Source organism: Streptomyces sp. JH34 (assembly GCF_029428875.1).
Lineage (GTDB): Bacteria > Actinomycetota > Actinomycetes > Streptomycetales > Streptomycetaceae > Streptomyces.
Genome location: NZ_JAJSOO010000001.1, coordinates 5,578,938 through 5,694,280, shown reverse-complemented (window position 1 = coordinate 5,694,280; position 115,343 = coordinate 5,578,938). Strand labels below are relative to the sequence as shown.

General features: G+C 71.7%; 95 protein-coding genes and 1 tRNA gene (2 of these 96 cut by a window edge). 37 read left to right on the top strand and 59 right to left on the bottom strand.

All coding sequences use genetic code 11. The features are described from left to right. The 3 genes from uvrC to uvrA form a co-directional block, all read right to left on the bottom strand. A protein-coding gene (gene uvrC / locus LWJ43_RS25505) for an excinuclease ABC subunit UvrC (protein WP_277334539.1) crosses the window boundary here: on the bottom strand, positions 1-228 show its 5' end (the start). The gene continues 1,905 nt to the left of window position 1, outside the view; 228 of the gene's 2,133 nt are visible here — the first part of the coding sequence; its start codon is at positions 226-228; the stop codon falls past the left edge of the window. Positions 229-333: 105 nt separating this feature from the next. Next, positions 334-762 (bottom strand): Rieske (2Fe-2S) protein, encoded by a 429-nt coding sequence (locus tag LWJ43_RS25500; RefSeq protein ID WP_277334538.1) that lies wholly within the window; start codon positions 760-762, stop codon positions 334-336. Between the two features lie 241 nt (positions 763-1,003). Then, entirely contained in the window at positions 1,004-4,021 is a 3,018-nt protein-coding gene (uvrA, locus tag LWJ43_RS25495) for an excinuclease ABC subunit UvrA (protein WP_277334537.1), read from the bottom strand. 176 nt (positions 4,022-4,197) lie between these two features. Here uvrA and LWJ43_RS25490 point away from each other — a divergent pair, with 176 nt between their 5' ends. Together LWJ43_RS25490 and LWJ43_RS25485 are read left to right on the top strand one after the other, a co-directional pair. Next, positions 4,198-4,887, top strand: coding sequence for a maleylpyruvate isomerase family mycothiol-dependent enzyme (locus LWJ43_RS25490; protein ID WP_277334536.1), 690 nt, complete (start codon positions 4,198-4,200; stop codon positions 4,885-4,887). Between the two features lie 10 nt (positions 4,888-4,897). Continuing rightward, a complete protein-coding gene (locus LWJ43_RS25485) occupies positions 4,898-5,554 on the top strand; it encodes an MBL fold metallo-hydrolase (protein ID WP_277334535.1) in 657 nt (218 codons plus the stop codon). Between the two features lie 64 nt (positions 5,555-5,618). On the opposite strand, the gene LWJ43_RS25480 is transcribed toward LWJ43_RS25485, so the two are convergent. The 5 genes from LWJ43_RS25480 to LWJ43_RS25460 all read right to left on the bottom strand — a co-directional run bounded on the left by LWJ43_RS25480 (position 5,619) and on the right by LWJ43_RS25460 (position 12,731). Continuing rightward, the gene (locus LWJ43_RS25480) at positions 5,619-6,617 is read right to left on the bottom strand and encodes a TerC family protein (protein WP_277334534.1); all 999 of its coding nucleotides are present in this window, start codon (positions 6,615-6,617) and stop codon (positions 5,619-5,621) included. Positions 6,618-6,882: 265 nt separating this feature from the next. Further along, a complete protein-coding gene (locus LWJ43_RS25475) occupies positions 6,883-8,850 on the bottom strand; it encodes a TerD family protein (protein WP_277334533.1) in 1,968 nt (655 codons plus the stop codon). Positions 8,851-8,988: 138 nt separating this feature from the next. Further along, entirely contained in the window at positions 8,989-9,567 is a 579-nt protein-coding gene (locus LWJ43_RS25470) for a TerD family protein (protein ID WP_277334532.1), read from the bottom strand. 131 nt (positions 9,568-9,698) lie between these two features. Beyond that, positions 9,699-11,819 carry an excinuclease ABC subunit UvrB gene (gene uvrB / locus LWJ43_RS25465; RefSeq protein ID WP_277334531.1) on the bottom strand — a complete coding sequence of 707 codons (2,121 nt, stop codon included), beginning with the start codon at positions 11,817-11,819 and terminating at the stop codon, positions 9,699-9,701. Between the two features lie 39 nt (positions 11,820-11,858). Beyond that, entirely contained in the window at positions 11,859-12,731 is an 873-nt protein-coding gene (locus tag LWJ43_RS25460; RefSeq protein WP_277334530.1) for an MHYT domain-containing protein, read from the bottom strand. A gap of 214 nt (positions 12,732-12,945) precedes the next feature. Between LWJ43_RS25460 and LWJ43_RS25455 the strand changes: the two genes are divergently transcribed. The 3 genes from LWJ43_RS25455 (at position 12,946) to LWJ43_RS25445 (ending at position 15,798) form a co-directional block, all read left to right on the top strand. Continuing rightward, entirely contained in the window at positions 12,946-13,818 is an 873-nt protein-coding gene (locus tag LWJ43_RS25455) for a glycerophosphodiester phosphodiesterase (protein WP_277334529.1), read from the top strand. 48 nt (positions 13,819-13,866) lie between these two features. Further along, complete coding sequence (locus tag LWJ43_RS25450; protein ID WP_277334528.1) at positions 13,867-14,412, top strand: methylated-DNA--[protein]-cysteine S-methyltransferase; 546 nt, start codon at positions 13,867-13,869, stop codon at positions 14,410-14,412. A gap of 63 nt (positions 14,413-14,475) precedes the next feature. Beyond that, the gene (locus tag LWJ43_RS25445; protein ID WP_462100911.1) at positions 14,476-15,798 is read left to right on the top strand and encodes an MFS transporter; all 1,323 of its coding nucleotides are present in this window, start codon (positions 14,476-14,478) and stop codon (positions 15,796-15,798) included. Between the two features lie 180 nt (positions 15,799-15,978). Here the strand turns inward: LWJ43_RS25445 and LWJ43_RS25440 are convergent, their stop codons facing one another. The 3 genes from LWJ43_RS25440 to LWJ43_RS25430 form a co-directional block, all read right to left on the bottom strand. Then, positions 15,979-16,638, bottom strand: coding sequence for a nucleoside/nucleotide kinase family protein (locus tag LWJ43_RS25440; protein ID WP_277334527.1), 660 nt, complete (start codon positions 16,636-16,638; stop codon positions 15,979-15,981). Positions 16,639-16,806: 168 nt separating this feature from the next. Further along, on the bottom strand, positions 16,807-17,337 hold the full coding sequence (locus tag LWJ43_RS25435) for a cupin domain-containing protein (RefSeq protein WP_277334526.1): 531 nt from the start codon (positions 17,335-17,337) through the stop codon (positions 16,807-16,809). Between the two features lie 64 nt (positions 17,338-17,401). Beyond that, positions 17,402-18,079 carry a winged helix-turn-helix transcriptional regulator gene (locus LWJ43_RS25430; RefSeq protein ID WP_277334525.1) on the bottom strand — a complete coding sequence of 226 codons (678 nt, stop codon included), beginning with the start codon at positions 18,077-18,079 and terminating at the stop codon, positions 17,402-17,404. 86 nt (positions 18,080-18,165) lie between these two features. On the opposite strand from LWJ43_RS25430, the gene LWJ43_RS25425 reads away from it, so the two are divergent. Further along, on the top strand, positions 18,166-19,377 hold the full coding sequence (locus LWJ43_RS25425) for a pyridoxal phosphate-dependent aminotransferase (protein ID WP_277334524.1): 1,212 nt from the start codon (positions 18,166-18,168) through the stop codon (positions 19,375-19,377). 363 nt (positions 19,378-19,740) lie between these two features. Further along, positions 19,741-20,379, top strand: a complete 639-nt coding sequence (locus LWJ43_RS25420; RefSeq protein WP_277334523.1) for a class I SAM-dependent methyltransferase — start codon at positions 19,741-19,743, stop codon at positions 20,377-20,379. Positions 20,380-20,407: 28 nt separating this feature from the next. On the opposite strand, the gene LWJ43_RS25415 is transcribed toward LWJ43_RS25420, so the two are convergent. From LWJ43_RS25415 to LWJ43_RS25405, 3 genes are all read right to left on the bottom strand, one after another. After that, the gene (locus LWJ43_RS25415; protein ID WP_277334522.1) at positions 20,408-21,685 is read right to left on the bottom strand and encodes an SWIM zinc finger family protein; all 1,278 of its coding nucleotides are present in this window, start codon (positions 21,683-21,685) and stop codon (positions 20,408-20,410) included. Beyond that, positions 21,682-24,579, bottom strand: a complete 2,898-nt coding sequence (locus tag LWJ43_RS25410; protein WP_277334521.1) for a DEAD/DEAH box helicase — start codon at positions 24,577-24,579, stop codon at positions 21,682-21,684. Before LWJ43_RS25410 ends, LWJ43_RS25415 begins: the two co-directional genes overlap by 4 nt. Before the next feature lie 123 nt (positions 24,580-24,702). Beyond that, positions 24,703-25,791: an SPFH domain-containing protein gene (locus tag LWJ43_RS25405; protein WP_277335988.1), complete on the bottom strand. Its 1,089-nt coding sequence runs from the start codon at positions 25,789-25,791 to the stop codon at positions 24,703-24,705. Positions 25,792-26,011: 220 nt separating this feature from the next. Between LWJ43_RS25405 and LWJ43_RS25400 the strand changes: the two genes are divergently transcribed. Further along, positions 26,012-26,368 (top strand): hypothetical protein, encoded by a 357-nt coding sequence (locus LWJ43_RS25400; protein ID WP_277334520.1) that lies wholly within the window; start codon positions 26,012-26,014, stop codon positions 26,366-26,368. Positions 26,369-26,462: 94 nt separating this feature from the next. Here the strand turns inward: LWJ43_RS25400 and LWJ43_RS25395 are convergent, their stop codons facing one another. Together LWJ43_RS25395 and LWJ43_RS25390 are read right to left on the bottom strand one after the other, a co-directional pair. Beyond that, entirely contained in the window at positions 26,463-27,167 is a 705-nt protein-coding gene (locus LWJ43_RS25395; RefSeq protein ID WP_277334519.1) for a class I SAM-dependent methyltransferase, read from the bottom strand. A gap of 36 nt (positions 27,168-27,203) precedes the next feature. Next, the gene (locus LWJ43_RS25390; protein ID WP_277335987.1) at positions 27,204-28,328 is read right to left on the bottom strand and encodes an ADP-ribosylglycohydrolase family protein; all 1,125 of its coding nucleotides are present in this window, start codon (positions 28,326-28,328) and stop codon (positions 27,204-27,206) included. 100 nt (positions 28,329-28,428) lie between these two features. On the opposite strand from LWJ43_RS25390, the gene LWJ43_RS25385 reads away from it, so the two are divergent. Then, positions 28,429-28,707 carry a DUF6343 family protein gene (locus tag LWJ43_RS25385; RefSeq protein WP_277335986.1) on the top strand — a complete coding sequence of 93 codons (279 nt, stop codon included), beginning with the start codon at positions 28,429-28,431 and terminating at the stop codon, positions 28,705-28,707. Between the two features lie 70 nt (positions 28,708-28,777). Here LWJ43_RS25385 and LWJ43_RS25380 read toward each other — a convergent pair whose 3' ends face one another. The 4 genes from LWJ43_RS25380 to rpsA form a co-directional block, all read right to left on the bottom strand. Next, positions 28,778-29,155 carry a tetratricopeptide repeat protein gene (locus tag LWJ43_RS25380; RefSeq protein WP_277334518.1) on the bottom strand — a complete coding sequence of 126 codons (378 nt, stop codon included), beginning with the start codon at positions 29,153-29,155 and terminating at the stop codon, positions 28,778-28,780. Between the two features lie 72 nt (positions 29,156-29,227). Then, the gene (gene coaE, locus LWJ43_RS25375; protein WP_277334517.1) at positions 29,228-29,830 is read right to left on the bottom strand and encodes a dephospho-CoA kinase; all 603 of its coding nucleotides are present in this window, start codon (positions 29,828-29,830) and stop codon (positions 29,228-29,230) included. A gap of 43 nt (positions 29,831-29,873) precedes the next feature. Further along, on the bottom strand, positions 29,874-30,812 hold the full coding sequence (locus tag LWJ43_RS25370) for a PAC2 family protein (protein ID WP_277334516.1): 939 nt from the start codon (positions 30,810-30,812) through the stop codon (positions 29,874-29,876). 690 nt (positions 30,813-31,502) lie between these two features. Then, positions 31,503-33,017, bottom strand: a complete 1,515-nt coding sequence (gene rpsA, locus LWJ43_RS25365) for a 30S ribosomal protein S1 (protein ID WP_277334515.1) — start codon at positions 33,015-33,017, stop codon at positions 31,503-31,505. A gap of 396 nt (positions 33,018-33,413) precedes the next feature. Here rpsA and LWJ43_RS25360 point away from each other — a divergent pair, with 396 nt between their 5' ends. Together LWJ43_RS25360 and hrpB are read left to right on the top strand one after the other, a co-directional pair. Further along, a complete protein-coding gene (locus tag LWJ43_RS25360) occupies positions 33,414-34,241 on the top strand; it encodes a class I SAM-dependent methyltransferase (protein ID WP_277334514.1) in 828 nt (275 codons plus the stop codon). Positions 34,242-34,286: 45 nt separating this feature from the next. Next, the gene (gene hrpB, locus LWJ43_RS25355; RefSeq protein WP_277334513.1) at positions 34,287-36,788 is read left to right on the top strand and encodes an ATP-dependent helicase HrpB; all 2,502 of its coding nucleotides are present in this window, start codon (positions 34,287-34,289) and stop codon (positions 36,786-36,788) included. 126 nt (positions 36,789-36,914) lie between these two features. Here hrpB and LWJ43_RS25350 read toward each other — a convergent pair whose 3' ends face one another. Further along, positions 36,915-38,627, bottom strand: a complete 1,713-nt coding sequence (locus LWJ43_RS25350) for a lytic murein transglycosylase (RefSeq protein WP_277334512.1) — start codon at positions 38,625-38,627, stop codon at positions 36,915-36,917. Between the two features lie 187 nt (positions 38,628-38,814). Between LWJ43_RS25350 and LWJ43_RS25345 the strand changes: the two genes are divergently transcribed. Beyond that, positions 38,815-39,690 carry a DUF4184 family protein gene (locus LWJ43_RS25345; protein WP_277334511.1) on the top strand — a complete coding sequence of 292 codons (876 nt, stop codon included), beginning with the start codon at positions 38,815-38,817 and terminating at the stop codon, positions 39,688-39,690. Positions 39,691-39,723: 33 nt separating this feature from the next. Here LWJ43_RS25345 and polA read toward each other — a convergent pair whose 3' ends face one another. Continuing rightward, on the bottom strand, positions 39,724-42,435 hold the full coding sequence (gene polA / locus LWJ43_RS25340) for a DNA polymerase I (RefSeq protein WP_277334510.1): 2,712 nt from the start codon (positions 42,433-42,435) through the stop codon (positions 39,724-39,726). A 211-nt stretch (positions 42,436-42,646) separates the two neighbouring features. On the opposite strand from polA, the gene LWJ43_RS25335 reads away from it, so the two are divergent. The 7 genes from LWJ43_RS25335 (at position 42,647) to LWJ43_RS25305 (ending at position 51,674) form a co-directional block, all read left to right on the top strand. Further along, positions 42,647-44,917, top strand: a complete 2,271-nt coding sequence (locus LWJ43_RS25335) for an FdhF/YdeP family oxidoreductase (protein ID WP_277334509.1) — start codon at positions 42,647-42,649, stop codon at positions 44,915-44,917. An 88-nt stretch (positions 44,918-45,005) separates the two neighbouring features. Further along, entirely contained in the window at positions 45,006-45,476 is a 471-nt protein-coding gene (locus tag LWJ43_RS25330) for a PaaI family thioesterase (protein ID WP_277334508.1), read from the top strand. Between the two features lie 594 nt (positions 45,477-46,070). Then, positions 46,071-47,306 (top strand): branched-chain amino acid ABC transporter substrate-binding protein, encoded by a 1,236-nt coding sequence (locus LWJ43_RS25325; RefSeq protein ID WP_277334507.1) that lies wholly within the window; start codon positions 46,071-46,073, stop codon positions 47,304-47,306. Positions 47,307-47,405: 99 nt separating this feature from the next. Further along, complete coding sequence (locus LWJ43_RS25320; protein WP_056783852.1) at positions 47,406-48,338, top strand: branched-chain amino acid ABC transporter permease; 933 nt, start codon at positions 47,406-47,408, stop codon at positions 48,336-48,338. A 5-nt stretch (positions 48,339-48,343) separates the two neighbouring features. Beyond that, positions 48,344-50,077, top strand: coding sequence for a branched-chain amino acid ABC transporter permease (locus LWJ43_RS25315; protein WP_277335985.1), 1,734 nt, complete (start codon positions 48,344-48,346; stop codon positions 50,075-50,077). A 5-nt stretch (positions 50,078-50,082) separates the two neighbouring features. Further along, positions 50,083-50,961: an ABC transporter ATP-binding protein gene (locus LWJ43_RS25310; RefSeq protein ID WP_277335984.1), complete on the top strand. Its 879-nt coding sequence runs from the start codon at positions 50,083-50,085 to the stop codon at positions 50,959-50,961. Then, positions 50,958-51,674 carry an ABC transporter ATP-binding protein gene (locus LWJ43_RS25305; protein ID WP_014156832.1) on the top strand — a complete coding sequence of 239 codons (717 nt, stop codon included), beginning with the start codon at positions 50,958-50,960 and terminating at the stop codon, positions 51,672-51,674. The genes LWJ43_RS25310 and LWJ43_RS25305 overlap by 4 nt, the downstream gene beginning before the upstream one ends. A 68-nt stretch (positions 51,675-51,742) precedes the next feature. Here the strand turns inward: LWJ43_RS25305 and LWJ43_RS25300 are convergent, their stop codons facing one another. Next, positions 51,743-52,399, bottom strand: a complete 657-nt coding sequence (locus LWJ43_RS25300; RefSeq protein WP_147962923.1) for an ANTAR domain-containing response regulator — start codon at positions 52,397-52,399, stop codon at positions 51,743-51,745. Positions 52,400-52,493: 94 nt separating this feature from the next. Here LWJ43_RS25300 and LWJ43_RS25295 point away from each other — a divergent pair. After that, positions 52,494-52,577 (top strand) — tRNA-Leu (locus LWJ43_RS25295). A gap of 84 nt (positions 52,578-52,661) precedes the next feature. Continuing rightward, the gene (locus tag LWJ43_RS25290; protein WP_277334506.1) at positions 52,662-53,450 is read left to right on the top strand and encodes a helix-turn-helix domain-containing protein; all 789 of its coding nucleotides are present in this window, start codon (positions 52,662-52,664) and stop codon (positions 53,448-53,450) included. Positions 53,451-53,460: 10 nt separating this feature from the next. On the opposite strand, the gene pyk is transcribed toward LWJ43_RS25290, so the two are convergent. Continuing rightward, positions 53,461-54,894, bottom strand: coding sequence for a pyruvate kinase (gene pyk, locus LWJ43_RS25285; RefSeq protein WP_277334505.1), 1,434 nt, complete (start codon positions 54,892-54,894; stop codon positions 53,461-53,463). A 259-nt stretch (positions 54,895-55,153) separates the two neighbouring features. Between pyk and LWJ43_RS25280 the strand changes: the two genes are divergently transcribed. Beyond that, the gene (locus tag LWJ43_RS25280) at positions 55,154-56,965 is read left to right on the top strand and encodes a bifunctional metallophosphatase/5'-nucleotidase (RefSeq protein WP_277334504.1); all 1,812 of its coding nucleotides are present in this window, start codon (positions 55,154-55,156) and stop codon (positions 56,963-56,965) included. 492 nt (positions 56,966-57,457) lie between these two features. On the opposite strand, the gene LWJ43_RS25275 is transcribed toward LWJ43_RS25280, so the two are convergent. The 5 genes from LWJ43_RS25275 to LWJ43_RS25255 form a co-directional block, all read right to left on the bottom strand. Beyond that, positions 57,458-57,904, bottom strand: coding sequence for a hypothetical protein (locus tag LWJ43_RS25275; protein WP_277334503.1), 447 nt, complete (start codon positions 57,902-57,904; stop codon positions 57,458-57,460). A gap of 131 nt (positions 57,905-58,035) precedes the next feature. After that, entirely contained in the window at positions 58,036-59,466 is a 1,431-nt protein-coding gene (locus LWJ43_RS25270) for a lysine N(6)-hydroxylase/L-ornithine N(5)-oxygenase family protein (RefSeq protein ID WP_277334502.1), read from the bottom strand. Then, a complete protein-coding gene (locus LWJ43_RS25265; protein WP_277334501.1) occupies positions 59,463-60,863 on the bottom strand; it encodes a pyridoxal phosphate-dependent decarboxylase family protein in 1,401 nt (466 codons plus the stop codon). The genes LWJ43_RS25270 and LWJ43_RS25265 overlap by 4 nt, the downstream gene beginning before the upstream one ends. Positions 60,864-61,209: 346 nt before the next feature. Continuing rightward, the gene (pepN, locus tag LWJ43_RS25260; protein WP_277334500.1) at positions 61,210-63,801 is read right to left on the bottom strand and encodes an aminopeptidase N; all 2,592 of its coding nucleotides are present in this window, start codon (positions 63,799-63,801) and stop codon (positions 61,210-61,212) included. Positions 63,802-63,946: 145 nt separating this feature from the next. Continuing rightward, complete coding sequence (locus LWJ43_RS25255; RefSeq protein WP_277334499.1) at positions 63,947-64,270, bottom strand: chorismate mutase; 324 nt, start codon at positions 64,268-64,270, stop codon at positions 63,947-63,949. Between the two features lie 156 nt (positions 64,271-64,426). Between LWJ43_RS25255 and LWJ43_RS25250 the strand changes: the two genes are divergently transcribed. Further along, the gene (locus tag LWJ43_RS25250; protein ID WP_277334498.1) at positions 64,427-66,232 is read left to right on the top strand and encodes a glycoside hydrolase family 35 protein; all 1,806 of its coding nucleotides are present in this window, start codon (positions 64,427-64,429) and stop codon (positions 66,230-66,232) included. A gap of 6 nt (positions 66,233-66,238) precedes the next feature. On the opposite strand, the gene LWJ43_RS25245 is transcribed toward LWJ43_RS25250, so the two are convergent. Next, complete coding sequence (locus LWJ43_RS25245) at positions 66,239-67,015, bottom strand: S1 family peptidase (protein WP_277334497.1); 777 nt, start codon at positions 67,013-67,015, stop codon at positions 66,239-66,241. 257 nt (positions 67,016-67,272) lie between these two features. On the opposite strand from LWJ43_RS25245, the gene LWJ43_RS25240 reads away from it, so the two are divergent. Together LWJ43_RS25240 and LWJ43_RS25235 are read left to right on the top strand one after the other, a co-directional pair. Next, positions 67,273-68,178, top strand: coding sequence for a hypothetical protein (locus LWJ43_RS25240; protein WP_277334496.1), 906 nt, complete (start codon positions 67,273-67,275; stop codon positions 68,176-68,178). A gap of 38 nt (positions 68,179-68,216) precedes the next feature. Beyond that, positions 68,217-69,287: an ankyrin repeat domain-containing protein gene (locus tag LWJ43_RS25235; protein ID WP_277334495.1), complete on the top strand. Its 1,071-nt coding sequence runs from the start codon at positions 68,217-68,219 to the stop codon at positions 69,285-69,287. Between the two features lie 101 nt (positions 69,288-69,388). Here LWJ43_RS25235 and LWJ43_RS25230 read toward each other — a convergent pair whose 3' ends face one another. From LWJ43_RS25230 to LWJ43_RS25220, 3 genes are all read right to left on the bottom strand, one after another. After that, positions 69,389-71,107, bottom strand: a complete 1,719-nt coding sequence (locus LWJ43_RS25230; protein ID WP_277334494.1) for a DEAD/DEAH box helicase — start codon at positions 71,105-71,107, stop codon at positions 69,389-69,391. Positions 71,108-71,310: 203 nt separating this feature from the next. Next, positions 71,311-71,514 carry a cold-shock protein gene (locus LWJ43_RS25225; RefSeq protein ID WP_003969786.1) on the bottom strand — a complete coding sequence of 68 codons (204 nt, stop codon included), beginning with the start codon at positions 71,512-71,514 and terminating at the stop codon, positions 71,311-71,313. Between the two features lie 543 nt (positions 71,515-72,057). Next, positions 72,058-72,579 (bottom strand): pyridoxamine 5'-phosphate oxidase family protein, encoded by a 522-nt coding sequence (locus LWJ43_RS25220; protein WP_277334493.1) that lies wholly within the window; start codon positions 72,577-72,579, stop codon positions 72,058-72,060. Between the two features lie 243 nt (positions 72,580-72,822). Between LWJ43_RS25220 and LWJ43_RS25215 the strand changes: the two genes are divergently transcribed. Next, the gene (locus LWJ43_RS25215) at positions 72,823-73,734 is read left to right on the top strand and encodes a rhomboid family intramembrane serine protease (protein ID WP_277334492.1); all 912 of its coding nucleotides are present in this window, start codon (positions 72,823-72,825) and stop codon (positions 73,732-73,734) included. A gap of 73 nt (positions 73,735-73,807) precedes the next feature. Then, a complete protein-coding gene (locus LWJ43_RS25210) occupies positions 73,808-75,064 on the top strand; it encodes an SLC13 family permease (RefSeq protein ID WP_277334491.1) in 1,257 nt (418 codons plus the stop codon). A 127-nt stretch (positions 75,065-75,191) separates the two neighbouring features. Here the strand turns inward: LWJ43_RS25210 and LWJ43_RS25205 are convergent, their stop codons facing one another. The 3 genes from LWJ43_RS25205 to LWJ43_RS25195 form a co-directional block, all read right to left on the bottom strand. Further along, the gene (locus tag LWJ43_RS25205; RefSeq protein ID WP_277334490.1) at positions 75,192-76,652 is read right to left on the bottom strand and encodes a glutamate synthase subunit beta; all 1,461 of its coding nucleotides are present in this window, start codon (positions 76,650-76,652) and stop codon (positions 75,192-75,194) included. Then, the gene (gene gltB, locus LWJ43_RS25200; protein WP_277334489.1) at positions 76,645-81,204 is read right to left on the bottom strand and encodes a glutamate synthase large subunit; all 4,560 of its coding nucleotides are present in this window, start codon (positions 81,202-81,204) and stop codon (positions 76,645-76,647) included. The genes LWJ43_RS25205 and gltB overlap by 8 nt, the downstream gene beginning before the upstream one ends. Before the next feature lie 484 nt (positions 81,205-81,688). Next, on the bottom strand, positions 81,689-82,420 hold the full coding sequence (locus LWJ43_RS25195; protein WP_277334488.1) for a VIT1/CCC1 transporter family protein: 732 nt from the start codon (positions 82,418-82,420) through the stop codon (positions 81,689-81,691). Positions 82,421-82,641: 221 nt separating this feature from the next. Between LWJ43_RS25195 and LWJ43_RS25190 the strand changes: the two genes are divergently transcribed. From LWJ43_RS25190 to LWJ43_RS25160, 7 genes are read left to right on the top strand one after another with little or no spacing between them, the layout of a single operon-like run. Further along, positions 82,642-83,844 carry an ADP-ribosylglycohydrolase family protein gene (locus LWJ43_RS25190; RefSeq protein ID WP_277334487.1) on the top strand — a complete coding sequence of 401 codons (1,203 nt, stop codon included), beginning with the start codon at positions 82,642-82,644 and terminating at the stop codon, positions 83,842-83,844. After that, positions 83,841-85,178: an ADP-ribosylglycohydrolase family protein gene (locus LWJ43_RS25185; protein WP_462100910.1), complete on the top strand. Its 1,338-nt coding sequence runs from the start codon at positions 83,841-83,843 to the stop codon at positions 85,176-85,178. The genes LWJ43_RS25190 and LWJ43_RS25185 overlap by 4 nt, the downstream gene beginning before the upstream one ends. Further along, positions 85,114-86,310, top strand: a complete 1,197-nt coding sequence (locus LWJ43_RS25180; RefSeq protein WP_277334486.1) for an ADP-ribosylglycohydrolase family protein — start codon at positions 85,114-85,116, stop codon at positions 86,308-86,310. The genes LWJ43_RS25185 and LWJ43_RS25180 overlap by 65 nt, the downstream gene beginning before the upstream one ends. After that, positions 86,307-87,674 (top strand): ADP-ribosylglycohydrolase family protein, encoded by a 1,368-nt coding sequence (locus LWJ43_RS25175; RefSeq protein WP_277334485.1) that lies wholly within the window; start codon positions 86,307-86,309, stop codon positions 87,672-87,674. Before LWJ43_RS25180 ends, LWJ43_RS25175 begins: the two co-directional genes overlap by 4 nt. Beyond that, the gene (gene rbsK / locus LWJ43_RS25170) at positions 87,671-88,555 is read left to right on the top strand and encodes a ribokinase (RefSeq protein ID WP_277334484.1); all 885 of its coding nucleotides are present in this window, start codon (positions 87,671-87,673) and stop codon (positions 88,553-88,555) included. The genes LWJ43_RS25175 and rbsK overlap by 4 nt, the downstream gene beginning before the upstream one ends. Further along, on the top strand, positions 88,552-89,769 hold the full coding sequence (locus LWJ43_RS25165) for a CaiB/BaiF CoA transferase family protein (protein WP_277334483.1): 1,218 nt from the start codon (positions 88,552-88,554) through the stop codon (positions 89,767-89,769). Before rbsK ends, LWJ43_RS25165 begins: the two co-directional genes overlap by 4 nt. Continuing rightward, positions 89,766-90,581 carry an HpcH/HpaI aldolase/citrate lyase family protein gene (locus LWJ43_RS25160; protein WP_277334482.1) on the top strand — a complete coding sequence of 272 codons (816 nt, stop codon included), beginning with the start codon at positions 89,766-89,768 and terminating at the stop codon, positions 90,579-90,581. Before LWJ43_RS25165 ends, LWJ43_RS25160 begins: the two co-directional genes overlap by 4 nt. An 82-nt stretch (positions 90,582-90,663) precedes the next feature. Here the strand turns inward: LWJ43_RS25160 and lgt are convergent, their stop codons facing one another. From lgt to hisI, 11 genes are all read right to left on the bottom strand, one after another. Then, positions 90,664-91,644, bottom strand: a complete 981-nt coding sequence (lgt, locus tag LWJ43_RS25155; RefSeq protein ID WP_277334481.1) for a prolipoprotein diacylglyceryl transferase — start codon at positions 91,642-91,644, stop codon at positions 90,664-90,666. Positions 91,645-91,749: 105 nt separating this feature from the next. Further along, positions 91,750-92,574, bottom strand: coding sequence for a DsbA family protein (locus LWJ43_RS25150; protein WP_277334479.1), 825 nt, complete (start codon positions 92,572-92,574; stop codon positions 91,750-91,752). A gap of 74 nt (positions 92,575-92,648) precedes the next feature. Next, entirely contained in the window at positions 92,649-93,461 is an 813-nt protein-coding gene (trpA, locus tag LWJ43_RS25145) for a tryptophan synthase subunit alpha (protein WP_277334478.1), read from the bottom strand. Beyond that, entirely contained in the window at positions 93,458-94,738 is a 1,281-nt protein-coding gene (gene trpB, locus LWJ43_RS25140) for a tryptophan synthase subunit beta (RefSeq protein ID WP_277334477.1), read from the bottom strand. Before trpB ends, trpA begins: the two co-directional genes overlap by 4 nt. A gap of 136 nt (positions 94,739-94,874) precedes the next feature. Further along, on the bottom strand, positions 94,875-95,144 hold the full coding sequence (trpM, locus tag LWJ43_RS32925; RefSeq protein ID WP_346771993.1) for a tryptophan biosynthesis modulator TrpM: 270 nt from the start codon (positions 95,142-95,144) through the stop codon (positions 94,875-94,877). A gap of 8 nt (positions 95,145-95,152) precedes the next feature. Next, positions 95,153-95,962 (bottom strand): indole-3-glycerol phosphate synthase TrpC, encoded by an 810-nt coding sequence (trpC, locus tag LWJ43_RS25135; protein ID WP_277334476.1) that lies wholly within the window; start codon positions 95,960-95,962, stop codon positions 95,153-95,155. 113 nt (positions 95,963-96,075) lie between these two features. Continuing rightward, entirely contained in the window at positions 96,076-96,558 is a 483-nt protein-coding gene (locus LWJ43_RS25130; RefSeq protein ID WP_277334475.1) for a DUF2752 domain-containing protein, read from the bottom strand. A 111-nt stretch (positions 96,559-96,669) separates the two neighbouring features. Beyond that, complete coding sequence (locus tag LWJ43_RS25125) at positions 96,670-96,921, bottom strand: HGxxPAAW family protein (RefSeq protein WP_277334474.1); 252 nt, start codon at positions 96,919-96,921, stop codon at positions 96,670-96,672. Positions 96,922-97,016: 95 nt separating this feature from the next. Beyond that, positions 97,017-97,670 carry a TIGR02234 family membrane protein gene (locus LWJ43_RS25120; protein WP_277334473.1) on the bottom strand — a complete coding sequence of 218 codons (654 nt, stop codon included), beginning with the start codon at positions 97,668-97,670 and terminating at the stop codon, positions 97,017-97,019. After that, a complete protein-coding gene (locus tag LWJ43_RS25115; protein ID WP_277334472.1) occupies positions 97,670-99,178 on the bottom strand; it encodes an anthranilate synthase component I in 1,509 nt (502 codons plus the stop codon). Before LWJ43_RS25115 ends, LWJ43_RS25120 begins: the two co-directional genes overlap by 1 nt. Positions 99,179-99,189: 11 nt before the next feature. Next, positions 99,190-99,570: a phosphoribosyl-AMP cyclohydrolase gene (hisI, locus tag LWJ43_RS25110; protein WP_277334471.1), complete on the bottom strand. Its 381-nt coding sequence runs from the start codon at positions 99,568-99,570 to the stop codon at positions 99,190-99,192. A gap of 84 nt (positions 99,571-99,654) precedes the next feature. Here hisI and LWJ43_RS25105 point away from each other — a divergent pair, with 84 nt between their 5' ends. Further along, positions 99,655-100,287 carry a TIGR03085 family metal-binding protein gene (locus LWJ43_RS25105; protein ID WP_277334470.1) on the top strand — a complete coding sequence of 211 codons (633 nt, stop codon included), beginning with the start codon at positions 99,655-99,657 and terminating at the stop codon, positions 100,285-100,287. A 40-nt stretch (positions 100,288-100,327) separates the two neighbouring features. Here the strand turns inward: LWJ43_RS25105 and LWJ43_RS25100 are convergent, their stop codons facing one another. The 3 genes from LWJ43_RS25100 to LWJ43_RS25090 all read right to left on the bottom strand — a co-directional run bounded on the left by LWJ43_RS25100 (position 100,328) and on the right by LWJ43_RS25090 (position 106,482). Then, on the bottom strand, positions 100,328-101,932 hold the full coding sequence (locus tag LWJ43_RS25100) for a sodium/solute symporter (protein WP_277334469.1): 1,605 nt from the start codon (positions 101,930-101,932) through the stop codon (positions 100,328-100,330). Positions 101,933-102,203: 271 nt separating this feature from the next. Further along, positions 102,204-103,553 carry a PucR family transcriptional regulator gene (locus LWJ43_RS25095; protein WP_277334468.1) on the bottom strand — a complete coding sequence of 450 codons (1,350 nt, stop codon included), beginning with the start codon at positions 103,551-103,553 and terminating at the stop codon, positions 102,204-102,206. Between the two features lie 127 nt (positions 103,554-103,680). Then, entirely contained in the window at positions 103,681-106,482 is a 2,802-nt protein-coding gene (locus tag LWJ43_RS25090) for a helix-turn-helix transcriptional regulator (RefSeq protein ID WP_462100909.1), read from the bottom strand. A 160-nt stretch (positions 106,483-106,642) separates the two neighbouring features. Between LWJ43_RS25090 and LWJ43_RS25085 the strand changes: the two genes are divergently transcribed. Continuing rightward, positions 106,643-107,416, top strand: coding sequence for an alpha/beta fold hydrolase (locus LWJ43_RS25085; protein WP_277334467.1), 774 nt, complete (start codon positions 106,643-106,645; stop codon positions 107,414-107,416). A gap of 100 nt (positions 107,417-107,516) precedes the next feature. On the opposite strand, the gene bdeA is transcribed toward LWJ43_RS25085, so the two are convergent. The 9 genes from bdeA to hisD form a co-directional block, all read right to left on the bottom strand. Next, positions 107,517-108,449 carry a bis(hydroxyethyl) terephthalate hydrolase gene (gene bdeA / locus LWJ43_RS25080; RefSeq protein ID WP_277334466.1) on the bottom strand — a complete coding sequence of 311 codons (933 nt, stop codon included), beginning with the start codon at positions 108,447-108,449 and terminating at the stop codon, positions 107,517-107,519. 186 nt (positions 108,450-108,635) lie between these two features. Continuing rightward, positions 108,636-109,391, bottom strand: coding sequence for an imidazole glycerol phosphate synthase subunit HisF (gene hisF / locus LWJ43_RS25075; RefSeq protein ID WP_277334465.1), 756 nt, complete (start codon positions 109,389-109,391; stop codon positions 108,636-108,638). Beyond that, on the bottom strand, positions 109,388-109,786 hold the full coding sequence (locus LWJ43_RS25070; RefSeq protein WP_277334464.1) for a RidA family protein: 399 nt from the start codon (positions 109,784-109,786) through the stop codon (positions 109,388-109,390). Before LWJ43_RS25070 ends, hisF begins: the two co-directional genes overlap by 4 nt. After that, on the bottom strand, positions 109,783-110,508 hold the full coding sequence (gene priA, locus LWJ43_RS25065) for a bifunctional 1-(5-phosphoribosyl)-5-((5-phosphoribosylamino)methylideneamino)imidazole-4-carboxamide isomerase/phosphoribosylanthranilate isomerase PriA (protein WP_014156785.1): 726 nt from the start codon (positions 110,506-110,508) through the stop codon (positions 109,783-109,785). Before priA ends, LWJ43_RS25070 begins: the two co-directional genes overlap by 4 nt. Further along, positions 110,508-111,149, bottom strand: coding sequence for an imidazole glycerol phosphate synthase subunit HisH (gene hisH, locus LWJ43_RS25060; RefSeq protein WP_277334463.1), 642 nt, complete (start codon positions 111,147-111,149; stop codon positions 110,508-110,510). The genes priA and hisH overlap by 1 nt, the downstream gene beginning before the upstream one ends. Positions 111,150-111,158: 9 nt before the next feature. Beyond that, positions 111,159-111,326 (bottom strand): hypothetical protein, encoded by a 168-nt coding sequence (locus LWJ43_RS25055; RefSeq protein ID WP_205019585.1) that lies wholly within the window; start codon positions 111,324-111,326, stop codon positions 111,159-111,161. Then, positions 111,323-111,925, bottom strand: coding sequence for an imidazoleglycerol-phosphate dehydratase HisB (gene hisB / locus LWJ43_RS25050; protein WP_145802202.1), 603 nt, complete (start codon positions 111,923-111,925; stop codon positions 111,323-111,325). The genes LWJ43_RS25055 and hisB overlap by 4 nt, the downstream gene beginning before the upstream one ends. Continuing rightward, positions 111,922-113,049 (bottom strand): histidinol-phosphate transaminase, encoded by a 1,128-nt coding sequence (locus LWJ43_RS25045; RefSeq protein ID WP_277334462.1) that lies wholly within the window; start codon positions 113,047-113,049, stop codon positions 111,922-111,924. The genes hisB and LWJ43_RS25045 overlap by 4 nt, the downstream gene beginning before the upstream one ends. Continuing rightward, a complete protein-coding gene (gene hisD / locus LWJ43_RS25040) occupies positions 113,046-114,368 on the bottom strand; it encodes a histidinol dehydrogenase (RefSeq protein WP_277334461.1) in 1,323 nt (440 codons plus the stop codon). The genes LWJ43_RS25045 and hisD overlap by 4 nt, the downstream gene beginning before the upstream one ends. A 159-nt stretch (positions 114,369-114,527) precedes the next feature. Between hisD and LWJ43_RS25035 the strand changes: the two genes are divergently transcribed. Beyond that, positions 114,528-115,343, top strand: partial view of an oxidoreductase gene (locus LWJ43_RS25035; protein ID WP_277334460.1) — the 5' portion only. Its footprint extends 786 nt past the window's final position; only the first 816 of its 1,602 coding nucleotides appear in the window; the start codon lies at positions 114,528-114,530; its stop codon lies off the right edge, out of view.

Below are 115,343 nucleotides of genomic sequence, written 5' to 3'. Positions count from 1 at the left end.
GACCTCGGTGGAGACGACAGTCCATTCCACGGAGGCGGCCGTGGTGACCATCGTGCGGGTACGCGGGTGCAGGCCGGCCAGGTCCTGGAAGTAGTTGGCCAGGCGCTGGCGCAGGTTCTTGGCCTTCCCGACGTAGATCACCCGGCGGTGTTCGTCGCGGAATTTGTAGACCCCCGGGGAGTCGGGGATCTGTCCCGGCTTGGGGCGGTAGCTGGAGGGGTCTGCCATGTCTCACACCCTACTTGCGGGCGGTGACAGAGCGGCATTCCCTGGCCCCCGGGGTCCATGACGGGCCGAGCGGCCCGTGTGACGGGCCGTGACGGACCGCGACGGTCAGGCTTCGGGACCCGCGACGAGCTTTCCGCCCTCGACCTTCAGAGGGACGGAGGGCAGGGGCACGGTGGCGGGCCCGTGGAGCGCCTTGCCCGTGGTCATGTCGAAGCGGCTGCCGTGGCACGGGCAGTTGCCCTCGTTGCCCTCGACCTTGTCCAGGAGGCAGCCGGCGTGGGTGCACTGCGCGCTGAAGGCCTTGTACTGGCCTGCGGCCTGGCAGCTCACGACTACGCGCTGCTCCCGGTAGAGCTTCGCCCCGCCGACCGGGACCTCGTCGGCGGCACCGAGCTCCACGGGCGCGGTGGGCGTGGGTGTCTGCGCGTGGCCGAGCTTCGACTCCGTGGAGCAGGCCGCCGCTCCCAGGCCGGCGGCACCGGCGAGAGCGGCGCCCTTCAGTACGGTGCGGCGGGCTGCGGGCAGGCCGGACATGCGGTCTCCACTGGTCGGGGGGACAGAGAGCCGCCGTCACCGTCCGGGCACCGGGTGCCACGGACTCCGGGCACGGGCCACACCTGAAGGCATGGGCGACAGACCCGACGATACCGGCGGAGAACGACGGCCCTTCGACCGGGCCCGGAGAGGACCGGGGGTGCAGAGGAAAGGCCGGGGACGCGCTTCGGCGGTCCGGGACGGCTCCCTGGCGCAGGGGGGCCGTCCCGGACCGGCGCTGTCAGGCCTTCCGCGCGCGGGCGGCCTTCTTCGGCGCGGGCTGCTCGGCAGCCGCCTTCGTGGCCGTCCTGGCCGTGGCCGTCCTGCGGGCCGTGGCCGCCTTGGCGGCGACGGCCTTCTTCGCGGGCGCCTTACGTGCCTTCCGTGCGGCGGGCACCGCGGCCTCACCGACCCTGTCCGCGCCCAGGATCTCCTGGAGGAACTTCCCGGTGTGACTGGCCGGCACCGACGCGACGTGCTCCGGGGTGCCCTCGGCGACGACCAGCCCGCCGCCGTTGCCGCCCTCCGGACCCATGTCGACGACCCAGTCGGCTGTCTTGACGACGTCGAGGTTGTGCTCGATGACGATCACCGTGTTGCCCTTGTCGACCAGACCCGAGAGCACGGAGATGAGCTTGCTGATGTCCTCGAAGTGCAGACCCGTCGTCGGCTCGTCCAGGACGTAGACCGTACGGCCGGTGGAGCGCTTCTGCAGCTCGCTCGCCAGCTTCACCCGCTGCGCCTCGCCGCCGGAGAGCGTCGGCGCGGACTGGCCGAGCCTGACGTACCCGAGGCCCACCTCGTTGAGCGTGCGCAGGTGGCGCGCGATCGTCGGGACGGCCTCGAAGAACTCCAGGCCCTCCTCGATCGGCATGTCCAGCACCTCGGCGATGGACTTGCCCTTGTAGTGGACCTCCAGCGTCTCCCGGTTGTAGCGCGCACCGTGGCAGACCTCGCACGGGACGTACACGTCGGGCAGGAAGTTCATCTCGATCTTGATGGTGCCGTCGCCGGAGCAGTTCTCGCAGCGGCCGCCCTTGACGTTGAAGGAGAAGCGGCCCGGCAGATAGCCGCGCACCTTCGCCTCCATCGTCTCGGCGAACAGCCTGCGGACGTGGTCGAAGACTCCGGTGTACGTGGCCGGGTTGGAGCGGGGCGTGCGGCCGATCGGCGACTGGTCGACGTGGACGACCTTGTCGACGAGGTCGTCGCCGTCGACCCGGGTGTGCCGCCCGGGCACCGACTTGGCGCCGTTGAGCTCACGCGCCAGATGCGTGTACAGGATGTCGTTGACCAGGGTCGACTTCCCGGATCCGGAGACACCGGTGACCGCCGTGAGCACACCGAGCGGGAAGGAGACGTCGATGTCCTGGAGGTTGTTCTCCCGGGCACCGTGCACCGTGAGCCGGCGCTTCGGGTCGACGGGACGCCGGACGTCCGGCATCGCGATGGCCCTCCTGCCCGCGAGGTACTGGCCGGTGATCGAGTCGTCGTTGGCCAGCAGTTCCTTGAGCGAGCCGGAGTGGACGACCTTGCCGCCGTGCTCGCCCGCGCCGGGGCCGATGTCGACGACCCAGTCGGCGACCTTGATGGTGTCCTCGTCGTGCTCGACGACGATGAGCGTGTTGCCCATGTCGCGCAGCCGGACCAGGGTCTCGATCAGCCGGTGGTTGTCGCGCTGGTGCAGGCCGATGGACGGCTCGTCCAGGACGTACAGCACGCCGACCAGGCCGGACCCGATCTGGGTGGCGAGCCGGATGCGCTGCGCCTCGCCCCCGGACAGGGTGCCCGCGGCGCGGTTCAGCGAGAGGTAGTCGAGGCCGACGTCGACGAGGAACTTCAGGCGCTCGTTGACCTCCTTGAGGACCCGCTCGGCGATCTTCTTGTCGCGGGCGTTCAGCGTGAGGCGGCCGAGGAACTCGGCGCACTCGCTGATCGACATCGCGGCGACCTCGGCGATGGACTTCTCCATCACCGTCACCGCGAGGACCAGCGGCTTGAGCCGGGTGCCCTCACAGGTCGGACAGGCCACCTCGCGCATGTAGCCCTCGAAGCGCTCCCTGCTGGAGTCGCTCTCGGCCTCGGAGTGGCGGCGCTTGACGTACTGGACCGCACCCTCGAAACGGGGGGTGGTGTAGGCGCGCTCGCGCCCGTACCTGTTGCGGTAGCGGACCTCTGTCTGGATCTTGTGGCCGTGGAGCAGCGCCTTCTTGGCACGCTGCGGCAGCCCGGCCCAGGGGATGTCCGTGCGGAACCCGAGCGCCTCGGAGAGTGCGGTGATCTGACGGCCGAAGTACTCCTTGGTGTGGCCGTGGGACCAGGGGTGGATCGCGCCTTCGTCGAGGGACTTCTCCTCGTCGGGGACGATCAGGTCCGGGTCGACCTCCATGCGCGTACCGATGCCCGTGCAGTCGGGGCAGGCGCCGAAGGGGCTGTTGAAGGAGAAGGAGCGAGGCTCCAGCTCCTCGAAGGAGAGGTCGTCGTACGGGCAGTAGAGGTGCTCGGAGTACATCCGCTCACGCTCGGGGTCGTCCGCCTCGAGGTCGACGAAGTCGAGCACGACCATGCCGCCGGAGAGGCCCAGTGCCGTCTCGACGGAGTCGGTCAGCCGGCGCTTGGCGCTGTCCTTCACCGTCAGGCGGTCGATGACCACCTCGATGGTGTGCTTCTCCTGCTTCTTCAGCTTGGGCGGCTCGGACAGCTGGATGGTCTCGCCGTCGACCCTGGCCCTGCTGTAGCCCTTGGTCTGGAGGTCGCCGAAGAGGTCGACGAACTCGCCCTTGCGCTCCCGCACCAGCGGCGAGAGGACCTGGAAGCGGCTGCCCTCGGGCAGCCCGAGCACCTTGTCGACGATGGCCTGCGGCGACTGGCGCGAGATCGGCCGGTGGCACTCGGGGCAGTGCGGCTTGCCGATCCTGGCGAAGAGCAGCCGGAGGTAGTCGTAGACCTCGGTGATGGTGCCGACCGTCGAGCGCGGGTTGCGCGAGGTCGACTTCTGGTCGATGGAGACGGCGGGCGAGAGGCCTTCGATGAAGTCCACGTCCGGCTTGTCCATCTGGCCGAGGAACTGCCGGGCGTACGAGGAGAGCGATTCCACGTAGCGCCGCTGGCCCTCGGCGAAGATCGTGTCGAACGCGAGCGACGACTTGCCCGATCCGGAGAGCCCGGTGAAGACGATGAGGGAGTCACGGGGGAGATCGAGCGAGACGTTCTTCAGGTTGTGCTCGCGCGCGCCACGGACGATGAGACGGTCGGCCACGCCGGTCCGCACCTTTCTGGAGAGAAGTGGGGGAACTGAGCCCCTGTCCCAGGGTATGGGGGGCGCCACAGCGATGTACGAAGCTTTCGACTCCGAGCTTATAGCACGCGCATTCGATTTAAGGTCGGTCGAGAACTCCATCACCCGAACGAGTGGCGGAGGTCTACGCTCGGCCCATGACTGATCATGCGCGCGACCTGGAAGCTGTACGTGGAGCGACCGATCGGCTGCTCGGTGCCACGGGCAAGAGGGACGACGGCTTCCTTGCCGAGCCGTCGCGTCTGCCGGGCTGGAGCCGCGGCCATGTTCTTGCCCACCTGTCACGTAACGCCGACGCCCTCGTAAATGTTCTCCAGGGGCGCCCGATGTACGCGAACAGCGAAACCCGGGACGCCGACATCGAACGCGACGCCCCCCGCCCCCTGGCCGAGCAGCTCGCCGACCTGCGCGCGAGCGCCGCGGCCTTCCTGGCGGCCGCGGAGGCGCCGGCCGACCCGGCCCGCACGGTCACCCTGCGCAACGGTGTGACGGACTCGGCGTCCCGGATCCCCTTCCGCCGCTGGATCGAGGTCGAGCTGCACCACGTCGACCTGGGGATGGGGTACGAGCTGGAGGACCTGCCGGAGGAGTTCGTGATCCGGGAGAACGACTTCCTGGCGGAGCGGTTCGCCGGGCACCCCGGCGTCGTCGCCACGACGGCGGTCACCGAGGACGGCCGGCTGTGGACCACGGGCGGCGGCTCCGACGGTCCTCCGGTCACCGTCCGGGGGACGGCCCCCGACATCCTCGGCTGGTTCTGCGGACGCCGTGACGGCTCGGCGCTGGCGGTGGACGGCGGCGGTCTTCCCGCGCTGCCCCCGCTATAGGCTGCGTCACATGACGTACAGCGGAACGGTGAAGGTCGGCGGACCTGCCGATGTGCACGAGCTGACGGATCTGATGATCTCCAAGGTCGCCGTCGGTCCGATGAACAACAACGCGTATCTGCTGCGCTGCCGGGCCACCGGTGAGCAGCTCCTCATCGACGCGGCCGCCGAGGCCGGGGTCCTGCTGCGGCTGATCGGCGAGGACGGCATCGCCTCCGTGGTCACGACCCACCGGCACGGTGACCACTGGCAGGCGCTCGGCGAGGTGGTGGCGGCCACCGGGGCCCGGACGTATGCCGGGAGGTACGACGCCGAGGGCATCCCGGTCCCGACCGACGAGCTCGTCGACGACGACGGCACGATCCGGGTGGGCCGGGTGACGCTGACCGCCAGGCACCTGACCGGTCACACCCCGGGGTCCATCGCCCTGGTCTACGACGACCCGCACGGTGCCCCGCACCTGTTCACGGGGGACTGCCTCTTCCCCGGCGGCGTAGGCAATACGCACAAGGACCCGGAGGCGTTCGCGAGCCTGCTCCACGACGTGGAGACCAAGCTCTTCGACCGCCTGCCGGACGAGACGTGGGTGTACCCGGGTCACGGCCACGACACCACGCTCGGCGCCGAGCGCCCCCAGTTGCCGCAGTGGCGTGAGCGCGGCTGGTGAACGCGTGAAACGCCCGACGGCCGGGTGCCCCTCGGGGCCCCGGCCGTCGGTGTGTCCGCCCGCGCTACTTCTCCGCGCCGACGTTCTCGCTGTCGTCCTTCTGCTCGTCCTTCTCCGCCGCTTCCTGCTTCCTGGTGGCGATGAGGCTGGTGATCGTGGTGATCACCAGGACGCCGCAGATGACGGTGAGGGAGAACGGGATGGAGATCTCCGGGACGTGCACCCCGGACTCGTGCAGGGCGTGCAGCACCAGCTTGACGCCGATGAACCCGAGGATCACCGAGAGCCCGTAGCTGAGGTGGACCAGCTTCTTCAGCAGACCGCCGATGAGGAAGTACAGCTGACGCAGGCCCATCAGGGCGAAGGCGTTGGCGGTGAAGACGATGTACGGGTCCTGGGTCAGGCCGAAGATCGCCGGGATGGAGTCCAGCGCGAAGAGCACATCGGTGGTGCCGATGGCGAGCATGACCACCATCAGGGGGGTCATGACGCGCTTGCCGTTGTTCCGGATGAAGAGCTTGGTGCCGTGGTACTTGTCGGCGACACCGAAGCGGTGCTCGATCGACTTGAGGAGACGGTTCTCCTCGAAGTCGTCCTCCTCCTCGTCGGCCCGGGCCTCCTTGATCAGCTTCCAGGCGGTGTAGATCAGGAACGCGCCGAAGATGTAGAAGACCCACGAGAAGTTGGCGATGACCGCGGCACCGGCGGCGATGAAGATCGCCCGCAGCACCAGTGCGATCAGCACACCGATCAGCAGCACCCGCTGCTGCAGGTGGGAGGGCACCGAGAACTTCGCCATGATCAGGACGAAGACGAACAGGTTGTCCACACTGAGCGACTTCTCGGTGATGAAGCCGGCGAAGAACTCGCCCGAGGCCTGGCTCTCGCCGAAGACCAGCAGACCGAGCCCGAAGAGAACGGCCAGGGTGATCCAGACGACGGTCCAGATTCCGGCTTCCTTGGTCGACACGTCATGAGGCTTGCGCCCGATGAAGAAGTCGACGGAGATGAGGGCGACGAGACCGAGAATGGTCAGCGTCCAAAGAGTCCATGAAACGTCCACTGCGCCTCCGGCAGTTCGCTACGGCTATAGATCAGCGTCGTCGCTGCCGGAGGTCTCTTCCACCCGGGAGCGCGGGATGCGCGCCGGGCCGACGCCCCGGGACCGGTCACAGTCCGTACTGACGGGAACGCCGCGATCGGGAGTACTCCCCTCCGCACCAAGAACAGTACAGGAAACACCAAGAAACGGTAAAGTCCGCGCCAAGGGGTGATCAAAATGCCAGGTCAGAGCCCACGTGGCTGTATCTGATCGACCGTCCCCCCCCTCAGCGGCGGCCCCCGCGCCGTGCCTCGGCCACCAGGTCGAGCACCTGTTCCAGGACGTTGCTGCCCTGCGGCGTCCTCAGCGGCTCGTACGTCCACGCGTGGCCCACCCAGGGGTCGGCGAGGTGGTCGTCGGCCACGGGGGTGATCCGCAGCAGGGAACGCCACAGGGGGTCGAGCACGGGTCCGTAGGCGCGGGCGTCCTCGCGGTCGGCCACCATCAGCAGGTGCACCCCCACCGACGGCCCCTCGTCGGCCAGATAGCGCAGCTGGGTGACGGCCCTGTCGTCGAAGCCGTGCGGGAAGTCGTTGACGATCAGCAGGTGCTCCCCCGTGTCGAGGTCCGGGGGCAGCGCGTCCGCGGCACCGGCCCTGATCGCCATCTGCACCAGGTCGACGCGCCGGGTGAGGTGGGCGAGGACCGACGCCACGCCCTGCGCCCCGGTGGCGGGCGGACCGGCGAGAACCCCGGATCCGACCAAGGGTGAGAGCGGGCCCGCGGCGGAACCCGCCGGGTCGATGACGTGCACGGAGAACATGTCCGCCGGGTGGACGGCGAGCAGCCGTGCGGCCAGGGTGGCCGCGGTCTCCACGGCCAGGCCGCGCAACTGGTCCCCGGTCGTCGAGGCAGCCGCCTCGGAGGCCGTACGCCCGCTGTCGATCCAGATCCCGCGCTCCAGGGGAAGCCGCACCAGCAGCGGGATGCGCAGATCGGGGGCCTCGCTCAGCCGGAGGTCCCCGATGCGCAGGGCCATGGGCATCTCCATCGGGACGCGGTAGCCGTGCCAGACGGGGTTGTCCCAGCCCGCGTAGGCCGCGGGGAGGGCGGGCTCCACGACCGCGGACTCGGCGGCCAGCTGGGCGAGATCGCGGTCCAGCGCCTCCCGGGCCCGGCCGGTGAGCTCGTCGCGCTTGGCCCGGGCCGCCTCACGGGCACGGTCACCCGCACCGCCGATGCGGCTGCGGGGGTCGGAAAGGGTGCGGTCCAGCTCCTGGTCCATCCGGGACTCGGCGAAGTCGACGGCGCTGCGGTAGGCGGCGACGGCGCGGGCGAGGTCCTCGAACATGCCCCAGATCTGGTTGTAGAGGCGCTCGTCCATGGACCAGCCGGTGGCGTCACCGGCGACCGGCTGCGCGGGCAGGCCGGGGGCGGCGGGCGGCGCCGTCGGAGGCGGCGGGGGCGGCGCCGAGGCCTGGCGCCGGGGGTGCGCGTAGTCGATGGGGCCGCCGGGAGCCCCGGCGCGCGAGGCCGTCGGATCGCCCAGCGGCTCCGTGGGCTGCGCCCCGGGGGACGGTGACGGCGGGGGCTGCACCTCGGAGGACGACGGCCGGCCGCCGGTTCCGGAGGCGGCCGGGCCCGCGGGGTGGCGCACCCGCTCACCCTCGGGGGTCCGGGGCGGCGGTGTCACGGAGCGGGCGAGCCCGGAGGCGACGGCGTCCTGGATGACGGCGGCGGTCTCCGCGGCCTCCGCCACCCCTTGGTCCGCGAAGAGACCCGCGAGCCCGGTGGCGTAGCCCTGGCCGACGGCGCGGACCTTCCACGCACCCTGGCGGCGGTAGATCTCCAGGGCGGACACGGCCGACTCGGTGTCCAGTCCGGTGAGGGTGAACGTGGCTGTCTCGGTGCCGTCGAGCCCGGTGACGGCGACGAAGGGCGCGGCGACCGCGCCGAAGCTGAGCGGTCGTCCGGCTCCCACGGGCAGGGCGAGGAACACGGTGACGCGGTGCACCGCGGCGGGCAGGGAGTCCAGGTCCACGGCCAGCCGGTGGTCGGCGGCCGCCTGCCTCGACACCTCCAGTCCGGGCACCCGGTGCGAGGCGGGATGGGCGATCCGCCCGGGGCCGCGGACCGTGCCGCGCTCGTCCCCGAGCGTGGCCCCGGCCACGACGGGTGAGCCCGCCGACACCCTGATCTCCAGACGGGTCTGGGGCAAGCTGTGGTTCTGTCCCCGGACCAGCTCGGCCGTCATCGCCCTGTCCCCTCGACGTTCGGTGTGGTGCCCTGCCACGGAGAGCCGGTGCCCTGCCATGGACGCAGCTCCCGGCGGCGGTGCCTCCGGGAGCTGCTCGTACGCGTTCGTGGGCCAGGCGTGCCGCCCCGGCCGTGCCTACAGGTGGGGCAGGATCGACGGCATCAGGTCCTGGAAGGTCCGGCCGTTGGCCGGGTTGCCGAGGGCGGTCATCTGCCATCCGCCGCCCGCGCGGTGCACCTTCGCCATGATCTGGGCCGTGTACTGGCCGCCGCCGTCCAGGGTGTAGCGGGCGAGCTCCTGGCCGTTGGTCTCGTCGACGATGCGGCAGAAGGCGTTCTGCACCTCCTGGAACGTCTGGCCGGTGAACGAGTTCACCGTGAAGACGATCTGGTCGATGTGGACCGGGACCCGCTGCAGGTCGACCAGGATCGCCTCGTCGTCGCCACCGGAGCCGGCGCCGCCGACCAGGTTGTCGCCGGTGTGCTTGACCGAGCCGTCGTCGCTGACCAGGTGGCGGAAGAACACGACGTCCACGGGCTGCTTGTCGGCGAAGAGCACCGCCGAAGCGTCCAGGTCGATCTCCCGGGTGCGCGAGCCGAACAGCCCGCGCCGCGGGGCCGACTGCCAGCCGAGCCCCATCCGTACCGCGGTCAGGGTCCCCCCGTCGCTCTTCTGCAGGCTGATGGCCTGGCCCTTGGTCATGTTGACCGTCACGCGCTGTCCCCTCTCCGCTGCCCCGCACCCGTCGGTGTGCGGCTTCCTCGCACCCTACGCAGTCACACCACGGCGGAAGGAGTGAAGGGCCGTTTTCGTGTCGGTCCTGCAACACTGCGGACCCCCACGGGTCAGGCCAGCCCCGCCTCCCTCATCTGGCGCAGTTCCTTCTTCAGCTCGCCCACCTCGTCGCGCAGCCGGGCGGCCACCTCGAACTGCAGGTCGGCGGCGGCCGCCCGCATGCGGTCCGTCATCTCCTCGATGATCCCCGCGAGTTCGGTGGCGGGCCGGTCCGTGACCACCGCGCCGCCCTTCTTCGCCTTGCCCCCCGCGCCGGCCTTGCCGCCCAGCGAGGGGACCGGGGCCTTGGTGTCCTTGGCCTGCCGGTAGCCGGTGCCGAGCAACTGCTCGGTGTCGACCTCCTCGCGGGCGATGGAGGCGACGATGTCGTTGATCTTCTTGCGGAGCGGCTGCGGGTCGACGCCCCGCTCGGTGTTGTAGGCGATCTGCTTCTCGCGCCGGCGGTTGGTCTCGTCGATGGCCTGCGCCATCGCCGGTGTGATCTTGTCCGCGTACATGTGGACCTGGCCCGAGACGTTACGGGCGGCACGCCCGATGGTCTGGATCAGCGAGGTGCCGGAGCGCAGGAAGCCCTGCTTGTCCGCGTCGAGGATCGCGACGAGCGACACCTCGGGCAGGTCGAGGCCCTCCCGCAGGAGGTTGATGCCCACCAGGACGTCGTACTCACCGGAACGCAGCTCGCGCAGCAGCTCGATGCGGCGCAGCGTGTCGACGTCGCTGTGGAGGTACCGGACCTGGATGCCCAGCTCGAGGAAGTAGTCGGTGAGGTCCTCGGACATCTTCTTCGTGAGGGTGGTGACCAGGACGCGCTCGTCCTTCTCGGTCCGCTTGCGGATCTCGTGGACCAGGTCGTCGATCTGGCCCTCTGTCGGCTTGACGACGACCTCCGGGTCGACGAGACCGGTGGGCCGGATGATCTGCTCGACGAAACCGTCGCCGCGGGACAGCTCGTACTTCCCGGGGGTGGCGGAGAGGTACACCGTCTGGTTGATCCGGCCCAGGAACTCCTCCCACTTCAGCGGGCGATTGTCCAGCGCGGAGGGCAGCCGGAAGCCGTGGTCGACGAGGGTCCGCTTGCGGGAGGCGTCGCCCTCGTACATCGCGCCGATCTGCGGGACGGTGACGTGCGACTCGTCCAGGACGAGGAGGAAGTCCTCGGGGAAGTAGTCGAGGAGGGTGTGGGGGGCCGTCCCGGGGTCGCGGTCGTCGAAGTGCATCGAGTAGTTCTCGACGCCGGAGCAGGTGCCGATCTGGCGGAGCATCTCGATGTCGTACGTCGTGCGCATGCGCAGCCGCTGGGCCTCCAGCATCTTGCCCTGCTTCTCCAGCTCGGCGAGGCGCTGCTCCAGCTCCCTCTCGATGCGGCCGACCGCCTTCTCCATGCGCTCGGGGCCCGCGACGTAGTGGCTGGCGGGGAAGACGTGGAGCGACCTGTCCTCGCTGATGATCTCGCCGGTGAGCGGGTGGAGCGTGGAGAGGGCCTCGATCTCGTCACCGAACATCTCGATGCGGACGGCGAGCTCCTCGTAGACCGGGAAGATCTCGATGGTGTCGCCGCGCACCCGGAAGGTGCCGCGGGTGAACGCCAGGTCGTTGCGGGTGTACTGCATCTCGACGAAGCGGCGCAGCAGCTGGTCACGGTCGATCTCGTCGCCGACCTTGAGCTGGACCATGCGGTCCACGTACTCCTGCGGGGTGCCCAGGCCGTAGATGCAGGAGACGGAGGCGACCACGACGACGTCCCGCCGGGTGAGCAGCGAGTTCGTGGCGGAGTGCCGCAGCCGCTCGACCTCCTCGTTGATCGAGGAGTCCTTCTCGATGTAGGTGTCCGACTGCGGGACGTACGCCTCGGGCTGGTAGTAGTCGTAGTACGAGACGAAGTACTCGACGGCGTTGTTCGGGAGGAGCTCGCGGAACTCGTTGGCGAGCTGGGCCGCCAGCGTCTTGTTCGGCGCCATCACCAGGGTGGGGCGCTGCAGCTTCTCGATCATCCAGGCGGTCGTCGCCGACTTGCCCGTGCCCGTCGCGCCGAGCAGGACGACGTCCTTCTCCCCCGCGCGGACGCGCCGGTCCAGCTCGGCGATGGCCGCGGGCTGGTCGCCGCTGGGCTGGTAGGGACTGACGACCTCGAAAGGCGCCACCGAACGTTCGATCTTCGAGACTGGCCGCATGCAACCACCGTACGACCCCTCACTGACAACGGCGGGGGATCAGCGGTTCCGCGGCTGCCGGGCGGCCCTGTGCGCGGTGGTCGCGTACGGCGGTGTGCGGCGGCGCTGGACGGGGATCGGGGTCACCGGCCCGCCGCGCGGGAGGGCCTGCCCCGGCCGCCGGCCCGCCCGCCCGGAGGCACCGGACACCACCAGGGGGTCGATCATCACGACCACCGCGGCGAGGAGCAGGAAGCAGCCCGGCCCGATCATCATCGGCAGGAGCAGCGAGGTGGGCGCCTCACCGGGCGGTGCGGGTGCGGCGTCGGGGTGCAGGTGCACCTGGAGCGCGGCCATTCCCGTGTAGTGCATCCCGCTCACGGCCACGCCCATGACGACGCTGGCGCCGAGGCTGGGAAGGAAGCCGTGGACGGAGACGGCCGCCCAGAGCGCGACGGTCGCGGCCACCACGGCGATGACGACGGACAGCGAGACCGTGAGCGTGTCGTACTCGAACACTCCCCCGAAGTTCATTCCGGCCATGCCGAGGTAGTGCATGGAGGCGACCCCGAGGCCGGTGATCGTCCCTCCGGTGACCAGTGCCATGCGGGTCGCGCCCCGGTAGCCGACCAGGAAGATGCCGACCCCCACCATCCCGACCCCCACGGCGAGGCTGGCGTAGGTGAGGGGCCTGTCGTAGCTGACCGGCGCCTCCCTGACGCTGAAGCCCAGCATCGCGATGAAGTGCATCGTCCAGATACCGGATCCGATGGAGGTCGCGCCGAGGGCCAGCCATCCGGCCCTGGAGGTGCCTCTCGCGCGCAGGGACCGCGCGGTGCACCGGAGACCGAGCGCTGCACCGAGACAGGCCATGAGGAACGCCGTGACGGGGGTCACGGCTCCGTAGGTGAATCCGTCGACTGTGCCCTGCATGCTGGTACGCCCTTCGCGGTGTGCCCGGGTTCGGGGTGACCCTAAAGGGCGAGGCCCGGCAAGCAAACATAAGAGCGGCATTTTATCCGCCTCCGAGCCCTCCGGGGATCCGGTACCCAACATTCCGTTCACAACTCGGCCATCACCACCCTCCCCTCTGTTGGGCATGGGGTGCGAATCTCGACGTGTCCGCATCCCCACGCGAGGAGTACACGTGTCCGTACGCACAGCAACCGCCTCCGGTGCAGCAGCCGCCCTGCTCGGCACCTGCTTCCTGCTGCCCGCCACCCAGGCGCAGGCCTCGGGCACCCAGGACAGCCCGGTGGTCTACGCCCATCGGGGCGCGTCCGCCTACGCCCCGGAGAACACCCTCGCGGCCGTGGACGCCGCGGACGATCTGGGCATCGCGTGGGTGGAGAACGACGTGCAGCTCACCAAGGACGGCGTGCTGGTCGTCGTGCACGACACCACCCTGAGCAGGACCACGGACGCGGAGGAGGTCTACCCCGGCCGTGCGCCCTGGGCGGTCAAGGACTTCACCGCGGCGGAGATCGCGAAGCTGGACGCGGGCAGCTGGTTCGGCGCCGGCTTCGCGGGTGCCCGGGTGCCGACGCTCACGCAGTACCTGCACCGGCTCGAGCGCAACCACCAGAAGCTGCTCCTGGAGATCAAGAGCCCCGAGATCTACCCGGGCATCGAGAAGGAGACCCTCCGCGTGCTGCGCGCGGAGGGCTGGCTCGACCGCGGCCACGTCAGGAGCAAACTGATCATCCAGAGCTTCGGTGCAGAGAGTGTGAAAACTGTCCACGCCCGGCGCCCGGACGTCGTCACGGGCTTCCTCGGCACCCCCGCCGTGGCCGATCTGCCGTCGTACGCGGCGTTCACCGACCAGATCAACCCGTCGCACACGACGATCGGCGCCGACTACGTCGCGGCGGTCCAGAAGCTGAAGGGCCCCCACGGCAAGCCGCTCCGGGTGAACACCTGGACGGTGAACGACGCGGCGAGGGCGGCGCAGGTGGCCGGCTTCGGAGTGGACGGCATCATCACCAACAACCCCGACGTCGTCCGGGACGCCACCCGCTGAGCGGTCCGGCGGGGCGGCGCTGTCGGTACCTCGCCGTACCGTGGGCGCATGGAGAGCGATGAGCGGGTCGTGGAGTGGTCCGTCGTGCCGAGCGGCATCGGACCGCTCCTGCTCGCCGCGACCCGCCAGGGCCTGGTGACCGTGGTCCTCCACGCGCGCCCGGCGATCCGCGACAGGGCCCTCGGGCAGCTGCGGAAGAGGCTGGGCGCCGAGCCCGTGGAGGCACCGGACTCCGCACTGCTGGCCGAGCCGGTCCGTCAGCTCGCGGTGTACTTCGCGGGAGGGCTCCGGGAGTTCTCGCTCGCCCTGGACTGGTCGCTGAGCTCCGGTTTCCACCGCGAGGTGCTCCGCGAGCTGGCGTCCGGCGTGCCCTACGGCACGGTCGTGGGGTACGGGGACCTGGCGGCCCGGGTCGGCCGGCCGCAGGCCGCCCAGGCCGTGGGCGCGGCCATGGGCTCCAATCCGCTGCCGGTGGTGGTTCCGTGCCACCGGGTGGTGGAGAGCGACGGCGGGCTCGGCGGGTTCGGGGGCGGGCTGGAGACGAAGCGGCGACTGCTGGCACTGGAGGGGATGCTTCCGCAGCCGCTGTTCTGAACCCCGGCGGTCGCACGCGGCGGACGTGCCCTGCCGTACCGCACGATCCACCACACCGGCCCGATGTCGCACGGCGCTGCGAGCTGGCACACTGCGGCGGTGACGACAGCCTTCCCCGCACCTTCATCCCGGATCACGGCGGCCGAGCTGCCGGCCCTGCGTCGGCGCATATCGGCCGTGCTCATCGGCAGCCAGATACTCGGCGGCCTGGGCGTGGCCGTCGGTATCGCGCTGGCCCCGGTCCTCGCGGCCGAGGTCAGCGGTTCCGAAGCGCTGTCGGGGCTGGCGCCCACCGCCTCCGTGGCGGGCACCGCGCTGCTGTCGCTGCCGCTGGCCGCCCTGATGACCTCGCGGGGCCGGCGTCCGGGACTCGTCCTGGCGTATCTGACCGGGGCGCTGGGGGCCTTCCTCGTGGTGACCGCCGCCGTGGCGGGCAGCTTCCCCCTGCTGCTGCTCGGCATGGCAGGTTTCGGCGCGGGTTCGTCGGCCAATCTCCAGGCGCGGTTCGCGGCCGCCGACCTCGCGGAGCCGGAACGGCGTGGCCGGGCGATCTCCCACGTCATCTGGGCGACCACGATCGGTTCGGTGCTCGGCCCCAACATCGCCGCCCCGGCGAGCCGGGTGTTCCGGGGCACCTTCGTGCCGGAGACCGCGGGACCGTACGCCTGGGCCTTCGTCATCTTCCTGCTCACCGGTGCCCTGGTGGCCGTGCTGCTGCGCCCGGACCCGCTGCTGACCGCCAGGGCGCTCGCCGCCGAGGACACGGCGCCCGCGGCGGGCCGCTCGCTGCGGGCGGGCATCGCCGCCGTGCGGGCGGCCCCGATGGCCCGGCTGGCACTCGTGACCGTCGCCGTGTCCCACACCGCGATGGTCTCCGTGATGGTGATGACTCCCGTACATCTGGGACACCACGGTGCGGACATCCAGCTGATCGGCCTGGTGATCAGCGGCCACATCGCGGGCATGTACGCGTTCTCCCCCGTCATGGGCCGGCTCGCCGACCGGTTCGGCCGGCTCTCCGTCATCGGGCTGGCCGCCGGACTGCTGTGCTGCGCCGCCCTGTTGGCCGGTACGTCGGGGGGTTCGCACCCCCGGACGGCCGCCGGGCTCTTCGTCCTGGGTCTGGGCTGGTCGGCGGGGCTGGTCGCCGGATCGGCGCTCCTCACCGACTCCGTGCCGCAGGCGGCGCGGGCCGCCGCGCAGGGGTTCTCCGACCTCACGATGAACGCGGCGGCGGGCATCGGGGGCGCGGTGGCCGGCGTGATCGTCTCCCGGCTGGGCTACGGCTGGCTCAACGCGGTCGTCGCCTGCCTCCTCCTGCCGATGGCCGCGCTCGCGCTGCGCAGGGCTGTGGGACGTACGGCCGGGGAGTCCGCGAAGGTCTGACCGGCCGGTGCGCGACGGCCCCCGCGCCGGGGGTTTGCGGCCACCGCGCCCGCGCCGGAGATGGCGCATGCCTCAGGCGTGAAGTCCGCCCTGGACGTCCCCGCCACACCGCAGCGCCTGGAGGCGCTCGGTGTGGCGTGCCGGTCACGGCGTCGGCCGAACTCCGAGGCGGCGTGCCGATCACGTCGTCGGCGGAACTCCGCCTCCCAGCCCCGTCCAGGCGGGATGGTGCGGGTCGTCGGCACGTACGACCGTGTCCGCGGCGCCGGCCGGGCCGGCCTCGGTCTCGTACCGCGCGAAGGCGGGCAGCGTCCACCGCTCGCCCTCCCCGGTGCGCCGCCGCAGCGCACCGGGCGAGAGGCTCAGATGGACCGTGAGGTCGAAGGGGAACCACCGGCCGAGGAGCAGCGGCCCGTGCAGGATCAGCACCCCTCCCTCGGGCAGCACCTGGTAGGGGCTGCGGGTCGCCCGGTCCGTGCCGGGGTTCCAGAGGTCGGGCAGGACCCGTCCGGTGCCGTCCGCCTCGAGCGGGCGGAACACCTCGCGCCACAGGGCCCCGGTGTCGAACCAGCCGTCGGCGTACGAATCGGGGTCCTCCTTGCCGTATTCGTAGCGCAGGCTGGCCGGGCGCAGGAAGCCGTCCGTGGAGACCGTGAGCACCGGGCGCCCCCGGGCGCGCAGCGCCTCGGCGAGGTGCGCGGCGGTCTCCTCGGGGCGGGCCGCGGGCGCGCCGTCGACGCCGATCCTCAGCCAGGACCCGCCGTCGGCCGGTTCGAGTCCGTCGGCGTGGGCCGCGAGGGCGCGTGCCAGCCGGGTCCAGGTGATGGGTTCAAAGTGCACGGATCCATCATGGCGCTGCCGCATCATGATCCGCACGGTGCGCCGGTGACCGACCACCGCGACCGGACCGGCGGCCGGGCGTACGGGGTACCGGCCTTCCGGGACGGCCTGGTCGTCGGCGGTCTCCGGCGCCCGCGGAGGGACGCCGGCCGGCCTGCCGGCGCCTCTCTACCGTGCCGCCGGGCAGTCCGCCGCATCGGCGTCGTCGGACAGCGGACTGCCCTCGGGGAGCAGGTACGTCACCCACAGCACGACCGGTTCGGTCCCGAGGTTCTGTCCGATGTGCCGGTGGCCGGCGCCCGAGGGTTCGATGAAGGACGTCCCCGCCGGCGTGACCTCGACCGAGCAGTCGTGGAGGGTCCGGGTGAGTGTCCCGGACTTGACGACGGCGATCAGCTGTCCGCTGTGGGTGTGCCATCCGGTGGACCCGCCGGGAGCCACGGTGATCTCCCGGAAGGTCACGTCCGTAGGGCCCTTCGGCGTCTTCACCTTGAGCTTGCCCTCGGACGCGCCCACGGCGTGGACCGTGCCGCTCACCCCGCTGCCCGGTGTGGCGACGGCCGCCACCGGCAGGAGGCCGAGGGCGGCCACGCCGACGCCCACGAGCAGGGCCTTGCGCAGGGTCACCCGCCTCTTCGCACCGCTGCGGCTCTTCTCGCCGATTCCGCTCCTCGCACCGACCACGCCGTCGAACCCCATGACCGACTCCTCAGCATCCGCCCGATGAACACGCCTACGTTATCGACGAGTTGGGCAGGCGGAGTCAGACTCGCGGGTATTGCCCGCCACGGAGTTCCTCGGCGAGCGGCGTGTCCCCGAGAACCTTGGCACTGCCGTCCTCGACCGCCTCGGCGAGGGTGGTCCCGCCACGTGTGAGGGCCATGGCGGCGTCGGCGTCCAGCACGAGACAGGCGTCGGGGCTGCCGGCGGGACCGTATCCGTACGCCTCACCCACCGCCTCCGTGCCGGTACGGATGTGGAACTCGCCTTCGGGGAGTCTGACTTCGACGACTCCGCCGTGCGAGAGGCCGTCCAGCGCCCGCAGCAGCGGCAGGGCGAACCAGTGCGCCCTGACCGCGTCCGTGGGGCGGCGTTCACCGAGCGCGGGCGCGCCCCAGCGGGCGAGCGCGCTGATGACCGGGAGCAGGCCGCGGCCGTGCTCGGTCAGTTCGTAGACCGCGGCGGCCGCGGGGGGCGGCAGCCGGCGGCGCACGGCCAGGCCGCCCTGCTCCATGTCCTTGAGCCGGGAGGCCAGCACATCGGTGCTGACCCCGGGCAGGTCGGCGTGCAGGTCCGTGTACCGGCGGGGGCCCGCCAGGAGTTCACGGACGATCAGCAGGGTCCACCGGTCGCCGACGGAGTCGAGGGCGCGGGCGGTGGCGCAGAACTGGTCGTAGCTCCTACGGCGGGCGGGGCGTGCGGGCTGCTGCTGACGTGGCATGCGACGCAGTCTAGACATGTTGTTGGACTTTCCAAGCTTGAGCTTGGTAAAACCAAGTATCGCAATTCACGTCGGGGAGGCACCGCATGGAGTTCCGGCAGTCCAGCAAGCTCAACGAGGTCTGTTACGAGATCCGGGGTCCGGTCATCGAGCAGGCCAACGCCCTGGAGGAGGCGGGCCACAGCGTGCTCCGCCTCAACACGGGCAATCCGGCGCTCTTCGGCTTCGAGGCACCCGAGGAGATCGTGCAGGACATGATCCGGATGCTCCCCCAGGCGCACGGCTACACCGACTCGCGCGGCATCCTGTCCGCCCGCCGCGCCGTCGCGCAGCGCTACCAGGCGATGGGGATGGCCGATGTCGACGTGGACGACGTCTTCCTGGGCAACGGGGTCTCCGAGCTGATCTCCATGGCCGTGCAGGGACTCCTGGAGGACGGCGACGAGATCCTGGTCCCGAGCCCCGACTATCCGCTGTGGACCGCGGTCACGACGCTCGCGGGCGGGAAGGCCGTGCACTACACGTGCGACGAGGGCGCGGACTGGAACCCCGACCTCGCCGACATGGCCTCGAAGATCACCGACCGCACCCGGGCCATGGTCATCATCAACCCGAACAACCCGACGGGCGCCGTCTACCCCCGCGAAGTACTCGACGGCATGCTCGACCTGGCGCGCAGGCACGGGCTCATGGTGTTCGCCGACGAGATCTACGACCAGATCCTGTACGACGACGCCGAGCACCACAGCGTGGCGGTGCTGGCCCCCGACCTCCTCTGTCTCACCTTCAGCGGCCTGTCAAAGACCTACCGCGTCGCGGGATTCCGCTCGGGCTGGATGGTGGTGTCGGGACCTCAGCAGCACGCCCGCAGCTATCTGGAGGGGCTCACCATGCTCGCCTCCATGCGGCTGTGCCCCAACGCCCCCGCGCAGTACGCGATCCAGGCGGCGCTCGGCGGCCGTCAGTCCATCAGGGATCTCGTAGCCCCGGGCGGCCGGCTCCGCGAGCAGCGTGACCGGGCCTGGGAGCGGCTGAACGAGATCCCCGGGGTGTCGTGCGTGAAGCCCAAGGGCGCGCTCTACGCCTTCCCTCGCATCGACCCGAAGGTGCACGCCATCGTCGACGACGAGCGGTTCGTGCTGGACCTGTTGCTGCGGGAGAAGATCCAGGTGGTGCAGGGCACCGGATTCAACTGGCCGCGCCCGGACCACTTCCGCATCCTCACCCTTCCGCACGTCGACGACCTGGACGCCGCCATCAGCCGCATCGGCCGCTTCCTGAGCGGATACCGGCAGTGATCGCCTGACGTACCCGTCGTGTTCCCGTGCTCACGCGGCCGCCTCGCCGGACCTGGCGGGCGCGCGATCGTGGAACGCGGCCTCGATCCGGCCGAGGACCCCCGCCGGCGGACTCGGGCGCCGTCCCGTCGGCCGAGTAACTGCGCCGGTCAAGCCCTCCTTCGTCGCCTTCGAGGGCTACGACACCGTCGCCGTAATCCCCGGTGCACCGCGCGCACGGCGCGGACCCGGCACGCGTCGCCCATGCCTTCGGGCGTCTCGCCCGAAGGCAACCGCGGCCACTTCCGTGCCCCGCACTCAGATGTGACGGGTGGTCGGGCGAACGAGGACCGGTGACCGGCCGCGGGTGTTAACTTCTTCGCCGTGACGGGACACCAGAACGGGACGGGGGCGGCCTACGACGGGGTCGTCGAGCTGTACGCGTCGATGTTCGCCGACCGGCTGGAGACTCGGCCGTTCACGCGGGCCATGCTCACCACCTTCGCCGAGCTCGTGCGCGGGACGGGCAACCTGCGGACGGCCGATGCCGGCTGCGGTCCCGGACATCTGACGGCCATGCTGCACGGCCTGGGCCTGGACGCCTTCGGGTTCGATCTCTCCCCGGGCATGGTCGGCCACGCCCGGCGAGCCCATCCCGCGCTGCGGTTCGACGAGGCGCGGATGGAGGCCCTGCCGGTCGAGGACCGCGCGCTCGGCGGCGTGCTGTCCCACTACTCGATGATCCATACCCCGCCGGGGGAACTGCCCGCGCTGCTCGCCGAGCAGGCGCGTGTCCTGGCGCCGGGCGGCCTGATCCTGGTCTCGTTGTTCGCGACCGACGCACCGGAGCCGGTCCGTTTCGACCACAAGGTGGCACCCGCCTACAGCTGGCCGGTGGACCGCTTCGCGGAGTTGCTGGCCGGAGCCGGGCTGGACCCGTTCGCCCGGCTCGTCCACGACCCGGCCTCCGAACGGGGATTCCTCGAAGCGCACCTGCTGGCCCGCCTCCCCCAGGCGCAGTGAGGACCCCGCCGGGCCCGCCTGCCCAGCGTCAGCCCCGCAGGGCGGTGAGCGCGGCGACCGGGTCGTGGTCCGGAGTGGCCCGGGGCCACCAGTCGTCCTCGCCGGGATCGGATTCGTAGCCGTACCAGCGGCTGTCGTGGCCGAAGCGGAGCTGGAGGGACCCCGCGACGTCGGTCAGACGGTTGCGCCGGGGCTGGAAGCGCGGGAAGTCGGCAGCTGCGAGGGCGGGACGCGCCCGGTCGAACGGGCCGGCCGGCGGGTCCCACTCGGTCTCGAGCACCTCGAGTCCCTCGGCGCCGCCCTGCCTCCACGCGGCGACGGCCCGGGCCAGGTCCGTCGTACTGCGGCCGGTGGCGAAGGCCAGCTCACGGTAGAGCGCCCGGGTCGTCGCGGTGAGCCCGGCGGTGGGGCGGGACGCGGCGATCCGTACGGCGTCCTGCCAGGTGCTGAGCCCGGCGAGCGGGTCGTCGCCGGTGGTCAGCATCGTGTGGGCGCGGGCAGCCGCGTCCGTGGCCAGGTGGTCGAGGCCGAGCGGGTCGCGGGCGCCGGGCAGTTCCGGGTAGGAGGGCGGCTCGCCGGGATACTGCGGCACGGGCAGCGGTGCGGGCAGCGGCGGCAGGAAGCGGCCGGCCAGGGCGTCGGAGGCCGCGACCGAGGGCACGGCGGGGGTTTCGGGGCGCTCCCGGGCGGAGTGCTCGGCGTTGCGGCGGCCGAGCTCGTCGAGGAGCTCGCGCTCGCCGCGGCCCCGCATCAGCAGCAGTACGAACGGGTCGCTGTCCAGGAGCCGTGCCGTCTGGAAACAGAGCGCCGCCACGTGCTTGCAGGGCCAGCCGCGGTCGGGGCAGGAGCAGTCCGGGTCCAGGTCACCGGCTGCGGGCAGCAGCCGGATCCCGGCCTCGCCCGCCGTGTCGACCAGGGAGTGCGGCATCTCCTTGTCGAGGAGCGCGGACAGATGCCCCGGCCGGGCGGCGACGGCGTCCAGCAGGGTGTCCCAGTCGGACGCGGGGAACGACCGCAGGCGCAGCTCGGCGCGGTAGGGGCGGGGGCGGCTGCCGTGGACGTAGGCGATGACCCGGCCGGGAGTGACGGTGATCGCGGCGACGTGGCCTCCGTCGGCGTACTCACGGCCACGGGCGAGACGCCCCTCGTCCATCGACAGACTCTCCAGGGCCTCGACCCACGCCCTGCCCCACCAGCTCTCCGCGAAGGGCCCGTCGGCGTCCGAGGTACGGGCGGGCACCGCTTCGAAGGTGCGCCGCAGGTCGTCGGGGCCCGGACGGGCGGCGGGTCCGCCGTTCGGGCTCATGACGTCCTCCGGAGCGAGACGAGGTCGGCCAGGTCGCGGTCGCTGAGCTCGGTCAGGGCGGTCTCGCCGGAGCCGAGCACCGCGTCCGCGAGAGCGCGCTTGGACTGCAGCAGTTCGCCGATGCGGTCCTCGACCGTGCCTTCGGCGATCAGCCGGTGCACCTGCACGGGCTGGGTCTGGCCGATGCGGTACGCGCGGTCGGTGGCCTGCTCCTCGACCGCCGGGTTCCACCACCGGTCGTAGTGGATGACGTGGGCGGCCCTGGTGAGGTTCAGGCCCGTGCCGGCCGCCTTGAGGGAGAGCAGGAAGACGGGGACCTCGCCTGACTGGAAGCCGTCCACCATCCGCTCCCGCTCGGGTACCGGCGTGCCTCCGTGCAGCAGTTGGGAGGGGATGGCACGGGAGGCGAGATGGGCGGAGAGGAGACGGGCCATCGACACGTACTGGGTGAAGATCAGGACGGAGCCGTCCTCGGACAGGATGGTGTCGAGCAGTTCGTCGAGCAGGGCGAGCTTGCCGGAGCGGCCGGTGAGCCGGGTCGGCTCCTCCTTCAGATACTGCGCCGGGTGGTTGCAGATCTGCTTGAGGGAGCCCAGCAGCTTCATGACCAGTCCGCGGCGCGCGATGCCCTCGGACTGCTCGATGAACGCCATCGTCTCGCGGACGGCCGCCTCGTAGAGGGTGGCCTGCTCCCTGGTGAGGAAGACGGGGTGGTCGGTCTCCGTCTTGGGCGGCAGCTCGGGCGCGATGCCGGGGTCGGACTTCTTGCGGCGCAGCAGGAAGGGACGGACCAGCCGGGAGAGCCGCTCGACCGCCTCCTCGTTGCCCAGGCCGGCGGCGGTGCCCGTGTTCTCGACGATCCTGGCGTGCCGGGAGCGGAACGCCTTGAGCGGGCCGAGCAGGCCGGGAGTGGTCCAGTCGAGCAGGGCCCACAGCTCGGAGAGGTTGTTCTCGACGGGGGTGCCGGTCAGGGCGACGCGCGCCGGGGCGGGGATGGTGCGCAGCGCCCTGGCCGTCGAGGAGTGCGGGTTCTTCACGTGCTGCGCCTCGTCGGCGACGACCAGCCCCCAGCCGTGCCCGGCGAGCTGCTCGGCTCCGGAACGCATCGTGCCGTAGGTCGTGAGGACGAATCCGCCGTCGGCACCGTCGAGGGTGCGGTCGGTGCCGTGGAAGCGGCGTACGGGAACGCCGGGTGCGAAGCGGTTGATCTCCCGGTGCCAGTTGCCGAGGAGGGAGGCCGGACACACGACCAGGGTGGGGGCGGTGCGGGCGCGGTGCAGATGGAGCGCGATCACGGTGATCGTCTTGCCCAGGCCCATGTCGTCGGCGAGACAGCCGCCGAGGCCGAGGGCGGTCATGCGGTCGAGCCAGGCCAGTCCGCGGAGCTGGTAGTCGCGGAGGGTGGCGTCGAGGCCGGGTGGCGCCGGGAGGGTGGCGTCCTCGTCGAGGATCCGCTCACGGAGTGCGGCGAGGGCTCCGGCCGGCACGGCCTCCACCTGTTCGCCGTCGACCTCGGCACTGCCGGTGAGGGCGACGGCGAGCGCCTCCACCGGGTCGAGGAGGCCGAGCCCGCGCTTGCGTGCCTTGCGGACGAGCGCGGGATCCACCACGACCCACTGGTCCCGCAGCCGCACCACCGGGCGGTGCGCCTCGGCCAGGGTGTCCATCTCCGCCTCGGTGAGCCGGTCGTCGCCGAGGGAGAGCTGCCAGTCGAACGCGAAGAGCTGCTCGGCGTCGAAGAAGGAGGTGCCGTCGGTCGCCGAACCCGGTGCGGGCCGGACGACGGCGGCCGCGGTGAGCGAACGGGCGAGCTCCCGGGGCCAGTGGAGCGCCACCCCCGCGGCCGCCAGCCGCGCTCCGGCGGGGCCGATCAGCTCGTACAGCTCGTCCTCGGTGACGGCGAGCACGTCGGGGACGGGCTGGTCGAGCAGCCGCTCCAGGGGCGGCCAGACGCGGGCCGCACGGCGCAGCGCGAGCACGGCGTCGATCCGGGCCCTCGGCCCGAAGGGCTCGCCCGCACCGCCGTTCCAGAGCGTGGCCGCGTCGGTGACGTACGTCGGATCGGCCAGGCTGTGCACCTGGGTGATCGCGGCGGCCGCGTGGCGCGCGGCTGCCGGGGCGCCCTGCGACCCGTCGTCCGCGGCCGTCTCCCCCCGGGCGCCGGACGAGTCGAACAGGTCGTACGACGACAGGTCGAGCCGGAGCGAGACGCGCACTCCCGCGTCGAGGCCGGCGGCCACCTCGACGGCCCACGCCCGGGCCTCCGGCAGATGCTGTGCCTCCCGGGCGGCGAACGGCGCCCCCATGGCGTGGGCGGCGGCGGGGGTCCGGGGCAGGGTGTCGGCGACGGCGTCGAGGAAGGCCCCGAGCAGCGCGCGGGGTTCGGGGACGCGCAGGGGTGTGCCGTCGAGCGGGACGGCGTGTCCTTCGGGCGGCATCGAGGCGGCGACGGCCCGGAGATGGGCGATGTCCTCCGCGTCACGCGGTCCGGCCCGCCAGGCGTCGTGCCCGTCGGCCGTCAGCCCGGGCAGAAGCCTGCCGCGTGCGACGAGTGTGAGGGCGTGCAGGGCCGCCGCGCCCCACGCACGGGTGGCGGGGTGGGCGGCCGCTCGGTGCCGGGCGCGCGCGAGGAGGGGCACCGCGTCCGCGACGGGAAGCGCCACGGCGGGCACGGTGCGGGTGCGGACGCCGTCCGTGCCGTGCCGCTCGACGACCGTGAGCTCGGTGAGGGTTCCGGCCCCGGTGGTCGCGTCCGGGCCGATGAGCTCCGCGTCCCTCTCGGGGCCGGGGGCCCAGAAGGCGATCCGGCCGTCCCGGGGCAGCGCCGCCGGCAGGAAGACCGCGGCGCACCGCAGCAGCCGGTCGGTGGCGACGTCCTGCGTCTGCCGTGTCATGTCCGCCACCCCCTCCCACCTCGTTCCGGTTGCGCTTCTCCTGTCCTGGCGAGTCTAGGCGGGGGGTGTGACAGCGCCCGCCCCGCCCGTGTTTCCAGGTGGAGCGGGCGACGGAACGCCGTGTCAGTGGTGGGTGAACGGGTTGCCTCGGTGGTGGCCGGACGGCTCCGGATCGAACTCCGGGACCGACTCCGGGTCGAACTCCGGCACTCCGTCCGCACCGGCGCCCGGCGCGATCCGGTCCGGACCCGGCTCCCCGTCCGTGAGAGGGGCGTCCGGGAGCGGCTGGTCCGTGAAGGTCTGCGCCGTGACCGCGGGATCCACGACCGCCGGGTCCATGGGGGACGCCTGGTCGGCGGGGGACGGCTCCGCGGGTCCTTCCGGGGCCTGCCGCCCTTCCGGGGCCTGTTGCCCGGACCCGTCCTGCGCCTGCCCGGCGACGGCCGGCGGCCCCTGCTGGGCGCGCTCCAGGAAGCGGAGCAGCTCCACGGGGAAGGGCAGGACCAGCGTGGAGTTCTTCTCGGCGGCGACCGCGACGACCGTCTGCAGCAGTCGCAGCTGCAGCGCCGCCGGCTGCGTGGACATCTGCTGCGCGGCCTGGGCGAGCTTCTTCGACGCCTGCAGCTCCGCGTCGGCGTTGATGACCCGCGCGCGCCGCTCACGGTCGGCCTCGGCCTGCCGGGCCATGGACCGCTTCATCGTCTCCGGGAGCGAGACGTCCTTGATCTCGACCCGGTCGATCTGCACGCCCCAACCCACCGCGGGGCTGTCGATCATCAGCTCGAGGCCCTGGTTGAGCTTCTCGCGGTCGGAGAGCAGATCGTCCAGATCACTCTTGCCGATGATCGACCGCAGGGAGGTCTGCGCCATCTGGGAGACCGCGAAGCGGTAGTCCTCGACCTGGATCACCGCGCTCGCGGGGTCCACGACCTTGAAGTAGATGACGGCGTCCACGCGCACCGTGACGTTGTCGCGCGTGATCCCGTCCTGGGCGGGCACGGGCATCGTCACGATCTGCATGTTCACCTTACGGAGCCGGTCGACACCCGGGACGATCATGGTGAACCCCGGGGAGCGCACCTCGTCGTGGAGCCGGCCGAGCCGGAGCACCACACCCCGTTCGTACTGCTTGACCACCCGGGCCGCGGCCATGGCGTACACCAGACCGGCCGAGAGCACGACCACCAACGCGACCAACAACGCCTGGACCATCACGGCCCCCTGCCTACGGGGTGCGTCACCACACCCATTCATCACGCCCTATTAACACCATATGCCCGATCCGTACACCCGCGAACCGCTGTCCGGGTGCCTGGGGACCCGGCCGGCCGCGCACCGGATGCCGGTGCACGGCCGGCCGGGCAGGGTGGCCAGCGCCAGCACGTCCCCGGGACGTACCGATGAGCCGGACGAGCAGACGAGGACCCCGCCCATGTCCGTCACCGCGCCCCCCACCGTTCTCCGCCGACGCGCCGGTGCCGCCGTCGGTGCGACCCTGCTCGCCCTGGCCGTAACGGGCTGCTCCGGCCTCGGGCGCACGGCGGTCGGACCCGTCTCCTACACCACCGGCAAGGACGAGGTGGTGAGCGTGAACAGTCCGTCGGTGAAGGGCTGCCACGCGATGACAGCCGACGGCGCGACCAAGGTCGACAACCACACCCTGATCGACATGGTCCTCTACACCAGTCGCGACTGCAGCGGCCAGGGCACCGCCTACGTGGCCACCACGTTCTCCGACACCAACGCGGCCGGCGCCGAGCCCTGGCGCAGCTACACGTTCGTCCACTGACCGGAACCGGGCGCGCCCGCGTCCGCGGAGCACCGGGAACAGCGAGGACTCCAAGGCGGACCCGCGCCTTCCGCTCAGGGTCGCCGGGAGCGGGTCACCGCTGTCGGGGGCGAGCCAGCGCCCAGACACCGTCCGGGGTCAGGTAGCGGTCGACGGCGAGTCCCGCCTCCTCCAGGTACGCCTCGAACCGCTCCACGGACAGCTCGCGCGACCGGAAGGTCTGGGTCCAGCGGGCGTCCTCGAAGACGTACTCCGCGCGCACCTCGTCCACCCCGTCGCCGACCGGGTCCGCCGAGAGGATCCGGATGACGCAGCCCGCGTCGGGGTCCTCCCGCTCCCGGGGCAGGTCGGAGTGGTAGTCGGCGCCCTCCCGCTGGACGAGGACGAGGCCGTCGTCCTTCACGTACGTGCGACAGGTCCTGAGCAGCCCCTCCCTGACCCGGTGATCGCCCGAGTGCACCAGGAACGATCCGAGCACGACCGCGTCGAACCGCGCCGCACCGAGGTCCAGGGTCTCGATGGGGCTCCGGACCGTGCGGGCTCCGCGCACCCGTTCCAGCATCCCTGGCGACTCGTCGACCGCGGTCACCTCGAAGCCCCGGGCGACCAGAGGGTGCGTCACCCGGCCGGCGCCGCAGCCCAGTTCGAGCACGCTCGCACCCGGTCGCAGCACGGACCCGATCACCTCGGGCTCGGTGCCGACAGACAGGCGGGCGTACAACTCGACCGCGCACCCGTCCGGTGTGATCGAGCCTGGCCCCGTCCCCGTGTATCCCTCACGTACCAGTTGTCCGCTCATGCCCGCAGAACGTGCCGGCGCCTCTGCGCGTTCCCTTCAGCACTGTGGGTAGCGGACGTTCGGCCACGACACCGGCTGCTCCAGCTCCACGCACAGGTCGTCGGCGATCTCGGCGATCACGGACCGTCCCTCCGTGACGGCCAGCCAGGAGGCCGGCAGCCGTACGTCCCCGTGGTGCGCGCCGAGCAGGTTGCCGCAGACCGCGCCCGTGGAGTCGCTGTCGCCGGAGTGGTTGACGGAGAGCAGCAGTGCCTCGGCGACGTCGTCGGCCCCGGGGAGCACGAGGGCGCAGTACACGGCGATCGCGAGCGCCTCCTCGGCGACCCAGCCCGCGCCGAGGGACTCGACCCGCTCTGCCGTGGGACGCCCGAGCGCCGCGAGATCGACCGCCGCACGCAGGGCTGCCGTCGTCTCGTCATGACCCGGGTGGCGGCCCAGCAGGTCCATGGCGCGCAGGACGGCGCCCGCCGGCGAGTCGCCCTCCAGCAGATGCGTGACGATCGCGGCGAGCGCGCCCGCCGCGTAGGCACCGGTCGGGTGGCCGTGGGTGATCAGGGCGCACCGGGCGGCCAGTCCGAAGGCGGTGGCCGCGTCCGCGCCGGTGAGGCCGAAGGGGGCCGACCTCATCACCGTGCCGCAGCCCTTGGACTGCGGATTGACGGGGCCCGGCAGGGCGAGCGGCCCACGGGGATCCGGAACGTGGCGGGCGGCCAGCCCCGTGAGGCACGCGTTGCCGGGCGCACGGCGCGCGTACAGCCAGGGCTGCTGCCTGAGCCAGCCGGTCCGTACAGGGTCGTCCCCTCCGCGCCGGGGCGGTGCGGGGTGATTCTGGGTGTCCAGCCAGCGCAGGTAGGCGTTGCGGACGAACTCGGTCTCCGCTCCCGCGCTACCGGTGGCGGCTGCCCGGGCGTGGGCCCTGATCAGCCCTTCGACCGTGAAGAGCGTCATCTGGGTGTCGTCCGTGATCCGTCCGACGACCCCGTCGGCGTCCGGGACGGGGCCGCGTACACCCCGCTCCCCGTGGCCCCGGCGGATCCCGTCCAGGGAGAGGAACTCGACCGGGTTGCCCAGTTGGTCCCCGACCGCGCCGCCCAGCAGCGCGCCCCGCACCCTGGACCTGCGGGCGACGGCGTCACCCCAGGCCGCTGTTCCCCGTGCCATGTGTCCGTGCCCGGTCGTCGTCACAGCCCGCTCCCCGTCGTCCGCCCGTCGGTTTCCGTACGCCGCACCACGGGGTCATGCTGGAGAAGAGGCGATGGTGATGCGTACCGGAAGTGAACCGTCCACCGCACGCAGCCCCCTGCGGATGCGACTCTGGCTCAGTCTATGGGGCATGATCTGGGCCGCACTGGGGCTGGCGGCCTTCGTGGCGACCGGACGCGTCGGCTGGGCGACGGCCTGCGGGGTGCTGCTGGTGGTCACTGTGACGGACCTCTGCGTCGTCGTCCGGCATCTGCGGCAGGGGCCGCACTACCAGCCGGGCCGGGACGTGCCCCCGTACGAACCGGACCGGGGAGGGCGGGGCCGGGAACGCCGCTGAGACCGTGGGCCCTGGCGGGACACCCGTCCACCTCGGTCCCTCAGCAGCGGTCTTCCGGGCCGCAGCCCTCTCAGTCGCGGTCCTCCCGGTCGTCGAAGCGGGCGGCCTGGAGGTACTCCGGCTTCGGGTCGAGCGCGGCGGCCAGCCGGAAGTGCCGGGTGGCCTGCTCGGGACGGCCGGCGCGCTCGAAGGTGCGGGCGAGCGCGAAGTGTGCGAAGGCGTTGTCCGGCTCGCGTTCCAGGACCAGCTCGAACTCCAGCTCGGCCGGACGCAGTTGGGCGGCGGCGAAGAAGGCCCGGGCGCGCAGGAGCCGCGCCGCCGTGTTCTCCGGGTGGGCGGCGATCACCGAGTCGAGCAGCTTGACCGCACCCCGCGGGTCCCGTGCGGCGAGCAACTGCTCCGCGGCACGGAAGTCGATGACATGCGTTTCCGGGTTCTTCTCGGGCACGGCCCTATCCTTCCCCTCGTTCCCCGGTCTTCAACATCCGGCCAGAGGTGCGTATTCCGGCCGGACGACGGATCAGCCGGCGGCGGCCCGCGCCGTCAGCCGCGACCAGACCGCACGGACCTGGGGCTCCAGATCCTCCAGCGGGCCGTCGTTGTCGACGACGAGATCGGCGACGGCCAGCCGCTGTTCACGCGTCGCCTGCGCCGCCATCCGGGCACGTGCGTCGGACTCCGTCATGCCACGGAGCCGTACGAGCCGGTCGAGCTGCGTATCGGGCCGGGCGTCGACGACGACGACCAGGTCGTAGAGCGGCGCGAGCTCGTTCTCCGTGAGCAGCGGAACGTCGTGGACCACGACCGCACCGGCCCCGGCGGCCCGCTCCAGCTCCGCGGAACGCGCCCCGACGAGCGGATGGACGATGCCGTTGAGCGTCGCCAGACGCGCGGGATCGGAGAACACGATCGAGCCGAGCGCCGGCCGGTTCAGCGAGCCGTCCGGGGTGAGGATTCCGGGACCGAAGGCCTCGACCACGGCCGTGAGCCCGGGGGTACCGGGCTCGACGACCTCGCGGGCGATCCGGTCGGCGTCGATCAGTACGGCTCCGTAGCGTGCGAGCAGCCGTGACACTTCACTCTTGCCGGCGCCGATCCCGCCGGTCAGGCCCACTTTCAGCATGCGCCGAGCCTAGCCTCCGGCCGCTCGGCGGCCGGAGGTCACCTCAGGAATCGCCCTCACGTTCCGCCAGGAAGCGTTCGAACTCGCGGCCGATCTCGTCCGCCGAAGGCAGATCGGCCGGCTCCGCGACGAGATTGCCGCGGGTCTCGGATCCCGCGAGCGCGTCGTACTGGTGCTCCAGCCCCTCGACGAGGGAGACGAGCTCCTCGTCGCCCTGGCCGACCTGCCGGTCGATCTCGGTCTGGGTCCGGTGCGCCTCCGTGCGCAGGGTGTGCGCCACGCTCGGCAGGACCAGTCCGGTCGCGGCGGTGACCGCCTCAAGGGCGGTGAGCGCGGCGTCCGGGTAGGCGGACCTGGCGACGTAGTGGGGCACATGGGCGGCGACACCGAGGACGTCGTGCCCGGCCTCCATCAGCCGGTACTCCACGAGGGCCTCGGCGGAACCGGGGACCTGCGCCTCGTCGAAGGGGCTGCGGTGCCCTGGCATCAGGTCCGTGCGGTTGCCGTGCGGGGTGAGACCGACGGGGCGGGTGTGCGGGACGCCCATGGGGATGCCGTGGAAACTGACCGCGAGGCGGACGCCGAGCCGCTCCACGACCTGCTCCACGGCGGCGGCGAACCGCTCCCACTCGACGTCGGGCTCCGGTCCGGAGAGCAGCAGGAAGGGGGCCCCGGTGGCGTCCTGGACGACCTTCACCTCGAGGGCGGGCGACTCGAACGACGTGTACCGGTCGCGCTTGAAGGTCAGCAGCGGACGGCGCGCCCTGTAGTCGACGAGCCGGTCGTGGTCGAAGCGGACCACGGTCTGGTGCGGCAGCGTCTCGAGCAGCCCGTCGACGATCTGCTCGCCCGTCTCGCCCGCGTCGATGTATCCGTCGAAGTGGTAGAGCATGACCAGGCCGGCCGACTCCTGGGCGAGCGCCATGTCGACCACGGCCAGGCCCTTCGGCTCCCATTCGTACAAACTCTGCGGATCAGGCACGGTTACCGCTCCTCCTCGTGTTCCTGGACAAGAACGCCCCGTCCGGCCAGGGCATTCCCGTCGGGCACTCTTTCCCTCGCGATCAGACCGGGACACGGCGGTGCGGGGCCGTCCTCCCCCACGCGGGGGCATCCGGGCACCCGTGCCGGGTTTCGGTGTCGCTGCGGTGGTCAACGGCGAAGTGCGCATGCGCGGCCGTGAGTTGAGCACCGCGAGGTAGCGCCCTCTCCTCACTCCGTGTCAGATCCCCGTGCGGATCCGCGGTCGGACGGCCGGCATCACCGAAAGCCCCTCGGTGGCGTACCGGGGTCCGCATGCCCGCCTCCTCGTCGAGGGGGCGGGCGTCGGTGTCCCCAGGTGAAGACCTCGACGGGGAGCCGAGTGGTGGCAGCGGTCGAAGGCGCCTCCCCACTGCGGGGAGAGAGCTCCGCGGGACGCGTGAGGTGTCCGACGCGTGTGTCACCTCCGTGGCCCCGGCGTTCCGGACGTTGCGGTGATCCTGGCACGGGGTTGTCACGGCCCGTCAGCGACTCGTGTCTCCCGCAGGTTTCCTCCCGCACGGGCGGCGCCGCCGACCACGCCCCGTGTGTATCGGCGGCCGGGCATGCGTGAGGCCCGCCCCCCGAAAGGGACGGGCCTCACTCACAGCTCTACAGCTACTGCAGCCGATGAGCGGCTGGGGTCAGAGCGTCAGCTCTGGCCACCGGCCAGCTTCTCGCGCAGGGCAGCCAGGGCCTCGTCCGACGCCAGGGCGCCGGAGTTGTCCGCGGACTCCGAGGAGTACGAGCCGCCGCCACCGCTGCCGCCGGAGGCAGCCGGGGCAGCGCCGGCCGGGGCGGCAGCACCCTCGGCAGCGGCAGCCTCGTCGGCCTCGCGGGACTTGATGACCTGGGCCTGGTGCTGCTCGAAGCGCTGCTGCGCCTCGGCGTACTGCGTCTCCCAGACCTCACGCTGCGACTCGAAGCCCTCGAGCCAGTCGTTGGTCTCGGGGTCGAAGCCCTCGGGGTAGATGTAGTTGCCCTGGTCGTCGTACGACGCGGCCATGCCGTACAGCGTCGGGTCGAACTCGACCGAGGCCGGGTCGCCGCCGAAGGCCTCGTTGGCCTGCTTCAGCGAGAGGCTGATGCGACGGCGCTCGAGGTCGATGTCGATGACCTTGACGAAGATCTCGTCGTTGACCTGGACGACCTGCTCCGGGATCTCCACGTGGCGCTCGGCCAGCTCGGAGATGTGGACCAGACCCTCGATGCCCTCGTCGACGCGCACGAACGCACCGAAGGGAACGAGCTTGGTGACCTTACCGGGAACGACCTGCCCGATCTGGTGCGTACGGGCGAACTGCTGCCACGGGTCTTCCTGCGTCGCCTTGAGCGACAGCGAGACGCGCTCGCGGTCCATGTCGACGTCGAGGACCTCGACGGTGACTTCCTGACCGACCTCGACGACCTCGGAGGGGTGGTCGATGTGCTTCCAGGAGAGCTCGGAGACGTGCACGAGACCGTCGACGCCACCCAGGTCCACGAAGGCACCGAAGTTGACGATCGAGGAGACGACGCCGGAGCGGACCTGACCCTTCTGCAGGGTCGTGAGGAACGTCTGGCGGACCTCGGACTGGGTCTGCTCGAGCCAGGCACGGCGGGACAGGACCACGTTGTTGCGGTTCTTGTCCAGCTCGATGATCTTAGCCTCGAGCTCCTTGCCCACGTAGGGCTGGAGGTCGCGGACACGACGCATCTCGACGAGCGACGCCGGGAGGAAGCCACGGAGGCCGATGTCGAGGATGAGACCACCCTTGACGACCTCGATGACGGTACCGGTGACGATGCCGTCTTCTTCCTTGATCTTCTCGATGGTGCCCCAGGCACGCTCGTACTGAGCGCGCTTCTTCGAGAGGATCAGGCGGCCTTCCTTGTCCTCCTTCTGGAGAACCAGGGCCTCGATCTCGTCGCCGACCTTGACGACCTCGTTCGGGTCGACGTCGTGCTTGATCGAGAGCTCGCGGCTCGGGATGACACCTTCGGTCTTGTAACCGATGTCGAGGAGGACCTCGTCGCGGTCAACCTTGACGATGACACCGTCAACGATGTCGCCGTCGTTGAAGTACTTGATCGTCTCGTCGATCGCCGCGAGGAACGCGTCCGCGTCGCCGATGTCGTTGACCGCAACCTGCGGAGTGGTGGCGGTGGTCTCGGTGCTGCTCGTCATGTGGGAAAGGGCTCCGGTACGGACAGTGAGTCGTAGGTACTGCTACGCCGTAAGCCCGTATCGCCTCTGCAGAAGCCGGACAGCCTGGAAAGCACCCCACCTGACCGGAAAGGCGCCTCGACAACCGAGGGGACATGCAACAGACGCGAGCGCAGCCTGCTAGGTCTGAAGCGCGCAGGCTCGCGACGCAACTTGTAGCATACGGGGGCAGCCGGACAGGGTCAATGCGCGAAGGCGCACACCCGGGGCACAACGCCCCAATCCCGGCACAACTCACGTTCACCGAGGCCACATCGGTCACCACGGTGTGTCGCGCGCACACGGCCGTACTCACCCGTACGGGCCGTGGAGGCACCCGCGCGAGGCGGGTGAAGGCAAACTACAACGACGGGCACGATGAGCCAAGAGACCTACGACCCCGAACCCGAAGCGACCCGGCGGGAAGCCGGTGAGGCGGAGAGCAGCCGGGCGAACCGCGGCTGGTGGGACCGGAACGCCGACGAGTACCAGAACGACCACGGAACGTTCCTCGGGGACGACCGTTTCGTCTGGGGTCCGGAAGGACTGGACGAGGCCGAGGCGGCCCTGCTGGGCCCGGCGGACGCCCTGAAGGGCATGGACGTCCTGGAGATCGGGGCCGGCGCCGCCCAGTGCTCGCGCTGGCTCGCGGCCCGGGGCGCCCGCCCGGTGGCCCTGGACCTCTCCCACCGCCAGCTCCAGCACGCCCTGCGCATCGGCGGCGGCGTCCCCCTGGTCGAGGCCGACGCCGGACGGCTCCCCTTCCGGGACGGCTCCTTCGACCTGGCCTGCTCCGCCTACGGCGCGGTGCCCTTCGTCGCCGACCCCGTCCAGGTGTTCCGCGAGGTGCGCCGGGTGCTGCGGCCGGGAGGCCGCTGGGTCTTCTCGGTGACCCATCCGATCCGCTGGGCGTTCCCCGACGAGCCGGGGCCGGATGGCCTCTCCGTCTCCGCCTCCTACTTCGACCGCGTGCCGTACGTGGAGCAGGACGAGCACGGCGACGCGGTGTACGTGGAACACCACAGGACGCTGGGAGACCGGGTCCGGGACGTGGTGGCGGGCGGGTTCCGGCTGGTCGACCTCGTGGAACCGGAATGGCCCGCCTGGAACGACCAGGAGTGGGGCGGCTGGTCCCCGCTGCGCGGCAACCTGATCCCCGGCACGGCGATCTTCGTCTGCGAGCGCAACGGCCGCGACGGCGCGTAGGCCCCGGCCGGCCGGGAAGCGGCGGCGGCGTACGAGACTGGGGGTGTGATCCGCACCGACGCCCTGGACCAGTTGCCCGTACGCACGGCTGTGCCCGCCCTGGAGCGGGCCCTCGACGAGCGGGGCGCCGCGGTGCTCTGCGCACCGCCCGGGACGGGCAAGACGACGCTCGTGCCCCTGGTGCTCGCCGGGCTGACCGGGGGCGGCCCGGCCCGCCGGGTGCTCGTCGCCGAGCCCCGCCGGATCGCGGCCCGGGCCGCGGCGCGGCGGATGGCGTGGCTGCTCGGCGAGCGGACCGGCGAGCGGGTCGGCTTCACCGTGCGCGGTGAGCGCGTGGTGGGGCCGGACACGAGGGTGGAGGTCGTCACCACCGGGGTGCTGCTCCAGCGGCTGCAGCGCGACCAGGAACTCGCCGGGGTCGACGTGGTGATCGTCGACGAGTGCCACGAACGTCACCTGGACGCGGACACGGCCGCCGCGTTCCTGCTCGACGTACGGGGGACGATCAGGCCGGACCTGCGCCTGGTCGCGGCCTCGGCCACGACGGACGCCGAGGGCTGGGCACGGCTGCTCGGCGGCGCGCCGGTGGTCGAGGCGCGCGGCGTGTCGCATCCGGTCGAGGTGGTGTGGGCGCCGCCCGCGGGGACCGTCAGGCCGCCGCACGGGATGCGGGTGGACCCGGTCCTGCTGACGCACGTGGCCGCGGTGGTGCGCCGGGCGCTCGCCGAGCGGGACGGCGACGTCCTGTGCTTCCTGCCCGGGGTCGGCGAGATCGGCCGGGTCGCCGCACAGCTCGCCGGAGTGGACGCCGAGGTGCTCCAGGTGCACGGTCGCGCCCCCGCCGCCGTGCAGGACGCGGTGCTCGCCGGTGCGTCGGGCGGACGCCGGGTGGTCCTGTCGACCTCCGTGGCGGAGTCGTCCCTCACGGTGCCGGGGGTGCGGGTCGTCGTGGACTCGGGGCTGGCGCGGGAACCGCGTACCGACCACGCCCGGGGGCTGAGCGCGCTGACGACCGTACGGGCGTCGCGGGCGTCGGGACGCCAGCGGGCGGGCCGTGCGGGGCGCGAGGCCCCGGGCGCCGTGTACCGCTGCTGGGAGCAGGCCGAGGACGGGCGTCTCGCCGCGTTCCCCTCCCCCGAGATCAAGGTGGCCGACCTCGCGGCGTTCGCCCTGCAGGCGGCGTGCTGGGGCGATCCGGACGCCTCCGGGCTCGCGCTCCTGGACCCGCCGCCGGCCGGTGCCCTGGGCGCGGCGCGCGAGGTGCTGGCCGCGGTCGGCGCGGTGGACGCGTCGGGCCGGGCTACGGACCGGGGCGCACGGATGTCACGGATCGGCCTGCACCCCCGACTGGCACGGGCCTTCCTGGACGGCGCCGCCGAGGTCGGCGGACGCCGGGCCGCGGAGGTGGTGGCGCTGCTCAGCGAGGAGCCGCCGCGGGAGTACGGCGACGACCTGGCGCACGCGCTGCGCACGGCACGGCGCGGTGGCGACGGTTACGCCGCCCGCTGGCGGCAGGAGGTCAGGCGGCTCTCGGGATCCCTCGGCTCCTCGGGGGCCGGGGACGGAGGTCCGGACGACGCGGCCGTGGGTCTGGTGGCGGCGCTGGCCTTCCCTGAGCGTGTGGCGCGGGCCCGGGGCGAAGGGGCGTTCCTGATGGCGTCGGGCACGGGCGCACAGCTGGGAGAAGGTTCGCGGCTGCGGACCGCGCGGTGGCTGGCGGTCGCGGTCGCCGACCGGCCGGCCCATGCCGCGTCCGCCCGGGTGCGGCTGGCCGCCGTCGTCGACGAGGGGACCGCGCGGCTGGCCGCGGGGCACCTGCTGTTCTCCGGCGAGGAGGTCCGCTGGGCGGACGGCGACGTGGTGGCGCGCTCGGTCGAGCGCCTCGGCGCCGTGGAACTGTCGGTGCGGGCGCTGCGCTCTCCGGCCCCCGCGCTGGTACGCGGTGCGCTGCTGGAGGGGCTGCGGCGTGAGGGGCCGGGGCTGCTGCGGTGGACCAGGGACGGCGGGCAGCTGAGGCTGCGGCTCGCGTTCCTGCACCGGGTGCTGGGACCGCCGTGGCCCGATGTGTCGGACGGGGCGCTGCTGGAGCGCGCCGACGAGTGGCTGGAGCCCGAGCTGTCACGGGCGGGGCGCCGAGCCGATCTGGCGCGGATCGACGCCGGTCAGGCCGTGCGGCGCCTGCTGCCGTGGGCGACCGGCGACGCCGCCCGGCTCGACGAGCTGGCCCCGGAGCGGATCGAGGTACCGAGCGGGTCCCGGATCAGGGTGGAGTACGGCGGCGAGCAGCCCGTACTCGCGGTGAAGCTGCAGGAGCTCTTCGGGCTGGGCGAGACACCCCGGGTGGCCGGGGTGCCCGTGCTGGTCCACCTGCTGTCCCCCGCCGGGCGTCCGGCGGCGGTGACCGCGGACCTGGCGTCCTTCTGGCGGGAGGGCTACCGGGACGTGCGCGCGGAACTGCGCGGCCGCTACCCGAAGCACCCGTGGCCCGAGGACCCCACGACGACGGAGGCGACCCGTTTCACCTCGGCGCGGCTGCGCCGGAGCTGAGGGACGCGCCCCGCGCCGTCCGGGACCGCGCTGCGGGCCGGCGCCGGCGCCCCTGCCGGCCCCGGGGACGGGGCAGGGGCGGACCCTGCCGTGACGGGGCAGGGCCCGCCCCGACCCCGTCACGGGTCAGGCCGCCGGGGCGGCCTCGACCTTCAGCTCGACGGTCAGCGTGGCGCCGCTCGCGGTGGTGAGCCGCAGGGTGAAGGTGCCCTCGGTGTCGTCGGCGTGGATCTTCGGGAGTTCCAGGGCCCCGTCGGCACCGGTCGTCAGGTCCAGGGTGCGGACGGGGTTGCCGTCCACGTCCTCGAAGTACGGCCCCTTGCCGTCCTCGGCGGGCGTCCCCGCCGCGGTGAGCACCGTCGCGGTGACCGCGGTGTCCGCGACCCCGGTCCCCTTGTACGTGGTCCTGACCTCGACGCGGTCGGCGAACTCGGTGCCGGGGGCGGCCGTCAGGGCCTTGTCGCCCGTCCGGACGATGGTGTCCGCGACCCGGGCCGTGACGCTCGCGGTCCAGGAGAGGGCGCGGGGCTCGGTCGTCCCGGCGACCGCCGTCACCTTGAACGTGCCCGTCTTCTCGCCTGCCGTCAGGACGGGCGCGGTGACGGTGCCGTCGGCTGCCGTGGTCAGCGTCACGGTGCTCTTCCCGCCGGCGAAGCGGGTGTCCGTCGCGCCGACGACGGCGAAGGTCACCGGGGTCCCGGCGAGCGGCTTGCCCAGCTTGTTCTTCGCCCGGACCGTGACGCGCTCGCCGAACGCCTCGCCGGCCGTGGCGGTGAGGGTCCCGGTGCCCGCGTTCTCGAGGCTTCCGAAGGTCTCGGACGGTGTGGGCGTCACCGGCGGGGTCGTGGGAGGCTTCGTCGCCGGCGGAGTCGTGGGCGGCTTGGTCGTCGGCGGCGGCTGGGTGCCGGGACTCGGGGACGTGCCGCCGCCGGGCGTCGAGGGACTCGGGGTGGGGCTCGTGGACGCGCCGCCGCCAGGGGTGCCGGTCGTGGGCGTGGGGGACGGGGAGGTCGTGCCGCCGCCCGTGTCCGCCGGGAGGACTCCTGTGCCGTCCGGGACCTCGTGGGTGCCGCGCTTGTAGTAGTCGAACCAGGAGCGCACCGTGCGCAGGTACTCCGTCGAGTGGTTGTAGCTCAGCACCGCCCGGTCGAGGTCAGCGGCGACCGTGAGGTCGCGGGTGCCGGCGCAGAGGTAGCGCCCGGCCGCGAGCGATGCGTCGTAGATGTTGTTGGGGTCCTTGCGTCCGTCGCCGTTTCCGTCCTGGCCCCAGGTGGCCCAGGTGGACGGGATGAACTGCATCGGGCCGACCGCACGGTCGTGGGTCGCGTCGCCGTCGTACGCGCCGCCGTCGGTGTCCTTGATGAGCGCGAAGCCCTGGCCGTTGAGGGCCGGGCCGAGGATCGGGGAGAGGGTGGTGCCGTCCGCGTCGACGTTGCCGCCGCGGGCCTGTCCCGACTCGACCTTGCCGATCGCGGCGAGCAGTTGCCACGGCAGACGGCACGCGGCGTCGGTGCCGGCGAGTTCCTGCTCCGCCTTCTTGTACGCGGCCAGGACCGAGGCGGGTATGCCCGCTTCGGCACTGCCGGTCACGGGAAGGTTCACGGACGTGCCGGGCTTGTTGGGCGTGTTCAGCGGCGGAAGGTCCGTGTGGTAGGGCGAGTTGCCCGTGGCCGCGCTGTCGCCGGACGGCGCCGACCCGGCTGCGCTCTGGTCACCCGCGGCGCCGTCGGTCTGGGGTGCCGCGGGAGCCTGGGAGGCGGACAGAGCCGCCACGGCTGCCGCGGCCACCGCGGTGGTGGTGGCCCCCCTGCGCAGCCTGCGGCCGAATTGCGCTGCCATACGTGTCGGTCCCTCCCCGTCGACGGCTGCTCGCGCTCCCCAGCGCGAGGACTCAGGCGACCCTACGGCAACTCCCGCGGCCCGAACACTGGTCCCTGACCGCTTCTTACGGATTTCTCAGCTTCCCTGCCGTCAAGTCACCGGTGTGCGCCGACGGGGTGACGCGGGCTCACGCATACTTGCCGCCATGCCGTTCACGCTCAGTCACGCCGCAGCCGTGCTCCCCGGGATCAGAAGATCCGGACAGGGCCGTGGGCCTCTCGTCGCCTCCGCGATGGTCGCCGGATCGTTCGCCCCCGACATGACCTACTACGCCGACACGGCGGTCCCCGGGGCGATGGAGTTCGGCGAGGTGACTCATTCCGTGTGGGGGGTGTTCACCGTGGACGTCCTCGTCACGGGCGCCCTGGTGGCACTGTGGCTGATGCTGCGCGAACCGCTCGTCGCGCTGCTCCCCGGGGCGGCGCGGGGGCGCGTGCACACCTTCCTGCGGGGCAGGCCCCGGCAGCCGGGCCGCCCGGGCCTCGCCGAGACGGCGTGGTTCGTCCTGTCCGCCGTCATCGGCTCGGGGACCCACGTCGTGTGGGACGCCTTCACGCATCACGACCGGTGGGGCACCGACCTGCTCCCCGTCCTGAACGGCAGCATCGCGGGCCACCCGGTGTTCCAGGTCGTGCAGTACGGCAGTTCGGCGGTGGCCCTGACGGTCCTGGCATGGTTCACGTACACCGGCCTGCGACGCATCGGGCCTGTCCCCGCCCCCGAGTCCGTGCCGGTGCTGACCCCGTCCGAACGCGGATGGGCCGGCGCGCTCCTCGCGCTGTGCGTCCTGCTCGGGACCGCCCACCGGTGTGCCCGCTGGTACGCCTACTTCGGGCATATCGACACGCCGCTCGACATCATCCCGACGGCGTGTTTCGGCGCCGGAGCGGGCCTCGCGGCCGGCCTCGTGCTCTACGGGGCGTGGATGCGGCTGCGGCCGAAGCCGTCCGCTCCCCCGCCGCCGGACAGCCCCCTCGCGGACACCGCGGGGGCCCGCCCGGCGGGCCGCGACGCCGGCTGAGACCGTCGCGGCGCCGGGTCTCCCCCCGCCGTGCTAGTGCGCGGCCGTCTCCCAGTCCGTACCCACGCCGACCGAGACGTCCAGCGGCGCACGGAGCTCGACCGCCGTGGACATCTCCCTCCGCAGGATCTCCTCGACCTGCTCCCGCTCGCCCTTCGCGATCTCCAGGACGATTTCGTCGTGCACCTGGAGCAGCATCCGTGACGTCAGCTCCGCCTCCGTCAGCGCCCGGTCCACATGCAGCATCGCGACCTTCACGATGTCGGCGGCCGTCCCCTGGATCGGGGCGTTCAGCGCCATCCGCTCGGCGGCCTCGCGGCGCTGGCGGTTGTCGCTGTTCAGGTCCGGGAGGTAACGGCGGCGACCGAGGATCGTCTCCGTGTACCCGGTGGCCCTGGCCTCCTCCACGACCCGGTGCAGATAGTCGCGCACCCCGCCGAACCGCAGGAAGTAGGTGTCCATCAGCCCGCGCGCCTCACCGGCCTCGATGTTCAGCTGCTGGGACAGACCGAACGCGGAGAGCCCGTAGGCCAGCCCGTACGACATCGCCTTGATCTTGCGGCGCATCTCCGCGTCGACGGCCGACTTCTCGACGCCGAACACCTGCGAGGCGACCGTCGTGTGCAGGTCCTCACCGGAGGTGAACGCCTCGATCAGACCGGCGTCCTCCGAGAGGTGCGCCATCACCCGCAGCTCGATCTGGCTGTAGTCGGCCGTCATCAGCGTCTCGAAGCCCTCGCCGACGACGAAGCCACGGCGGATCGCGCGCCCCTCGTCCGTGCGGACGGGGATGTTCTGCAGGTTCGGGTCGGTGGAGGAGAGACGGCCCGTCGCCGCGACCGTCTGGTTGAACGTGGTGTGGATACGGCCGTCCGCACCGATCGTCTTGATCAGGCCCTCGACGGTGACCCGCAGCTTCGCCTGCTCCCGGTGGCGCAGCATGATGACCGGCAGCTCGTGCTCGGTCTGCGCGGCCAGCCAGGCCAACGCGTCCGCGTCGGTCGTCCAGCCCGTCTTCGTCTTCTTCGTCTTCGGCAGCGCCAGCTCACCGAAGAGGACCTCCTGCAGCTGCTTCGGCGAACCGAGGTTGAACTCACGGCCCACCGCGGCGTGCGCCTCCTTCACCGCCTGCTGCACCGCACCGGCGAACTGCTGCTCCATGCCCTCCAGATGCGCCCGGTCGGCGGCGATGCCGTGCCGCTCCAGCCGGGCCAGCATGATCGACGTCGGGAGCTCCATGTCGTACAGCAGGCCGGTCGCGCCGACCTCCTCCAGGCGCGTCGTGAACGCGTCACCGAGATCGAGCACCGCACGGGCCTGCGCCATCAGCGCGTCGGCCTCCGCACGGTCCTCCGCGCCGAAGGCCAGCTGCCCGTCGGACGCCGGGGCCGGGGCCAGCTCACGTCCGAGGTACTCCACGGCCAGTGCGTCCAGGGCGAAGGAGCGGCGGCCCGGCTTGACGAGATAGGCGGCGAGCGCGGTGTCCATGGTGATGCCGTCCAGCCGCCAGCCCTGCTCGGGAAAGACCCGCAGGGCGTTCTTGGCGTTGTGCAGGACCTTGGGCTGCCCCGGGTCCGCGAGCCACTCGGCGAGGGCCTGCTCGTCGGCCTCCCCGAGCTCCGCCGGGTCCAGCCAGGCGGCGGCCCCGTCCGCGGCGGCGAGCGCGACCTCCGTCACCGTGCCACTGCCCAGCGACCACGTGTCGACGGTCATCACACCGAGCGGCTGCCCGCCACGGGCCTCCAGCCACGGGGCGACCTCACCCTCCCCCAGCACCACACCGTCCAGCTCGACCCCGGCCGCCGGCTCCGGCGGACCCGCGTCCTCCGCCCCCGGGTCCACGGCGAGCAACCGCTCCCGCAGGCTCGGGTTACGGATCTCCAGGACGTCCAGCACACCCGTGACCGCCGAGCGGTCGTACGGGGCGCGCTCCAGCTCGGCCGGAACCTTCGGCAGCTCCACGTCACGGACCATCTCCGTCAGCACACGGTTCATCTTCACCGCGTCCAGGTGGTCCCGGAAATTCTGGCCGGCCTTGCCCTTCACCTCGTCGGCGCGCTCGACCAGCTCCGCGAACGAACCGAACTGGTTGATCCACTTCGCCGCCGTCTTCTCGCCCACACCGGGGATACCGGGAAGGTTGTCCGACGGGTCACCGCGCAGCGCCGCGAAGTCCGGATACTGGCCCGGCGTGAGCCCGTACTTCTCCTGGACCTTCTCCGGGGTGAAGCGCGTCAGCTCCGACACGCCCTTCGTCGGGTAGAGCACCGTCACATGGTCCGTGATCAGCTGGAACGAGTCCCGGTCACCCGTGACGATCAGCACCTCGAAGCCCGCCGCCTCGGCCTGCGTGGCCAGCGTCGCGATGACGTCGTCCGCCTCGAAACCGTCCACCGCGAACCGGTCGGCGCGCATCGCGTCCAGCAGCTCACCGATGAGCTCGACCTGCCCCTTGAACTCGTCGGGGGTCTTGGAGCGGTTCGCCTTGTACTCGGGGAACTCCTGCGCACGCCACGTCTTGCGGGACACGTCGAACGCGACGGCGAAATGCGTGGGCGCCTCGTCGCGCAGCGTGTTCGCCAGCATCGACATGAAGCCGTACACGGCATTCGTCGGCTGCCCCGTCGCCGTCGTGAAATTCTCCGCGGGCAGGGCGAAGAACGCCCGGTACGCCAGGGAGTGCCCGTCCATCAGGAGCAGGCGCGGTCGGTTGTCTGCCGTCTTCTTCGATGCCGTCTCAGCCACGCCCCCGATCCTGCCACGGACCACTGACATTCCGGACCGGCCACCGCCCGGCCCCCGCCGCTCCACCACGCGCACCCACCGCACACCGGCCTCCGCCCCTCAACCCCGCACGCGTGCATGACAGGATCGAAAGACAGTGAAGGCGTAGGAAGACGTGACAGGGCGCGGACGCACGTGAGCGCGCCCCCGCAAGCGCTCGAAGGGGAGCACCATGGCCACCAGGCCCCCGACCGGAGACCCGGTCCAGGACGCGCCGCAGATCGACCCGGTCCAGCACGCCGCGGCCGGACTGCCCGCCGTCGCCCACACCCTGCGCATCGCCCAGCAGCAGATGGGCGTCCGCCGCACCGCGCAGACCCTCCTCAAGGTCAACCAGAAGGACGGCTTCGACTGCCCCGGCTGCGCCTGGCCCGAGGGCGACAGACGCCACACCGCCGAGTTCTGCGAGAACGGAGCGAAGGCCGTCGCCGAGGAGGCGACCCTGCGCCGCGTCACCCCCGACTTCTTCGCCGCCCACCCCGTCGCCGACCTCGGCACCCGCAGCGGTTACTGGCTCGGCCAGCAGGGGCGCATCACCCAGCCCGTGTACCTGCCCGAGGGCGCCGACCGGTACGAGGCCGTGACCTGGGAACGCGCCTTCGAGATCATCGCCGAGGAGTTCACCGCGCTCTCCTCCCCCGACGAGGCGCTCTTCTACACCTCCGGCCGCACCAGCAACGAGGCCGCTTTCCTCCTCCAGCTCCTCGCCCGCGAGTTCGGCACCAACAACCTGCCCGACTGCTCCAACATGTGCCACGAGTCGTCCGGCTCGGCCCTCACCGAGACCATCGGGATCGGCAAGGGCAGCGTCAGCCTCGAGGACCTCCACCAGGCCGACCTGATCATCGTCGCCGGGCAGAACCCCGGCACCAACCACCCCCGGATGCTCTCGGCCCTCGAACAGGCCAAGGCCGCCGGGGCGAAGATCATCTCGGTGAACCCGCTGCCCGAAGCCGGCCTCGAACGGTTCAAGAACCCCCAGACGGCCCGCGGCATGCTGAAGGGCGCCGCCCTCACCGACCTCTTCCTCCAGATCCGCATCGGCGGCGACCAGGCGCTCTTCCGCCTCCTCAACAAAATGATCATCGAGGCCGACGGAGCGGTCGACACCGGCTTCGTCGCCGAGCACACCCACGGCTACGAGGAGTTCGTCCAGGCCGCCCGCGCGGCCGACTGGGACGAGACCCTCACCGCCACCGGCCTCGACCGCGCCACCATCGAGCAGGCGCTCTCGATGGTCCTCGCCTCGGAACGCACCATCGTCTGCTGGGCCATGGGCCTCACCCAGCACAAGCACTCCGTGCCGACCATCCGCGAGGTCGTCAACTTCCTCCTGCTGCGCGGCAACATCGGCAGGCCCGGCGCCGGCGTCTGCCCCGTGCGCGGCCACTCCAACGTCCAGGGCGACCGCACCATGGGCATCTTCGAACGCCCCGCCCCCGCCTTCCTCGACGCCCTCGACCAGGAATTCGGCATCACCTCGCCCCGGCACCACGGCTACGACGTCGTACGGTCCATCCAGGCACTCCGCGACGGCGACGCCAAGGTCTTCTTCGCCATGGGCGGCAACTTCGTCGGCGCCACCCCCGACACCGCCGTCACCGAGGCCGCCATGCGCCGGGCACGCCTCACCGTCCACGTCTCGACCAAACTCAACCGCTCGCACGCCGTCACCGGCACCCGCGCCCTGATCCTGCCCACACTCGGCCGCACCGACAAGGACGTGCAGGCCGGCGGGAAACAGTTCGTCACCGTCGAGGACTCCATGGGCATGGTCCACGCCTCACGCGGCAACCTCACCCCCGCGAGCCCCCACCTGCTCTCCGAACCCGCGATCGTCGCCCGCCTCGCCCGCGCCGTCCTCGGCCCCGCCTCCACCACCCCGTGGGAGGACTTCGAGAAGGACTACGGCACGATCCGCGACCGCGTCTCCCGCGTGATCCCCGGCTTCGAGGACTTCAACACCCGCGTCGCGAGGCCCGGCGGATTCACCCTCCCCCACGCCCCTCGCGACGAACGCCGCTTCCCCACCGCCACCGGCAAGGCGAACTTCACCGCCGCACCGGTCGAGTACCCAGAACTCCCCGAGGGCCGGCTCCTGCTCCAGACCCTGCGCTCCCACGACCAGTACAACACCACGATCTACGGCCTCGACGACCGCTACCGCGGCATCAAGGGCGGCCGCCGCATCGTCATGGTCAACCCCGAGGACGCCCAGGCCCTCGGACTCGCCGACGGCTCCTACACCGACCTCGTGAGCGAGTGGAAGGACGGCGTCGAACGCCGCGCCCCCGGCTTCCGCGTCGTCCACTACCCCACCGCACGGGGCTGCGCCGCGGCGTACTACCCGGAGACCAACGTGCTCGTCCCCCTGGACGCCACCGCGGACACCAGCAACACCCCGGCCAGCAAATCGGTCGTCGTCCGGTTCGAGACCCCGTGAGTCACACATCACTAAGCGGACGCTCAGCCGTCTGATAAGAACAGTGCACACAGCAACGAACGACCGCACACGATCGGAGCCGGACCCCATGGGCGAGCACACCGCACCCACGTTCCCCCAGGAGATCATCGACGAGTACGCCGCACTCGGCGTCGACCTCCCCGCACTCTTCTCCGCCGGACACCTCGGCGAGCGCATGGGCGTCACGATCGTCGAAGCATCCGCCGACCGCGTCGTGGGCACCATGCCCGTCGAAGGCAACACCCAGCCCTACGGACTGCTCCACGGCGGCGCCTCCGCCGTCCTCGCCGAGACCCTCGGCTCCATCGGCAGCATGCTCCACGGCGGCGCCACCAAGATCGCCGTCGGCGTCGACCTCAACTGCACCCACCACCGGGGCGTCCGCAACGGCCTCGTCACGGGCACCGCGACCCCCGTCCACCGCGGCCGCTCCACCGCCACGTACGAGATCGTCATCACCGACGAGCACGACAAGCGGGTCTGCACCGCCCGCCTCACCTGCCTGCTCCGCGACGCGCCCCGCCCCGCCGCCGACTGACAAGCCCTCGCAACACCCCACTGCCCGGCCGGAAAGCGCACCGCATTCCGGACCGGGCAGACCCATATCCGAAGCAATGCACGGGACTTGGCGGACACACAGGGTCAACACCCCTGACCGCCAAGCCCCTTCCATGAGCCACTTCAGCAGCCGGACCACCTTCACAAGACCGCTCACACATCCCACACATGTAACACTGCGTAACATGTGTGCAATACACGAAAAACGTCACGCGCACCGCCCCGACACCACCGACGGGACCACAGCCGCGCCCCTTGCGCCCCGATTCGCGTGACAGCACCAAGATCGCCCCAAGCCCCTTAGCAGAGCTGCGGGTTCTCACCATGCGGTCACTTCACCGGCCGGGCAAAAGCCGTACACCTCCACACTGCGGCCAACAAGCCTTCCCCACGGCATAACAAGACAGTCACATCCTCAGCGGACCCGTCCCGCACCCCCTCACCTGCCCTTAGAGTCACGGCCAGTCACCGCGCCGCCGGGCGCGTCTGCTGCACGGCCCTGTATCGACCAGTACGGCCCGGCGATCGTCACGGCACCTCAGCAGAGGAGGCCGCGCCAGGGAAAGGACCTTTCGTGCGACACCGTTCTTTGCTCATCCTCACCACAGTGCTCACCACCGGTGCACTCACCCTCACCGCCTGCGGATCGCGCGACGACAACAGCAAGGGCAGCAGCGACAGCGGCAGCAAGACCACCGTCGTCATCGGTGTCGACGCCCCGCTGACCGGATCCCTCTCCGCGCTCGGCCAGGGCATCAAGAACTCCGTGGACCTCGCGGCCAAGACCGCGAACAAGAACAACGAGGTCCCCGGCATCGAGTTCAAGATCGAAGCCCTCGACGACCAGGCCGTCCCCGCCTCCGGACAGGCCAACGCCACCAAGCTCGTCGGCAACAAGGACGTCCTCGGAGCCGTCGGCCCCCTGAACTCCGGCGTCGCCCAGTCCATGCAGGGCGTCTTCGAGAAGGCCGACCTCGCACAGGTCTCCCCCGCCAACACCAACCCGGCCCTCAGCCAGGGCGACAACTGGGGCAAGGGCGACTCCAAGCGCGTCTTCAAGACCTACTTCCGCACCTGCGCCACCGACGTCGTCCAGGGCAAGTTCGCCGCCCAGTACCTCTTCAACGACGCCAAGAAGAAGAAGGTCTACGTCGTCGACGACAAGCAGACCTACGGCGCCGGCCTCGCCGCGATCTTCTCCGCGGAGTTCGAGCGCCTCGGCGGCAAGGTCGTCGGCACCGACCACGTCACGGTGAAGGAGACCGACTTCTCCAGCACCGCCGACAAGGTCAAGAGCTCCGGCGCCGACTCCGTCTACTACGGCGGCCAGTACCCCGAGGGCGGCCTGCTCTCCGACCAGATCAAGAAGACCGGCGCCAAGATCCCCACCATGGGCGGCGACGGCATCTACGACCCCGCCTTCATCAGCGCCTCCGGTGAGGCCAACGACGGCGACTTCGCCACCTCCGTCGGCTACCCCGTCGAGGCCCTCCCGACCGCCAAGCAGTTCATCGCGGACTACAACGCCGGCGGCTACAAGGACCCGTTCGCGGCCTACGGCGGCTACTCCTACGACGCCGGATGGGCCATCATCCAGGCCGTCAAGGCCGTCGTCGCCGACAACGACGGCAAGCTCCCCGAGGACGCCCGCGCCAAGGTCACCGAGGCCATGGCCAAGGTCTCCTTCGACGGCGTGACCGGCAAGGTCTCCTTCGACGAGTTCGGCGACACCACCAACAAGCAGCTCACCGTCTACGAGGTCCAGAAGGGCGCCTGGAAGGACGTCAAGAGCGCCACGTTCGAGGACTGATCACCCAGCACACCCACAGCACACGCTCCTGACCGCGCGAGGGCGCAAACAGCGCCCTCGCGCGGTGTCATATCCGACAAGCTCATCGGAGGCACTGCGGTGAACGAACTGCCGCAACAGCTGGCGAACGGCCTCGCACTCGGCGCGCTCTATGGCCTCATAGCCATCGGGTACACCATGGTGTACGGCATCGTCCAGCTCATCAATTTCGCCCACGGCGAGATCTTCATGATCGGGGGCTTCGGCGCCCTCACCACCTACCTCGCACTCCCCAGCGGAACCTCGCTCATGGTGGTCATACCCCTCATGATCATCGGAGGCGCCATCGCCTCCGTCGCCGTGGCGACAGCCGCGGAACGCTTCGCCTACCGCCCCCTGCGCGGCGCACCACGGCTGGCACCCCTCATCACCGCGATCGGCCTCTCGATCGTCCTCCAGCAGCTTGTCTGGGGCTTCTACCCCGACGCCAAGAAGCCGCGCAGCTTCCCGGAGTTCCAGGGCGAGTCGTTCAAGATCTTCGACAACCTCTACCTCCAGCGCGCAGACGCCTTCATCCTCGTCCTCGCCCCCCTCTGCATGCTCGCCCTCGGCATGTTCGTCGCCAAGAGCCGCAGCGGCCGCGCCATGCAGGCAACCGCCCAGGACCCCGACACGGCCAAGCTCATGGGCATCAACACCGACCGCATCATCGTGATGGCCTTCGCCATCGGAGCCGCGTTCGCCGCCATCGCAGCCGTCGCCTACGGCCTCGACAAGGGCCAGATCAACTTCGAGATGGGCTTCCTCCTCGGACTCAAAGCCTTCACCGCCGCCGTACTCGGCGGAATCGGCAACATCTACGGAGCCATGGTCGGCGGAGTCGTCCTCGGCCTCGCCGAAGCCCTCTCCATCGCCTACATCGAAGAGATCCCCGGCATGCAGCAGCTCGGCGGCGGCGCCTGGGCCAACGTCTGGGCATTCGTACTTCTCATCGTCGTCCTCCTCGTCAGGCCACAAGGCCTGCTCGGCGAGCGCGTCGCGGATCGGGCGTGAGAACCATGACAACCGACACCACCACAACCGCCGCCACCACCCCGGCCGACACCGGCTCCCGGACCAAGGCACTCCGCGCCCTCACCGCCCTCGGCGGCATCGCAACCATCGCCAGCACCTTCCTCGCCTGGACATGGACCAGCGAATTCACCGGCGACCTCACCGTCTACGGCTACCCCGGCGGCCTCCAGGTCCTCACCCTCACCGCCGGCCTCCTCGTACTCCTCTACGCACTCGCCGCCCTCGACATCCGCGGCCTCCGGTGGCTCGCACCCACCGGCACCACCAAAGCCCTCCAGTTCCTCGCCCTCGGCACCTTCGCAACCACCTGGTTCACCGTCATCGCCATCGCCGTCGAACTCGGCGGCGTCGTCAACCTCGAACCCGGCGGCCTCGTCGCAGCAGTGGCCTCCGCGATCCCCCTGATCGCATTCCTCCTGCCCGACGACACCCACAAGGCCACACGCCCCAGGCAACTCCCCTCCTGGGCCGAAATCCTCATCATCGTCGCCGCCTTCGGCACCGGGCTCTACGTCGTCACCTACGGCATCGACATCGAGCCCCCCGAACTCTTCACCGGCTACATGATCACCGCCGGCTTCGCCGTGACCGCCCTCTTCAAAGCCGGCCTCATGGCCCGGCTCTCCGGGCTCACCACCAAACACCGCTCCATCGCCGTGGCCGCCGCATTCGTGGCCGCAGCAGCATTCCCCTTCACCCAGACCACCGACCAGTTCACCCTCATCGCCGTCAACATCCTCATCTTCGCGACGGTCGCACTCGGACTGAACATCGTCGTCGGCCTCGCCGGACTCCTCGACCTCGGATACGTCGCCTTCCTCGGCGTCGGCGCCTACACCGCCGCACTCGTCTCCGGCACCACCGCCTCCGCCTTCGACGTCCACTTCCCCTTCTGGGCAGCCGTCCTCACCGGAGCGGCCGTCTCCCTCATCTTCGGCGTCGTCATCGGCGCACCCACCCTCCGACTCCGCGGCGACTACCTCGCCATCGTCACCCTCGGCTTCGGAGAAATCTTCCGCATCACCGTCGGCAACCTCGACGGCGTATCCGGACCTCAGGTCACCAACGGCCCCAACGGCGTACCCAACATCCCCGACCTCGTCTTCTTCGGATACGACTTCGGCGAATCCCACACGATCCTGGGCATCGAACTCGGCGGATACGCCAACTACTACCTGCTCATGCTGCTCGCGATGATCCTCGTGGTCCTCGTCTTCAGCCGCGCCGGCAGCTCCCGCATCGGCCGCGCCTGGGTCGCCATCCGCGAGGACGAGACCGCCGCCACCGCCATGGGCATCAACGGCTTCCGCGTCAAACTCATCGCCTTCGCCCTCGGCGCCACCCTCGCCGGCCTCGCCGGCACCGTCCAGGCCCACGTACAGAGCACCGTCGTCCCGGAGATGTACGTCTTCGCCGGACCCGTGCCGCCCAACTCCGCCTTCCTCCTCGCCGCGGTCATCCTCGGCGGCATGGGCACCATCAGCGGACCCCTGATCGGCGCGACCCTCCTCTACATGATCCCCGCGAAGCTGCAGTTCCTCCAGGACTACCAGCTCCTCGGCTTCGGCCTCGCACTCATCCTGCTGATGCGCTTCCGCCCGGAAGGCCTCATCGCCAACCGGCGCGCCCAGCTCGAATTCCACGAGACCGGCCAACTCGACACGCCCGAAGGCACACTGCCCGAATCCGGCGTCGGCACCGTGAAGGCGGGGGCGTGAACGACATGACGACCACCACCGAAACCACCACGCCCGTCCTGGACGCAAGCGGCGTCACCATGCGCTTCGGCGGCCTCACCGCCGTACGCAACGTCGACCTCACCGTCAACGCCGGAGAGATCGTCGGCCTCATCGGCCCCAACGGCGCAGGCAAGACCACCTTCTTCAACTGCCTCACCGGCCTCTACGTCCCCACCGAGGGCAAGGTCCGCTACAAGGGCACCGTCCTCCCGCCCAAGCCCCACCTCGTCACCCAGGCAGGCATCGCCCGCACCTTCCAGAACATCCGGCTCTTCGCCAACATGACCGTCCTGGAGAACGTCCTCGTCGGACGCCACACCAGGACCAAGGAAGGCCTCTGGTCCGCCCTCCTGCGCGGCCCCGGATTCAAGAAGGCCGAAGCCGCGTCCCACGCACGCGCCATGGAACTCCTCGAGTTCATCGGCCTCCAGGACAAGGCCGACCACCTGGCGCGCAACCTCCCCTACGGAGACCAGCGCAAGCTGGAAATCGCCCGCGCCCTCGCCAGCGACCCCGGCCTCCTCCTGCTCGACGAGCCCACCGCCGGCATGAACCCGCAGGAAACGCGCGTCACCGAACAACTCATCTTCGCCATCCGGGACATGGGCATCGCCGTACTCGTCATCGAGCACGACATGCGCTTCATCTTCAACCTCTGCGACCGCGTCGCCTGCCTCGTCCAGGGCGAAAAACTCGTCGAAGGCACACCCGCAGTCGTCCAGGGCGACGAACGCGTCGTCGCCGCCTACCTCGGCACGCCCTTCGAAGGCGACACCCCCGAGAAGGCCGACGCACCCGAGGCCGAATCCGCCGCAGCGGACAACGCGGGAAGCACCACCAGCACAGAAGGGGAAGGCCAGTGACCGCACTGCTCGAGGTCGAGGACCTCAGGGTCGCCTACGGCAAGATCGAAGCCGTCAAGGGAATCTCCTTCACCGTCGAGGCCGGCCAGGTCGTCACCCTCATCGGCACCAACGGTGCGGGCAAGACCACCACCCTGCGCACCCTCTCCGGCCTCCTCAAGCCCTCCGGCGGGCGGATCCTCTTCGACGGGAAACCCCTCACCGGGATCCCCGCCCACAAGATCGTGGCACTGGGCCTCGCCCACTCCCCCGAAGGCCGCCACATCTTCCCCCGCCTCAGCATCGCGGAGAACCTCCAGCTCGGCGCCTTCCTCCGCACCGACAAGGCAGGCATCGAGAAGGACATCCAGCGCGCCTACGACCTCTTCCCCATCCTCGGGGAACGCCGGAAGCAGGCCGCAGGAACCCTCTCCGGAGGCGAACAGCAGATGCTCGCCATGGGACGCGCACTCATGTCCCAGCCCAAGCTGCTCATGCTCGACGAACCCTCCATGGGCCTCTCGCCGATCATGATGCAGAAGATCATGGAGACCATCGTCGAGCTCAAGGCGTCGGGCACCACGATCCTGCTCGTCGAGCAGAACGCCCAGGCGGCCCTCTCCCTCGCGGACCAGGGCCACGTCATGGAGGTCGGCAAGGTCGTCCTCTCCGGCACGGGCGCCGACCTCCTCCACGACGAGTCGGTCCGCAAGGCCTACCTCGGCGAGGACTGAGCACCCGGCACACATGGGAAGGGCCCGCCCCCGGAACATTCCGGGGACGGGCCCTTCTCCGTACGCGACTACTCGGCAGCCTTCTTCTTCTCCTCGGCGTCCTCGATCAACGCCTCGGCCAGCTGCTGCATCGACATCCGGCGGTCCATCGACGTCTTCTGGATCCAGCGGAACGCGGCCGGCTCGGAGAGCCCGTAATCCGTCTGCAGGATGCTCTTCGCCCGGTCCACCAGCTTCCGGGTCTCCAGCCGCTGCGACAGATCCGCGATCTCGTTCTCCAGCGCCTTCAGCTCCGCGAACCGGGACACGGCCATCTCGATGGCCGGGACCACGTCGCTCTTGCTGAACGGCTTCACGAGGTACGCCATGGCCCCGGCGTCCCGGGCCCGCTCGACCAGGTCGCGCTGAGAGAACGCCGTCAGCATCAGGACAGGCGCGATGGACTCCTCGGTGATCTTCTCGGCGGCGGAGATCCCGTCGAGGACCGGCATCTTCACGTCGAGGATCACCAGGTCCGGCCGGTGCTCCCGCGCCAGCTCGACGGCCTGCTGCCCGTCCCCGGCCTCACCGACGACCGAGTAGCCCTCCTCCTCCAGCATCTCCTTGAGGTCGAGGCGGATGAGCGCCTCGTCCTCGGCGATGACGACGCGGGTCGTCAGCGGCGGGACGTGCGACTTGTCGTCGTCGGCGGCGTCTACGGGCTGGGGCGACTCGGGGGTGGTCACGGGGCTCCTTGTATCAGGGCAGGTGCTGCTGCGAAGCAGCCTACCTACCTGCCGCACCCGGTGGACACCGGGTACACTTCTGATCGATCACCAAGCCGGGTTGGCGCAATTGGCTGACGCGGAGGTCTCAAACACCTCTGTCCGAAAGGACATGTGGGTTCGAATCCCATACCCGGCACAACACGCAAAGCGGATGTTCACGTTCTCGTGAACATCCGCTTTTCGCAACCCATCGATCGACATTGGCGTGCAGGCTCATCGTGTGAGATTCCACAGCCCTGAAACGCACCAAAAAGCAGTAACCCTGCTCCGTTCCGGCACGAAGAGCGCGGACGTCGCGCGACTACTGGATGTGCCTCGCGGCACCGTCTCCTACTGGCTGCACATGGATCGGTCCAAGCGCGGCGAGTGCCCAGGTCCCCATGCTCCCACCTGCCATCGGTGCGACGGCGCCGAGCTCGACACCTGCGCCTATGCATACCTCTTTGGGCTCTATCTGGGGGATGGCCATATCAGCCAGCACTCACAGCACCGAGTGCCGAACCTCATGATCACACTGGATGACTCCTGGCCCGGCATTCAGGATGAGGCCGAGAAAACGATGCGCAAGGTGTTTCCTGACAACGCAACCTGCCGGGTGCGCAAACCCGGATGCCACAACATCAAGGTATATTCGACCCATCTCCTCTGCATGTTTCCCCAGCACGGCCCTGGACGGAAGCACGAACGTCCGATCGCGCTGGAATCCTGGCAACAGGAAATCATCGACGCGAATCCCTGGCCTTTCGTCCGAGGCTTGATCCACTCGGACGGATGCCGCATCACCAACTGGACAACCCGCATGGTCGGCGGAATCCCTAAGCGCTACGAGTACCCCCGGTACTGGTTCACGAATGTCTCGGACGACATCCGGCAGCTCTACACGGACACCCTCGACAAACTCGGCATCGAGTGGACGCACTGCACCCGTGCGGGCAAGAGGTACAACATCTCCGTAGCCCGACGGGCGTCCGTGGCACTCATGGACGCTCACGTCGGGCCGAAGTACTGACGACCGTTGTCTACTTCGGGCTGTCGTCCTCGCCGATGTGGTGCACCCGTACCAGGTTCGTCGAGCCGGCGACCCCGGGCGGGGAGCCTGCCGTGATGACCACGATGTCGCCCTCCTGACAGCGGCCGATCCGCAGCAGTTCCTCGTCCACCTGCGCCACCATCGCGTCCGTCGACTCCACGTGCGGCCCGAGGAAGGTCTCGACGCCCCACGTCAGGTTCAGCTGCGCGCGGGTGGCCTGGTCCGGGGTGAAGGCCAGGAGCGGGATCGGGGAGCGGTAGCGGGAGAGGCGCTTGACCGTGTCGCCGCTCTGGGTGAAGGCGACCAGGAACTTCGCGCCGAGGAAGTCGCCCATCTCCGCTGCCGCGCGGGCGACCGCGCCGCCCTGGGTGCGGGGCTTGTTGCGGTCGGTGAGGGGCGGGAGGCCCTTGGCGAGGATGTCCTCCTCGGCCGCCTCGACGATGCGGGCCATGGTGCGGACGGTCTCGACGGGGTACTTGCCGACGCTGGTCTCGCCGGAGAGCATCACGGCGTCGGTACCGTCGATGACGGCGTTGGCGACGTCGGAGGCCTCGGCGCGGGTGGGCCGGGAGTTGTCGATCATCGACTCGAGCATCTGGGTGGCGACGATGACCGGCTTGGCGTTGCGCCTGGCGAGTTTGATGGCGCGCTTCTGGACGATCGGGACCTGTTCCAGGGGCATCTCGACGCCGAGGTCGCCGCGGGCGACCATGATGCCGTCGAAGGCGGCGACGATCTCGTCGATGTTGTCGACGGCCTGGGGCTTCTCGATCTTGGCGATGACGGGGAGGCGGCGGTCCTCCTCGTCCATGACGCGGTGGACGTCGTCGATGTCGCGTCCGGTGCGTACGAAGGAGAGGGCGATGATGTCGGCGCCGGTGCGCAGGGCCCAGCGGAGGTCTTCGATGTCCTTCTCGGAGAGTGCGGGGACGGAGACGGCGACTCCGGGGAGGTTGAGTCCCTTGTGGTCGGAGACCATGCCGCCTTCGATGACGGTGGTGTGGACGCGGGGTCCGTCGACCTCGGTGACTTCGAGGGTGACGCGGCCGTCGTCGATGAGGATGCGTTCGCCGGTGGTGACGTCGGTGGCGAGTCCGTCGTGGGTGGTGCCGCAGGTGTGGCGGTCGCCTTCCATGGGTTCGACGGTGATGGTGAAGTCGTCGCCGCGTTCAAGGAGTACGGGGCCTTCGGCGAAGCGGCCGAGGCGGATCTTCGGGCCTTGAAGGTCGGCGAGGATTCCGACGCTTCGGCCGGTTTCTTCGGAGGCTTTGCGTACGTGGTGGTAGCGCTCTTCGTGTTCGGCGTAGGTGCCGTGGCTGAGGTTGAGGCGGGCGATGTCCATTCCCGCTTCGACGAGTGCCTTGATCTGCTCGTATGTGTCGGTTGCGGGTCCCAGGGTACAAACGATTTTTGCTCGGCGCATGGTTCGAGCCTAGACCTTACCTGTGGGTAGGTATTTGTCTCCGCGTGACTGCTCAACGGCCTTTTGGTTAAGGGTTATTGCTAACTGTTGAATTGTGCGGCGGCGCGCTCCGATGAGCGTGCGCCGGGTGGCCGGCGGGCGTGGTGGCGGGCCGGGCGGTGGCTGCCGGTCACCAGATCGAAACCTGCGCGGGGTGTTGCGGGTGGGGTCGGCTGGGCCAGAATCTACGCGCGTTGTTCGCACGAACGAGGAGTCAAGGATGCCGTTGAACCGTAGGACGTTTCTGGGCCGTTCGGCCGTGGCCGGTGCGGGTGTGGCGCTGGCCGGCGGGGTCGGGGCGGGGCCGGCGGTGGCCTCGGAGGCGAAGGGCCACGGTCACGGGCGTCCGCCGAAGCGGTACTCGTTCACGGTGATGGGGACGACGGACCTGCACGGGAACGTCTTCAACTGGGACTACTTCACGGACAAGGAGTTCGACGACAAGGCGCACAACGACGTCGGTCTGGCGAAGATCTCGACGCTGGTGAACCAGATCCGTGAGGATCGCGGGCGCGGGAACACGTTGCTGATCGATGCGGGTGACACGATCCAGGGCACCCAGTTGTCGTACTACTACGCGAAGATCGATCCGATCACGGCGAAGCGCGGCCCGGTGCATCCGATGGCGCAGGCGATGAACAAGATCGGTTATGACGCCGCGGCGCTCGGGAATCATGAGTTCAACTACGGGATTCCGGTGTTGCGGAAGTTCGAGGAGCAGTGTGATTTCCCGCTGCTGGGTGCGAATGCGCTGGATGCGAAGACGTTGCGGCCTGCTTTCGCGCCGTATGTGATCAAGCGGGTGCGTACGCCGCACGGTCGTGATGTGCGGGTTGCGGTGCTGGGTCTGACGAATCCGGGTATCGCGATCTGGGACAAGGCGAATGTGGGCGGGAAGATGGTGTTCCCGGGTCTTGAGGAGCAGGCGGCGAAGTGGGTGCCGAAGCTTCGTTCGATGGGTGCGGACGTGGTGATCGTTTCGGCGCATTCGGGGTCGTCGGGCACGTCGTCGTACGGGGATCAGGTGCCGTACGTCGAGAACGCGGCGGGTCTGGTCGCGGAGCAGGTGCCGGGGATCGACGCGATTCTGGTGGGTCACGCGCACTCGGAGATTCCCGAGTACTTCGTGACGAACAAGGAGACGGGGAAGCGGGTCGTTCTCTCGGAGCCGTTGAAGTGGGGTCAGCGGCTGACGCTGTTCGACTTCGATCTGGTGTGGGAGAAGGGTCGTTGGGTGGTCGAGAAGGTCGGTGCCTCGGTGCTGAACTCGAACACGGTGGAGGAGGATCCGCGGATCACGTCGTTGCTGGGTGCTGAGCACCGGGAGGTGGTGGCGTATGTGAACCAGGTGATCGGTACGTCGGTGGCGGCGATGTCGACGGCGGACGCGCCGTGGAAGGACGAGCCGGTCATCGATCTGATCAATCTGGTGCAGGCGGAGACGGTGAGGGCGGCGCTGGCGGGTGGGGAGTACGCGGCTTTGCCGGTGTTGTCGCAGGCGGCGTGTTTCTCGCGTACGGCGGCGATTCCCGCGGGTGAGGTGACCATCAGGGATGCTGCGGGGTTGTATCCGTTCGAGAACACGCTGGAGGCGCGGCTTCTGACGGGGGCCGAGCTGAAGGACTACCTGGAGTTCTCGGCGAAGTACTACGTGCAGACGGCTGCGGGGGTGCCGGTGGACACGTCGAAGCTGACGAACGCGGAGAACATTCCGGATTACAACTACGACGTGGTGTCGGGTGTGACGTACGACATCGATATCGCGAAGCCGGTCGGTTCGCGGATCGTGGGGTTGTCGTTCGAGGGTGCGCCGGTGGATCCGGCGGCGCGGTTCGTGTTCGCGGTGAACAACTACCGGGCGAGTGGTGGCGGTAACTTCCCGCATGTGCCGGGTGCGAAGCAGTTGTGGGCGAATTCGGACGAGATCCGGAACACGATCATCGGGTGGGTCCAGGCGAAGGGTTCGGTGGATCCGGCGGAGTTCGCTTCGGTGGACTGGCGTTTGACGCGGGACGGTGTGCCGGTGTTCTAGTACGGCGGTTGTAGGTGGCGGTCTTGCTGGCAGGGGGCTCGGGGGACGGATCTGGCCGCCGCGATGATCGGCCGGTTTCTGGGAGGCCGGGGGCACGGGACCGCGTGGGCCGGGTCGCGGGCGCCGAGGTCTGTTGCGGTGCTCCGACATCGGGGTCCGCCCTAGGGGAAGGCGGCGTCGGCCATGTCCCCGCTTCGTAGGCTGCCTGGTCAGGGGCAGGCTGTGGAGCGGGGAGGTTTCGCGCTGACGCCTTGGCCGGGAAGGTGCGGAAGCGGTCCCAGCACTGGCTCTCGGGGCCGGTCGCGACGCAGAGGGGAGAGTGCTTCTGCGGCTGGGCGGTCATGGTTCCGGCGGGTCCCCCGCCGGGGCCGCCGCCGGCTTCTGATCCGCCTCGACCGCGTCGGCGGCGAGCTCGCCTGTTTCCGCTGCTCCGCGCAGTGGTCCGTGTGGAACCGCGTATCGGATCCGAATTTCACACTCCTCAGTCGGCTGTCAACGCCACTCGTTCACCAGCCACTTCCCGTCGTTCCCGGAAAGTAGCAGTTCGCTGATCTGGAGAGGGTTGTCGTCGACTTTGATGTGTCCGGTGCTGCCGCTCCTCGCGAAGAACCTGGCTTCGTAGGAACCGGCCAACTCATCCCGTTCTGCTTCGCTCAGGGGTGCTATGAGTGCTTTGACGGCTTGCGGGCAGGTGTTCTTGCGCTGGGTGGCGGCGAGTTCGGACCGTGCTGTCCGGGTCATGGTCGCGCAGACTCCGTCGCCGTCTCCTGCGCCGAGCTTTTCCAGAAAGTGCTTGCCGGTGGACTCCAGGGCTCCGAGGTCCGCGCTGGTCTCGTTCATGGCGGAGAAGAGAAGGTTGCCCGCCCAGATCGCGACCAGTGGGCCGACCACCCACCAGGTCAGCAGGAGTCCCCTGCTTCGCCCGTTTTTGCGGGCCAACGTGCCTCACCCCTTGCTGCCGCAGGTAGCGCGCCGACCGGCGTGCTCGTCATCGAAGTGTGCCAGTACGGGAGTTCCTTCATGTGTGGCGGCCGTTCCTGGTCCTGGGGGCGGCCGCCTTCGTGTGGTGGTCAGTGGTCCTGTGCGAGGGGGACGGGTGTGGGGCTCTGGCCGGGGATGGCGGGGGTGGTGCGGGGGGTGAGGCCGAAGGTGGTGAAGGCGGTGCGGTGTGGGAGGGGGTAGGGGGTGGTGCCGGTGAGGTTGTTGAGGATGGTGGCGCTGCGCCAGGCTGCGAGGCCGAGGTCGGGGGCGCCGACTCCGTGGGTGTGGCGTTCGGCGTTCTGGACGTAGATGTTGCCGGTGAGGGTGGGGTCGAGGTCGAGGCGGAAGTCGGTGTGGATGCGGGGGCGTCCTTGGGTGTCGCGGCGGATGTGGGGGGCGATGCCGGTGAGGAGGGTGTCGAGGGGGCGTTCGCGGTAGCCGGTGGCGAGGACGACGGCGTCGGTGGTGAGGCGGCTTCGGGTGGCTTGCTGGGTGTGTTCGAGGTGGAGTTCGATGCGGTTGCCGTGGCCGGAGAGGCGGCCTGCGGTGCGGACGCTGACTCCTGGGGTGAGGGTGGCGTCGGGCCAGCCGCCGTGGAGGGTGCGCCGGTAGAGCTCGTCGTGGATGGCGGTGATGGTGTCGGTGTCGATGCCTTTGTGGAGTTGCCACTGCTGGGGGACGAGGGTGTCGCGTACGTGCTCGGGGAGTGCGTGGAAGTAGTGGGTGTAGTCGGGGGTGAAGTGTTCGAGGCCGAGTTTTGAGTACTCCATGGGGGCGAAGGCCTGGGTGCGGGCGAGCCAGTGGATCTTCTCGATGCCGAGGGGGCGGGCGCGGAGGAGGTCGAGGAAGATCTCGGCGCCCGACTGTCCGGAGCCGATGACGGTGATGTGGCCGGCTCCGAGGAGTTCTTCGCGGTGGTGGAGGTAGTCGGCGGAGTGGATGACGGGGATGGCGGGGGCTTCGGCGAGGGGGCGCAGGGGTTCGGGGATGAAGGGGGCGGTGCCGACGCCGAGGGCGATGTGTCGGGTGTGGGTGTGTCCTTGTGACTGGGTTTCGCCGTCGGGGCCGAGCCGGGTCCAGTCGACCTCGTAGTGGGAGTGGGCCGCGTTCCAGTGGACGGCGTCGACCTGGTGGTCGAAGTGGATGGTGGGGAGTTGTTCGCTGACCCAGCGGCAGTAGGCGTCGTATTCGGCTCGGTGGATGTGGAATTGCTCGGCGAAGTAGAAGGGGTAGAGGCGTTCGCGGGTGCGGAGGTAGTTGAGGAAGGTCCAGGGGCTGGTGGGGTCGGCGAGGGTGGTGAGGTCGGCGAGGAAGGGGACTTGGAGGGTGGCGCCGTCGATGAGGAGGCCGGGGTGCCAGTGGAAGGCGGGGCGTTGTTCGTAGAAGGCGGTGGTGAGGGGGTTGCCGGGGGTGGTGGGGAGGCCGTGGGCGAGTGCGGCGAGGGAGAGGTTGAAGGGGCCGAGGCCGATGCCGATGAGGTCGTGGGGCCGGTCGCCTTCGGGGGTGGTCCGGTCGTTCATCGGGGGGTGCTGCCTTCCTTGGTGGCGCCGGTGTGGGCGTGGGTGACGAGGGTGAGGAGGCGTTGGAGGTCGTCGGGTGTGGTGTGGGGGTTGAGGAGGGTGGCTTTGAGCCAGAGGCCGTCTTCGGTGCGGGTGCGGCCGAGGACGGCGTGTCCGCGGTGGAGGAGGGTGCGGCGGATGGTGGCGACGGTGGTGTCGTCGGTGTGGGTGGGGCGGAAGAGGACGGTGCTGATGGTGGGGCGGTCGTGGAGTTCGAGGGTGGGGTGGGCGTCGATGAGGTCGGCGAGGTGGTGGGCGGTGGTGATGGTGCGGTCGATGAGGTCGGCGAGTCCGTCGCGGCCGAGTGCCTGGAGGGTGACGGCGATCTTGAGGGCGTCGGGGCGGCGGGTGGTTCGGAGGGAGCGGCCGAGGAGGTCGGGTAGTCCGGCGTCGGTGTCGTCGTCGGCGTTGAGGTAGGGGGCGTGGTGGTGGAGGGCGTCGAGGTGGTGGTGGTGGGGGACGGCGAGGATGCCGGCGGATGCGGGTTGCCAGCCGAGTTTGTGCAGGTCGAGGGTGACGCTGTGGGCGCGGTGGAGGCTGCGTAGGGCGTGGCGGTGGGTGGGGCTGAAGAGGAGGGGGCCGCCGTAGGCGGCGTCGATGTGGAGTTCGGCGCCGTGGGTGGTGGTGAGGTCGGCGATGTCGGTGAGGGGGTCGATCTGGCCGGTGTCGGTGGTGCCGGCGGTGGCGGTGACGAGGAGGGGGCCGTCGTTGTGGAGGAGGGCGTCGCGGAGTGCGGTGGGGTCCATGACGCCGTTGGGGGCGGGGATGACGACGGGTCGGGGGAGGCCGAGGAGCCAGGCGGCGCGGGTGATGCTGTGGTGGGCGTTGGTGGCGCAGATGGTCTGGACGGGGCCGTGGCGTTCGCGGGCGAGGAGGAGGGCGAGTTGGTTGGCTTCGGTGCCGCCGGTGGTGATGAGGGCGTCGGGTTGTGGGGTGTGGGGGTAGATCTCGGTGGCGAGTGCGGTGGTGAGGGCGGTTTCGAGGGCGGAGGCGGCGGGGGCCTGGTCCCAGGAGTCCATGGAGGGGTTGAGGGCTGAGGCGGCGAGGTCGGCTGCTGCGGCGAGGGCGAGGGGTGGGGTGTGGAGGTGGGCGGCGCAGTGGGGGTGTGCGGGGTCGGCGGCGCCTTCGGCGAGTGCGGTGACGAGGGTGCGGAGGGCGTGGTGGGCGCCGGTGCCGTGGTCGGGGATGAGGGGGCCGGTGGTGTGGTGGAGGTGGTGGGTGACGGTGGTGGGGCCTCCGGCGGGGAGGGGGCCGTTGCGGCGGGTGGCGCCGTCGTGGAGTGCGGTGAGGACGGTGTCGATGAGGGGGCGCAGGTGGGCGGGGCCTGCTGTGCCTCCGGCGAGGGGCGGGGTGGGCATGGGTGATGTGGTCCTTCGGGTACGCGGGGGCGGTCTTGCCAGCTTTTCCGTTGTGCGGAGGGGGCGGCCGAAGAGCCCAACGATCTGAACCCGAAAGGGGTACTGCGGTGAGGTTTGACGGTGGTGGGGGCCGTGGGGCTGGTATGTGCGTTCGTTGGTCGCATGGCTGTGCCCGGCCCCTTGTGGTGGGGGCCGGGCACGGTCGTGGGTGGTGCGGCGGGTCGGCCGGCGTGGTGCGGGGGGTGCGCCGCGTCCGCGGGGCGCAGGGTGCTCCCGGTCGGTGGGCGGTGGGTACGGCGGGTGTTCCCTTGCCCGGTGGGTGGGGTGTGGCGCGAGGGGGCTTCGTTCAGTGGGCGTCGCGTACGGCGAGTGCGCGGCGGAGGTCGTCGAGCTGGTCGGTGAGTTTGCGGCGCAGGGCGGGAGTGAGGGCGGGGTCGGTGAGGGTTTGTTCGCCGAGGTGGATGCTGTCGGGGTCGACGGCGTGGGCGGGGAAGGCGTGGCGTCCGGCGGCTTCGGCGATGGCGGGGCCCCGGCGTGCGGCGAGGGCGATGGCGTCGGGGTAGTAGCGGGCGACGTAGGGGTGGAGGAGTTCGCTCTGTTCGGGCTGCCAGAAGCCTTGTGCGGTGGCGGTGAAGAGGTAGTTGGACAGGGTGTCGTCGTTGAACATCGCTTGCCAGGCGGCTGCTTTGGCCTCGGGGGTGGGGAGGGCGGCGCGGCAGCGGGCGGCGCCTTCCTGTCCGGTGGCGCTGGGGTCCTTGTCGAGTTCGCGGGTGATGGCGGTCTCGTCGGTGGCGCCGAGGACGGCGAGGCGGGTGAGGATGCGCCAGCGGAGTTCGGGGTCGAGTTCGGGTCCGCCGGGGACGGTGCCTTCGTGGAGCCAGTCCTGGATGGCGTCGGGCTGGGTGGCGGCGTCGATGAAGTGGCGTACGGCGGTGAGGCGGAGGCCGGGGTCCGGGCTGCCGGGGGTGGTGGTGCCGAGGCCCTGTTCCCAGTCCTTGGCGGTGAGTCCTTCGGTGCGGCGCAGGAGGTCGCGGCAGAGGGTGGTGAGGGTGGCGAGGGCGGTGGGCCGGTCCTGGGGCGGGAGGTAGCGGTCGGTGATCTGGGTGGCGGCGAAGCCGAGGACGCCTTGGACGAGGGCGAGGTCGGTTTCGTAGGGGAGGTGGGTGCGTGCGGCGGTGAGGTGGACGGTGGGGTGGAGTTCGCCGTCGCGGACCATGTCGCGGGCGGTGTTCCAGATGAGTGCGCGGGTGAGGGGTTCGGGGATGCCGGAGAGGTGGGTGAGGGCGGTGTTCCAGGAGTCGGGGTCGAGTCGGATCTTGGCGTAGGTGAGGTCGTGGTCGTTGAGGACGACGAGGTCGGGGCGCTTTCCGGGTCGGGTGGTGGGGGTGCCGTTCTGGGGGATGTCGATGTCGAAGCGGTCGCGTGGGGTGAGCTGGTCGGTGCCGGTGTGGGTGTCGAGGCTGTGGTCGTAGGTGCCGACGGTGATGCGGTGGGGGCGGGTGCCGGCGCGGTCGACGGTGAGGTTCCAGCTGTGGCCGGTGTTCTCGACGTGGGCGGTGAGGGTGTCGATGCCGGTGGTGCGGAGCCAGGCGTCGGCCCAGGTGTGGACGTCGCGGTCGGTGGCGGCGGCGAGGTTGTCGATGAAGTCGGCGAGGGTGGCGTTGGCGAATTTGTGGCGGGCGAAGTGGGTGTTGATTCCGGCGAGGAAGTCCTTCTCGCCGAGCCAGGCGACGAGTTGGCGGAGTGCGGAGGCGCCCTTGGCGTAGGAGATGCCGTCGAAGTTGAGGAGGGCGGAGGCGGTGTCGGGGACGGCGTCGGGGTCGGGGGCGACGGGGTGGGTGGTGGGGCGCTGGTCGGCGTCGTAGCCCCAGCCCTTGCGGGAGACACCGAATTCGACCCAGGTGTCGGGGAATGGGGTCTCCCCTGCTCGAACGGAGTTGAGGGCTTGGGGAAGGGTGGCTTCGGTGAGGGTCTGGTAGCCCATGTATTCGGCGAAGGACTCGTTGAGCCAGATGTCGTCCCACCAGGTGAGGGTGACGAGGTCGCCGAACCACATGTGGGCCATTTCGTGGGCGATGACCATGGCGCGGGTCTGGCGTTCGGTGTCGGTGACGGCGGAGCGGTAGATGAATTCGTCGCGGAAGGTGACGAGTCCTGGGTTCTCCATGGCGCCGGCGTTGAATTCGGGGACGAACGCCTGGTCGTAGGAGTCGAAGGGGTAGGGCTCGTCGAACTTCTCGTGGTAGCGGTCGTAGCAGGCGCGGGTGATGTCGAGGATCTCGTCGGCGTCGGCGTCGAGGTGGGGGGCGAGGGAGCGGCGGCAGTGGATGCCGAAGGGGAGGCCGGCGTGGTGGGTGGTGACGGAGTGCCAGGGGCCTGCGGCGACGGCGACGAGGTAGGTGGAGATGGGTGGGGTGGGGGCGATGTTCCAGCGGCCGTCGGTGGTCTGGGTGGCGGTGCCGTTGCCGAGGACGGTCCAGCCGGTGGGCGCGGTGACGGTGAGGTCGAACACGGACTTGAGGTCGGGTTGGTCGAAGGCGGCGAAGACGCGTTGGACGTCCTCCATGAAGAGCTGGGTGTAGAGGTAGGTCTCGCCGTCGGCGGGGTCGGTGAAGCGGTGCATGCCTTCGCCGGTGCGGGAGTAGCGCATGGTGGCGTCGGCGGTGAGTTCGTGGGGGCCGGCGGTGAGGTGGTCCAGGGGGTAGCGGTTCCCGTCGAGGCGTTCGGGGTCCAGCGGCTGTCCGTCGAGGCTGAGGGAGCGCAGGGTTTCCGGCTTGATCTCGACGAAGGTGTCCCCGGTCGTGCGGGCGGTGAACCGGATGGTGGTCCGGGAGTCGAAGGTCTCCTCGCCCGTGGTGAGGTCGAGGTCGACCGTGTACCGGTGTACGTCGAGGAGCTGGGCGCGGGTCTGCGCTTCGTTGCGCGTCAGTACGGACATGGCGCCCATGCTGCCGTACGGGTACGGGGCTGTGCAGTGGGGTTCTCGCAGGGCTGACGGCGGGCGTGGGGCGGTTCCTGCGGGCTGTGCGGCGGCTCGGGCGGCGGGGTGGGGTGGGGGGGGCCGGTGGGGGCCGGCCCGTGGGTCAGGCGTCGGGGCCGGTGGATTCCTCGGCGATGCGCTCGTGGTGGCGGATGACCTCGGCGACGATGAAGTTGAGTAGCTTCTCGGCGAAGGCGGGGTCCAGCCGGGCGCTCTCGGCGAGCTGTCGGAGCCGGGCGATCTGGCGGGCTTCGCGGGCGGGGTCGGCGGGCGGCAGGTGGTGGGCGGCCTTGAGGTGGCCGACCTGCTGGGTGGCCTTGAAGCGCTCGGCGAGCATGTGGACGACTGCGGCGTCGATGTTGTCGATGCTTTCGCGCAGCCGGTTCAGCTCGGCGGTGGCGTACTCGTCGATATCGCTCGTGGTCATGGTCAGCGAGCTTAGACGTACGGGTCGTGGGGTGGTCGGCGGCCGGGTGCCGCGGGCCCGGGGTGGTCATCGGGTGGACGGGGATGGACCGGTGGGCACGGGGACGCGATGCTGTGGGGCCGTCATGGATCTCGCACACAGGAGCGTACGTACACGATGACTGACTTCGGCGTGGGGGACGAGCACTTCCTGCTCGACGGGAAGCCGGTGCGGTTGCTGTCGGGGGCGCTGCACTACTTCCGGGTGCACGAGGCGCAGTGGGAGCACCGGTTGTCGATGATGCGGGCGATGGGTCTCATGTGTGTGGAGACGTATGTGCCGTGGAATCTGCATGAGCCGAGGCCGGGTGTGCTCCGGGATGTGGGTGCGTTGGGGCGTTTCCTGGACGCGGTGCACGGGGCGGGGCTTCTGGCGATCGTGCGTCCGGGGCCGTACATCTGTGCCGAGTGGGAGAACGGGGGGCTGCCGGCGTGGGTGACGGGGCGGTTCGGCCGGCGGGTGCGGACCCGGGACGCGGGGTACGGGGCGGCGGTGGAGCGCTGGTTCGGGGAGTTGCTGCCTCAGGTGGTGCAGCGGCAGGTCACCCGGGGCGGTCCGGTGATCATGGTGCAGGCGGAGAACGAGTACGGGAGTTACGGCTCGGACCGGGTGCATCTGGAGTGGCTGGCGGGGCTGTTGCGGCGGTGTGGGGTGACGGTGCCGTTGTTCACGTCGGACGGGCCGGAGGATCACATGCTGTCGGGTGGTTCGGTTCCGGGTCTGCTGGCGACGGCGAATTTCGGTTCGGGGGCGCGGGAGGCGTTCGGGGTGCTGCGGCGTCACCGGCCGCGGGGGCCGTTGATGTGTATGGAGTTCTGGTGCGGCTGGTTCGGGCAGTGGGGTGCGGAGCCTGTGGTGCGTGATCCGGCGGAGGCGGCGGAGGCGTTGCGGGAGATCTTGGAGTGCGGGGCGTCGGTCAATGTGTACATGGCTCATGGGGGGACGAATTTCGCCGGGTGGTCGGGGGCCAACCGTGCGGGGCCGCTGCAGGATCAGGAGCTGGTGGGGACGGTGACGTCGTACGACTACGACGCGCCGATAGACGAGTACGGGCGGGCCACGGAGAAGTTCTGGTTGATGCGGAAGGTGCTGGAGGAGTTCGTGGACGGTCCGCTGCCCGCGCCGCCTCCGGAGCCGGTGGGGTTGCGTGGGACGGTGCGGGTGGGGTTGACGCAGGGTGCGGGGCTGCCGGCTGTGCTGGAGGCGCTGGGTGATGCGGAGACGGTGGAGGCGGGGGTGCCGCCCACGTTCGAGGATCTGGGGGTGGACCGTGGTCTGGTGCGTTACCGGGTCGCGGTGCCGGGGCCTCGGCAGGCGTATCCGCTGAGGGTTTCCGGGCTGCGGGACCGGGCGGTGGTGTTCGTGGACGGGGTGCGTGCGGGGGTGCTCACGGAGGAGGACCACACGTTGGAGGAGCCGGTGGCGGGTCCGGCCGAGGTGGAGTTGTGGGTGGAGTCGCTGGGCCGGATCAACTACGGTCCGCGGCTGGGTGAGTCGAAGGGCGTCACCGGTGGGGTGCTGCACGAGCGGCAGTTCCTGCACGGGGTGCGGGCGCGGGCGTTGCGTCTGGACGCGTTCGAGGAGCCGGGGGCGGTGGGCCGGGTGCGGTTCGGGGACGCCGGCGCGGTGGGGCGGACGGGGCTGTTCCGGGGGTTCTTCGAGGTGGAGGACGTGGCGGGGGCGGGGCATGCGGGGCTGGAGCTGCCGGGCTGGACCCGTGGGTTCGTGTGGGTGAACGGGTTCTGCCTGGGCCGTTACTGGTCGGTGGGGCCGGGGCGGACGCTGTATGTGCCGGGGCCGGTGCTGCGTGAGGGTGCCAATGAGGTGTGGGTGCTGGAGCTGGAGGAGGCCGGGGAGCTGTTCGTGGAGGTGGGTCCGGGGGCGCCCGTCAGGACGGGTGCCCCCGGGGGTGTGGCGGGGTGAGTCGGGTCAGAGGGTCGAGGCGGCCGAGGCTATGGCGGAGGCGAACGTCGACACCTGGGTGTAGACGCCGGGGTAGCCGGGGCGTGCGCAGCCTTCGCCCCAGCTGACGATGCCGACCTGGATGAAGGCTCCGGCGTTGTCCTTGCGGAACATGGGGCCGCCGGAGTCGCCCTGGCAGGTGTCGGTGCCGCCGGTGCTGACGTATCCGGCGCAGATCTCCTGGCTGGGCACGAGGTCGCTGCCGTAGGCCTGCTGGCAGGTTGCGTCGGAGACGAAGGGCACGTTGGCCTTGAGGAGGTAGCGCTGCTGGCCGCCGCCCTCGGTGGCGGCGCCCCAGCCGGCGACGGTGAAGGTGCCGCTGTCGTAGGCGGTGGTGGTGGCGATCTTCAGGGTGGGCTGGTTGATGGGCTGGGCGAGCTTGATCAGTGCCCAGTCCTTGCCGACGCCGTTGTAGCCGGGGGCCTGGAGGACCTTGGTGGAGCGGACCTTGACGGCGGAGGACGACTGGAGGTCGACGGTTCCGGCGGTGGCGGTGATGGAGGTGTTGTTGCCGGATCCGCTGACGCAGTGGGCGGCGGTGAGCACGATGGTCTGGCTGTAGAGGGCGCCGCCGCAACCCATGGAGAGCCGGACCATGAAGGGGAATTCGCCCTGGGCGGCGCGGGTGCCGCCGACGACGGGGGCGGGGGCGGCGGAGGCGTTCGCGGGCTGGAGGCTGAGGGTGGCGAGTGCCACGGCGGCTATGACGGAGCATCTCTTGACTGCGCGCAGAAGGTGCTTCACGAGGTGGCCTGCTTTCCTGTGGGGGTCGGGACGGGGGTGGCGATGCAGGCGTGCGGGGGGTGCTCGTCCTGGTCAGGGCACACGCCGAACCACTTCTCGACATGTCCTCGACAAGGAGGATCCGATTATCGGGAAGCGATCACCGCTGTCACAAGGCGGGGATTCCGGCCAAGATCCGCGTCCCGCCCGTCGGCGGGTTCCGTCCGGACAGCCCTTAGAGTGAAAGTCCGTTGAGCGCCATTGATGGGGGTTCGGTCGTGAGCGACGGCAGCAGCAGGGACGGCGGTCCGGTCGTCCACGGGTTCCCGCACCTCGACGCGGTGCGGTCCGCGATCACCGCGCTCTACCGGCGCGTCTCCCCCGACGGTGTGCTCACCTACGCCACGAGCCTCGCCCCGGCCGACGCCGCCTTCTCCGACGTGGACGACCTGTACCTCGGCTCCCAGCGGGTGGCCGGAGCCCTGGTCCGGCACCTGCGCCTGCCGCAGGCCCGTGTCGTCGTCGGCTTCCGACGGATGGAACACGCCGCGAGCGTCGAACTCACGTCAGGGCCCGAGTACTTCATCGAGCTCAACGACCGGTTCCGCACGCACCGCCGTGACATCGGGGCGGCGCTGGCACACGAGATCACCCATGTGCTGCTGCACCGGCTGGGACTGGAACTCCCCGGCACCCGCGACAACGAGATCCTCACGGACACGGTGACGGCCTATCTCGGCGCGGGCTGGCTCCTGCTGGACGCCTTCCGCCAGGACGCGGTCTCCAGCCAGAAGCTCGGCTATCTCACGCCCGAGGAGTTCGGGTACGTACTCGCCAAGCGCGCCATGGTCTTCGGTGAGGACCCGTCCGTGTGGTTCACCAGCCCGCAGGCGTACACGGCGTACACCGAGGGCCGGGCGGAGGCCCTGCGCGACCTGCAGCGGCCCCCGCTGACGACCGCGGGGTGGGCGGGCAGACGCCGCTACGCGAAGGACCGCCGGTACGCCGCCGACCACCCCGTCACCCCGGACCCGTCCGTTCCGTACGCCTTCGAGAGCGGGGCGGACGGGCTGCGGGTCTCCTTCCCCTGTCCGACCTGCCACCAGCGCGTCCGGGTGCCGGTCCGCGGCCGGACGCGGGCCCGGTGCGGGCTGTGCCGCACCGTCCTGGAGTGCGACACCTGAGAATCCGGTACGCACCGGGCCCGCCGTAGGGTCGGTGTATGACGAATGGTCCGGCGGGAGGCGCGGGGAGCCTCTTCGAGGCGCTGTACGACGACGAGAACGCCGTCGTACGGGCGCTCCGCGCGGGCGCGTCCGCCGAGTCGTGCGACGAGGAGGGGACGACCGCGCTCTACCTGGCCTGTGTGCAGGACCTGCCCGGCGTGGTCCGTCTGCTCCTGGCCGCGGGTGCGGACCCGGACCGGGCGAGCGGCCCCGAGGCGGGAGATCTGCCGCTGTGCGGGGCCGCGTGCGGGGGCCACGCGGAGGTCGTCGGAGCGCTGCTGTCCGCGGGAGCCGATCCCGACCTGAGCGAGGCGTTCGGTTTCACCGCGCTGCGCTGGGCCGCGGGCCTCGGTCACGCACGGGTCGCGGAGGCCCTCCTGGAGCACGGCGCCGATCCGGACCTGCCCGGTCCGCAGGGCGAGACCCCGCTGGTGGTAGCGGCCCGGCGCGGATCGGTCCACACCGTGCGGGCCCTGCTCCGGCACGGCGCCGGCGGCCTGTCCCCCGCCCTGGAGGAGGCCCGGCGCATGCTCGCCTCGGATGTCGAGCAGGAGCTCCGGGGCGCGCTGCGCCGGATGTACGGGGGCGGGGAGCACGCGAGTGCGGTGCGCCGTGAGCGGGTGGACGGCGGGGTGACCGTCACGGTCGAACTGCTGCGGGACGGGGAGCCGTTCGCGGGACAGGACCTGCAGACGGGGCACGGGGCGATCGCGACGCTCCTGGAGAACGAGCTGGGTGTGCGAACCCCGTTCGAGGAACTGGCCGTCCGGGCGATGCGGGACGGAGACCCCGGGCTGGAGAACTGGCTGGAGGCCGCCGGGACGCTGTGGCTGCGCGGCGACGAGGAGACGTTCCAGGCGGCGGCCGCGTGGACGGCCGCCGGGGATCCGCTGCGGCAGGCGTTCGGGGCGGACGTGCTGGCGCGGCTCGGCTTCCACACCGGCGGCAGGCCGTTCGCCGGGCGGGCCGTTCCGTTGCTGCGGGAGCTGGCCCGGTCCGGGGAAGCGGTACCGGCCGGGGCGGCGGAGCGGGCGCTCGCCGGGTACGACTCCTCGCGCGAGGAGTGAGAACGGGTGCGGGGCCCACCGCGAGGTGGCGGCGGGCCCCGCGTCCAGGAGGGGTACGACGGACGTGGTGACCGGCAGCGCCGGTCACCACGTCCCGCGGGTCATGCCGCCCGGCGTCCGCGGCCGGGAGCGTTGCCGCGCCCCGTGCCGCCCGCCCGGCCGGCCCCGGCGCCGCGGCCGGAGCCGCCCGCGCCGCCGGCTCCACCGCGAGGCGCTCCGCCGTTGCCGCGGGCACCGCCGTTGCCGCCACCGGCGGCACCACGCGCGCCGCCGCCCGCACCGCCGCGGGCCGCGCCTCCGGTGCCCTGAGCGGCGCCGGAGCCCGCTCCCGCACCGGATGTGCCGCTACGGCCCCGGCCGCGGCCACGGCTGCCCGAGCGGAACGACCCGCCCGTGGCCGAGCCTGATCCCTGGCTCCCGCCGCGCGTGCGCGGCTTGGGCTGCGTCGGCTCCGGCACCTCGATGACGACCGCGACGCCGGACGGCTCACGGGCGCCCGTGATGCGGCTGAGTTCCTCGTCGCTGGACTTGATCCGGGTGGTGAGCGGTGCGATGCCGGCGTCCTGCATGAGCCGGGTCATGTCGCGCTTCTCGTCGGGCAGTACGAGCGTGACGACGCTGCCCGACTCCCCGGCACGGGCGGTGCGCCCGCCCCGGTGGAGGTAGTCCTTGTGGTCGGTGGGCGGGTCCACGTTGACGACGAGGTCCAGGTCGTCGACGTGGATGCCTCGTGCCGCCACGTTCGTCGCGACGAGCGCGGTGACCTCGCCGGTCTTGAACTGGTCCAGCGTCCGGTTGCGCTGCGGCTGGGAGCGTCCGCCGTGCAGGGCCGCGGCGCGCACACCGCTGGCGAGGAGCCGCTTGGCGAAGCGGTCCGCGCCTCGCTTGGTGTCCACGAACATGATCACGCGACCGTCGCGGGCCGCGATGCGGGTGGCGACGGCCTTCTTGTCCGTCTCGTCCGCCACGTGCAGCACGTGGTGCTCCATGGTGGTGACGGCGCCGGCCGACGGGTCGACCGAGTGCACCACCGGGTCGGTGAGGAACATCTTGACCAGCCGGTCGATGTTCTTGTCGAGGGTCGCCGAGAACAGCATCCGCTGCCCGTCCGGCTCGACCTGCTTGAGGAGCGCGACGACCTGCGGCATGAAGCCCATGTCGGCCATCTGGTCGGCCTCGTCGAGGACGGTGACGGACACCGCGTCGAGCCGGCAGTCACCGCGCTCGATGAGGTCCTTGAGGCGGCCGGGCGTGGCGACCAGGACTTCGGCGCCACGGCGCAGCGCACCGGACTGCCTGCTGATCGACATGCCGCCCACGACGGTGGCGACGCGCAGGTTCACGGCGGTCGCGTACGGCGTCAGCGCGTCGGTGACCTGCTGGGCGAGTTCCCGGGTGGGGACGAGGACGAGTGCCAGCGGGGCGTGCGGCTCCGAGCGGCGTCCCGCGGTGCGGGCGAGCAGCGCGAGGCCGAAGGCCAGCGTCTTGCCCGAGCCGGTGCGGCCGCGGCCGAGGATGTCACGGCCGGCCAGCGAGTTCGGGAGGGTGGCGCCCTGGATGGGGAAGGGCTCGGTCACGCCCTGCGCGGCGAGGGTCTTCAGCAGCGCGGCGGGCATGTCGAGCGCCTCGAACGACTCGACGGCCGGAAGCGCGGGGGTGACGGTCTGCGGCAGGGCGAATTCGCCGCCCTGGGGCGGTGCGGGCCTGCGGCGTGCCGGGGCGCGGCCCGCGCCTCGGGTGTTCGTCTGCGGCCGGTCCGTGCCGCGGCCCTTTATGGGGCGGTTGCGGGTCGGTCGGTCCTGGCGTTCGGAGCGGGTCATACGGAATTTCCCTCCTGGGGGATTCCTGGGATCACTGCCGACTGCTGCGGACTGCTCGGATCTGTGCGCCCCAGGATGCATGCACAGAGCAGGTGTCCCGGTGGCTGGGCCTGAACCGGGGGTGACGACGAGTCGGAAACAGCACAAACCGGGGCCCGCACCTTGACGGTGCGGGCCCCGGCTGCGAGGTACGCGTCCGGCGATTAGGCCGGGACGATGTTCTCCGCCTGCGGGCCCTTCTGGCCCTGCGTGACGTCGAAGGAGACCTTCTGGCCCTCCTGGAGCTCACGGAAGCCCGAGGTGGCGATGTTGGAGTAGTGGGCGAAGACGTCGGCGCCGCCGCCGTCCTGCTCGATGAAGCCGAAGCCCTTTTCCGAGTTGAACCACTTCACGGTTCCAGTAGCCATGTCATTCTCCTAAAAGAGGTGCAGTGCCGGAAATCCGCACTTTACGAATTCCAAGTCGCCGCATTGAGCCCCATCCGGAGAAAGCCGGAAAACAATAAAGCGCCTGAGGAGGGTTCCCGTCAGGCGCACATAAAGTTCATGGGTACCAAAACTGCAACTCGGCAACCGTAGCACGTTCTGTCGTCGAGCGGCAGATCACTCCGCGACGGCGCGTCGGGGAATCCGCCGGCGGACGCGGCGGCACGGACGGTTCACACCGTGTTCCGAAGTCGTTCCGGGAGGCTTCCCGCCCTGTTCTCCCGAGGCCGTGCACCGGCCGCGGGACCGGTGGGACGTCTCCCCCGGCCGCGTCGTCGGAGGCGTCCGGCGCCCACGCACGGGGCGGGTTCACCCGGATGCCGCAGCGGAGCGCCTCGGGTCGCAGGTCGTGGGACGGCCGGATCCGTGGCGGGGTGTTACGCCGGACGAGTGGTGGAGAGGATCGCGTCGGCCGTCGACTCCTTCGAGTCGAGGTGGTGGCAGAGCCGCCGGCGGGCATTCCGGTCACGACTCGCGTACGGGGCTGTCGTCGGCAGCCCTGCGCAGCGTGCGCAGGGGGTGGCCGGGGCGCCAGACCTGGACGACGAGGTCGTCGCCGTCGAGTCCGGTGCGGACCACTTCCGCGGGGTCGGCGCGGAAGAGGAGGAAGGGCTCCGGCGGGGTCACCTCCTCGACGAAGCGGGCCAGCACGGCGGCGTCGGTGATCTCCACGGCACGCCCGGAGACACGGATGTCCCCGTCGGTCATCTCGGCGTCGGGCCCCGGGTTGGCCTGGACGGCGAAGCGCGGGTCGCGCCGCAGGTCCAGGGCCTTGCGGGAGTTCGGCATCATGCCGAACCACAGGGCGTCCATGCGGAACTCCACCTCCAGGCCGGTGACCCGGGGTGATCCGTCCACGCGCAGGGTCGCCAGGACGTGGTGCCTGTACAGCTGGAACCGTTCGCGCACGGTGTCGGCGAAGGCGGGCTCAGCCGCGCGGAAGTCCTGCCATGAACTCGGTGTCACGGTCGATGTCATGGGGGCCATCGAACCGCTGGATCAGGACGTCTCCTGTCGTGTTTCCCCGGAGTCCGGGCATGTCACCTGATCGGACGTCGGCGCCGCACGTCCCGGGTGCGCCGGGGCCGCCCGACCGCCCCGGTGGTCGCGGTGGTCGCGGGCGGGTGACGCCGCGGCACCCGGTTGTGCCGCTCCTCACCGCCGTTCGCTATCTTGAGCGCCGCCGCCCCCTGCGGCGCTCCTCCCCGTCGACGAATGAAGGAGCCGGCCATGGAGGCCGCCGCCACCACGTGTTACCGCCATCCGTCGCAGGAGGCGTATGTGCGCTGCACGCGCTGCGACCGGTACATCTGCCCGGACTGCATGCGTGAGGCGTCGGTCGGGCACCACTGTGTGGAGTGCGTGAAGGAGGGGCAGCGTTCGGTCCGTCAGGCCCGTTCGCTGTTCGGCGGGGCGGTGACGGGCGCCGCCGCGCCGGTCGTGACCTACGTGCTGATGGCGCTGAACATCGTCGCGTACGTGGTCGAGGTGTTCAGGTCCGAGACCGTGGACCGGTTCGGGATGCTCGGTGCGGTTCTCGTCGATCCGTCGGGCGTGCAGTACTACTACAAGGGCGAGGCCTACCCCGGGCTCGAGCTGACCGGGGTGGCCGACGGGGAGTGGTACCGGCTGCTGACGGGTGCCTTCCTGCATCTGCCGCCGGACGCGTCGTTCGGTGTGATGCACCTGGTCTTCAACATGTTCGCGCTGTGGAACCTCGGCCGGATGGTGGAGGGCCAGCTCGGCCGGGCGCGGTATCTCGCGCTGTATCTGCTGTCGGCGGTGGGCGGTTCGGTCCTGGTGTACCTGGTCTCGCCGGAGACGACGGCGGTCGGCGCCTCGGGGGCGATCTTCGGTCTGGCGGCGTCCTTCTACGTCATCAACCGGCGTCTGGGCCATGACATGCGGCCGGTCAACCGCTTCATGGCGGGGTTCCTGCTCTGGATGGTCATCTCCGCCGCGTTCACCTCATGGGAGGGGCACCTCGGCGGGCTGCTGACCGGCGGGCTGGTGACCTACGGGCTCGCGTACGCGCCGGCCAGGCTGCGCACGTCCGCGGCGCAGCTGGCGGGCGGGGCGGTCCTGGTCGTGCTGCTGGCAGTGGTGGTCGCCCTGCGGACGGTCGCTCTGACCGGGGCGTGACGGCCGCTCTGACGGCGTGGCGGCCGGATCCTCCGGTACGTGAGCCGGGTCCGCCTTCTGGGACCATCGTTTCATGGTGAGAGAGGTGTCGGAAGCGGAGGCCGCGGGCTCGGGGAGCGGTGGACCGGCCGACGGGCCGGGCGGGATCCTCCGGCGGCTGCACCCGCTCGACTGGCTCGCCGGGGCTCTGCTGTTCCTGGGGCTGCTCGCTGTGGTCACGGGGCTGCTGCCCTCGGGTGCCGCAGCGGAGGAGATGCGGCGTGTGGGGCCGCTGGTGGTGTTCCTGGGCACCGTGATCGTGATGGCCGAGCTGACGGGCCGGGCCCAGGTCTTCGACGTGGTGTCGACCTGGGTGGCACGGGCGGGGCGCGGGCGCTATCCGCTGCTCTTCGGGCTGTGCGTGCTGTTCGCCTCACTGACCACGATCACGCTGAATCTGGACACCACGGCGGTGCTGCTGACCCCGGTCATGCTGGCCCTGGCCACTCGGGTGGGGATCGCGGCGGTGCCGCTGGCGATGACGACGGTGTGGCTCGCCAACACCGCGAGTCTGCTGCTGCCGGTCTCCAACCTGACGAATCTGCTGGCGGCGGACCGGGTGGCGCTGTCGCCGTCCGGTCTCGCCGCGGTGATGCTGCTGCCCCAGCTCGCCGCGATCGCTGTGACGTCGGTGTGCCTGTGGGTCTTCTACTGGCGTCGTGGCCGGCGCGGCGCGGACCGGTACACCCCGCCGGGTCCTCCGGTGGCCGGGGACCCCGTCCTGCTGCGGATCTGCTCGGTGGCCTGTGCGGGCTTCCTGCTGGCGATCCTGGTGGCGGACGTTCCGCTGTGGTCGGCGTCGCTGACCGCGATGGTGGTGGTCGTGGTGGCGTTCGCCGTGCGGCGCAGGCAGGAGCTGCGGCTGTCCCTGGTGCCGTGGCGGCTGCTGGTGCTGGTACCGGGGATGTTCCTGGTGGTGGCGACCGTCGGCGCGCACGGTCTGCACGCGCTGCTGGAGTCCGCGCTCGGCTCGGACGACGGCTTCGTGGGGATGCTGCGGTCCGCGGCGGTGGGCGCGGGGCTGTCGAACGTCCTGAACAACCTGCCGGCGTATCTGGCGGGCGAGGCGGTCGTGCCGGTGGGGAATCACGACCAGTTGCTGGCGCTGCTGGTCGGGGTGAACGTGGGTCCCCTCGTCACGCCGTGGGCGTCGCTGGCGACGCTGCTGTGGTTCGAGCGGTGCCGCTGGCACGGGACGCGGATCGGTATGGGCCGCTTCCTCGGTACCGGCCTGGTGCTGTCGGTGACGGGCACCCTGGCAGCCGTGTCCGCGCTGGCGCTGATCAGCTGATCACCTGAACCCACGCCCCGCTGAGCGCGCCCGGACGCGCCGCGGCGCCCGCCGTGTCCGGTCGGGGACGGGGCGGGCGCCGCGTTCAGTTCCGTACGCCGTTGTACGGGACGTCTGTGTGCCGTGGTCAGACCATCAGGGAACGGTCCGTCGGGCGGATCGGGGCGTGCAGTGCGCTCGTCCCGGTCAGGAAGCGGTCCACGCCGCGCGCAGCGGAGCGGCCCTCGGCGATGGCCCACACGATGAGGGACTGGCCGCGGCCCGCGTCACCGGCGACGTAGACGCCGTCGACGTTGGTCGCGTAGGTCTCGTCGCGTGCGACGTTGCCGCGCTCGTCGAGCTCGACGCCGAACTGCTGGACGAGGCCGTTGGCCTGGTCGGTGCCGGTGAAGCCCATGGCCAGGGTGACGAGCTGGGCGGGGATGACCCGCTCCGTGCCGGCCTTCTGCTCCAGCTTGCCGTCCTTGAACTCCACCTCGATGAGGTGCAGGGACTGGACGTTGCCGTCCTCGTCGCCCTCGAAGTGGGTGGTGGAGACGGAGTAGATCCGCTCGCCGCCCTCCTCGTGCGCGGAGGTGACCTTGTAGAGCATGGGGAAGGTCGGCCAGGGCTGGTTGGCGTTACGCTCCTCGCCCGGCTGCGGCATGATCTCCAGCTGGGTGACGGAGGCCGCGCCCTGCCGGTGGGCGGTGCCGACGCAGTCGGCGCCGGTGTCGCCGCCGCCGATGACGACGACGTGCTTGCCCTCGGCGGTGATCGGGGAGACCGTCAGGTCGCCCTCCTGCACCTTGTTGGCGAGCGGGAGGTACTCCATCGCGAAGTGCACGCCGTTCAGCTCACGGCCCGGGACGGGCAGGTCGCGGGAGACGGTGGCACCGGCGGCGATGACGACCGCGTCGTAGCGGCGGCGGAGCTTGGCGGCGTCGATGTCCTTGCCGATCTCCACCTCCGTGCGGAACTTGGTGCCCTCCGCGCGCATCTGCTCGATGCGGCGGTTGATGTGCGACTTCTCCATCTTGAACTCGGGGATGCCGTAGCGGAGGAGGCCCCCGATGCGGTCCGCGCGCTCGAAGACGGCAACCGTGTGACCGGCCCGCGTCAGCTGCTGGGCGGCGGCGAGCCCCGCCGGGCCCGAGCCGATGACGGCGACGGTCTTGCCGGAGAGGCGCTCGGGCGGCTGCGGGGTGACGTCGCCGCTGTCCCACGCCTTGTCGATGATGCTGACTTCGACGTTCTTGATGGTGACGGCCGGCTGGTTGATGCCGAGGACGCACGCCGACTCGCACGGAGCGGGGCACAGGCGGCCCGTGAACTCCGGGAAGTTGTTCGTGGCGTGGAGGCGCTCGGACGCCGCCGACCAGTCCTCGCGGTAGGCGTAGTCGTTCCACTCGGGGATGAGGTTTCCGAGCGGACAGCCGTTGTGGCAGAAGGGGATGCCGCAGTCCATGCAGCGTCCGGCCTGCTTGCTGATGATCGGGAGCAGCGATCCCGGAACGTAGACCTCGTTCCAGTCCTTGACGCGCTCGCCGACGGGGCGGGTCTGGGCGACCTCGCGTCCGGTGGTCAGGAAGCCCTTGGGGTCAGCCATTGGTCGCCGCCTCCATCATCTTCTCGGTGGTCTCCTGCTCGGAGAGACCGGCGAGCTCAGCGGCGTCCTTGGCGGCGAGCACTGCCTTGTAGGTGGACGGGATGATCTTGCTGAAGCGGGCGGCCGAGGAGTCCCAGTCGGCCAGCAGCTTCCCGGCGACCGTGGACCCGGTCTCCTCCTGGTGGCGGCGCACGACGTCGTGCAGCCACTGCTTGTCGGTGTCGTCGAGGGTCTCGACGGCGCCGAGGTTGCCGGTGTTGACGTTGTCGAGGTCGAGGTCGACGACGTACGCGACACCGCCGGACATGCCCGCGGCGAAGTTGCGTCCCGTCTCACCGAGGACGACGGCGTGGCCGCCGGTCATGTACTCGCAGCCGTGGTCGCCCACGCCTTCCGAGACGACCGTGGCACCGGAGTTGCGGACGCAGAAGCGTTCGCCGGTGCGTCCGCGGAGGAACAGCTCGCCGCCGGTCGCACCGTAGCCGATGGTGTTGCCGGCGATGGTGGAGTACTCGGCGAGGTGGTCGGCGCCGCGGTCCGGGCGGACGATGACGCGGCCGCCGGAGAGGCCCTTGCCGACGTAGTCGTTGGCGTCGCCCTCCAGGCGCAGGGTGACACCGCGTGGTACGAACGCGCCGAAGGACTGGCCGGCGGACCCGGTGAAGGTGATGTCGATGGTGTCGTCGGGCAGGCCCGCACCGCCGAACTTCTTGGTCACCTCGTGGCCGAGCATGGTGCCGACGGTCCGGTTGATGTTGCGGATCGCGATCTGCGCGCGGACGGGCTGGGCGGCCTCGGCGCTGTCGGCGCCCAGGGCGTCGGCGGCGAGCTTGATGAGCTCGTTGTCGAGTGCCTTGGCCAGGCCGTGGTCCTGCTCGGCGATCTGGTGGCGCACCGCGCCCTCGGGGAGCTCGGGCACGTGGAAGAGGGGTGCGAGCTCGAGGCCCTGCGCCTTCCAGTGGGTGACGGCCCGCTCGGTGTCGAGGAGTTCGGCGTGGCCGACGGCCTCCTCGATCGTGCGGAAGCCGAGCTCGGCGAGGATCTCGCGGACCTCTTCGGCGATGAACTCGAAGAAGTTGACGATGTACTCGGCCTTGCCGGAGAACCGGTCGCGCAGGACGGGGTTCTGGGTGGCGATGCCGACCGGGCAGGTGTCGAGGTGGCAGACGCGCATCATGACGCAGCCGGAGACGACGAGCGGCGCGGTCGCGAAACCGAACTCCTCGGCGCCCAGCAGTGCGGCGATGACGACGTCGCGGCCGGTCTTGAGCTGGCCGTCGGTCTGGACGACGATGCGGTCGCGCAGGCCGTTGAGCAGCAGGGTCTGCTGGGTCTCGGCGAGGCCGAGCTCCCAGGGGCCGCCCGCGTGCTTGAGCGAGGTGAGCGGGGAGGCGCCCGTGCCGCCGTCGTGTCCGGAGATGAGGACGACGTCCGCGTGGGCCTTGGAGACGCCCGCGGCGACCGTGCCGACGCCGACCTCGGAGACCAGCTTCACGTGGACGCGGGCCGCCGGGTTGGCGTTCTTGAGGTCGTGGATCAGCTGAGCCAGGTCCTCGATGGAGTAGATGTCGTGGTGCGGCGGGGGCGAGATCAGTCCGACGCCGGGGGTGGAGTGCCGGGTCTTGGCGACCCACGGGTAGACCTTGTGGCCGGGCAGCTGGCCGCCCTCGCCGGGCTTGGCGCCCTGGGCCATCTTGATCTGGATGTCGTCCGCGTTGACCAGGTACTCGCTGGTGACACCGAAGCGGCCGGAGGCGACCTGCTTGATGGCCGAGCGGCGTGCCGGGTCGTAGAGGCGCTCGGCGTCCTCGCCGCCCTCACCGGTGTTGGACTTGCCGCCCAGCTGGTTCATGGCGACGGCGAGCGTCTCGTGCGCCTCCTGGGAGATGGAGCCGTACGACATGGCGCCGGTGGAGAAGCGCTTGACGATCTCGGCGGCGGACTCGACCTCGTCGATGGAGATCGGCTCGCGGCCGCTCTTGAAGCCGAACAGGCCGCGGAGCGTCATGAGGCGCTCGGACTGCTCGTTGACCCGGCCGGTGTACTTCTTGAAGATGTCGTACCGGCGGTTGCGGGTGGCGTGCTGGAGGCGGAAGACCGTCTCCGGGTCGAAGAGGTGCGGCTCGCCCTCGCGGCGCCACTGGTACTCGCCGCCGATCTCCAGCGCGCGGTGGGACGCCGCGATGCCGGAGGCGGGGTACGCCTTGGTGTGCCGGGCGGCGACCTCCTTGGCGACGACGTCGAGTCCGGCGCCGCCGATCTTGGTGGCGGTGCCGTTGAAGTACTGGGCGACGAAGGCCTCGTCGAGGCCGACGGCCTCGAAGACCTGGGCGCCGCGGTAGGACGCGACCGTCGAGATGCCCATCTTGGACATGACCTTCAGGACGCCCTTGCCGAGGGCGTAGATCAGGTTGCGGATGGCCAGCTCGGGCTCGATGCCCTCGATGAACGTGCCGGCGCGGACGAGGTCCTCGACGGACTCCATCGCGAGGTACGGGTTGACGGCGGCGGCGCCGTACCCGATGAGCAGCGCGACGTGGTGGACCTCGCGGACGTCACCGGCCTCGACCAGCAGGCCCACCTGGGTGCGCTGCTTGGTGCGGATGAGGTGGTGGTGGACGGCCGAGGTGAGCAGCAGCGAGGGGATCGGCGCGTGCTCGGCGTCGGAGTGCCGGTCGGAGAGGACGATGAGGCGGGCGCCGTCCTCTATGGCGGCGTCGACCTCGTTGGTGATCTCCTCGATCCGGGCGGCGAGGGCGTCGCCGCCGCCGCTGACGCGGTAGAGGCCGGAGAGGGTCGCGGCCTTCATTCCCGGCATGTCGCCGTCGGCGTTGATGTGTATGAGCTTGGCCAGCTCGTCGTTGTCGATCACCGGGAAGGGCAGGGTGACGCTTCGACAGGACGCGGCGGACGGCTCCAGGAGGTTGCCCTGGGTGCCCAGCGAGGAGCGCAGCGAGGTGACGAGTTCCTCGCGGATGGCGTCCAGCGGCGGGTTGGTGACCTGGGCGAAGAGCTGGGTGAAGTAGTCGAAGAGCAGCCGGGGGCGCTCGGAGAGCGCGGCGATCGGCGAGTCGGTGCCCATGGAGCCGAGGGGTTCGCCGGCGGTGCGGGCCATCGGGGCGAGGAGGACGCGGAGCTCTTCCTCGGTGTAGCCGAAGGTCTGCTGGCGGCGGGTGACCGAGGCGTGGGTGTGGACGATGTGCTCGCGCTCGGGGAGGTCCTCGAGCTCGATCTCGCCGGTTTCCAGCCACTCCTCGTACGGGTTCTCGGCGGCCAGGGACGCCTTGATCTCGTCGTCCTCGATGATGCGGTGCTCGGCGGTGTCGACGAGGAACATCCTGCCGGGCTGGAGGCGGCCCTTGCGGACGACCTTGGCGGGGTCGATGTCCAGGACGCCGACCTCGGAGGAGAGGACGACCAGGCCGTCGTCGGTGACCCAGTAGCGGCCGGGGCGCAGACCGTTGCGGTCGAGGACCGCGCCGACCTGGACGCCGTCGGTGAAGGTGACGCAGGCCGGGCCGTCCCAGGGCTCCATCATCGTGGAGTGGTACTGGTAGAAGGCGCGGCGGGCCGGGTCCATGGAGGCGTGGTTCTCCCATGCCTCGGGGACCATCATCAGCACCGAGTGCGGCAGCGAGCGTCCGCCGAGGTGGAGCAGCTCCAGGACCTCGTCGAAGGAGGCGGAGTCGGAGGCGTCCGGGGTGCACACGGGGAAGATGCGGTCGAGCTGCGCCTCGCCGAAGAGGCTGGAGGCGAGCTGGGACTCACGGGCCTTCATCCAGTTGCGGTTGCCCTTGACCGTGTTGATCTCGCCGTTGTGCGCGACGAAGCGGTACGGGTGGGCGAGCGGCCAGCTGGGGAAGGTGTTGGTGGAGAAGCGCGAGTGGACCAGCGCGACCGTGGTGGCGAAGCGGCGGTCGGAGAGGTCCGGGAAGAACGGCTCCAGCTGCCCGGTGGTGAGCATGCCCTTGTAGACGATCGTGCGTGCGGAGAGCGAGGGGAAGTACACCCCGGCCTCACGCTCGGCGCGCTTGCGCAGGACGAAGGCCTTGCGGTCGAGCGCGATGCCGGTGCTGACACCGTCGGCCACGACGATCTGGCGGAACTCGGGCATGACGGCGCGGGCGCCCTTGCCGAGGATGTCCGGCGTGACCGGGACCTGGCGCCAGCCGAGGACGTCGAGGCCCTCCTCGACGGCGATCTTCTCGATCTGCTTGACCGCGTCGGTGGAGTCCTCCGCGGGCAGGAAGGCGATGCCGACGGCGTAGGAGCCGGCCTCGGGGAGTTCGAACCCGGCCTCTTCGCGGAGGAAGGCGTCGGGGACCTGGAGGAGAATGCCGGCACCGTCGCCCGAGTCGGGCTCGGATCCTGTGGCGCCGCGGTGTTCGAGGTTGCGCAGTACGGTCAGCGCCTGCTCGACCAGCTCATGGCTGGCCACACCGGTCAGAGTGGCCACGAACCCGACACCACAGGCGTCGTGCTCGTTACGGGGGTCGTACATCCCCTGCTGGGCGGGGCGACCGTCCATGGGCGACCAGGCGTCGGAACGCATCGGCTCTCCCGTCGTCGTCGTGGCATGTGCTGTGCCGAGGGACGACGCTGGCCCTCTGCGAAATTTCGTGCAGGTTACATGATGGAGCGCTTCTCAAAAAGCGGAAAGGCTGTTCCAACATGCGGACACCACGGAGCCGTGGTGCGGGTGGGTCACGATCGGACGGATCGTTGTGGATCACTGTCCGGGGGAGACCGCAGAGAGCGGGCGTCGTTGCCCGCGAGTGTCTACGGCTCTTGCCCGGCGGTCATGGAATCGAAACCGCCGAGTAACGGCTACTTATGTGCAGCTCTGTATAGCGTCTCACTTTACGGCGGCCCCACCCCATCCGCCCAGAGACGTGCGCCAAGACGTACATCACACGGTCCCGACGCCCGGCGGCCTCCGGAGGCACCCTGGAGGCCGTGCCGGGCGGGCCGGAACCCACCCCGCACACTCCCCCGGACCGGAGCGGCCCGGAGCGGACCGGAAACCCGGCCGGGGATCAGCCGACTGCCACACCGAACAGCGAGCCGAGCCCGTACGTGATCGCCGCGGCGGCCCCGCCGAGCACGAGCTGGCGCAGTCCGCTGAACCACCAGGTGCGCGCCGTCACCCTGGCGACCACCGCGCCGCAGCCGAAGAGGCCGGCCAGTGCGAGCAGCACGGCGGGCCACATGACGGTCGCGCCGAGCAGGTAGGGCAGGACGGGCAGCAGGGCCCCCAGCGCGAAGGCTCCGAAGGAGGACAGGGCGGCGACGAGAGGCGAGGGCAGGTCGCCCGGGTCGATGCCGAGTTCCTCGCGGGCGTGTATCTCGAGCGCCTGCTCGGGGTCCCGGGACAGCTGCCGGGCGACCTCCTGGGCGAGGGCGGGCTCGACCCCTCGGGACTCGTAGAGCGCGGCGAGCTCCCGCATCTCGTCCTTGGGGTGTTTGCGCAGCTCACGCCGCTCGACGTCGAGCTCGGCCTCGACGAGCTCGCGCTGCGAGGCGACGGACGTGTACTCCCCCGCGGCCATGGAGAACGCACCGGCGGCGAGCCCGGCCAGGCCGGTGATGACGATGGCCTGCTGGGAGACCGCTCCTCCGGCGACGCCCGTCATCAGGGCGAGGTTGGAGACGAGACCGTCCATGGCGCCGAACACCGCGGGCCGCAGCCAGCCGCCGTTCACGTCACGGTGGGTGTGGTTGTCGCGGTGGGCCTCGTGCAGTACGGCGTCGGTCTCGATGATGGACACAGCTCTCCCCTTTTCCGGGAACGGGCCCGTGGTGTCCTCCGCTCCGCACCGTCGAAAGTACGCACGAAAAACGCCTCCCGCCAGCAAGGAAGGCCGAACTTACCTGCCCTGAGCCCCTCACCCGGGCGGCCGATTTGTAGGAAATGCGCGCCTCTCTTCGACGGGAGTGGGCAAACCTCGCACAACCGGAAGTTCACGGGTGCGAGTGAAGGGTCGACACGATGGAGCTCAAGGCGGACAGCCCGGCGGTGAGCACGGGTGACCGGGCCCGGGGTGCGTTGCTGGGGCTCGCGGTGGGGGACGCGCTCGGGGCGCCGGCGGAGAACATGCGCCCGTCCGAGATCCGTCGCCGCTGGGGCCGTATCGAGGGGTTCGTCAGCGACGATCCCGCCGGGACCGACGACACCGAGTACGCGATCTTCTCCGGGCTGCTGCTGGCCAGGCACGGCTCGGCACTCACCGTCTCGCATGTCGAACGGGCCTGGCACCACTGGATCGCCGATCTGGACGAGGGCCCCTTCCGGGGCGCCGGGTTCAGCGAACGCGGCACCCTGGAGAACCTGCGGCGGGGCCTCGCCGCCCCGATCTCCGCCCAGCACCGGCACGCCTGGAGCGACGGTCTCGCGATGCGGGCGGCACCGTTCGGGGTCTTCGCCGCGGGGCGCCCCGCCGAGGCGGCCCGGCTGGTGGCGGTCGACGGGCGGGTCAGCCACGACGGCGAGGGCATCTACGGCGGGCAGGCGGTCGCGGCGGGGGTGGCGGCCGCGATGGCGGGGGCCGGACTCGCGTCCGTGATCGCCGCAGCGCTCTCGGTCGTACCGATGGACTCCTGGACCGCCCGCTCGCTGCGCCGCGCCGTCGCGGCCGCGCAGCGTCCGTACCCGGACCGGCTGACCGGGGAGCGCGCGGTGCGCTCGGCGGTGGTGATCGGCGGCTACCCGTGGACGGACCTGGCGCCGGAGGCGGTCGGACTGGCGTTCGGTGCCCTCACGGCGGCACGGGGCGACTTCCGCACCGCGGTGCTCACCGCCGTGAACATGGGCCGTGACGCCGACACCACGGCCGCGCTGGCGGGCGCTCTGGCGGGCGCCCTGCACGGGGTGTCGGCGATCCCCGGGGAGTGGGCTGCGGCGATCGGGCCGGTGCGGGGCAGCTGCCTGCCGTCGATGCGCGGTTACCACGTGCTGGACATCGCGGAACTGCTGACCCCGGACGACGGGGAGGGCCGCGATGGGACGCCCTCCGCCCGGGACGAGGGCGAGGGCCGGCCCGCGGCGCCGCCCGCGCCGTGGCAGGAGACGTCCGAGGCCGCACCTCCGGTCGCCACCCCCTCCGGCGCACCGCCGTCCGGTTCCGTGTGGCCCGCCGCCGCACGCGCCGGGGCGGGGGCCCGGTCCGCCGGCGTCCGGCAGGACGCACGGTGACCGCCGGCCGCCGCGCGCCACAGGGCTCGCCCGTCACGGCGGCGGAGGCCGCCTCGCACCTGGCCATCCGGATCACGGCGGAGCCGGCGTCCGCGGCCGCCGGGAGCCGCGGCGCTCGGGACGGGGAGGCATCGGACAGGCGGGCCCGGATCGAGGGGCTGCTGCTCGGGCTGGCCGCCGGCGACGCCGCGGGGTGGCCGGCCGCGCGGCACCGGGCGGCGCGGATGCCTGAGTGGACGAGGCGGCTCACCCGCGAGCTGGACACCTTCGCCGAGCAGAACGCGACGACGACGCTCCCCGTGCCCATCGCCCTGAACCAGCCGCCGGAACCGCTGCGGCTCGGGCCGTCCGACGACGCCGAGTGGGCGGCGTTCGCCGCCCGGACGGTGCTGGCGGCCGCCGCCGACCAGGCACCCGGCCTCTCCCCCGGCCACCGCATGCGGGACGCGATCGACCGGTCGTGGAACGCGCTGGCCGCGAAGGTCGCCGCCGCGAGTGCCCGGGCACCCGAGGTCGAGTCCGCCGTCCTGCCGCTCCGGGCCCGGATCTCCGTCCGGGCCGGGCTGGGCAATCTCGCCGCGGGCCTGCGCCCGCCCGCCACCGGCCACGACAATCCGCACTACTTCGACGACGCGGCCTGCGTGCGGGCCGCCGTGCTCGCGGTCGTGCACCCCGGCGACCCGGCGTCGGCGGCCGAGCTCGCCGAGTTCGACGCCCGGTACACCCAGGACGGTGACGGGGTGCACGGCGCGCGCGCCGTCGCCGCCGCGATCGCGGAGGCACTCGCCGGGGCGGACGTCGACACGGCGGTGAACGCCGCTCTCGACCGGCTTCCCGACGGCACGGAGATCGCCCGCAACGCCGTCCACGCCGTGCGGCTGGCCCGGGATTTCGCGGACGAGGCGGCCGGGGCCTTCGCACTCGTGCCGGTGCTGGAGCACCAGATCGTGGACCACGTGTACAGCTACGGGATCGCCGCCGCCGAGACCGTGCCGGTCGCCCTCGCCCTGGCGACCGCCGCCCGGGGCGAGTTCGCCCAGGCCGTCCCCGCGGCCGCCTGCCTGTCCCGGGTCGCCGATTCCGCCCCCGCGCTCGCCGGGGCTTTGACCGGGGCGCTGGGCGGGGCGGTGTCCGTACCCGGGGGCTGGCGGGAGGCGTGCCGGACGCTGGCCGGGTGCGCGCTGCCCCGGCTCGCCGGCACGGACCTCGTCGAACTCGCCGGGCTGCTGGCAGCCACGGAACCGGTCACCCCGGGTGGACAATCCCGGCATGACACACAAAACATCCGCACGGCCCGCGGCAGGTACGCCCACCACGACGCTCACACTGGATGAACGGATCACCGGAGCCCTCGTCGGCGCTGCCGTGGGGGACGCGCTCGGCGGCCCGGTCGAGGGCTGGACGCCCGAGCAGATCGCCGAGCGGCACGGCGGCCGGGTGACCGGCGTCGTCGGGCCCTGGTACGGCGACGACTGGCGCACCGCGCGCCCCATCGCCCCGTACCACAAGGGCGACGGGCACGTCACCGACGACACCCTGATGACCCATGCGCTCGTCCGGGTGTACGAGACGGTGCGCGGCCACCTGGACGCGTACTCCGTCGCCGACCATCTCGTACCGGACCTGATGACACGGCCCCGCTGGATCCCGGAACTGGAGGCCGAGGCGCTGCCTCTGCAGCGGATCTTCCTCGCCGAGAAGTGGATCGTCACTCGGCTGCACTACGGGCACGCCGATCCGCGGGAGGCCGGTTCGGGGAACGTCGTCAACTGCGGGGCGGCGATGTACATGGCGCCGGTCGGCCTGGTGAACGCCGCCCACCCGGAGGCCGCGTACGCGGAGGCGCTGGACGTCGCGGGCGCGCACCAGTCCTCGTACGGCCGGGAGGCGGCCGGGGTCCTGGCGGCCTCCGTGGCGGCCGCGTGCACCCCGGGCGCGACCCCCGTCTCCGTCGTCGAGGCGGCCCTGGCCGTGGCCAAGGACGGAACCCGGTCGGCGATCGAGTCCGTCTGCGAAGCGGCCGCCCGCCACACGGACTTCGAGTCGGCGCTGGTGCCGCTGCGCGCCGCCGTCGCCCCCTTCGACACGGTCGGGCCGCACTACCGCGAACCCTCCCTGGGTGCCCGGCGGCCCTCACGGCTGCACTCCATCGAGGAACTCCCGGTCGCGCTCGGCATGCTGCTCGTCGGTGACGGCGACTACCGCCGCACGGTGCTCGGCTCGGTCAACTACGGCCGCGACTGCGACTCGATCGCCACGATGAGCGGCGCCCTCGCGGGTGCGCTCCACGGCGAGCGGGCGATCCCCGGGACCTGGGTGAAGACGGTCGCCGACGCCAGCCGTCTCGACCTCCACGCCCCGGCAAGGGCGTTGGCGGAGGTCGCCCGCGAGGTGTTCGTGCGGGACACGGCACGACGCCGCGCGCACGAGGCGGCGTTCGCCGAGCTGACGGGCGACGGGCGGTGACCGTACGCCTGACATGGGTCCAGCCGGAGGACCTGGTGGGTCACGAGCTGCGCCAGGCGGCGCAGGACGGCCGGGACGCGCGTGACATCGAGCAGCGGTGGCTCTCCGCGGGCGGCAGACCGGCCCCGGAGAGGGCGGGGGCCTCGGAGCCGGCCGCGCCGCGCCGGCTGCGCGCGCTCGCCGGACAGCTCCTGGACGAACTCGCCCTGCTGAGGAGCCCGTCGGCACAGGACGAGCCGACCGAGCTGTCCGGGATCCGGGCCGTCTGCCCACGCTGGCCCGCCCCGCGCACCCCCGCGGTGTCCGTCGGGCCCGACGCCCTGCACGCGGCCTGGCTGGGCAGGGCCGCCGGCTGTCTGCTGGGCAAGCCGGTCGAGAAGCTGCCGCTGGCCGGCATCCGCGCCCTGGCGCGCGCCACCGGCAACTGGCCGCTCACCACCTGGTTCACGGCCAGGGGGCTGCCGGACGCCCTGGCCGCCGCCTACCCGTGGAACCGTCGCTCGGCGCCCACCTCGCTGGCCGAGAACATCGACGGGATGCCCGAGGACGACGACCTCAACTACCCCTTGTTGAACGTGCTGTTGCTCCAGAGGCACGGCCGGGGCTTCAGCACGGGCGACGTGGCCCGGCTGTGGCTCGACGAGCTCCCCGCGGGCCGCGTCTTCACCGCGGAGCGCGTCGCCTACCGCAATCTGCTCGACGGCATCGAGCCACCGGACACCGCACGCCACCGCAACCCGTTCCGGGAGTGGATCGGCGCCCGGATCAGGGCCGACGTGCACGGCTGGATCCACCCCGGCGACCCGGGGGCCGCCGCGGAACAGGCCCACCGGGACGCGGTCCTGACCCACACGGCCAACGGGGTGTACGGAGCGATGTTCACCGCCGCGGCCCTGGCCGAGGCCGCGGGCGGCGAGACGGATGTCCACGGCTGTCTGGCGGCCGGTCTCCGGGTGGTGCCGCCGCGTTCCCGGTACGCGCGCGCGGTGCGCCTCGGCATCGGTACGGCCCGCGCCGAACCGGACTTCGACACGGTCGTGGACCGGCTCCACGACACCTACGGGACCACCCACCACTGGGTGCACGTCCTGCCGAACGCGGCCCTGCTGGCGGCCGCCCTCACCCACGCCGACGGGGACTTCGGCCGCTCCATCGGCTGCGCGGTGTCCGGCGGCTGGGACACCGACTCGAACGGCGCGACCGCCGGTTCGCTCGCGGGTCTGCTGGCCGGCCGGGCCTCCGCGCTGCCCGACCGCTGGACCGCCCCGCTCAAGAACCGCCTCGCCACCTCCGTACCCGGCTTCGACTCCATCGGCTTCGACACCCTCGCGGAACTGACCCATCAGGAGGTACGCCGCCCATGACAGCGATCGCGGTGCTCGGCAGCACCAACATGGACCTGGTCGCCTACGTCGCCCGGGCACCAGGGCGCGGGGAGACCGTCACCGGACGCGAGTTCCGGACCGTCCCCGGAGGCAAGGGGGCCAACCAGGCCGTCGCCGCGGCCCGCGCGGGAGGCGAGGTGGTGATGATCGGCGCGGTCGGGACGGACGAGTACGGCTCGGTCCTCCGCACGAATCTGGAGCACGCCGGAGTGGACACCGATCTGCTGCACACCGTGGCGGGCCCCAGCGGCACCGCGCACATCGTCGTCGACGACGAGGGGTCCAACGCCATCGTGGTGATCCCGGGCGCGAACGGCACGGTGACCGCGCTCGGCCCGGGTGAGAAGGCGGCCGTCTCGGCGGCCGGCCTGCTGCTCCTGCAGCTGGAACTGCCGCTGGCCGTCGTGACCGAGGCGGCGCGGACGGCGAGGGCGCGCGGCGTACGGACGATCCTCACCCCCTCACCCGTGCAGCCGCTGCCGTCCGCGCTCCTGGACGCGGTCGACCTGCTGGTCCCCAACGAGCACGAGGCGGCCGCGCTGTCCGGGTGCACGGAACCGCACGCGGCGGCGCAGATCCTGCTCCGGCAGGTGCCCGAGGTCGTGATCACGCTCGGCCGGAAGGGCTGCCTGTACGCGGTCCGGGGCGGCGAACCGGTCCTCTTCCCCGCGCCCCGGGTGACCGCCGTCGACACGACCGGTGCCGGGGACACCTTCGTCGGCACGCTCGCCGTGGCGCTCGGCGAGGGCCGGTCCGTGCCCGAGGCGGCGGCCTGGGCGTCCGGTGCCGCCGCGCTCTGTGTGCAGAAGCCGGGGGCCTCGACGTCCATGCCCTACCGCAGCGAGATCGATGCCGCATGAGCACTCCCACGCACCCCGCGGGCTCCGGCACGCCGCCGCTCGCCGGCCTGCGGGTCCTGGACCTCGCCACCCTCTTCGCCGGGCCTCTCGCAGCCACCATGCTCGGGGACTTCGGCGCGGAGGTCGTCAAGGTCGAGCACCCCCGCAAGCCCGACCCCTCGCGTGGACACGGCCCCTCGAAGGACGGTGTCGGCCTGTGGTGGAAGCTGCTCGGCCGCAACAAGCGCACGCTGACCCTCGACCTGTCCTCCCCCGGCGGCCGGGACGTGCTGCTGCGGCTGGCCGCCGGGACCGATGTGATCATCGAGAACTTCCGGCCCGGCACCCTGGAGCGCTGGGGACTCGGCTGGGAGGAGCTGCGTGCCGTCAACCCCCGGCTGGTGCTGACCAGGGTCACGGGCTTCGGGCAGACGGGCCCGTACGCGCACCGGCCCGGTTTCGGCACCCTGGCCGAGGCGATGAGCGGCTTCGCCGCCGTCACCGGCGAGCCGGACGGGCCACCGACCCTGCCGCCGTTCGGCCTCGCCGATTCGATCGCCGCGCTCGCCACGGCGTACGCGGTGATGACGGCCCTGGCGGGACGCGACCGCACCGGGGAGGGGCAGGTGGTGGACATGGCGATCATCGAGCCGATCCTGACGGTGCTGGGGCCGCAGCCGCTCTGGTACGACCAGCTCGGTTACGTCCAGCCGCGGACCGGCAACCGCTCCCGCAACAACGCTCCGCGCAACACCTACCGCACCGCGGACGGCCACTGGGTCGCGGTCTCGACCTCCGCCCAGTCGGTCGCGGAGCGCGTGATGCGTCTGGTGGGGCGGCCGGAGCTGATCGAGGAGCCGTGGTTCTCCGCCGGGAGCACACGCGCCGAGCACGCCGACGAGCTCGACGACGCGGTGGGCCACTGGATCTCCCGGCGCACCCGGGAGGAGGCGGTGGACGCGTTCGAGAAGGCCGAGGCGGCGATCGCGCCGATCCATGACGTACGGGACGTGATGGAGGATCCCCAGTACCGGGCGCTCGGCACGATCACCGAGGTCGACGACCCCGAGCTGGGCCCGCTGCGGATGCAGAACGTGCTGTTCCGGCTCTCGGGGACTCCGGGGGCGATCCGCTGGGCGGGCCGGCCGCACGGGGCGGACACGCAGGAGATCCTGTCCGGGCTCGGCCTCTCCGCACCGGCGATCGAGGCCCTGCGCAACGAGGGTGTCCTGTGAACCCGGTGCCGCTGACCTGGCTGTACGTCCCCGGGGACCGACCCGAGGTGGTCCGCAAGGCACTCGGGGCGGGCGCGGACGTGGTGATCGTCGACCTGGAGGACGCGGTCGCCCCGGACCGTAAGGAGTACGCGCGCGCGGCGACGGCGGAGCTCCTCTCGGATCCGGTCACGGCGGACCCGAAGGCGGTCCCGGTCCATGTCCGGGTGCACGGCGAAGGCGATGTGACGGCGCTGACGCGGCTGCCGGGGCTGTCCGGGATGCGGCTCCCCAAGATCACCCACGCGGCGTCCGTGCACCACGTCGCGGCTCTGGCGCCCGGGGTGCCGCTGTATCCGCTGCTGGAGTCGGCGCTGGCGATCGAACACGCTTACTCGATCGCCGGGGCGCACCACGCCGTGCGGGGTGTCGCACTGGGCGAGGCGGACCTCCGGGCGGATCTGGGGGTGCGGGACGACGCCGGTCTCGACTGGCCGCGCAGCCGTGTGGTGATCGCCGCCCGGGCGGCCGGTCTCGACCCTCCGGTGATGTCGGTGTTCCCCGATGTGCGGGACCTGTCCGGGCTGCGGTCGTCCTGTGCGCACGGAAGGGGGCTGGGCCTGCTGGGCAGGGCGGCGATCCACCCGAGGCAGCTGCCGGTCATCGAGCGGGCCTTCCGGCCGACGGCACGCGAGGTCGAGGCGGCGGAACAGGTCCTGGAGGCGTCCCGGAGCGAGGCGGGGGCTCAGGCCCTGCCGGACGGGAGGTTCGTCGACGCGGCGGTGGTGGCGACCGCCGAACGCACGCTCTCCCTGGCGCGGCGTCGCCGATGACGCCGATGACCGCGCGAAGGGGCCGCCGGACCAGTGCGGTCCGGCGGCCCCTTCGTGTCGGTCACGGTGGGTGTGGAGCGTGTCAGCTCTTGTCGGCCTTCTGCGGGGCCCCGTCGGCCTCCGGGGCCTGCTCCTCGGCGACGGGGTCCGTTCCGGCGGCGTCCTTCCCGGCGGCGTCGGCGGAGGTGTCCCCGCCGTCCTCGTCGGTCTTCCCCGGGGCGTCGGCGGAGGTGTCCCCGCCGTCCTCGGCCGGGTCGGGCTCGACGACCTCCTCGCGGCCGGGTCGCGTCTTCGCGGAGATCACCATGTAGATCACGGCGAGCACGAAGACGATGATCGCGGTCCACACGTTGAGCCGGAGGCCCAGGACGTGGTGCGCCTCGTCGACGCGCATGTACTCGATCCATCCGCGGCCCGCGCAGTACGCGGCGACGTACAGGGCGAAGGCACGGCCGTGTCCGAGCTTGAAGCGGCGGTCCGCCCAGATGACCAGGAGGGCGACACCGACGCACCACAGGGACTCGTACAGGAACGTCGGGTGGTAGGTGCCCGCGACCCGGTTCGTGCCCTCGCTGATCTTCAGGGCCCAGGGGACATCGGTCGGCTTGCCGTACAGCTCCTGGTTGAACCAGTTGCCCCAGCGGCCGATCGCCTGGGCGAAGGCGATGCCGGGGGCCAGGGCGTCCGCCCAGGCGGGGAGCGGGATGCCCCGGCGGCGGCAGCCGATCCAGGCGCCGACCGCGCCGAGCGCGATCGCGCCCCAGATACCGAGGCCGCCTTCCCAGATCTTGAAGGCGTCCACCCAGTTCTCACCGTCGCTGAAGTACAGCTGGTAGTCGGTGATGACGTGGTAGAGCCTGCCGCCGACCAGGCCGAAGGGCACGGCCCAGACGGCGATGTCGGCGACGGTGCCGGCTTTGCCGCCCCTGGCGACCCAGCGCTTGTTGCCGAACCAGACGGCGACGAAGACACCGATGATGATGCAGAACGCGTAGCCGCGGAGCGGGATCGGGCCGAGCTCGATCACGCCGGTCGACGGGCTGGGAATGAAGGCAAGGTTCATGACGGGGTCGACGCTACCCTGCCGGACGGGACGTACGGCAAGCCGTCCGGCAACTTCTGGGTAACGAGGCCCTCCGGCGGGGGCCCGCCGGAGGGCTCCCGAGGTTCATGACGACGACGGTGTGGCGCCCACGGTGCCCGGTTTCTTGCCCTTGTTCGCCTCGGCGACCCACTTCTTGAGGTTGGCCTCGGAGATCTGCTCGTTCCCCTTCTTCGGGAAGATCGGTTCGCCGTTGAGCAGCGCGGTCGGCGTGCCCTCGAACCCTCCCCGGGTGAAGGCCTTGTTGGACTTCTCGACCCAGCTGTCGTGCGTGCCGTCCTCCACGCAGCTGCGGAAGGCGGGGGTGTCCAGACCGTCCACCTTGCCGGCCAGGTCGATCAGCCTGCCGTTGTCGCCGAAGGCGTCGTCGGACTCCGCGGGCTGGTCGCGGTACAGGACGTCGTGGTACGGGGCGAACTTCCCGACGTCCTGTGCGCAGGCGGCCGCGTTGGCCGCGCGCAGCGACCCGCTGCCGCCGAGGTTGCCGTCGATGATGGTGGCCAGGTGGTACTCCACCTTGAGCTGTCCGCTGTCGGCGAGCTCCGTGATCGTGTCGCGGAAGGCGTTCTCGAACTGGGCGCAGACCGGGCAGCGGAAGTCCTCCCAGATCGTGAGCGTGGACGGCGCGTCGTCGGCCCCGACCTGGAGGGCGAGTCCGTCCTCACCCATCGCGCCGGACGGGGTGACGGCCGGCCCGGCCTCCTTGTCCTTGCCGCCCTTCCCGGCGTTGGCGGCGATCACGCCGATCACGGCTGCCAGCGCCAGCACCCCCACCACGGCCGTCGAGACGATCAGCGTGCGGCGGCGGCGCTCCCGCGCCCGGTCCTGCTCACGCTGCTGGGCGAGCCGGTCGCGCGCGGCTCTGTTTCGGTCCTGGTTCTTCTCGCTCACACTGCGCAAACGAACCGGGGAGGCAGGTCAGCGCCTCCCCGGTCCAGGTCCACCCGTTCGGATGACAGGTGCGGTCAGCGCTTTCGAACGCCTTCGGCCAGTTCGCCAGCCAGCGCGCGGACGGCGGCGAGGCCGGCGGCCTCGTCCGGGGCGTCCAGCATCCGCTTGACGAAGGCCGAGCCGACGATCACCCCGTCGGCGAATCCCGCGACCTGCCGGGCGTGCTCGGCGGTGGAGACGCCGATGCCCACACAGACCGGCAGGTCGGTGGTGGCCCGGGTGCGCCGCACCAGGTCCTGGGCCTGCTCGCCGACCGATTCGCGGGTGCCGGTGACACCCATGAGCGAGGCGGCGTAGACGAAGCCGGAGCCGGCGGCCGTGATGGTGGCGAGGCGGGCGTCCTGGCTGCTCGGCGCGACGACGAAGACGGTGGCGAGACCGTGCTTCTCCGCGTGCTCCCTCCACAGGGCCGACTCCTGGACGGGCAGGTCGGGCAGGATGCACCCGGCGCCGCCGGCCTCGGCGAGCTCGGCGGTGAAGCGCTCCACGCCGTACCGGTCGATCGGGTTCCAGTACGTCATGACGAGGATCGGCGCGCCCGTCGCCGCGTGGGCCTCGCGGACCGTGCGCATGATGTCGGCGATCTTGACCCCGCCGCGCAGCGCGATGTCGTCGGCGGTCTGGATGACCGGCCCGTCGAGCACCGGGTCGCTGTGCGGGAGCCCCACCTCGACGACGTCTGCGCCGCCCGCGACGGCCGCCTTGACGGCGGCGATGCCGCCGTCGACGGTCGGGAAGCCGCCGGGCAGGTAGGCGATGAGCGCCGCGCGGTCCTCGGACGCCGCCTTGGCGAGCGTCGCTTCGAGAAGCTCTCGGTTGCCGCTCACTTGGTGACCTCTTCCTCTCCGTCGGCCACGTCGGCCTCGACGACGGCGTCGGCGCCGTCGTACAGCCCGAAGTACCGGGCTGCCGTGTCCATGTCCTTGTCCCCGCGTCCGGACAGGTTGATCAGGATCAGCCCGTCCTCGCCGAGCTCCCGCCCGACCTCCAGGGCTCCGGCCAGCGCGTGCGCGCTCTCGATGGCCGGAATGATGCCCTCGGTGCGGGACAGGAGGCGCAGCGCCTGCATGGCGGCGTCGTCGGTGACCGCGCGGTACTCGCCGCGGCCGATGTCCTTGAGGTAGGCGTGCTCCGGGCCGATGCCCGGGTAGTCGAGTCCGGCGGAGATCGAGTACGGCTCGGTGATCTGGCCCTCCTCGTCCTGGAGGACGTAGGAGCGTGAGCCGTGCAGGATCCCGGGCTCGCCCGCTGTCAGGGTCGCCGCGTGCTCCCCGGTCTCCACGCCGTGTCCGGCGGGTTCGCAGCCGATGAGCCGGACGCCCGCGTCCGGGATGAAGGCGTGGAACAGGCCGATGGCGTTGGAGCCGCCGCCCACGCAGGCGACGGCGGCGTCCGGGAGCCGGCCCGCGCGTTCCAGGATCTGGCGGCGCGCCTCGACGCCGATCACCCGGTGGAAGTCGCGGACCATCGCGGGGAAGGGGTGCGGTCCGGCGACGGTGCCGAAGAGGTAGTGGGTCCGGTCCACATTGGCGACCCAGTCGCGGAACGCCTCGTTGATGGCGTCCTTGAGGGTCCGGGAGCCGGACTTCACGGCGACGACCTCGGCGCCGAGCATTCGCATCCGCGCCACGTTCAGCGCCTGCCGCTCGGTGTCGATCTCACCCATGTAGATGGTGCATTCGAGCCCGAAGAGGGCGCAGGCGGTCGCGGTGGCGACGCCGTGCTGGCCGGCCCCGGTCTCGGCGATGATGCGGGTCTTGCCCATCCGCTTGGTGAGCAGGGCCTGGCCGAGAACGTTGTTGATCTTGTGCGAGCCGGTGTGGTTGAGGTCCTCGCGCTTGAGGAAGACGCGGGCGCCCCCGGCGTGCTCGGCGAAGCGGGCGACCTCGGTCAGCGCGCTGGGCCGGCCGGTGTAGTCGACCATGAGCGCGTTGAGCTCGGCGGCGAAGGCCGGGTCGGCCTTCGCCTTGTCGTACTCGACGGCGACCTCGTCCACGGCGGCGACCAGCGCCTCCGGGATGAACTTGCCACCGAACGCGCCGAAATAGCCCTCGGCGCTGGGGATCAGACCCTCGGGGTCCGGGATGAAGAAGTCGGACGACATGCGACGTGCTCCTCGAATCGCAACGGGTGATGTCACCGTATGCGCCATGGGCGGAGCGCCGCACCGACCGGTGGACGGTCGGTGCGCTGGGACGTGCGGATCCCCCCGCACGGCGGGGGGCGACGGCCGGGGCTCGCTACGGCGCGGACCCCGTGCGCCATCGCATGCCGTTGACCTGTCCCGGCTCGTCGCCGATGACGTACCGCACGCGCCGGCCGTGCACCCGCCGGGCGGGGGCGCGGCAGCCGCGGTGCCAGAAGGGCGGCGCGCAGCGCCTCGGTTGAGGGCGGCGGAGGGAGACGCGTGCGCGACGGCCGCGCGCCAGTGGCGCGTGCGGGTCCCGGGCGCTCGCCCCGGCGGGGCGAGCACCCGGCCGGACGCGGGCGGCGGGACGGTCGGCGGGCACGGGCGGGGTCAGCCCCGTCCGTGCCGGAGCGCGGGGTGGGCGCCTGCGGCCACCAGGTCGGCGACGGCGGCCCGGGGGTCGCGGCCGGTGACCAGGGACTCGCCCACGAGCACCGCGTCCGCGCCGGCGTTGGCGTAGGCGATGAGGTCGTGAGGGCCGCGGACGCCGGACTCGGCGACCTTGACGATGTGGTCGGGGATCTCCGGGGCGACCCGTTCGAAGGTGGAACGGTCGACCTTGAGGTCCTTGAGGTTGCGCGCGTTGACACCGATGATCTTCGCCCCGGCGTCCACGGCGCGCTCCGCCTCCTCCTCGTCGTGCGCCTCGACGATCGGCGTCAGGCCGATCGACTCGGCGCGCTCGATCAGCGAGACCAGTGCCTCCTGGTCGAGGGCGGCGACGATCAGCAGGGCGAGGTCGGCGCCGTAGGCGCGCGCCTCCCACAGCTGGTACGAGGTGACGATGAAGTCCTTGCGCAGGACCGGGATGTCGACCTTGGCGCGGACGGCCTCCAGGTCGGCGAGCGAGCCGCCGAAGCGGCGCTCCTCGGTGAGGACCGAGATGACGGACGCCCCGCCGGCCTCGTAGTCCGCGGCGAGCGCGGCCGGGTCGGCGATGGCGGCCAGGGCTCCCTTGGAGGGGCTGGAGCGCTTGACCTCGCAGATGACGGTCACGCCCTCGCCGCGCAGGGCGGCGACTCCGTCCTTGGCCTGGGGAGCGCGCGCGGCGCGTTCCTTGAGCTCGTCGAGGCTGACACGCGCCTGCCGCTCCGCGAGGTCGGCGCGAACGCCGTCGATGATCTCGTCGAGCACACTCACGCGAGCGGCCCCCTTCCGAAGCGGTGATGAGTACAGGATCAGCCATCTCGATGGTATCCGCAGGAGGGCTCAGGGCTCGCATCCGGCGGTACCGCATCCCATTACCTGGTCATTCACGGCGCCAGCGCCGAGCCGAAGGGCAGGTTCCTCACCACGGAGAACACCAGCAGCACCGCGCCGACGCCCCACCAGTAACCGGGGGCCAGGCCGATGCGCAGGGGCCGGCCCCGGCTCGCGCGGACCGCCCAGAGCACCCAGACCGCCGCGAAGACCACGTAACCGATGACGGCGAGGGCGTTGGCGCCGAGCGCGGCGGTGATGTCTCCGTGGGCGAAGGCGTGGGCGCTGCGGAGCCCGCCGCAGCCGGGGCAGAACACGCCGGTGAAGCGGAGCATGGGGCAGACGGGGTAGTGACCGGGCTCGTTGGGGTCGACCGCGGCGACGAAGCCGAAGGCTCCCACGACCACGGCCAGGACCCCGGCAGGGGTCGCGAGCCGGCGGAGCCGGGAGGCCGGGGCGGGCCGCGGCGGGGGAACGGGGCCGGCCGCCGGGTCAGGGGCGGCGGGTGCGGGAGAGGATGAGGCTGAGGCGTCCACGCGCTGATTGTCCCCGCTCACGCGGAGAGGCGCAGCCCGGTCCGGGCCGCGCCTCGCGTCGTGTCGTGTCCTGGGGCCCGGGCATCCGCGGGTGGCCCCCGGGATTCTGCTTCAGGCCGTGATCTGGGCCTGGGAGGCGCGGGCCCTGGCGGCCGCCATCTCCTCGGACTCCTTCGGCATGCCGAGACCGGCCATCTTCATGGCGAGGCCGACGACCCCGCCGAGGATGGCGACGGCGACACCGGCCCAGAAGCCGAGGGTGTTCGCCGCGACCATGAAGAGGCCCGCGACGCAGAAGCCGATGAAGGAGATGATGACACCGGTCCAGGCGGCCGGGGTGTGTCCGTGGCTGCTGCCCGCCATGAGTTGCTCCTAGGTGATGTTGCGCTGAAGGTATCGCTGCTGGGAAAGCCCGGTCCCATTGTCCCGCACGCGCGGGGTGGGCATGAGGCTGGGGGTCATGCCTCGCGCGTCGGGTCCTCGCCGCGGTCCAGGGCCTTCCACAGTTCCTCGGGCCGGTCGGGGTCCGGGGCGGTGCGGGCGGCCTTGCGGGGTCGGGGGGTGCCGTCGCGTTCGTACCGCCCGGACATGGCCGGCCAGCGGCTGCCGTAGCGCAGGGCCAGGAGGCCGGCGAGCAGGATCAGCAGTCCGCCGGCGGCGGTGACGTAGGGCCACGCGGTGTGACTGAGGGCCTGGACGGTGGCCGAGGTGTTGCCCGTGGTCTGCGCGGCCTGCTCGTCCAGGGCGGCCCGGTCGGAGGCTCCGGCGAAGGCGCTGAGCCCGGCGCCGAGGCCGCTGAGGGCCAGCAGCCCGGCGACGATCAGCCGGCTGCTCCTGCGGACGGCGAAGACGGCGACGAGAGCGGCCAGGCCCACGACGGCCAGGGCGGCCGGGAGGCCGGTGACGTCCTGGCCGTCGGCGCTGAGGGGCAGGATGCCGCCACCGACGGCGGCCCTGCCCTCGGCCCAGGTCTGCCCCGAGGCGAGGAGGACGACGGTGGCGCCGGCCGCGCCGAGGAGCAGGCCGGCGCCCAGGCTGCGGCGGCTTCCCGCGCTGTCGGGCGCGGAGGCGGCACGGGGCTGGGGTACGGGAACGGCACTCACGTACCCCACTATCCCCTACCGGCTCCGCCGGCCCCGAGCCGGTTCGCCGTGTGCACGGCCCGCAGCACCGCGGCGGCCTTGTTGCGGCACTCCGTGTCCTCGGCGACGGGGTCGGAGTCGGCGACGATGCCCGCACCGGCCTGGACGTACGCCGTTCCGTCGCGGAGCAGGGCCGTCCGGATGGCGATGGCGGTGTCGGAGTCCCCGGCGAAGTCGAGGTAGCCCACGCAGCCCCCGTACAGGCCCCGGCGGGTGGGTTCCAGCTCCTCGATGATCTGCAGGGCGCGGGGCTTCGGCGCGCCGGAGAGGGTGCCCGCGGGGAAGCACGCGGTGAGCACGTCGAACGCGGTGCGGCCCTCGGCCACGCGCCCGGTGACGGTGGAGACGATGTGCATCACGTGCGAGTACCGCTCGACGGACATGAAGTCGACGACCTCGACGCTGCCGGGTTCACAGACCCGCCCCAGGTCGTTGCGCCCGAGGTCGACGAGCATCAGGTGCTCGGCGCGTTCCTTCGGGTCGGCGAGGAGTTCGTCGGCGAGCGCCTGGTCCTCCTGCGGGGTGGCGCCGCGGTGCCTGGTCCCGGCGATCGGGTGGACCATCGCCCGGCCGTCCTCGACCTTGACGAGCGCCTCGGGGCTGGAGCCGACGACGTCGAAGCCGTCGAAGCGGAAGAGGTACATGTACGGCGACGGGTTCGTGGCGCGCAGCACCCGGTAGACGTCCAGCGCGGACGCCGTGCACGGGGTCTCGAAGCGCTGGGAGGGGACGACCTGGAAGGCCTCGCCGGCCCTGATGCGCTCCTTGACGTCCTCGACGGCGTCCATGAAGGCCTGGCCGCCCCACAGCGCGGTGTAGGGCGGGAGTTCGGAGGGCGGCAGGGCGGCGGGGGCGCTCTCCACCGGGCGGGACAGGTCGCGTTCCATGGCGTCGAGCCGGGCGAGCGCGTCCGCGTGGGCCTCGTCGACCCCGGTGTCCAGGTCGTTGTGGTTGATCGCGTTGGCGATCAGCAGGACCGTGCCGGTGCCGTGGTCGAGCACGGCGAGGTCCGAGGTGAGCAGCATCGTGAGCTCGGGGAGCTTCAGATCGTCGCCGCCGTGCTCGGTGATCCGCTCCAGGCGGCGTACGACGTCGTAGCCGAGGTAGCCGACCATCCCGCCGGTGAAGGGCGGCAGGCCCTCGTCGCCGACCAGGTCGCGGGGGGTATGCAGGGTCTCGACGGTGGCCCGCAGCGCCTGCAGCGGGTCGCCGTCGACGGGCACGCCGACGGGCGGGGTGCCGAGCCAGTGGGCCTCGCCGTCGAGGGCCGTCAGGGTGGCGGCGCTGCGCACCCCGACGAAGGAGTAGCGGGACCAGGTGCGGCCGTTCTCCGCGGATTCGAGGAGGAACGTGCCGGGGCGTTCGCCCGCGAGCTTGCGGTAGAGCCCGACCGGGGTGTCGCCGTCCGCGAGGAGCCGGCGGCTGACGGGGATGACACGCCGGTCGACGGCGAGCTTGCGGAAGGTCTCGAGATCCATGGCGGCTGACCTTATCGGGCCGTGGAGAGCGGGAGGACGTCCCTGTCGAAGCAGGTGCGGGCGCCGGTGTGGCAGGCGGCACCCGTCTGGTCGACCTTCACCAGGACGGTGTCGGCGTCGCAGTCCAGCGCGACGGACCTGACCTGCTGGGTGTGACCGGAGGTGTCGCCCTTGACCCAGTACTCCTGGCGGCTGCGGGACCAGTAGGTGCAGCGGCCCGTGGTGAGGGTGCGGTGCAGCGCCTCGTCGTCCATCCAGCCGAGCATGAGCACCTCGCCCGTGTCGTACTGCTGGGCGATGGCCGGGAACAGCCCGTCGGGGCCGCGCTTGATGCGGGCGGCGACGGCCGGGTCGAGATTGCTGGCGGGCGTGGGGCCGGGCGTGCTGGTCATGCGCCCATTGTGCCGCGCCGGGCGGGGCCGCCCGGTCGTGCGTCCACTGGGCGGACGGCGGGCGGCGGCCGTACGCTGGCGGGCATGTCGACCCATGCGAAGCGTGAACGTCTTCTGCTCGCCGACCTGTTGGAAGCGGCGGGTCCCGAGGCCCAGACCCTCTGCAACGGCTGGAAGACCCGTGACCTTGCCGCCCATGTCGTGGTGCGTGAACGTCGTGCGGACGCCGCGGGCGGGATCCTGCTGGGCGCGCTGAAGAACCGGCTGGAGCGGGTGCAGGCCGAGTTCGCCGCCAAGCCGTACGAAGAGCTGATCCAGCTCATCCGTACGGGTCCGCCGAGGATGTCGCCCTTCGGTCTGAAGCAGCTGGACGAGGCGGCCAACACGGTCGAGTTCTACGTCCACGCGGAGGACGTGAGGCGGGCGCAGCCCGACTGGTCGCAGCGGGACCTGGACCCGGTGTTCGCCGATGTGCTGTGGTCGCGCACCGAGAAGACGGCCCGGATGATGGGCCGCCGTTCGCCGGTGGGCCTGGTGCTGCGGCGCCCGGACGGCCAGACGGCGGTGGCCCACAAGGGGACCCCGGTGGTGACGGTCACCGGGGAGCCCGGGGAGCTCCTGCTGTTCGCCGCGGGCCGGCAGGACGCGGCGCGGGTGGAACTGGAGGGCGACAAGGACGCGCTGGCCCGGCTGCACACGGCCGAGCTGGGCCTGTGACCCGGGCGCTCCCGCGACCGGGTCCTTGCCACGCTCCCGCTCAGGCGTCGCTCCGTGCGCGGGCGGGCGTCCAGCGGGCGCGGTGACGGTGGCGCTCGCCGGGGGCGGCGGGCCCGGATCCCCGCCGCGATCCCAGCAGTCCGAGGAGGAATCCCGCCGGGATGGTGACCAGGCCCGGTGTCTGGAGCGGGAAGACGTCGAAGTCCCACTCCGGGAAGAGCGCGACGGGGGTTCCGGAGAACGCCGGTGACAGGACCATCAGGACTCCGATCAGCGGAAGTGTCCCGTACACCGTCCACCGCACCCCGCGGGCGTCGAAGCCCGGCCGGAACAGGGCGTACAGCAGGACGGGCGGCAGGATCGAGGCCGCGGCCGCGAAGGACAGGGAGAGCAGCACCTGGGGGTTGCGGTCGTGGGTGTACGCCGACAGCAGGACGGCGAGCGCCCCGATACCGGCGACGGCCAGGCGCGCCCGCACGATCTCCCTGCCGGAGGCCCTGCCCTCGCCCTGTGCTCCCGACTTCACGGTGAAGTCCCGCGCCAGTGACGAGGCCGCGGCGAGGGTGATACCGGCGACCGCGGCCAGGGTGGTGGCGAACGCGGCGCAGGCCACGAGCGCGAACAGGGGGCTGTCCCGCGGCCCGGCCGCGCCGGGGTCGAGGGCGCTGGTGACCATCAGCAGGGAGGTGCCGCCCGCCGGGTCGGCGGCGTGCAGCAGGTCCCGGCCCACCAGCGCGGAGGCGCCGAGTCCGACGACGACGATGCCGGCGCACAGCAGGGCGACGGGGCCGACGGCCCAGACGCCCGCCCGTCGGGCGGTCCGGGCGTCACGGATGGGATGGAGCCGCATCATGATGTGCGGCATGCAGGCGGCTCCGAGCAGGAGGGTGGCCTGGAAGCCGATGAGGTCGAGCGTGCCGGCCGGTCCGTGGCCGAACTGCAGCCCGGGGCGCGCGTAGTCGCCGCCCGCCCCGCTGCCGGTCCGGGCGGCGTCGAAGAGGGCGAAGGGGGACCAGTCGAAGCGTGCGAGGACGAGTCCCGCGAGCAGGATGACCGCTCCCAGGACGACGGCCACCTTGAGGATCTGGATGTAGCCGGTGCCGCGCATGCCGCCGAACGCCGAGTAGCAGACCATCAGCGCGCCGCTGGCCACGGTGCAGCCGGTGAGCGCGCCGTCGGGGAGTCCGAACATGGAGGTCATGACGCGCCCGGCGGTGGTGAGCTGTACGAGCAGCAGCGGGGCCAGCACGACCAGGGTGGCCACGCCGAGCGCGCGGCGCACAGCCCCGTCACGGAGCCGGTCGGCGAGGAAGTCGCCCAGGGTGAACACGCCTTTGCGGCGCAGGCGTTCGGCGAACAGGCGCATCACCAGGGCCAGTGAGGCGACCGTCGCGAGGGCGAACAGCAGGCCGTCGAATCCGGCGAGCGCCACGGATCCGGTGGTGGAGAGCAGCGTGGCGGCGGAGACGTAGTCCCCGGCGATGGCCAGGCCGGCTCCGACGGGGCCGAGGGACGCGCCGCCCGCGTAGAAGTGCTCGGGGTCGTCCTGGTCGGCTGCGGCGAGTCCGCACAGCAGCAGGGACACGGCGACGAAGCCGAGGAAGATGACCACGGCCAGGGACCGGGCGTCGATCGCGCCGCTCACCGGGTTCGCTCCGCCGGTACGGCTCCGCAAGGGGCAGCTGAAGACATGCGCGCCATGGCAGCAGCCGGGGCGCGGGCGGCACAGGGGGCGGGCGCGGGGCGCGGCGCCGGTACAGCCCGCCGGGCGCGGGACTGTGCGCCGGCACAACGGCGTGGTCGGCGCCGCCACCCGGCGGGCCCGCGGGAGGCGGGTGTCCGGCCGGGCGCGGCGGGCGGGTCCGGCACGGCCAGGGGGCGGCGCGGACCGGCCGCCGCGAGGCGGCGCGCGTTCCTCAGTCCGCCAGGAGCCGTCGCGCCGCCAGGGCCAGGGACACCTCGACGGCGTCCGACGGCCGGGTCAGGCAGCGTCCCGTCAACTGCTCGAAACGTCGCATCCTGTTCAGCACGGTGTTGCGGTGGCAGTAGAGCTTCGCCCCCGCCCGCTGCGCCGAGCCGTCCGAGTCGAGCCAGGCGGTCAGGGTCTCTATGAGCACGTCCCGGTCCGCCGGGTCCAGCCGGTCCAGCGGGCCGAGCACCCGGGCGGCGAGCGCGGTCCCGAGGCCGGGCGAGGAGACGACGAGCGCGGCGGGCAGGTGCTCGTCGAGCAGGACGGTGCCGCCGGAGGCGGGGCAGGCCCGCAGTGCCGTCTCGGCGAGGCGCCGTGCGTCACCGACGGAGGCGAGTCCGTCGACGACGGAGCTGACGCCGACGCGGGTACCCGGAGGTACCGTCAGTCCGGCCGCGAGCGCCGCCAGTTCACCGTCGGAGTCCCCGGCGGGGCCGGGGGTGTTCTCCGTGTCGGCGTCGCGGGGCGGCTCCGCGTCGGCCGCGGCCGGAGCCGCCCCCAGGGGGAGAATCGCCAGGTCCACGTCCCCCGCCGGGTACCAGAGCACGGTCGTCCCTTCGGGCAGGCCCAGTGGCGGACGCCCGGTGCCGTGCGGGGCGCGCCGGGCTCCGGCGGCCGCGAGCACCGCGTACCGGCCCTGCACCGGGAGCCCCAGCATCGCGGCGGCGTCCGGCAGGTCCGCGATCCTGGCGGTGCCGTCCAGCAGGGCCGCCGTCATCAGGCGCTGCTGGTTCTCACGGCGCCAGGAGACCCGGCGTTCGGCCTGCCGGTACGCCTCCGCCACCACGGCGCAGTGTTCGTCGACGAAGTTCCAGACGTCGGCGGCCACATGGACCAGCAGGCGGGTGTCCTCGGGGTGGCGCCGGGCGGTGTCGTCGACGAGGTCCTGCCAGACCATGGCCCCGCCCATCCGGAAGGCGTGCATGACCGCGTCGAGCGGCACGCCCTGCTCGGCCCGGTTCTCGCCGATCCACCGGGAGGTGCGGTGGGCCGCCTCACGGAACTCCCTGGGCTGGATCAGGGAGGCGACGTTGTGCCGCAGCGAGTGGTGGACCTCCTGCCAGATCTCGGTGGGTTCGGCCTCCATCGCGGCGCGGTAGGCGGGCTCCTGCTCGCGCAGCGCCTCGACCAGCCGGTCCGTGAGTTCCGGCAGCGCCTCCAGGAGCACCCGGGCGGCCCGGTGGAGCACGGCGACGGCCTCGCGGCCGGCCAGGGAGCGGGCGCGGTGCTGCGGCAACGGGGTTACGGGGGGCGGTCCGTGCAGTGCCCTGATCCGTGAGCGTACGACCTGTGGCATGGCGGCCTCCACCGGGAATCGGCCGGCCGCGGTAGGGCCGGCCCCGGTGTGCGCCGGGCCCGGCATTGGGCAGGCGCACACCGATTGGTCCTGACGACCGCAGAATGGCATACCGCCCGGTCGGTACCTAGAGGTCTGCGCGGTTCTTCTCATCACGGTCCTGCAACCTCGCCCTGCCCCCGCGGTCCAGCAGCCGTGCGAGCTCGGTCCGGGACCGGACGCCGAGGGCGGCGAAGACGTTGCGGAGGTGGTGGTCGACGGTGCGCGGGCTCACCGAGAGCCGCACCGCCACCTCACGGTTGGTGGCGCCCTCGGCGACGCAGCGGGCGATCCGCTGCTGCTGCGGGGTGAGTCCGGCCAGCGGGCCCGGACCGTTCCGGCCGGGCGCGTCCACCGCCTCCCCGGCGGCCCGCAGTTCCCCTCCGGCCCGCGCGGCCCAGACCCGGGCGGAGCAGCGTTCGAACGCGACCAGTGCGTCCCGCAGGGGACCGCGGGCCTCGCGGGTACGGCGCAGACGGCGCAGCAGTTGGCCCTGGAGCAGCCGGGTGCGGGCGCGCTCGAAGTCGCCGCCCGCGCGGTCGTGGTGGGCCAGCGCCTCCTCGTACCGGGCGGCGGCCTCCTCGCCGGGCGCCAGCAGAGCGCGGCAGCGGGCCAGCTGGGCACGGACCTGGGGGTCCGTCGTCCGTGCGGACCACAGGGCGAACTCCTGCACCGCGAGGTCGAGTTCAGCGGCACCTTCGCCGGCGCGGCCGGAGAGCACCATGGCCTCGACGTAGCAGGGCACGGCGAGCATCCGGGTGGCGAAGTGTCCCGTCCCCGGCCCCGGCCTGACCAGCGGGCCGAGCCTGGCCGCCGCCTCGCCGGGCCGACCGCCCGCCAGGTCGGCACGGGCGACCGCCCAGGTGGCGAGCATGGCCGCCTGGGTCAGGCCGTGCGGCCCCGCCCCGGCCAGCGCCGCGTCGGCGTGCGCCACGCACGCCTCGGCCGGCCCTTCGACCGAGGCGGCGAGCGCGAGCACGGCGTGCAGATGGGTCGCGGAGTTCCGCTGGCCGGTACGGCGGGCGGCGTGCAGCCCTTCCAGGGCGTGGGCCCGGGCCCTGGCGTGCTGCCCGGAGCGCAGCTCGGCGTACGCGAGTTGCTCCAGGGCGTGCGGCAGCAGGGCCTCCGGCCCCCGGGTGCGTACGACGGCGAGGGCGCGTGCCCCGGCCCGGCAGGCGGCGTCGACCTCCCCGAGCACCAGGGCACAGGCGCCGGCCCGCAGGAGCTCGGCGGCGTCCTCCGCGCGGTCGGCGGAGTCGAGGCAGCACCGCAGGAGGGCGTGGCCCCGGTCGGGGTGCCCGGCGAGCACGGCGCACATCCCGGCGCGGTACTGCGCCATGGGCCGGTCGGCGGCGGCGACGGGGATGCGGTTCATGGCGTCCAGGTACGCGATGGCGTCCCCCATGTCCCAGGCCGCCTCGGCGGCGCCGAACAGGGCGTCGAGGGTGCGGCGCGGGTCGTGCGGGGCCAGCAGTTCCGCCGCGGTCAGGAGCGCCTCGCGGGCGTCGGCGGCCGGTCCGTCCCGGAGCGCGAGCATGCCGCGCACGTAGGGGGCGGCGCCCCCGGCGAGGTGGGGGCCGACGCGGGCCAGCATGGCGCGGGCCCGGCCGGTGTCGCCGGCCAGCCGCGCCTGTTCGGCGGCGGCGGTGAACCGTGCGGCGCGCAGCGTGTCGTCGGTGGAGAGCGCGGCGGCCCGGGCCAGCGCGGCCGAGCGTTCGCCGTGCGGGCGCGGGGCGGTGGCCGCCTCCTCCAGCTGTTCGGCGAGGGCGGCGTCCGGTCCGGGGGCGGCGCAGGCGCGCTGGACGAGTGCGGGCAGCGGCGCCGGCCCGGGGCCGCCGAGCAGTCCGGCGAGCAGTTCGTGCACGGCGCGGCGGCGGCCGGGGGGCGCCCGGTGCAGGACCGCCCGGCGCAGCAGCGGGTGGCTGAAGTGCACGCGGCTCCCCGCGCGCTGGAGGGCCCCGGCGCTCCCGGCCGGCGCGAAGAGCACCCGGTCGAGATGGGCGGTGGAGAGCCCGGCCCGGGCGCCCGCCCGCAGCAGCAGGGCCGCGTCGGAGCCGGCCCCGTCGGGCTCGTGCTCCTCCGCGGCGGCGGCCAGCAGGAGCAGGGTGTGCGCGTCGGGGGACAGCCCCTCCAGGTGTGCGGCATGGGCGTCGAGGACGCTCTCGCCCCCGGGGAGGGGGTACGGCAGTGAGGTCCGCCCGGCCAGCTGGCCCGGGGTGAGCCGGCCGGCCAGTCCGGCCAGCAGACGTGGGTTTCCGGCCGCTTCCCGCAGCAGTTCGGCGCGTACGACGGGGTCGATGTCGGCCGTGCCCTCGGTGAGCCGGTCCAGGAGTGCGGTCGCCGCGTCGTCGTCCAGCGGGCCGAGGCGCAGGGCGGGCAGTCCGGCGAAGGCGGTCTCGTCCGCCGCGCCGATCAGCACCGCGACCCGGCTGCCCGCGCCGAGTCTGCGGGCGGCGAAGCCGAGCGCGGCCCGGGAGTCCGGGTCCCAGGCATGGGCGTCGTCCACGCAGACCAGCAGGGGCTGCCGGGCGCCCAGGGCGCGCATGAGCGCGAGCAGGGCGCCGGGGGCGATCCCGGTGCGCAGGATCGTGTCGGGCGCGAGGGGCAGCGGGCCGGGGGCGGAACAGAGCAGGGCGTGGAGCCCGCTGTAGGGCAGTCGCTGTTCGGTGGGGGCCGCGGAGGCGTACAGCACGGGGCCGCCGTGCACTCCGAGGTAGCGGGCGGCGGCCTGGCGCAGCAGGGCGGTACGGCCGAGGCCGGGCGGCGCGGTCAGCACGAGGGCTCCGCCCTCCCCCGCCCTCAGCCGCCCCAACAGGGCTTCCAGGATGGCGATTTCACCGCTGCGGCCGTACAGCCGGAGCGGACTGTGCACGGTCGTCGATGAGGTCACACTTTCACGTTACTTCCGCGTAAACAGCGTCGGAAGGCTCGCGTCCGCTCCCCGTTCCCGGTCGGCCCGGACCGGTGCGGGCTCCCAACGGAACGGCGTGCGCGCTGTGCCGGGGCACAGTCCGGGCCCGTTCCGCGGAGGCCGCCCGTAACGTCGGTGCATGACTGACGAATTGCGTACACACGACGGTTTGACCCTGCGTTACTGGTCCTGGTCGCGGAACCCGGACGGCGCCCTGCCGCCGGTGGTGCTGCTGCACGGCTTCGCCGCTGACGCCCGGCTGAACTGGGAGGGCCCGGGCGTCGTCGAGGCGCTCGTGGCGCGGGGCCGCCGGGTGTACGCCCTGGACGCGCGCGGCCACGGCGCGTCGGACCGGCCGCACGACGACGCGCACTACGGCGAGTCGCTGATGGCCGGTGACGTGCGTCTGCTCGTCGACCGGATCGGCGCGGACCACGTGCACGTCGCGGGCTATTCCATGGGTGCCGTGGTGGCGGTCCTGGCCGCGGCGCGGGACAGCCGGATCAGTCGTCTGGTGGCCGGGGGGATCGGCGCGGGCGCGGTCGAGGTGGGCGGCCTGGACACCAGGGTGATGCCTCCCGAGCTGGTCTCGGCGGCGCTCATGGCCGAGGACGCGGCGGACGCCCCCGAGCGGACCCGTGCCTTCCGGGTGCTGGCCGACGCGGCGGGCGGTGACCGGCCGGCGCTGGCCGCGCAGATACGGTCCGTGCACCGGGACGCGCTGCCGCTGGACCGGATCACGGTCCCGACGCTCGTGCTCGCCGGTGCGGACGACCCCCTCGCGACCCGGCCCGAGGTGCTGGCCTCGGCCATCGCGGGGGCGGAGCTGACCGTGCTGCCGGGCGACCATCTGACGGTCGTGCGCGACCCCGGATTCGCCGGTGCCATCGCCTCGTTCCTGGGTCGGGACTGAGCGGCGGGCTCCGTGCGGCGCAGCGGGCCGGACCGACGGAGGGCCGACCGGCGGAGGGCCGGACCGCGGTACGCGCGGCCCGGCCCCGGCTCCCCCGTGGTCAGGAGGTGTGCGGGCAGTTGCCCCTGTACTCGGCGATCGTGAGGCTCGTCGACGGCAGCGGGCACAGGAACTGCTCGTAGCGGGTGTCGTTGTCGATGAACCGCTTCAGCCACGAGATGCTGTACTTCGCGATCGTCGTGTTCGACGTGTTCGGCGTGAAGTGGGTGGCACCACGGAGCTCCAGGTACGCCTTGTCCAGCGAACTCGGCAGGGAGTTGTAGAACGGCTCCGAATGCGTGGCCACCGGAGCGACGGTGTCACCGTCCGCCCCGATGACCAGGGTCGGAGTCCGCACCTCGGGCCAGGTCTTGTCCGTGTTCCAGCCCGTCAGCGGGATCGCCGCCTGCAGCGACGGACGGTCCTTCGCCGCCTCCAGCGTGCCGCCACCGCCCATCGAATGACCCATCACACCCAGCCGCGAGGAGTCGATCCGGCTCCGCACCGAACTGCTGCCGGTGAGGTAGTCCAGCGCCGCGAGCAACTGGTCACCACGACTGGCCGGCTGGTCCGACGTCGTGTTGGTGTCGATCGTGAACACCACGAAGCCCTGCGACGCCAGACGCGGACCCAGCCACGCGATGCTCGACTGGTAGGCCGTGAAGCCGGGCGCGATCACGACGGCGCCGAACGTCCCGTCCGAGGTGGACGTCGGGTAGTAGACCGTGCCGCCGCCGAACCCTCTGACGCTCAGTGAGGACACGGTCGTCTGCGACGTGGCGTACGAGCCACGGCTGGCCTCGATGCTCGCGTTGCTCGGCGCGGGCCCGCGCTCGTACGGGTTGTCGGCGGCCTGCGCGCCCGGGACCAGCGCGGTGACCAGACCTGCGGTGGCGGCCGCGGCCGCGACGCCCAGCCTGACGGTGCGGGAGCGGCTCCTCGACATCCGGTGGCGGCGTGGGGAGCTGTCGTCTGAGGGGAGGTGCTGCTGCACGAGGGGGGATCCTCTCGGTTGTGGCGAACCACACCGCGGCAGCCGGAGGCCCGTCGTCCGGTCCTTCGGGGGAGCACCGCGTGGGTGGCGCCGTCAGTTGCTGACGGCGCCACTCTGGCGGCGTGTCCTCCGCACGGACATCGGCGAGATCGCCGGTCTTCCGTACGGCTGTCTCCCTGACCGGGATCAGCGGACGGGGTGCCCCGCCTCGCGCAGAGCGCCCTTGACCTCGGAGATCCGCAGGTCACCGAAGTGGAAGACCGACGCGGCGAGGACCGCGTCGGCGCCCGCGCCGACGGCCGGCGGGAAGTCCGCGAGCCGGCCGGCGCCACCGGAGGCGATGACGGGGACGGTGACGTGGGCCCGCACGGCCTTGATCATCTCGGTGTCGTAGCCGTCCTTGGTGCCGTCGGCGTCCATCGAGTTGAGCAGGATCTCGCCCGCTCCGAGGTCGGCCGCGCGGTGCGCCCACTCCACCGCGTCGATGCCGGTGCCCCTGCGGCCGCCGTGGGTCGTCACCTCGAAGGTGCCCTCGGGGGTGCGCCGGGCGTCGACGGAGAGCACGAGCACCTGGCGCCCGAAGCGTTCGGCGATCTCGCGGATGAGTTCGGGGCGGGCGATGGCGGCGGTGTTGACCCCGACCTTGTCGGCCCCTGCGCGCAGCAGCTTGTCGACGTCGTCGGGGGTGCGGACCCCGCCGCCGACGGTGAGCGGGATGAACACCTGCTCGGCGGTGCGGCGCACCACGTCGTACGTCGTCTCGCGGTCACCGCTGGAGGCGGTGATGTCGAGGAACGTCAACTCGTCGGCGCCCTCGGCGTCGTAGAGCTTCGCCATCTCGACGGGGTCGCCCGCGTCGCGCAGGTTCTGGAAGTTGACGCCCTTGACGACGCGGCCCTTGTCGACGTCCAGGCACGGGATGACCCGTACGGCGAGGGTCATCGCTCACCCGCCCGGTAGGCCTCGACCTCGACCTCGACGACCAGGGAGGGGTCGACGAAGCCGGACACGATGATCATGGAGGCGGCGGGTCGGACGTCGTCGAAGAGCTCCTTGTGGGCGCGGCCCACCTCGTCGACGTCCCGGGCGTGCGTGATGTACATCCGGGTGCGGACGACGTCCTCGCGGCCGATCCCGACCTGCTTGAGGGCGTCGAAGGCGACCCGGAAGGAGGCGACGGCCTGCTCGTACGGGCTGCCCGCCACGATCTGGCCGTCGACCACGGAGGTGCAGCCGGAGACCAGGACGAGGCCGGTGGGGAGCTCCACGGCACGGGAGTAGCCGAACTTCTCCTCCCAGGGGGCGCCCGAGGAGACGCGGCGCACGGAGTCGGTCATGCGGCGACCGCCTTGAGGGCCTCTTCGAGGGTGAACGCCTCCGCGTACAGCGCCTTGCCGACGATCGCTCCCTCGACGCCTTCCGGGACGAGCAGGGAGATCGCGCGCAGGTCCGCGAGCGAGGAGACCCCGCCGGAGGCGACGACGGGCTTGTCGGTGGCGGCGCAGACGTCGCGCAGGAGGGCCAGGTTGGGGCCCTGGAGCGTGCCGTCCTTGGCGATGTCGGTCACGACGTAGCGGGCGCAGCCCTCGGAGTCGAGGCGGGCGAGCGTCTCGTAGAGGTCGCCGCCGTCGCGGGTCCAGCCGCGGCCGCGCAGCGTCGTGCCCCGGACGTCGAGGCCGACGGCGATCTTGTCGCCGTGCTCGGCGATGACCTTGGCGACCCACTCGGGGGTCTCCAAGGCGGCGGTGCCGAGGTTGACCCGGCGGCAGCCGGTGGCGAGGGCGGCGGCGAGCGAGGCGTCGTCGCGGATGCCTCCGGAGAGCTCGACCTTGATGTCCATGGCGCCGGCCACCTCTGCGATCAGCGCGCGGTTGTCGCCGGTGCCGAAGGCGGCGTCCAGGTCCACGAGGTGCAGCCACTCGGCGCCGGAGCGCTGCCAGGCGAGGGCCGCCTCCAGCGGGGAGCCGTAGGAGGTCTCGGAGCCGGATTCGCCGTGCACGAGGCGGACGGCCTGTCCGTCGCGTACGTCTACGGCGGGGAGCAGTTCAAGCTTCGGCATTACAGCGTCTCGATCCAGTTGGTCAGCAGCTGGGCGCCGGCATCGCCGGACTTCTCGGGGTGGAACTGGGTGGCCCACAGCGCGCCGTTCTCGACGGCGGCCACGAACCGCTCTCCGTGCGTGGCCCAAGTGACCTTGGGGGCGCGGATCTTGTCGTTGGTCACTTCGAGGGACCAGTCGTGCGCCGCGTAGGAGTGCACGAAGTAGTAACGCGCCTCGGCGTCCAGGCCCGCGAAGAGCTGGGAGCCCTCGGGTGGCTCGACGGTGTTCCAGCCCATGTGCGGCACGACGTCGGCCTGCAGCGGTCCGACGGTGCCGGGCCACTCGTCGAGGCCTTCCGTCTCGACGCCGTGCTCGATGCCGCGCTCGAACAGGATCTGCATCCCGACGCAGATGCCCATGACGGGCCGGCCGCCGGACAGCCTGCGGCCGATGATCCATTCGCCGCGCGCCTTCTTCAGGCCCGCCATGCAGGCGGAGAAGGCGCCGACGCCGGGGACGAGCAGCCCGTCGGCGTTCATCGCGGTGTCGAAGTCGCGGGTGATCTCCACGTCCCCGCCGACGTGGGCGAGGGCCCGCTCGGCGGACCGTACGTTGCCGAAGCCGTAGTCGAAGACGACGATCTTCTTCTTGTCGCTCACAGTGCTACCTCAGTTCCAGAGTCCCTGGATCCGCATGATGCCCGCCACCAGGCACATCACGGAGCCGATCCCGAGGAGCACGACGACGCCCTTGGGCATGCCCTGCTTCCAGAAGGAGTAGACCCCGCCGGCCAGGAAGAGGCCGACGAGGATCAGAACGGTGTTGAGGCCGGTCACAGGGCGCCCTTCGTGGACGGGAGGATGCCGGCCGCGCGCGGGTCGTGCTCGCTGGCGTACCGCAGGGCGCGGGCCAGCGCCTTGAACTGGCACTCCACGATGTGGTGGGCGTTGCGGCCGTACGGGACGTGCACGTGCAGGGCGATCTGCGCCTGGGCCACGAAGGACTCCAGGATGTGCCGGGTCATCGTGGTGTCGTACTCGCCGATCATCGGCGCCATCTTCTCCGGCTCGGTGTGCACCAGGTAGGGGCGGCCGGAGAGGTCGACGGTGACCTGGGCGAGCGACTCGTCCAGCGGGACGGTGCAGTTGCCGAAGCGGTAGATCCCGACCTTGTCGCCGAGCGCCTGCCTGAAGGCGGCACCGAGCGCGAGGGCGGTGTCCTCGATGGTGTGGTGCGAGTCGATGTGCAGGTCGCCCTCGGTCTTGACCGTGAGGTCGAAGAGCCCGTGGCGGCCGAGCTGGTCGAGCATGTGGTCGTAGAAGCCCACCCCGGTCGAGACGTCGACCTTGCCGGTGCCGTCGAGGTTGATCTCGACGAGCACGGAGGTCTCCTTGGTGGTCCGCTCCACTCTTCCTACGCGGGCCTCGCGAGTCATGCGTCGTGCTCCTTCTTCAGTCCGCGCACCGCATCGAGGAACGCGTCGTTCTCTGCCGGGGTTCCCGCGGAGACCCGCAGCCATCCCGGTACGCCGTTGTCCCGGACCAGGACGCCCCGGTCGAGGATCCGCCGCCAGGCGGTGTGGCTGTCGGCGAAGCGGCCGAACTGGACGAAGTTGGCGTCCGAGTCGGTGACGGCGAAGCCGAGCTCCCGCAGTCCGTCGACCAGCCGGTCACGCTCGCTCTTGAGCTGCGCGACGTACCCGAGCAGCGTATCGGTGTGCTCCAGGGCGGCGAGCGCGGTGGCCTGGGTGACGGAGGACAGGTGGTACGGCAGGCGCACCAGCTGGACGGCGTCGACGACGGCCGGGGCCGCCGCGAGGTAGCCGAGACGCAGGCCGGCGGCGCCGAAGGCCTTCGACATGGTGCGGGAGAGCACCAGGTGGGGGCGTCCCTCGATGAGCGGGAGCAGCGAGGGGTGGTGGCTGAACTCGCCGTACGCCTCGTCGACGACGACCATCGAGGGCCGGGCGGCCTGGGCGGCGTCGTACAGGGCGACGACGGTGTCCGCGTCCACGGCGGTGCCGGTGGGGTTGTTGGGCGAGGTGATGAAGACGACCTCGGGCCGGTGTTCGGCGATCGCCTTCTTCGCGGCCTCCACGTCGATGGTGAAGTCCTCGTTGCGCGGTCCGGAGATCCAGCCGGTGCCCGTGCCGCGTGCGATGAGGGCGTGCATGGAGTACGAGGGCTCGAAGCCGATCGCGGTGCGCCCGGGGCCGCCGAAGGTCTGCAGCAGCTGCTGGAGGACCTCGTTGGAGCCGTTGGCCGCCCACACGTTGGCGGCGGCGACCTCGTGCCCGGCGGTGCGGGTGAGGTAGCGGGCGAGCTCGGTGCGGAGTTCGACGGCGTCGCGGTCGGGGTAGCGGTTGAGGTCGCGGGCGGCTTCGCGGACCCGCTCGGCGATGCGGTCGACGAGCGCGTCGGGCAGCGGGTACGGGTTCTCGTTGGTGTTCAGCCGGACGGGTACGTCGAGCTGGGGCGCGCCGTACGGGGACTGGCCGCGCAGTTCGTCGCGGATCGGGAGCGCGTCCCACGCGTTCGGGGGGGTGCTGCTGTTCGTCACGCCTGCGGAACCTTCCAGCCGAACCTGGCCTTGAGCGCGGCGCCGTGGGCGGGGAGGTCCTCCGCCTCGGCGAGGGTCACCACGTGGTGGGTGACCTCGGCGAGCGCGTCGCGGGTGTAGTCGACGACGTGGATGCCGCGCAGGAAGGACTGCACGGACAGGCCCGAGGAGTGGCAGGCGCAGCCGCCGGTGGGCAGGACGTGGTTGGAGCCGGCGCAGTAGTCGCCGAGGGAGACGGGCGACCAGGGGCCGACGAAGACCGCTCCGGCGTTGCGGACCCGGTCGGCGACGGCCGCGGCGTTCTCCGTCTGGATCTCCAGGTGTTCGGCGGCGTACGCGTCGACGACCTTGAGGCCGTCCTCCAGGTCGTTGACCAGGACGATCGCGGACTGACGGCCGGCCAGAGCCGGTTCGATCCGGTCGGTGACGTGCCGGGTCGCGGCGACCTGCGGCTTCAGCTCGGCCTCGGTGGCGGCGGCGAGCTCCTCGGAGTCGGTGACGAGCACCGCGGCGGCCATCGGGTCGTGCTCGGCCTGGCTGATCAGGTCGGCGGCGACGTGCACCGGGTCGGCGCTCGCGTCGGCGAGGATCGCGATCTCGGTGGGGCCGGCCTCGGCGTCGATGCCGACGCGGCCCTTGAGGAGGCGCTTGGCGGCGGCGACGTAGATGTTGCCGGGGCCGGTGACGAGGTTCACGGGGAGGCAGTCCTCGGTGCCGTACGCGAACATCGCGACGGCCTGGGAGCCGCCGGCGGCGTACACCTCGTCGACGCCGAGGAGGGCGCAGGCCGCGAGGATCGTGGGGTGCGGCAGGCCGCCGAACTCCTTCTGCGGCGGGGACGCGACGGCGATGCCCTCGACGCCGGCCTCCTGGGCGGGGACGACGTTCATGACGACGGACGAGGGGTAGACCGAGCGTCCGCCGGGGACGTAGAGCCCGACGCGCTCCACGGGCACCCACTTCTCGGTGACCGTGCCGCCGGGGACGACCTGGGTGGTGTGGGTCGTACGGCGCTGGGCGCGGTGGACGAGGCGGGCGCGGCGGATGGACTCCTCCAGGGCGGCGCGCACGGCGGGGTCGAGCGTCTCCAGGGCGCCGGTGATCGCGTCGGCGGGCACCCGGATCGAGTCGAGGCGGACGCCGTCGAACTTCTCCCCCCAGTCGATCACTGCCGCCGAGCCACGATGGCGTACGTCCTCGCAGATGGGCCGCACCGTCTCCAGGGCGGCTTCCACGTCGAACTCGGCACGGGGCAGCAGGTCGCGCAGGTCGCCGCCCTCGGGGAGGGCGGTGCCGCGCAGATCGATTCGAGAGATCACACCGCAATTCTCTCAGACCGGATACGGCGTCCGGTCGCCCGTATCACTGGCTGATACATGTCCCGGCTGTCACTGCTGACCGTTAGCTTTCGCACGGTCACACAGAGGGAAGAACGAAGGTACGGGCGCGGGGTGATCCGCGCGTGTGGAGGTGACGTGGTGACGGAACCGCAGGACGGCGAGATCCCCGACGGGCTGAGCGCCGCGGAACTGGGCATGTGGCAGTCCTTCCGGAACGGCACCACCTACGATCTGCGGGCGCACGACCCGGTGCGCGACGATCCGTTCGCCCCGCACAGCTGGGGTCCGGAGCGGAGCGTCGGCGCCCGGACGGTGGCGCGGCTGCTGCTCAGCGGGCCGGCGGCGCGGCCGGGGCGGGTGGCCGCGCTGAAGCTCCGGGGCGTGCGCATCACGGGCAAGCTGGATCTGGCCGGCGGGCGTGTCTCGCCGTACGTGGAGCTCACGGGCTGCCGCTTCGAGCAGGAGGTGGTGCTGCCCGAGTGCCATTTCACGACGTTGCGGATGGTGGGCTGCGCGGTGCCGAGACTGGAGGCGGCCCGGCTGCACACGGAGGGCGATCTGCATCTGCCGCGCTGCCGGGTCGAGCGCGGGATCCGGCTGACCGACGCCCAGATCGGGACGGACCTGCTGATCAACCAGATCCGCGTCGGCCCCGACCGCCGGGGCCGTGCCTTCGTGGGCGACGGGATGTCGGTGGCGCAGGACCTCCAGGCCGAGATGATCGAGACGCTCGGCGAGCTGAGTCTGCGCGGGGCGAAGGTCGGCGGTTCGCTGAGCCTGCGGGGCAGCCGGCTGCGCGCCACGGACGGGCGGCGGGCCCTGAACGCCCCGCAGCTGAGTGTGGAGCGCACGTTGTACATGACGGAGGCCTGGGTGAGCATCGACACGGGGAACCAGGGCACCACTCCCCCGTTCGGTGTCGCGCGCGGCGGCGGCCCGGCGCGCGGGACGCGT

What these genes read in the sequence shown, in the direction of transcription:
- pepN (WP_277334500.1), bottom strand. Translation starts at nt 63,801, where the DNA reads ATGTCCGTACTGACGCGCAACGAAGCGCAGACCCGCGCCCAGCTCCTC.
- LWJ43_RS25330 (WP_277334508.1), top strand. Translation starts at nt 45,006, where the DNA reads ATGGGCGAGCACACCGCACCCACGTTCCCCCAGGAGATCATCGACGAG.
- pyk (WP_277334505.1), bottom strand. Translation starts at nt 54,894, where the DNA reads ATGCGCCGAGCAAAAATCGTTTGTACCCTGGGACCCGCAACCGACACA.
- LWJ43_RS25450 (WP_277334528.1), top strand. Translation starts at nt 13,867, where the DNA reads ATGGAGAGCGATGAGCGGGTCGTGGAGTGGTCCGTCGTGCCGAGCGGC.
- LWJ43_RS25400 (WP_277334520.1), top strand. Translation starts at nt 26,012, where the DNA reads ATGTCCGTCACCGCGCCCCCCACCGTTCTCCGCCGACGCGCCGGTGCC.
- LWJ43_RS25350 (WP_277334512.1), bottom strand. Translation starts at nt 38,627, where the DNA reads ATGGCAGCGCAATTCGGCCGCAGGCTGCGCAGGGGGGCCACCACCACC.
- LWJ43_RS25360 (WP_277334514.1), top strand. Translation starts at nt 33,414, where the DNA reads ATGAGCCAAGAGACCTACGACCCCGAACCCGAAGCGACCCGGCGGGAA.
- gltB (WP_277334489.1), bottom strand. Translation starts at nt 81,204, where the DNA reads ATGCGTTCCGACGCCTGGTCGCCCATGGACGGTCGCCCCGCCCAGCAG.
- LWJ43_RS25430 (WP_277334525.1), bottom strand. Translation starts at nt 18,079, where the DNA reads ATGCCACGTCAGCAGCAGCCCGCACGCCCCGCCCGCCGTAGGAGCTAC.
- LWJ43_RS25475 (WP_277334533.1), bottom strand. Translation starts at nt 8,850, where the DNA reads ATGACGGCCGAGCTGGTCCGGGGACAGAACCACAGCTTGCCCCAGACC.
- coaE (WP_277334517.1), bottom strand. Translation starts at nt 29,830, where the DNA reads ATGCTGAAAGTGGGCCTGACCGGCGGGATCGGCGCCGGCAAGAGTGAA.
- LWJ43_RS25435 (WP_277334526.1), bottom strand. Translation starts at nt 17,337, where the DNA reads ATGGGGTTCGACGGCGTGGTCGGTGCGAGGAGCGGAATCGGCGAGAAG.
- LWJ43_RS25395 (WP_277334519.1), bottom strand. Translation starts at nt 27,167, where the DNA reads ATGAGCGGACAACTGGTACGTGAGGGATACACGGGGACGGGGCCAGGC.
- LWJ43_RS25485 (WP_277334535.1), top strand. Translation starts at nt 4,898, where the DNA reads ATGACGTACAGCGGAACGGTGAAGGTCGGCGGACCTGCCGATGTGCAC.
- LWJ43_RS25085 (WP_277334467.1), top strand. Translation starts at nt 106,643, where the DNA reads ATGACTGACGAATTGCGTACACACGACGGTTTGACCCTGCGTTACTGG.
- LWJ43_RS25125 (WP_277334474.1), bottom strand. Translation starts at nt 96,921, where the DNA reads ATGGCGGGCAGCAGCCACGGACACACCCCGGCCGCCTGGACCGGTGTC.
- LWJ43_RS25410 (WP_277334521.1), bottom strand. Translation starts at nt 24,579, where the DNA reads ATGACACGGCAGACGCAGGACGTCGCCACCGACCGGCTGCTGCGGTGC.
- LWJ43_RS25180 (WP_277334486.1), top strand. Translation starts at nt 85,114, where the DNA reads ATGACACACAAAACATCCGCACGGCCCGCGGCAGGTACGCCCACCACG.
- LWJ43_RS25215 (WP_277334492.1), top strand. Translation starts at nt 72,823, where the DNA reads ATGGAGGCCGCCGCCACCACGTGTTACCGCCATCCGTCGCAGGAGGCG.
- LWJ43_RS25425 (WP_277334524.1), top strand. Translation starts at nt 18,166, where the DNA reads ATGGAGTTCCGGCAGTCCAGCAAGCTCAACGAGGTCTGTTACGAGATC.
- LWJ43_RS25335 (WP_277334509.1), top strand. Translation starts at nt 42,647, where the DNA reads ATGGCCACCAGGCCCCCGACCGGAGACCCGGTCCAGGACGCGCCGCAG.
- hisF (WP_277334465.1), bottom strand. Translation starts at nt 109,391, where the DNA reads ATGACCCTCGCCGTACGGGTCATCCCGTGCCTGGACGTCGACAAGGGC.
- LWJ43_RS25210 (WP_277334491.1), top strand. Translation starts at nt 73,808, where the DNA reads ATGGTGAGAGAGGTGTCGGAAGCGGAGGCCGCGGGCTCGGGGAGCGGT.
- priA (WP_014156785.1), bottom strand. Translation starts at nt 110,508, where the DNA reads ATGCCGAAGCTTGAACTGCTCCCCGCCGTAGACGTACGCGACGGACAG.
- LWJ43_RS25255 (WP_277334499.1), bottom strand. Translation starts at nt 64,270, where the DNA reads ATGACCACGAGCGATATCGACGAGTACGCCACCGCCGAGCTGAACCGG.
- LWJ43_RS25220 (WP_277334493.1), bottom strand. Translation starts at nt 72,579, where the DNA reads ATGGCCCCCATGACATCGACCGTGACACCGAGTTCATGGCAGGACTTC.
- LWJ43_RS25165 (WP_277334483.1), top strand. Translation starts at nt 88,552, where the DNA reads ATGAGCACTCCCACGCACCCCGCGGGCTCCGGCACGCCGCCGCTCGCC.
- LWJ43_RS25235 (WP_277334495.1), top strand. Translation starts at nt 68,217, where the DNA reads ATGACGAATGGTCCGGCGGGAGGCGCGGGGAGCCTCTTCGAGGCGCTG.
- LWJ43_RS25225 (WP_003969786.1), bottom strand. Translation starts at nt 71,514, where the DNA reads ATGGCTACTGGAACCGTGAAGTGGTTCAACTCGGAAAAGGGCTTCGGC.
- LWJ43_RS25230 (WP_277334494.1), bottom strand. Translation starts at nt 71,107, where the DNA reads ATGACCCGCTCCGAACGCCAGGACCGACCGACCCGCAACCGCCCCATA.
- LWJ43_RS25310 (WP_277335984.1), top strand. Translation starts at nt 50,083, where the DNA reads ATGACGACCACCACCGAAACCACCACGCCCGTCCTGGACGCAAGCGGC.
- LWJ43_RS25390 (WP_277335987.1), bottom strand. Translation starts at nt 28,328, where the DNA reads ATGGCACGGGGAACAGCGGCCTGGGGTGACGCCGTCGCCCGCAGGTCC.
- hisB (WP_145802202.1), bottom strand. Translation starts at nt 111,925, where the DNA reads ATGACTCGCGAGGCCCGCGTAGGAAGAGTGGAGCGGACCACCAAGGAG.
- LWJ43_RS25265 (WP_277334501.1), bottom strand. Translation starts at nt 60,863, where the DNA reads ATGCCCACCCCGCCCCTCGCCGGAGGCACAGCAGGCCCCGCCCACCTG.
- rpsA (WP_277334515.1), bottom strand. Translation starts at nt 33,017, where the DNA reads ATGACGAGCAGCACCGAGACCACCGCCACCACTCCGCAGGTTGCGGTC.
- LWJ43_RS25500 (WP_277334538.1), bottom strand. Translation starts at nt 762, where the DNA reads ATGTCCGGCCTGCCCGCAGCCCGCCGCACCGTACTGAAGGGCGCCGCT.
- LWJ43_RS25190 (WP_277334487.1), top strand. Translation starts at nt 82,642, where the DNA reads ATGGAGCTCAAGGCGGACAGCCCGGCGGTGAGCACGGGTGACCGGGCC.
- LWJ43_RS25445 (WP_462100911.1), top strand. Translation starts at nt 14,476, where the DNA reads ATGTCGCACGGCGCTGCGAGCTGGCACACTGCGGCGGTGACGACAGCC.
- LWJ43_RS25070 (WP_277334464.1), bottom strand. Translation starts at nt 109,786, where the DNA reads ATGACCGACTCCGTGCGCCGCGTCTCCTCGGGCGCCCCCTGGGAGGAG.
- LWJ43_RS25270 (WP_277334502.1), bottom strand. Translation starts at nt 59,466, where the DNA reads ATGAACGACCGGACCACCCCCGAAGGCGACCGGCCCCACGACCTCATC.
- LWJ43_RS25205 (WP_277334490.1), bottom strand. Translation starts at nt 76,652, where the DNA reads ATGGCTGACCCCAAGGGCTTCCTGACCACCGGACGCGAGGTCGCCCAG.
- lgt (WP_277334481.1), bottom strand. Translation starts at nt 91,644, where the DNA reads ATGAACCTTGCCTTCATTCCCAGCCCGTCGACCGGCGTGATCGAGCTC.
- uvrB (WP_277334531.1), bottom strand. Translation starts at nt 11,819, where the DNA reads ATGCGGCCAGTCTCGAAGATCGAACGTTCGGTGGCGCCTTTCGAGGTC.
- rbsK (WP_277334484.1), top strand. Translation starts at nt 87,671, where the DNA reads ATGACAGCGATCGCGGTGCTCGGCAGCACCAACATGGACCTGGTCGCC.
- LWJ43_RS25460 (WP_277334530.1), bottom strand. Translation starts at nt 12,731, where the DNA reads ATGCAGGGCACAGTCGACGGATTCACCTACGGAGCCGTGACCCCCGTC.
- LWJ43_RS25095 (WP_277334468.1), bottom strand. Translation starts at nt 103,553, where the DNA reads ATGCCACAGGTCGTACGCTCACGGATCAGGGCACTGCACGGACCGCCC.
- LWJ43_RS25105 (WP_277334470.1), top strand. Translation starts at nt 99,655, where the DNA reads ATGTCGACCCATGCGAAGCGTGAACGTCTTCTGCTCGCCGACCTGTTG.
- hisI (WP_277334471.1), bottom strand. Translation starts at nt 99,570, where the DNA reads ATGACCAGCACGCCCGGCCCCACGCCCGCCAGCAATCTCGACCCGGCC.
- LWJ43_RS25345 (WP_277334511.1), top strand. Translation starts at nt 38,815, where the DNA reads ATGCCGTTCACGCTCAGTCACGCCGCAGCCGTGCTCCCCGGGATCAGA.
- LWJ43_RS25115 (WP_277334472.1), bottom strand. Translation starts at nt 99,178, where the DNA reads ATGGATCTCGAGACCTTCCGCAAGCTCGCCGTCGACCGGCGTGTCATC.
- LWJ43_RS25280 (WP_277334504.1), top strand. Translation starts at nt 55,154, where the DNA reads ATGCCGTTGAACCGTAGGACGTTTCTGGGCCGTTCGGCCGTGGCCGGT.
- LWJ43_RS25385 (WP_277335986.1), top strand. Translation starts at nt 28,429, where the DNA reads ATGCGTACCGGAAGTGAACCGTCCACCGCACGCAGCCCCCTGCGGATG.
- LWJ43_RS25250 (WP_277334498.1), top strand. Translation starts at nt 64,427, where the DNA reads ATGACTGACTTCGGCGTGGGGGACGAGCACTTCCTGCTCGACGGGAAG.
- LWJ43_RS25405 (WP_277335988.1), bottom strand. Translation starts at nt 25,791, where the DNA reads ATGGTCCAGGCGTTGTTGGTCGCGTTGGTGGTCGTGCTCTCGGCCGGT.
- LWJ43_RS25490 (WP_277334536.1), top strand. Translation starts at nt 4,198, where the DNA reads ATGACTGATCATGCGCGCGACCTGGAAGCTGTACGTGGAGCGACCGAT.
- LWJ43_RS25415 (WP_277334522.1), bottom strand. Translation starts at nt 21,685, where the DNA reads ATGAGCCCGAACGGCGGACCCGCCGCCCGTCCGGGCCCCGACGACCTG.
- LWJ43_RS25315 (WP_277335985.1), top strand. Translation starts at nt 48,344, where the DNA reads ATGACAACCGACACCACCACAACCGCCGCCACCACCCCGGCCGACACC.
- trpB (WP_277334477.1), bottom strand. Translation starts at nt 94,738, where the DNA reads ATGTCGTCCGACTTCTTCATCCCGGACCCCGAGGGTCTGATCCCCAGC.